Raw genomic sequence first — 113,513 nt, forward strand, 5'->3', positions numbered from 1 at the left:
GCTGCTACGCATGGCTTCCAATCGTTGGGGAAACCGGTAACTCACGCCGTCAACACGGTATCGGCTCCACGCTTACACTTCCTCACTTTCCTGAATGATTGTTCTAATCAGACTGTCCGGCAGACCGGTGAACATCTCGCGGGCGGCGGTGGTGAGTTCAATCTGGTCCGGCACATGGGCGAAGGTGGCTTTCAATTCGAGATCGCCGTCCGCCGACGTGGCATTGTCGGGAACGGTAGGGTTGAAGTTCTCGTTGTCTTCGGGTTTCTTCGACGGCTTTTTGGACAAAGCGCTCTCCAGTAGAGGATGGGCCTTCCCTGGCACGGGTTCGGCGGATTGCCGGATCGGGTGACGCCCGTCCGACGAAAATGAGACCTGGCGGCCTGCACCAGCTTACGCGGCGCTTTTCGGCGCCAAGGGGCGAAAGCTGCACGAAACAATGTGTCTTTCGCCAAATCGCGCACGCCGACAAAATGAAACGGATTGTTTCAGTTTGTTAGAAAATGTAAGGGTGTGGTCAGTTGTTTACGGATGAATCTCCGGCAACTTTATGGCGGTGAGCCGATAGCGCCGATCCGGTCGGGTCGTCCACGCTCAGGCGGCGCACGACGCCCCACGCAGCCTGCACGTTGATGTTCGGATTTCCCGACTTCGCGTGTCGATCCCGTTGGGTACGCAACCAGTAGCCCAGATCGCGCAGGGTGAGGAGGGCAAGCGGGAGGTCGGGGGAGAGCGAGCAGTTGTCGTTCGCGAAGACGCCGAGGCCCTGGACGTTCCAGACGGAAGGCAACGTGCCGCGGAGGAAGGCAACCTTCGCCCGGTTTTGGCTGATCGGCGAGCGACGCTCCTCGAGCTTGCCGCTCGGCAGGTGGCACACGACCGTATCGGCGCTGCTGCCAGGCGCGATGGCGCCGGCCCAGTTCTTGGTCTCGATCACGAAGATGCCAAACGGCGTGACGACGAGATGGTCGACTTCGGCGGTCGGGAACTCGGTGCCAGGCGCGTGTAGCAACAACAGCGCCGTGGGGTGGACGTAGAAGTCATTGCCGCAGAGTTGTGACAGGATGCGGCGCAACTCGCCGAGCACGCGCGCCTCGCCAGCATCGCCCGATGCCTGGCTGCGGGTAACCGGAGGAGTCGATTGGCGACGGGGACGGGCCTTCGCGTAGTGCTTGGCCAGTGCCCAGACACCAGCTACAAGGATGAGAATCCAGAACATTGGGATGCGCCTCGGTTGATGAAGTGACGCGTCCAGTTTGTCTCGGATTTTTCGAAGTCAAGTTCCGGAGAAAGCTATACGATTTTCTGGAGCATTCTCGGTTTTGCCCCACAACTGGTTGCGTTCGGACAATGCAGCCAAAGCTGTACGCGATTGCCGAGCATTCCGCGTGCGCCGCGCATTGGTGCGGCTTACCCTACCTCTATCACGCGTTTCCGACGCATCGACCTACCTGAGCCAACCGGCTCTGCCGTTTCGCGGCTTGCCCGCGCCTTCCCTGCAATCGGCCCTGAGTGATTTCGTGCGCTGACCAACGAGGTCGCGGACGAAAGCGCTTCGCGCCGATTTCCTTGCTCGTTTCGAGCATCGAAACCACCGGGCGTTGTCCGGACATCCCCTTGTTCGATTTTCTCTGGAGAGAAACATGTTGAAGTCCCTGTTCAGCGGTGCGTTCAAATCGCCTGTCAAGCTCCTCGCTCTGTGCTTGGCGGCCTATATCGCCGCGCACTCGATCATCGTTTTCGTTTTTATGGCTATTGCTGCAGTTCACCACTTCAAGAGCAGTGCGAAGGGTGCCCCGCGTCAGTCGGATCGTGACACCGCGGATCGCCACGATGTTGACGAAAGTCCGCGGCACGCGAAGAGCGGCCCTGTCACGACGGCGAAAGCCGAAGCTCAGGCACCGGCAGTCTCGCAACGTCAGTATGCGAAATCCGCTGTTGTCATCCCCATCAAGGCTTCGTCGAACCGGACGAATGCCCAACACCTGAAAACGGGCACGAAGTAAGTCGCCCCTGTCCGCCCGCGCGAAGCAATTCGCGCAGGCGCCCCCATCTCCCACCGGGAACCACGTTCCCGGTAAGGGGAATGAGGTGCCCGGTTGATATCCGGAGCACGCTCATGAAACCGCAAGTAGCTGGATGGCAGCTCGACATGTTCGGCGGTGATTCGCCGATTCTCATCACTCGACCCAAACCCGATCCTTTGCCGGATCCCGATCGCTGGGAGCCGCACGTGCGGGAAAAGCTCGCCGAGGCCGTGGTTTTCTTCGCCCTCGACAGCCGGCATAGCGACAACGTCCCCGAGGCGTTGATCGACTGCGCCGAAATGCTCCATCAACGGCTGTGCAACCGACCGGTGGACAAGGTCGATTACTACGCGACGCTCGGCTGGATCATGGAGCTTTGGACGGGGGCGATTCCGTACTCGGTCGTCTGCGCACTCGGGCGTGTCCGACCGCGCGCGATGCAGGACGCGATCCGCGACGTTCCGTTGCTCAACTATGACTTCAACCGACTCAACCGCTGGTGTAGCGGTCAACTGTCGCTGGAGGCGCAATGGGCGGCGTAGCCATGTTCTTCACGCGCGTGCTCGCTCAGGCCTTCCCCGGCAGTCCGCGGGCATCGGCGTCGACGGTCGAGCAGCCTTCGTCAGCGTGCGGCAGCGCGAAGCCTGTTGGCACTGGCGCCGAAAATGAGACGCTCGTGACAATCGCGGGAATCGTCCATCTGTTCGTCGACGAGGGCGACTGTGTCGTCGAGTTCGTACCGGCATTCGATGACGCACCTGGCGACACGATGTTCGGCACGAAGATCCTTCCGGCGCTCGCGCCGCACTGGGCGATGTTGCAGCAGCACCCGGCCCCGCTGAAGGACGCGATCGCGACAGCGATCCGCCGCACAAGCGTACCGGCCACTGGCGCTATGGGTATCGCATCACCAACCGCAGATTCGGAAGCTCGATCGGCACGCTCGTCGGAGGGTGCGGAAACGCCAGCCGACGTTGAGCGCGAAGTTGGTCGCCAGACGTCTGTGGGTGAATCGAGTGGGTTCCGTTCTTCACGTCGAGGTAGCGATGCCGAAACGGGCCGTTCCGCTCCGGTCGAAGGCCGGATTAACGGCTGGGGCGAAGAAACCTTCCCCGACCGTCGACCAGGCAAATCTCGGAGCTATCGGTCGTTTGCCCTTCGCCTCGAGACGAGAGGGGGCGAACAGGTATTGCAGGGCGAGGGCCTGAAGGAAGCGATCAGCGAGTGTGGTTGCCGCGTTGGCGACCGCGTATCTGTCAAGCGCCTGCGCAAGATCAAGGTGCCGGCGTTCCGCAAGGAAGACGGTTCACCTATTTACAAAGATGGCCAGCAAGTCATGTGGGACAAGTGGCTGTGGTCAATTACCAAGTGAAGGAGTTCTAGATGGCATCTGTTAACAAAGTGATCATCGTCGGCAACCTTGGCGCCGATCCGGAAGTGCGATACCTGCCCAGTGGCGACGCGGTCGCGAACGCTCGAGTGGCGACAACCGATCGCTATAAGGACAAGGCGAGCGGCGACTACAAAGAAATGACCGAGTGGCATCGCATCTCGTTCTTCGGCCGATTGGCCGAGATCGTGAGCGAGTACCTGAAGAAGGGTAGCTCGATCTACGTCGAAGGCCGCATCCGCACCCGCAAATGGCAAGGCCAGGACGGGCAGGATCGTTACTCGACCGAGATCGTCGCGGACCAGATGCAGATGCTCGGCGGTCGTAATGGTGGCGGTCGCAGTGACGGCGGCGGCAATGGTGGCGATAACGAATTCGAGCAGGGTACGCGTCGTCATGCGAGCGCCCCGGCCTCGCGACAGCCGTCCGGTCAACCGCCGGCAAGCACTGCGGCGCGTCCGCAACGCTCGGCGCCCCCGCCGGCCGAGACGCAGTCGTATGGCGGTGGTGGCGGTTTCGACGAGATGGATGACGATATCCCGTTCTAGGATCAGACCCTATTTAATTCGGTCCGATTCAAACGCGATCCCGAAAGGGCTCACCATCCCGATTCTCGCTCCCGTTTTCTCTCACCTATAGCGTGCGACGTGCCTTCGGGCACGTCACACGCCGTCTTCCTTCCCACCCGCAATTCCCTGTTCCGCTGACGTTGCTGAACCAAGCCGACGCGCCCGCGCGCGGCTTCGTTGAGCAAGCGTTTCCGCGCCTGTCTCAGGCATCGAAAAACCCGCAGTCCAACTGGAGAGATCCGTGAACGTGAAGTGTTTCTGCCTTTCGTCCCGCTCTGGGCTCTCCATGACGCGTCGATTCGACGTGCCGTTGGAGTCCGCGGCGGTAGGAAGGTTTGTTGATCCATCTGTGCTGGCTATCCGACCGGTGGCGAATGCACGCGTTTTCGCCGTTGTGCGAACGGAGGACGAATCATGGGAGAGCTGAAGAAGCTGAATCTCGCGGCCATCGACTGGCCCAATGTTTTTCCGCACTACATCGACAGTCGATTTTTGAACGGAAAAGGGCGCTGGTGGACGTGCCCGCTTTGCGATGGGGAAGAGACCTTCCGGCTCTATCCCGCCGAGAAAGACCCCCGCGGTGGTTGGCATTGTGCGCGCTGCTTGAAGGGCGGTACCGGCGTACAGCTGATTCACGAGGTGACCGGTAAACCGTATCGCGAGATCTACTACGAGCTCGGAACCGGCAACTACAACGGTGGTATTCCGGTCGCGGTGGTCCGCAAGGCAAAGCCGGTCCCGGTCCGGCCTGAAAAAAGCGACGAGCAGAAGTGTCGTGAAATGCAGGCCGCTTGGGACGGCGCCGCTCCGGTGACGGTTGATTCGTTTGTCTGGACATACCTATCGACGCGGATTCCCGGGCTACGGCTCGAGTGGATCGGGCGCGACGTGCGCTGTCACCCAGGCTTGGAGTACGTCGACGCCTTCGGCAAGAAGCAGGGGAAGTTTCCCGTGATGCTTCAGCGCGCGCGATCGCAAGCCGGGAAGCCGCGGCGTGTCCATCGCACCTACCTCACGGCTGACGGCGAGAAGGTTCCGTTTCTCACGAAGAACGGGAAGCCGCGAGCGAAGCTGGAGATGAGCGCGCCGGCCGGTAGTTTCGGTTCGTCGGTGCGGCTCAACACGACGCGCTCTCGCACGCTAGCGCTGGTGGAGGGCGCCGAGACTGGCTTTGCGGTCGTCGCACGGTACGAGAATCGCATCGAGGTCCGCTGCCTGTTGAATTGCGGTGGCCTGGAGCATGCCGATATCAACTGGAACGACTACGACTACGTGATCATCTACGCCGATCGAGACAAGGTGGATCACCGGCGCGGATTCAGGCCGGGTGAACACCATGCGCAGCTTCTTGCTGATCGCATTCGTGCGCACGGCAAGCGCGTTTCGATCGTGAAGTCGGTGGTTGAGGGCGTGGATTTTTGTGACGTGTGGAAGTTGCAGTACCAACGGCGGGCGCAACAGCGTGACCATGTGCGCGCTAGGCAACTGGCGCGTGAGGAAACGCGGAAAAGGAACCTGACGCGGATCCGTACCAGTGGGATGTGCGCAGCAATGTGACTTTGGCGCCGGCAGTAGCCGGCATTCTTTTTTACTTACCCGGTGGGGATACGTCCCCTCCGGGCCGTATTGCGCCGGGCCACATCACGAGGTGAATGATGGGCTCGTTTCGACTGGTGCTGGATGAGTTTGAAGTGATCGAGGTGCCGCCCAAGGTGGCCTCAGAGGGGGCAGCAGACCTTTCCGAAGGTCCGCGCTTCGACGTGATCGACCGGCTGCTCGAAGGCGACGATCGCTACATCCTCCGGGATGAAGCGTTCCAGCCGGCGGTCGATTTTTGCATGGCGTGGCTCGAAGAAAAAGAGAAGAGCCGAGCGCACTAAACTTGAAGACAAGCGACTCCCCTCGGGAAGTCGCTTTTTTTTGCTTAGTCACCCACGATAACCAGGACGAGAAGGAGGATGAGCCTGAATACTCGCCACGCCCCGGCGGCCCAAAACGTGCCGATCGCGCCAACAAGAAGAAACAGACTGGCGATGTCGCCCGCGCCGTGGTTGTGCATGAAAGCGCCGGCCATGAAGATCAGCGAGTACACCAAGACCAGAATGAAGCGGCGCAGGACAAACGGGAGGGCTCGGAATCCACGGATGATAGTGGATGCGGTGCCGGCGACGGCGTTCATTGCTCGTCCTTGGCATTGGCCATATGGGCGTGCCATGCCTCGACGCAGTATTCGGCAGCAATCGCGGCGGCCGCCACAGCCAGCCAAAAGTAGGGGGATGCGAGCTTGTGAATCAGTTCGCCGTTGCGAATCCACTCGATCAGTTCCAGCATCTTCTTCTCCTTATCTATCGGTGCAAGACGTGGCACACGTTTTGAACACCTACCTCGTACAGCAATTCTCTCAGGTCTGTACAAAAAGCAAGCTGCGAAAAAAACGAACCGACGGACTGTCACGCCCATGCCCCGAGCTGATCGTGAAGCGAGTCGTCAAAGTCCACGCCGTCAAGGCTCCCATCGCCAACGCTGAGTACCTGAAACGAGTCGCTGTCATGTGCGCTGGTCGCGCGCGCTGGCGTAGCCTGCGGTGACGCGGGCGTGACGAGCGGCGCGGCCACTGCAGGGGTTACGACGCGCACCTGCCCGGTCAATTCCTGACGAATCGCTGATTCGGCCAACGCTTTGAGGACGGCGGCCCGGCGACGGGCCGACGGACATGCGCTCAACCGCTCGAACAGCAGCGGCGACACGAGCTCGTTGATCGTGATGGTCATCTCGATCTTGTCGCTCATGCCCCCTCCTTACCGGCGTTCGCGAGCGACGCTCGATTCCCCGACCAGCAGGAACCCGCGAACGTTCGCGAGGCACGGCGCGTCGATCACCTCGATGACGACCCGCGGGAACGCTTGTCGGATGACGGACGCGTAGAGTGCCGCGCCTCCGCCGGACAGGATGATCGATCGAACGTTCGCCAGACGGCCGACGTTGTTTTGCATTTCCTTGACGACGCCCGAAATCAACGGCTGCGCTTTCTCGAGATAGGGCGCGAGGTCGATGTCGTTTCCATAGAAGAAGAATGGCGTTTGCTCGCGCAGCGCTTTGTCGATTCGCTCGATGTCCTCGACCGCGTCGCCTTGGTCGCGCGCGATCAGTTGGGCGATGCGCTGATAGATCTGCGATGCGCCGCCCGGCATGCCGCCGCTGCGCTTGTCGTCCATCGCGAAGCCGCTCGCGTACACCCAGTCGGTCGTGAAGTAGCCGACGTCGACGACGAGATGTTCAACGTCGCGGCCAAACTCGCCTTTCCGGTTGCTGGAGGCAAGGACGAGCGAGCCGAGCGGCTGTGGGATCACCATCACCTTGTCGATCTTTACGCGGCCCGCGCCGAAATCCAGCGTGCCAGTGAATCGCTCCATCAACGCGCCCGCGTACTTCTTCAGGTTGTGAACCGGCAGGCCAAGCACCAGGCGTTCGACATGGGTCACGCCGGAAAAATGGATAGCGCCGAGGAGCAGCGCGGCGTAGTTGTTCGTGAGAATGTAGTCGTCCGCCAGCGCGCGACCCGTGTTGCCGTATGCGGCAGTCAGGGAAACGTCCGGGCCGACCTCGTACTCAACCTGGTCGATCACGATGGTGGCCACCTTACGGGTGGTCAGCACGCTGTCGCCGTAGCCGGCGATCGAACGACTCGCCGCAAGCGGCGACAGCGACGGAAACATTCCGGAGGCAACGGCGTTGTTCGCGGCACGGTGTGCGTATTTCGTATTGCCGTAGCCGACGTCGATAGCAAAGACTGCAGTTTTCAAAGGCGACTCCTTTGGTCACTGGTTCATGGAAGGCGAGCGCAACGTCGAACCCGGAGTCGAACTTCGGCACAGCCACTGCACCAAAGTCCTAGATAAAGTCGGACATTGAAAACGGGCCGTTACCGAAGTCGGACATATAGTGGGAGATTGCAATGGCGAGCCCTTGAATCTCCCGGATAAAGTCCGAGATTGCGTGATCCAGTCTATCGAGCGGTACGCATAGTCAAGTTTTGGAAAGCGGCGCACTTCCCGCCAGCTTTCGCGCGGCCGAGCGTGACAAAACCGCCTATTCTGGGCATCACCTACCGCGTCATCGACGCATCGAACCCGAGCGCCAGGCGCTCACACTCCCCCTTCCGGCCCGTCTTGGGCCTCCAACGCAGTGAAGTGTCCGGGCCGCACATTGACGCGGCCTTTTTCTGAAGTAAATCAAGTACACAGTGGTCCACCTTGAGGACCCCTGGACAGTGCGATATCCATACGATCGGCGGCGGTTTGCCGCAATGGGACGCAATGAGGACATGTGGACACCGGACAGCGGACAGTCCACGCGGCCTCGATTGCGTCTGCTCACGCCCTTTCAGCGAACGAGCTGGGTGCGTTCAGGAAGCCCGATACACCGCGGCGGACATGAACGTGCTTGGGGGCGGGGGAAGTCTTGCGAACCGGAGAGACCGGCGTCGCGATTCCCTGATTGGAAGAACGAACGGTAGGCGCAGCCGTAACCCAAATGCGCAACAGGAATTGCCCGGCACGTAGCCCGGCGCCGGCGACCGCGAGGTTCGTCGACGCCGAGACGCGCAAGCGTCAGGCTGGCAGGGTAGCCACGAAGCTGGACTGGGCGGTTCGAATCCGCGCAGCGCGTCCGACAAGCGGGCGCGACATGAACGGCGACGGTTTTGCGCGAAGCGCGGACTGCGTCGGTCATGCCAGCGGGATGGACAGTCGGATTGCATGCTCTTCCCATGCAGCGGGCTGATCGGATGGAATCGCTAAAGGACAGGAAGCAGCAAGACCGCGCCGGCGGATACCGGCGCAGCCACTCGCGCGAGCGAGGGCGAGAGAAGTGGCCGTTGTTGCGCCAGGTAGGGGCGGGCAACGGACGGCAAAGGTGAACGTCTATGGGTTCGCCGCGAGCAATCCAGATCGACCCGCGCCGACTGACGTGGGGAGCGATTGCGCGTAGCGGACACCGTTGGCTGACCGAAGATTTGCCGCGTCAGTGGAATCGGCGGGACATGGGCAAATCAGCGCCGATCGGTTCTTGACCGCGAAGGCGCGCATCGTAGGATGGGCTCGCGAATGGGAATCGGCGTTGGCCCCGTAGATCGAGGCCGACGGTCTCGCGGAGCGCGATCGGTGGGCGGTCATTGCGGAGGAATGCGTTGGCCGCGCACGATCGATAGGTTAAAAGAAGTGGCGGGAGTGTTCCGCCAGATGTGAGCGGCGCCGGCCGCAAGGAGTAAGTGTATGGCTGCGATCCTCAACGTTCGGGCTGTTGTGGGCCGCTATCGACTGTCGCCGGAATTTCGCGATGCGCTGCTGGTGCTCTTCGATCAGCACGTCGCAGAGATCCACAGCACGACGCGGATCAGCAAGCGTGCGTTATCGATCAAGACGCAGGAATATCGCGCGACGGCGATCTGCAAGGCATTCGTCGAACTGCGCGAGGGTGGCTTCGCCCTTCAGACGCCGTGGTCCTTGAAGACCAAGCACATCGAGTACCTGGTCGACCAATGGGTCAAGGCTGAACAGTCCGGCGGCACGATCGAGAACAAGCTCACCTACTTGCGAGCGCTTGCGCAGTGGCTGGGAAAGGCGAACCTCGTCGGCACGCTCGGCGATTATGTCGATCGCCGTGAGGCGGGCCTCGAGCGCAGCTATGTGGCGACCGAGGATAAGTCGTGGGTGGCGAACGGGGTGGACGCGGTCGCGAAGATCGCAGAGATCGCGCAGACGTGTCCGTACACCGCCGTGCAACTCAAACTGCAGGCAGCGTTCGGGCTGCGTGTCGAGGAGAGCTTCATGCTGCGCCCGGTAGAAGCGGTTCGCGATCCGCATATGCTTGCGGTGACTCGCGGAACCAAGGGTGGGCGGCCGCGGGAGGTGCCGATTGAGCGGAAGATCGCGACCCTAGAAGAAGCGGCCCGCCTGAGCAACGGTGTCACCGGGTCCACAATTCCCGTCGGCCGGACATTGAAGCAGTGGCGCGACTGGTACTACTACGTGCTCGGCAAGCATGGCGTGACGAAAAGCGGCATCGGCGTGACGAGTCACGGACTGCGTCACGAGTATCTGCAGACGCTCTATGAGCAGGTGGCCGAGGTGCCGGCGCCGATCAAGGGTTCGTCGTCGCGGCCCGATCCTGCCGCGCATGACGAGGCAAAGCGGCGGGTGGTCGAGGCTGCCGGGCATAGCCGGGTGTCGAAGGCGAATGCCTACTTGTCGACCTTCACCCGGCAGGCCGAGCTGAAGAATGCGTTGCCGACCGTCGATGAGGCGAAGGCTGCGCTCGAGGCGGCCTGTGGGAACAAGACACATGCTGCTGGTGCGTTGGGCATTTCGCGCCAAGCGTTGTATAGGATTCTTGGGGCGCGATAGGGAAGCGCGGATAGAGCGACTGCGTCGGCGATACGCGCGAATCCCAGCGCAATGATCGGTTTGCCAGAATGCACCTGAAAATCGGAGGTGATACGGGGATCGCGTCGAGCCACGACTCGATAGACTGAGTGTGTCTCTCAGGTTCTGGCACAGGCCCTCGGAAATCGCTAGAACCCTCGTTAAGCCGGCGCAAGCCGGCTTTTTTTTTCTTCAATGCGAGCGCCGTCGAACACTGCGAACGACTGCGTCGAGTATTGGCTTGATGTGCTGCGCGAGCTTCGGGTGCACATGGAGGAATCGTGCGAGCGGAGGCGATACCTGGTAGTACGTTCGGATCGCCCATCGGCCCGGCTTCGTGGTCCGGAGGACACTGTCTCGGAATCCACGGAGAGCAAGGACCTCCGGTGCGTCGTAGTCGCCATAGACCGCGGACGCAATGAAGCACATGCCGAACCGTTTGAACGTGGCTGCGCAATACGGGCAAACCGAGCGCTCCGGCCGTCCCCGGTGCGTGATGATCCGCGGGACCATCTTCTTCTTGCATGCAATGCATTCGACGCGATCATCGCGATGTTGCGAGGCGGGCGCTCGCGATTGTCTTTCGACGATCCGCACTTTGGCCGCGCGCGTACCTCGATTGTTTGAAGTCGCGTCGAACTCGACTATGTCACCGTCGCGTGGCGCCTCGGCCCCGATGACGTCGCTGACGTGAAAGAAATAGTCGGTGGCTGCTTCCCCGTGGATAAAGCCGTGGCCCTTATCCTTCGAGAACCACTTTATGGTTCCTCGCGTGGTTCTGGTTTTGTAGTTGGTTGGTCGAGTTCGTAATGATATCCGTCCGGCGCCTGGTCGCCCGACGTGTTGTGGCGTTCACCAGCTACCACCGATCTCGGTCGGGCATCGCGTCCACCGCGATCGCGATCCGATCTTCGAAAAGGAAATCTCGATGCTCGTTCGGCGAGTGGATTTTCGGGAACTGGACATAGTCCTGTCCGTCGACCTCGATCCACTTCGCCAACTGGACGAGTTTTCGATATCGTGCTGCGTCTTCGAGTACCGGTGCGATCGGCCACGTATCGAAGGTGACGACGGTCGCGTCGATAATGCGCTGCGCCAACATCTTGAAGATCGGACCAATCTCGTTCCAGTCTCCTTCTACGCGGGACAGCATGTCGAGAACCAGCTGCGTATCGCAGGCGCCGAGCTCTCTCTCGATCAGCCTTCGCAGGTCCTCATCCGTTGCCTTCGGTCGATTCAAGCGCCGGTTCCATGTTTCGGCGCAGCGGTCTTTCGCGGCCGCTTCGTCGTCGCCGACCGTTTCCCACTGCGTCGACATGCCGCAACCCGTGCAATAGATGCAGACCAATGGTTCGGTCAGCGGAGCCTCGGGCGGGCGGGGAAGTACGTCACCGATGTTCGGGGGGCCGCCGAAACGGCCGAACTGGCTGAAATCGAATCGGCGATTCTCGTCGCACTCGACGAGTCGTTGCGATCGGCCGACGGTCGGCCGGCCGCCACAGTGCTCACATGGATAGAGCTGTTCGATCATTTGTCGGAAGGTTGTAAGTTTCTCGTCGCCGGCATTATTGCTGTTTTTGCATGCCGGCAAAACCGAGAAAAGCGCGAATATTCCTTCCGGTAATTCCTTACTCGTCTGAATTAATCGCGTGAAGCCCGTAGTTCCGCAACGCGAATAAGGGACAGGAGCGAGTCGGTGGACGTGTTGGATGTGTCGCTTGATTCGGAGGATGCGACGACGATCTGGCCGGAATCGGTAGGAAATACTCGTCGCGCGGAGTGAAGATCGTCGACGAACCAGAAATGCCATGCCCGCGCGTAATGCCACCAGGTGCCGGCGCGTTCCAGTTCGTCCCATGACGCGCGGAACTCGAGGATGGCGCCGAAGCTCGTGAAGACTGCACACCGCAGTCCGCGAGCGTCGGTCACCGCGACGGCGAGCTGCCGGCCGCCGGAGAAAGAGTCGGGGTGGCGGCATGCCATGGAGAGGGCGGGAAACTGAGGACCCCACTGATCGGTGCGGGAGACCGCGCGATGGAGGAAAAGCGACTTGCCGTGCATAGGCGGCGTCCAGGTTGAGAAGATGCCTTCATCTTGCCGGCGTCGTTGCAATGTCAAGGTCTGGCGCTTCGTCGCGCAATAGGAGGGAAATGGACATCGACCAGCTGACACCTGTCGATATCCCACTCCACGGCCTGGATTCCGCGCGCCATGCGGAGACGTTGCTTTTCCCGCTTGCGATCCTCGTACTCGGCAACGCCATTCATGCCATAGACCTCGATGTGGGTTGGTTCCGCGGTGTCTGTTAGGACGAAGTCCGGCAGCATGTCGGTGCCTTCATTTAGCCGGATCGGCTTGTCGAAGGCGCGGCCTTCGGCAACGAGCCGATTTGCCATAGCGACTTCGTGGATGGAATCGCATGTGATGTACGTGGACGAGCAAAGCATTGCTGCGAGATCGACTACAACGTGATGGCCCTTCGGTGTGCGCTCGATCACGAGAATCGCGACAACCCGGGCATTGCGGTCACCGAACGCGCGCGTCGCGTGGCTGTATCGCTTCTCGGCGAGCGCGATCAACTCGCTATTGCAGTAGTACCGTTTTGCGCTCTGTCGCAATGTGATCGAGCGGCCGTAAGGGGTCACGCCAATTTCCGCGATCTCGCCGACGACCAGACCACGATGGTTCGTGCCGTCGCGCTGTCCAACGAGTGTGAGGAACGCGTCGAATTCGGCGTTGATCGCGGCGCGGTCCGCTTCCTGGAACCTGCGCATGACGTGCAGGACCTTCTCGGCGGGTTCGCCGTTGATCACGGCGTCGCTGACCTCGGCGAGGACACGCGCATTGCAGACGCCCCAGTTCCGCGCCCGATCTACGCCAGACCAGCGATTGAGCCCGGCGACTTGCCAGAGTGCCTGCAGGAAGCCGAGGAGTGGCGCCGAGCGGCGCGACGTAGTGGGCGCGCAGGCTTGCCGTGGGCCCTTTGATACTGCACCGACAGTGCGCTGCGTGAGGGCGATGTCGAGCTTCGCTCGCAACCCCGCTGCGGTGGCCACGATGCCCGGCAGCGCCTTTCCGGATTCGCTGGTCCCGTCACTCGGATCCTTGTGGAACGAACAGGACTGGCGGTCGTGCATCGGGCCTTCTTCGGGCCAGCCGGCGAGGTGTAGCAGGCTGCCGTATCGACGAATCTGGAGGCGCAGTGGCGCTGCGGCGCCGCGGCATAAGCACTGCGCGTAGCCCGGGTTGATCTTCGCGCGCTCGAGCTGACGGAAGAAGGCGGCGGGGTTTTCCTGGACGTCGTCGAGCGCGATGGCGATTCCCGAGAACGAGACCTTGGCCGGTGATTTGTCAGTCGTCATGGGGCACTCCGTTCAGATGATCCGGTGCTGTCGATGGCTTTGCCGTACCGTGCCACCAGTCGATCCGCTCCCGGTGTCGAATTCACCACGGGTCGTTCGGCGCGTCGCTGCTCGACGATGCGCAGATCGATCTTGGTCAGGGTCTCGATGGATACGGAACCTCGGACGAGATACTCGACCGCGACTTCTTCCTTGGCCCACTCTGGAATTAGATCGCTATCAGCAATCGCGCCGAGCATTCGATCGGTGAGGGTGTCGCGGTAGATTGCTATCCGGGATGCGGCACGGGACGCAATGGAAAACGTGACGATCCCGGTCGGAATGAGTGCAGCCGCAATTGTGGTATTCCGACCAAGCCCGGAAAGCGTGATCAGCGACAGGACGCCGAAGCCAGTGATGATCATGCCGGCGATCCGAACTGCATATGCCGATGAGTCTCGTTCGAGTTGCATTGCGAGGCGGCCGAGTGTAATGCCACCCGTTGACGGAATGCTGTTCATGGTTGTCGTGCGTGGTCTATATCCATTCGTTGATGGGGGGATGCGAAAGCCGCGGCGGGATGTACACCGTTCCGGTGTCCTTGTCGATCAGCAGCCACTGCCCGTTGGTGAGCCGTTTCACGTGGCAGTGCGGGTGACGCATCTGCATGATTCGCGCGGCGCGGCCGCGCTCGTAGCGCCGAACGGTTGCCATGACGAGTCGGACGGTACTCGCGGCCGCTATAAGCAGCCCGGCTATTGCCAGGATCGCGAGGCATGACCAGGCCCTGCTGCCGCCGAGCTGGGTGACCAGTCCGGTGGCGATTGCGGCCAGCGCCGCTAAGGTCGAAGAGAACACGATCGAAAGCTGAAGCGTCCGGTTTCAGCTAGCGAGTCGCCGGCGAAGCGCGGCGCGATCGCGGCCGAAGAGCCCGAGCCCTATCGCGAGTGCTGCCGGAACACTCACGACGATCGCATAGGCCCACCAGAGGCGTTCGCCAAGATCCCGAGCCAGTGCCGCGATCGGCCGCTGCTCGAACCCTTTCGACTGGCAGATCGGAGACGCCGGAAGCGCATGGTCGGGAATTTTGTCCTTGCATACTTGGATCGAAAGCGAACCGGGCTGCGCGGGCGGGTTGTTCGCTGTTTGCGCCGCGAACTCCAAGATTTCTCGTGGAATCGTCTGAAACGAGAAGTTGCTGTACAGCGCGAGAGCGCCGCAAAGAATCACGCTCGGAAACACGAAAAAAATGTAGAAGGCCCATTTCCCCACGAACAGGGTGTGGCTGGCGAGATGGCGGGCGCGGTCCAGAGGAGCGCGCATGGATTGGCTGGTCATTGTGCGGGTGCCCGGTTGGTTTGACGGGGGCGGCGGATGCGCCCACCACAACCATGCAGCCGGTGGGGACTGGAGATGGCTGAGAAAGCGCACTATTTTTCTGGAGCTTTCTTCCAAAGCCCCCTCAACCGGTTGCGTCCACCCCCCCCTGTTGCCTAGAAATTGAGCATCTGGCTGACGGCCCCGGCTCTACAGGGTCTGCGGCGGTTCTCCACAAGGTTGTCCAACGTTTTTGGGGAAAACTCGCTCGCGTCGACAGAGATGAAAGCAGTACGCAAACAGTTGTCATTTCCACCTTGTGGCCCGAAATGATGCAGCTACGATCATCGGGCACTCCGCGTCTTCGACGCATCGACAACCAGTCACCTCGCGTGGCACCAAATCTTCCTACACAACCCGATCGGGGCATCCCCGGTCTGGGCGGTGCTCCGTCTTCTACTGGTGGAGCACATCATGTACAACGCTTTGATCGAGCAGTTCAAGTTGGCACAGGCGACTGCGGCCGATGCCTATCGCGCAGTTGCGGGGGCAGAAATCTCCCTGTTTCCTGGCTTCGAAGATTACGAGCGTGCCACACGCTCGCGACACGAATACAAGGTCGAGCGAGAGTTGACGAAGTTCTGTGTCGACCTCTCCGAAGTGGTCGTGAGAGTCGCGCGGCGTGAAGTGGCGCCCGCCGGCACGCGGATCGAGATCGACCGGCCCGCCGAGTTGGAAGCGGCAGGTATCGATATCGGCGACGCCATTCGATCGGGCACAACGCCGGATCTGGACGCATTCTGGTTGCATCTCAAGCAGAAGTTCGCAGGAGATGCCGGCGCATCGATCGCCTACCAGCAGGCAGCGAAGGCAATCATCGACGGGCTTTGGCTGAAGCCGACAACAGAGATGAAGCGCACGAACAGCGGCATCGTGATCGAGGCGTCGGTCGGAAGCGAAGCCTCTTTCAGCAGCAGCGGTTGGCGTCGCGTTAGCTGCTACTCGCAAAGCCGCGTTGCAGCACTGGTGACAGGTCTCACGACGTTTGCCGTGAAGTCTGGGTGTGCGGCACTTGCAGGCGAGCTAAGGCATTGTCGCCTCGTGAGTGACGAGTATCGCTCGCGAGACAAGGAGAGCTTCACCGGTCTGGAAATCGTGCGCTACAACGACAAGTGGCAATTCAAGTTCGCGCACGCCGTCGGCGACGCACTGTCGATCTTCATCAGTGAGTTTGGGGCCGAGCATCTCGCATCGCGCGGATAGTACGGCACCTCCTACCTTCTTTCTTCGGCCCGCCTTGGCGGGCCGTTTCTATTTCTATCGAGAGATTTTCATGCAAATCGCGTTTGATTTCGAAGTAAGCGACTGGTACGCTCCGTTGCGAGCAATGCGAAGCCTCGGTTCGCTAGATGCTGGCGTGGCTCACCACGGGGAGTTGGCCGCGGCACGACGGCGTCACCTCGGGCAGTTTTTCACGCCGGACGCAGTTGCCAAGTACATGTGGGGATTCGTCGAGCGCTTCAATCCGAAGCGCAAGGTACACGTTCTCGACAACTCAATCGGTTCCGGCCGGTTGCTTCAGTTCTGCGATCCCGAGCGGCATTCGATCTACGGTGTCGACGTGCACGATCCTGCGGTGGCGGCATGTCAGTCGGCATTCGAGGAGGCGGGCTTCAAGGTGTCGATTCGTCGAGCCGGGATGGAAGAAATTCGACCATCCGGATTTGACGTTGCGATGATCAATCCGCCGTTCTCTCTGCACCTCGAGTCGCCGCACCTGTATCCGTTCGAGTGTACGACGATCGGACGATATGGCCCGAACACCAGTGCGTCGTCCCATGACTATGCCCTGGCCCAGGCGCTAAATGCCGCCAATGTGGTTGTTGCCTTGTTACCGGCGACGATGGCCGAGGCAATCGCGGGCGCGACCCTCGGTAAGCCGCACCACTATTACGGTGCGGCGAAAAGATTGGCCGGCTACTTCGAGCTACCGGACGACGCTTTCCAGTTGGAAGGAGCAAACGTTCGCACCGCGGTCCTTGTGTTCGATCGATACCGAACGCGTCCGGGTGACTTCGTTCGCACGGCCGCGGACCTCGGCCGTCCCGCGCCGATCCTGAGCCTACATTGGGAGGAGCGGTCGTTCGACCGGCCACGCCTGCAGCTGCAGACCCTCGATGATTCAACGCCAGCAGTTACACGGTCAGTAACTGGAGACACCCGGGTTGCCGTCGCGCATGACGGTCGTTGGATCCGACTGGGCTTCAAGTGCGGATTCATCGAGGCGATGGTGCTGAATGCCATCTACGAGCATCGCATTTTCTCGACGGATGGGCATCGGTTGCCACGTGGGTTCCGATATGCGGGGCAGGGGCTGCTCGACCTGGAGGTGTATCTGGTGCAGGACGATCCGCAAGCCGCCTTCGAGAGGCTGCTCGAACGTATCCGAGGCGCAGGCGGGGACCCCAGCGTCGCGCCCGGCCTGCGAGAGCACCTGGCCGTGCGGTCCCGGCGATCACTGCGTCAGCAGACGCCGTTGCGGCACGTCGTGTATACGGCGGGAGCTGGATCGGCGACGTCGGTGGTTGGCAGGGCGCGTGCGACGCATAAAGTCGATGACCGGATGTGGGCGAGTCCGCTCATCAAGGCCGGAGACGAAGTGGCGTTCGAGCGGGAAGACGACGGCGCGTACGGGTACGTATTGAAGGGCACCAAGTACCGCCTCGCGCTCGACGAGCTGAACGCACGATTTGTGGTTGAAAACGTCGCTCAGGGGTGGGAGGTCGTCCACGAAGGGTTGGCGGCGCGCTTTCCTGATCACGCCGCGGCGCTTCGCACTCGCGTCAGTGCACTCGGGATTCCCACGTGGTTGGACTGGGAATTCCAGGTCGACGATTTGATCGAGACGCTGATGAAGCCGTCTGGATGTGTGATCGCTTGGGAGCAGGGCTGCGGCAAGTCGCGACTCGCGCTAGCGCTTATTCTGGCGGCGGGTGTCAAGCATGGGCTGATTGTTGTAGAAGCACGCCTGGTTTCGGAGCTGTTGGCCGAAGCTGCACTGACGCCGATCGGTACGGAAGAAATCAAGGTTATCGAGTCGCCCGCCGATCTGGACGATCTGCGCCGCTTCAACCTGATCTCGTACGAGCGCTTGCGCATGGTGGTCGATCCGTCGCAGTCGAGACGGGCGACGTATGCGCACCGCCTGCGGCGTCGAATTGGCCTGCTGGTCGCCGACGAAGGGGAGCGTCTTGCGAACCCGACAAGCGACCAAAGCCGGGCGCTGTGGCGATTGTCGGCACGCCGGAGGTACGTGCTGACGGGAAGCCCAATTCCGAATTACCCGCGAGACGCGTTCGGCCTGATCGCATTTGCAGGTGGTGATGGGACCGCTGCTCAACCATACGGGTATCGTCGCGGCTATCTCGAACAGAACTGGCTCAAGTCGGTCGAGTACGCCGATCGTGGCATAGATCGATTCCGAGACGACTTCGTCGTAACGGAGTGGGTCACGTGGCAATTCGCGGAGAACCTGCAGGATGGGGCGAAGCGCGAAGTTCCGAAAATCGGAAATTTGTCGCTCTACCGCGCGATGCTCGCGCCACACCTCAAGCGTCGCTTGGTGTGCGAGCCGGACGTCGCGAAATACATCCAGATCGAGGTGCCCGAAGTTCACGTTCACACCGTGGACTGGGAGCCGGACCATCTCGCGATGTACCTGCGCGCGGCCGACGACTTCGCATCTTGGTACCGAGATCGCCAGAAGGACGGCGTGTCGTGCAATCTGGTGACGATCCTCGCGAGAATGCGGGCGGTGCACTTCGCCGCAAACTATCCGCAGTACGGGATGGAGGGTATAGAGCGCCGAAGTGGGCTGACCAGCAAACAGCGCGCCGTGATCGACCGGATGCGGGAGATTGCGGCCGAGGGCAAGCAGGCGATCGTTTTTGCCGAGAACCCCGGCGTGCTGAATTTGATTGCACGTGAGCTCGACGCGAGCAAGATCGACACGGTGCTGTTCCATGGCGGCATCTCGATCGCCAAGCGAGTGAAAGCAAAGGACCAACGGTTCCTCACCGGACTCGCGACGGGGCTGCTCTCGACCAAGGAGTCGGGTCGGGCAGGCTACAACCTTCCGAACGCGGACTATGTCTTGTTCTACGACCGGTCATGGACCTGGCGTGCGGAGTACCAGGCGATGCGGCGGGCCTTGCGATGGAATCGCAAGGGACGGTTGCGGGTCGAGTACTTCCACTTGCCCGGAAGCATTGACGTCTATCAGGACCAGATGGTCGCGCACAAGCGTGACGCGATGCAGGCGAGTCTGGACTGGGCAACACCCGAGCTCGAAGACGAGGCGTTCCTGCACATGGACACCTTGTTGGACGCGTTCGTCGAAGACGTTGCACGGCTTCACGGCGAGAAGACGTACGACATGCGTAAATTGTTGAAGGAGGCAGCATGATGAAAGCAGAACGAAGCGTGTCTGTTTCGATTGGTGACGGGGTGGTGACGATCAAGCGGGATGGGTCGAGCACTGCAACCGTTGCGGGTGTTCTCGGAAAGGTGACGAAGGGCGACGCGGAAGTGATATGCCTCGACCGCCTGGTTCACCAACCGTACGAGACCGAGTTTGTTGGATGGAAGGTCAGCGGCGCTGTCACGACGTTGCTCAGTCGCTCCTTCACTGGAGAAGGTGCAGCATAGCGTTCAGAGGAATCCCCCTCGTTCTTTTACTCAGGCCCGATCGTTTGATCGGGCCTTTTTTTTCGATCACCGCGGGTATCGCGCTGCGCAACCGGTGAAAGCTGGCTCGTTCTTTCGGGCTTTCCGCTGAGCTCCCGAAAATACAAGCGGTATCTTTTCCTCATCTACCGCGTCTCTGACGCATCGACTCAGCTGGCGCCGCCGGCATTCCTTTCCAACCCCATCGGGAACCACTCCCGATCGGGGGCAGGTTCCCTCTTCGGAGAACCTGACATGCAACAAACCCCTCTGCAGCAACCTACTATCAAGCTCGGACGCATCAAGCTGGGCCGGAACCCTCGCACGTACTTCGATGACGCCAAGATGGCCGAAATGAAGGCGTCGATCTCGGCGCGCGGTGTTGATACGCCGGTTATCGTCCGTCCCCTCGACGACGGATTCTTCGAACTCATCGCCGGCGGCCGTCGGTACAAAGCCGCGCTCGAGACGCGCGGCGATGACTACGACATGCCGGTGAACGTCAAAGACGTGGATCCGGTTGAGGCGGAAGAAATCGCCTTCACCGAAAACATCCAGCGTGACGACATGTCTCCCGGTGACGAGGCAGTCGAGGCGGCGCGCCTTCTCGGCCGCTGTCAAGGGGATCGCGAAGAGGCTGCCAGGCGGATCGGCTGGAGCCTTCCCACGCTCAACAGCCGTCTCGCGCTGCTGAACTGCAGTAACGAAGTCCTCATCGCCCTGAACACGCGCCAGATCCTTCTGGGTCACGCGGAGCTGCTTGCCGCGCTGTCCAAAGAAAATCAGGATCGCGTGCTTCCGGTGATCATCTCCGAGAAGAAGTCCGTGACCGACGTCCGAAAGCTCGTCGAGAGCGCGGCATGCTCTCTGGCCGCCGCGATCTTCGACAAGACCGATTGCGCGGCGTGCCCGCACAACTCGGCGATGCAATCCGAGATGTTCGGCGAGTCGATCGCGACCGGTAACTGCACGAATCGCCAGTGCTACAACGGGAAGACGGACACGCAGCTCGAGGTCACGGCCGCGGGTTTGCGCGACGAGTTCCCGACCGTGCGCATCGTGCGTGCTGGCGACAATCACACACGGGTTCAACTCGCAGTCGACGGGGTGAACGGCGTTGGCGCCGAGCAGGCGAAGGCGTGCCACGGCTGCCAGAACTACGGCGTCGCGGTCAGCGGGCTGCCGGATTCTCTCGGCAAGACGTTCCGCGGCCAGTGCTTCGACACTGTGTGCAATATGCGCAAGGTTGCGGACCGGATCACGGCTGAGAAAGCGGCGGCGAAAGCTGCGACCTCTGACGCCAAGGGTTCGTCCGTTCCGACTAAAGCAGCGGGCAAGAGTGCATCGAGCTCCGATGCCTCCGCGCCGGCAGCGGTAACCGTGGTCGCCGAATCCGACCGGGTGAAGCAATACCGTGAGGCGCTGTGGCGGAAGGCACTGCGGCGCGACGTCGGCAAAAATGCGGCGCTCGCTCGACAGTACCTGATCGCAATCGTCCTCGCGGGCTATGCGCGTCAGATCAAGGACGAAGTTTTCCGATCCGTCTCCGAAAAGGTGACGGACGAAAAGGCTCCTGCGGCCGATCTCCCGAAGGCTCTTCTTCTCGCTTGTACCACGTCGAATGAGCAGGCAGCGATGCTGGTCACCGGCATGTTTGTCGCAGCGATCGAAGGTCTCGACGTCACGTATCTCAAGCAACTCTGCAAGCACCACAACCTCGACCTGACGCAATACTGGAAGCTCGACAAAGAGTTTCTGGAACTTGTCACCAAGGCCGAGATGATGGTGATCGCGGATGAGCTCGGGCTGCGCACGGCGATGGGCGACAACTTCAAGAAAGTCTTCTCGAAGTCGAAGGCTGATGTCATCACGGCGTTGCTCGCCGTTGAGGGTTTCACCTATGAGGGCAAGCTTCTGAAGGTCCTCAAGTTCTAAGTAGCGGGCGGCTCATGATCGAGCCGCATCAACATTCTGCGCCGCCTCGTGCGGCGCATATTTTTTCTGGAGATTTAAATGTTTCAAGCACTCGAACCGCTGCTTCGTTCTGCGGAAAAGCTCGTCTTGTCGCTGACGATGGATGGCGAAAACATCGTCGTGTTTTTGACGCCGGCAGGTGGCAAGGACGCGATGCTGCGGCAGCCGTTGATCCTGAAAGCGACGGCCGCAGAGCTCGATGAGGGCTTCGCGGCGGCGATCAGCAGCTTTACCGCTGCGCATCAGTCACTCGGCGATCAGGTGGCGGCGACCAATGCGATCCTCGAGGCCCAGCAGCAGTCGCAGGCGACGAAGGCGCAGAAGGCATTGTCGAAAGCGTCGAAGCCTGCGGCCACGAATGCGGCCGTGGACGAAGACGCTGACGCGGATGAGGAAGCGGCCGGACTGGCCGCCGCCGCGCCCAGGGTGACGCCCCCGGCCGACGAGAAGCCGGCCGGCACGGATCTGTCGTCGTTGCTCCTGTGAGGTGAACCATGGCGATCAGCATTGCTGCACTGGTACGCGAGTTCACCTACAACGGTATGGCTCTCATGGACCCCGGACCGGCTTTCTCGGCGGACCAGGTGCGTGATCTGTACACCGCCCAGTATCCGGAGCTGACGACCGCCGCGGTCGACGGCCCCGAAATCAAGGGCGAGGTGGCGCACTACAAATTCGTTCGCGCAGCCGGTGCCAAGGGCGCCCATGCGTAAGGACGATCTGCTCAAAGCCTTGTCCGATCCGGACAACGGCTTCAACCAACAAGAACCGCCCGGATGGGCGGTTTTTTTTCACGACGACGAGGTTTCCAAATGCTGTTCGGTCCTCCGGGACTTGATTCACGTCTCGTTGACGTCGACGGCCCGCAGTGGGAATCGACGCGCGGTTCAATTGCCCGACGTGGATCTGCCCATGATTTTCTGACCCTGCCGACGCTTTCGGATCGCGTCCCCGTCGCTGGGATGTACCGGTGGCGCACCGAGATGGATCTAGCAGAAATGGTGAAAACGCACTTCGTCGACGGCCCGCTTCGCGCGGCCGACGTCGAAAGTCCTTCCGGCGCGTTGGATGCTTTCAAGCAAGCCTTCATGGCGTGGTTGGGACGTATCGGGATGGAGACGCGGAACATTTCCTACACGCCAGTGCTCCTGGATCGAGCGACGGTAGTGGAGATGGTCGAGTGCCGCTGCAATGGGGACGAGTCGAACCTGGAGTCCCCGCTGTATCTCGCGTTGGAAATGGTGGACGAGGAGGTGTATTCGCTCGAGAAGTTCGCTCCGGCGGCCGAGCGGGTTCACCCCTTGTTGCTCCCCTCGGCGCTATCGGTTCTCGATCGCGTCTCGTACCGTACGGGGCTTATCCGGACGCCCGGATGGTTCCTGTGCCAGTTTGCTCGCTTTCACTGGGAGTACGAGGAATCAGCAACTGACGAGGAGGCGATCGAGTGGCTCCGAGAAATGTACGAGGACGACGAAGAGTCGATCGCTCGGCGTCTTCCCAGTGTCGTGCGTCCGCAGATCTATCCCGACTCCGTCCGGAAACCGGCGAAGGTGACTGGTCGGCGCTCGAAATCGAGTTATTTGTTTGAGCGCGAGTTGTTAGCGTTGCGTACATCGACTGACGGCGAAATGGCGAACGTCTGTACTGAGCTCGCCACATTGTCACGTCTTCTGCGCACCGCCGGCAAACGACATCTTCTCGGAGAGGGTGTCGATGGGCAGCCGATCTATGCGTTGGCCGCGGTCGTCATCGACGAGAACGCTCTCATCGGTGAGCTTCTCGACGATCACTACAACTACGCCCACCAGGGTAGCGAAGAAACCTACTACAGCACCTTCATCCCTTTTTCCACGCGCAGCGACGCCATCGCGGAGCAGTACCGCGATCTTGCACTCGGTTTCCGAATGCTGAAGCACGTCGATCGCCTTTTGCAGGCGTTGCGCTCTATCTGAATGAGTCAAGGAATCCATATGTCTGAACTTGCTGCAGCAGAGGTAAAGCGAGCCGTTAAGCTCGCTTCCGCCATCCTTTTTTACGCGGGTCAATCGGGCAATCAGTTCGCCACCGTCCATGAAATCACTCACGATCGCGGCGGTCGGCCGCTGATTGGCGCAGGTCGACCAGTGAATCACAACGCGTTGCTCAATGCGCTGTTCCAGCTCGACCTGAACGCCGCCCCGAGGTCGGAGTTTCTGCCGTCGAACGTTCTCGGCACGTCCAGCACGGGTGTTACGTGGTGGAGTCCGCCGGCGATGCGCCGAGTGTTCTTCGACTGCAGTGAGTTGGGTGTTCGCTCGGCGGTTGTTCCGCATCCGGGGCTGGTGTTTCAAGCATCGGTTACGGGCTTTCGTGTGTTCTCCGTGAAGACTGCCGATCGGCCATCGGCCGACACGCCGCTGTTCGAGCCACCGTACTTCAACACGTGGGACGGCGGCGAGATCTGCATCGGCACTGCCAAGGTACCCACCCGCGTCGAGGTGAAGGCGATTGGCGGGTGGGAATCGGCCTTTTTTGAGTCGGCCTTCACCCATCCAAACCAAGGCTCCGCGCGGGTGAAATATAAGCGCGGCGTGTTCGCATTCTGGCGCGACATGCTGGATGGCAAGTTCGGCGAGGCGTTTCCGCTGAAGGTTCTGGTGCCGACGTCGCGTACGGCTGGGACGCTTGTGCGTGGTGGAAACGGAGGTGGTGTATGAATCCGATCGATACTGTGTTGCACCAGTCGTTCCCGGCCGTCATGGTGCCGTCGCGCGAAGTGGTCGAGCCGATGGCGCGGTTGGGAGAGCGTTTGCTGATCGGTGGGAACGGGGTGTTCCTTGAGGTCGTCCGGCCTTGGATTCGAACGGTGCGGCGCATCGCGATGTACCACGAGTTCACCCCGGTTCCATATGGGGAAGTCTCGGAGGTGACGGAGCTGCGCTGCGGGCCCGTGCCACCGGCGCTAATCGCTGAATTTCATGCGATGACGCGGGTGGCGTTTCCGAACGAGATCGGCGCCTGGATCGTCTGGAACCAGAAATCGTGCGGGTTCCGATTGATTCCGTTGCGTCCGTTGTCTCACGGGCCGTCACACCTCGAGTATGAGCGGCCGAGTCTCGCCGATGGGGAATCGCTGGTCGTCGACTGTCATTCGCATGGACAGTGGCCGGCTTACTTTTCGATCACCGACAACGACGACGACCGTTACGACGTGAAGTTTGCGTTTGTGCTGGGCAACTGCGATCGGCAACCATCGCGCGTGCTTCGGCTCTGCGTGAAAGGGATCTTCGAGAACTTGCCGGACGTACCGGAACCTTGGGCGGCAGCAATGGCCCGGGAGGTTGCGTGATGAGTCAGCCCATTCAGCATCGCATTCCCGTGGACATGGTGCGGGCGCCGTGGAAAGTAGTGGCTGTAGGCGCCGGCGGAACGGGAAGCGCCTTTCTTCCGAGCCTCGCGCGGCTACATCACGCGATGATCGAACTGGGCCATCCGGGCGGGATCGAATGCACAGTGTTCGACGACGATACGGTAAGCGAGACGAACGTCGGTCGGCAGGGGTTCTATCCGAACGACGTCGGCCAGCACAAAGCGCTTCTCATGGTGAATCGGCTCAACAACCTGATGGGCACGCGGTGGAAGGCGGAGCCGCGACGGGTTGATTCGCGGGTGCGGCTCGACGCTGACCTCGTGGTGGGTTGCGTGGATACGCGCCGGGCGCGTCATGCGATCGTCCAAGCGGCGAAGCGGGGTAAGGTGAGGTATTACCTCGACTGCGGCAATGAGACGGATCGCGGCCAGGTCATTCTTGGCGAGTTCGGCCGGGCCCGGCACGACAGATTGCCTCACGTGGGTGATCTGTTTCCGGACCTGCTGAACGCGCGAAACGACAAGGACGACGACACGCCTTCATGCTCGATGGCCGACGCTCTGCGCAAGCAGTCGCTGGTCATCAACCAGGCGATTTCGGTCCAGGCATTCAATCTGCTGTGGACGCTCTATCGGACGGGATCGCTGTCGTACTCTGCAGTGTTCGTGAACCTGGCAACAGGAAGAACGAACCCGGTGCCCATCGATCCGATGGCTTGGGCGCGCTTCGGGTATGACCCGCCAAAGCCGAAGAAGTCGCGGCCTAGCAAGGGCGTGGACCCGATGGACCCGCATATCCCGTGGTAGATTGCCAACACAACTTCAACCAGCGCCTCCCGAGTCATCGGGCGGGCGCTTTTTTTTCGTCCAGAAGAAAGCGTGGTGGTTTTCTCGACGATTCCGGCGGTTGATGGTGGCGCGCCGGCCTACACTGAACCTGTTTCTCGCGCGTCTGCGCATCGACCCCTTCGCATCGGCTCTGTCCGTGCGTATTTCTCTCACCGACCATGCGTCGGCTCCCCTGTCAGGGCAATTTCCCTGACGGGCGATTGCCCTCTTTTTTTGAGGCAATCGCCATGTTCAAGCTTCTCATCTCTGTTCTGCTCCTCGCTTCGTTGACCGCGTGCGCTTCGTACGACTTCGGTTCCCCCGACGTCTACCAGCGCTACGACGTTCAGCGCACGGGAGAAATCGAGGCGGCCACGGTCGTCAGTGTGCGCGGCGTCACGATCAGCAACGAGTCGGACCGTTCCGGTCTGGCATCGCTGTTGAGCGCGGGTGTCAGCGCATTTCTCGGTTCGCGCACGATCGGCGGCGGCAACGGCCGATACATCGCCGGCGCGCTCGCTGGCGCCGGTGCGGCCTACGTGTCGCAGCGCCTGTCGGAATCGCTCGCGCGTCACGCCGGCCTTGAGGTCGTCGTGCGCACGGTGTCCGGCCGCACGTTGGTGGTCGTTCAGTCCGACGAGCAGCGCTTCGCCCCTGGCGATCGCGTGATGCTCGTCAGCAGTTCTTCCGGTATGCGCATCACGCGCTGAGCCGTTCATTCGCCGGCAGCCGCCGGCTTCTTCCTGCATAGCGAGGTTCCCGTTTGGGGCCTCGCTTTTTTCATTTCGAGGGCAAGATGTTCAAGGTACCGAAAGTTCTGTACGCGGACCGTCGCGCGGGTGGCGTTGCGTCCGACGCTGCGCTGACCCACCATGCGACGCGGATGCTGCATCGTGTTGCGCGCGATCTGCGGTTGCGAGCAGGTGAGCACGAGGTGGTAGCCGAGCCGGCGAAGGCCGGCCGCGGCTGCCGCGTCACCCTGCGCACCAGTCGGATGATGCTCGAGGTTGCGGATTCGACATCGCGCCAGCATGTCGCGGTGTCGTTTCGCACCCGGCGCGGTCACCGCGACCTGTCGGGCGGCGGTGACAACGTCGTGCCGCTCGCGCAGCTCGACACGGACGAGGGCTATCAGGCGTTGCTTGGTGGCCTGCAGCTCGTGGATGGTCTCGATGGCGACCGGCGATAGGGGGCGTGATGCAATTCGTCGACGTCTGCATCGAGTAACTCTCCGGGATCTCGATCATCGATCGCGGGTCCTACGACGCGGAACTCGGCATGGTCTATGTCTCGGCCCGTGTCCGTGCTTTCCTGGCGGTCGTGCATGAGAGTGAGTCGCCGCCGGTGATCACCGCTACCTGGGATGGGAATGAGGCAAAGCTCATTCAATCGACGGTCGACAGCTTTGCTGTCGTCTCGGTAGAGCCGCCGGCCGCCACGCCGCGGTCCCGGCTGGGGGCGCGACTTGTTCGAGCGTCCTGGTCCAAGGACCAGCGGCAGCAGTTCGGACGGTTCTGCCATACGCTGACGGTCTCGTCGATCGTCGGTGTGGTCGGCTACGTGCACGCCATCTCGGAGTTCTCGATCTGGGCGGCGATGAACGTTGCAGCACTGGTCGTAATCGGTGTGGTAACTTATGTCGTAGGCATGGATTCCATGAACGGAGAATGAATATGTACTTCGGTCCTGTTGCACTGCTTCTGACGCTGGTGTTCTGCGGCTACGGCATCGTCGCATGCGAACGCGGTCGTAAGGCGGAGCGCGACCAACGTCGTTCTCTGCGGCACCACACGCATTAAATCGAACTGACGGTCGCCCATCTGGGCGGCCGCCTGCCAATCAAGGGCTGCACCTTTCGGTGCGGCCCTTTTTATTTTCAGGGTTTCCATGTCTGAAGTACTGGAGCGGCCGGTATCGCGGTCGCAGGACGCGTTTGAACTCGAAGGTAAGACGGTCGAGGAGGTTGCTCGATACATCGAGGACTCACTTCGTGCTACGGAGCTCGAGCCGGAATGGGTGTTCGTTGCCAATCGGTCTATGTATGCAAACGAGGCCGTGTTTGGTCGAAAGCCATGGTCCAAATGGCCGGCCGCTGGCGAGAATAAGCGGCGTTGCTGCGTGTCGATCGAGCGGGGTCAGTCGGAAGGGTGGATCGTCCGTCTCGACACAGTTTGGCTCGGTGCAGCGTTGGGCGTCGGCCACTGGCGAACTCAACCGCTCATTCGCATCAAGACGCTGACGCGTTCCCATGGCTGGGCCGTTGCCGCGGTGGTATCGAACCTGCTCAACATCGACTGACGAGTCACCTTCAATTTTTCCCAATCCGGGGCAACTGCCCGGATGGGGTGGTTGCCCCTTTTCGCAAGGACAACCACTGATGTACACGATCAAAACTCCTGACGCCTCGATCCACGTCGACACCCTCGCACACGTATTCCACGTGTTTTTTCACGACGCAACGTTATCCGCCTACGAAACGACCGAGATTTCGCTCACGCGCGGTGGCGTCGAAATGCCGATCCTCCGCTACAACGGAATCTTGACCGTACGACAGCCTGGCACGGCCGAAGCGATCTTCACCTCGCTTTTCGAAGAAATCCGCAACCGCTGGTTTAGCCGGGACGGGCGGCAACTGCAACCTTGGCAAGTCACGCGCAAGCGCTGGGAGGTCTTCCAGTTCGTGTTCGAGCTGGCGACGAAGCCGGCATGGATGCTGTCCGGCGAGCAGATCGAGGCTGAAGTCGAGGCCGCGCGCGGCGCCGGTCGGCGCTTCCACCTGCCGGATGTCTGTGACCACGTTGCAAACGCGCTGTTCGGCTTCACGTCGCAAGGGCCGCGTCTCTCGCTCTCAGGCGGGGTAAACGGCCGGCACGAGGTTCATGTCGCCTATGCGCTGTTTCTGGATCACCCGATTCCTGATTCGGTGCTGGCGGACTATCGTGGCGACGCTAAGCGCTTCCAGTACGACCTGCGGTGGTTCCCCGTTCTCCTGGACGTGCCAGTTCTGCGCAACACGCTCCCGTACGACGTCATGCAGTCCGCGGTGGCGATCTACCGTCACGAGAAAAGGCAGATCGACGCCGAGCTCGGTGCCGGTATCGTCGCCGCGCTGCAGTCCGCGCCGGCCGGTATCTCCTACGTGGAGGTTGACGACCGGCTGTTCGCCGCAGGCCTCGTCGAAAAACCGGATCTTCCCGAACAGTACCAGCGTCCGGTGGACGTCGGCTTCGCGATGTCGCCCGTAGCCGAGCGCCTGCGTGATCTGATCGGGGACGCCGTCCTGAAAAAGTCGCTGGACAGGCTCGGAGCCGACCGGCAGAAGGGGCGGATCTCGCTGCGGCAGTACAAACTGCAGGTCGAGATGGCGAAGCTGGAGCGAGGCCGCATGACGTTCGAAGGGGCCAACCGGTTTGCCGCCGATGTTGAGGCGCGTAACGTTGGCGCTTTGCTGTCAGTCCTGGACCACGCGGCCGGCTGGAACGACCAGAGCAAGCGTGTATTGCGCGAGCAATTCGGTGTTTCATTGCGCGGCCTGAACTCGACGCGCCGGCGGCGTGCGATCTTCGCGTTCTGCGGCTATGACGAGGCGGCACAAGCCGAGTGGGAGGCAAAGCAGGACGCCGCCCGCGCGCACCGTCGCGCCGAAGAGACCGCCAATGACGCGAAGGAACAGGCAGGCCTCGCCCGGTACCGCACGCACGACAACGTGCTGATCACGGGCGTCGAGCACGTTGACCAGGCGATCGCCGACGGCTACTCGGAGATCCGTAGCTTTCGCCATGGTGCGGCGACGCGATACGCGTTGGCGAAGCCGGGTTCGACTGAAGGGCGGACACTCCACGCGAAGAACGGCACGCTGGACTATGCGCGGTCGCGGCTCACTCAGCTGGCAGCTTGATCGAGGGGGGATTATGCGTTTCGATCGAACTATCCGTTACGAGGACTACATCTGGACGCGTCGCAAGGAACTGGCCTTCTTGAATCGGCACAAGCGCATTGCGAAGAAGCTCGAGCGTGACTGTCCCTTGTTCGCGGACCAGCTCGCGCCGGCACCTGAAACGGACGTCGATGCAGAGAAGGCGTTGCGCATAGAACGGGCCCGGAAGAGCGAGCAGCGGATGCGCGACCACGACGCGCGTGTCTGGCGCTCGGGGCGTGCCTCATATTTCGCGTGTTCCCCGGAGATGCGCGCCCGCATCATGGCCGAATGGCGAGTATGGCCGGGGCCGGCGAAACCGCAGTACTTCGTCTACGTGGTTGAGAAGCACAACGGTGTCGGCGAGGAGCGAACGCGACGGATGCGTGAGCGGGACGCCGAGGGCCTTGCGAAAGTACTTCCGATGTTGAGCGTCCAGGGCGAACTGCTTGGGACGTGAGGGGTGCTACACCATTCGTTATCGAACAACCGGCGCCACGTGCGCCGGTTTTTTTTCGTCGTCGCGTTCCAGGCTAAACACGGGTGGGACTGCCAGCGTACGGCCACTTTCGGATATTCACTGGCGCTGATAGGCGGGCATTTGAACCCATTGAGCGTCCGGATGGTTGATTACGGTTCTGAAAGAATTTCCGACTATTATCCATACGCGGTATATATGCCGCTGCCGGGGCAGAGGCCAAGAGCAGCAAACATCGCTGTTACATCCAACATTCAAGACGGGGACCCAATCATGCCTACGCCAGTAGAGGAACAAATCCGCGCGCAAATTGACCTGCTGTTGCAATTGAAGCTGGATGGCATGGATCCTGTCGACCGGGTAAATTTGGAAAACGATATACAACAGATCGAAGCGCAATATGCACTGGCGGTGGAAAAGGGGAAAAAGTCCGCCGGCTACAAGGACATCAGCGATTCCATCGCGAAGAATCTTCCGGCTCTTGTGAATGGCATTTACGCAGCCGACAAGGCGTTCAAAAAGGGTGACTATGTCTCGGGCTCCGCGGCGCTGATGAGCATCTGCGCGAGCGTCCTCCCGATATTGACTGCCGCGACAGCAACCAGTGGGCCTGTAGGCGTATTTATCGGTGCACTGCTCTCGGTTGTGGCACAGATTCTCAGTTTCTTCGCGCCGCAACAACCCTCGCTCGAAAGCAAGATTCAGAAAATGCTGGATCAGCTCAAGACCGACGAGGAGATCGAGTCCATCAAGGGGTTCGGCCATGGCGTTAGCAGCTACGCATCGTCGTTGAGTTCGAAATGCAATGGCGAGCATAAGTGGGAGGCGGCTGTCGCGCTCCCCGGTAAAGTGTCCCTGACGCGAAATTCAAAGGATGTCGTTGGCACCGATACGAACTTCCGCACGACCACCGAGATCGGCCAGTGGCTCACGTTCGATTGCGATACGCCGCCCAGACCCTACAAGATCGAGAAAATTGACAGCGATACGAGTTTGACCCTGGCAATGGAATACACGGAGACATCGCGGTCGGGTAGCACGTGCAAGTACCATCTCCGGAAGACAGTAAAAAAAAGCATCAATGAAATTCTCGACATGCCCCTCACGAACGAAGACGAAGCGGACGCATTCTTGATGGCGTTGAAGGGGCTCGGTTGGGGGCTTGGGAGGGATCAGGAGAAGCTCGACACTCCGATTTTCTCGAACTGGAAAGTGGCGGGATATCTTGAGAAGGAGTCGAACCAGAGCAAGGATGGATGGCCCGAAGTGCTCGGCCTCTGGTGCCAGACCTATATCCAGTTGCTGACGGCAAATACAATGCTCTTTTGCGTGCCCAGCCGAAGAAAACTGGAAGCGGTGTTGGCGGCAACCAAGGAGTCGAACAAGACAAGTCCCCTTTCCGATCGCGTCAGAGCCCGGTGCCATGACGCTGTGCTCGATCTTGGGGCGATAGTGAACGCATTTCCCGAGTCGTGGGATGCGGATAGAAAGGAAATGCTTAGGATTGTGACGGCCGTACGGCCTGTTGCGCGTGAGCGTGGACTCTATGTGCACGTTGGACATTGGATGGAAGATCTCGTGCTGTACGTCGCCCGGGGCAACGGCAAAGCCGCCCCCCTCGCGTGGGACTATAAAAGAAACACAGGTTGGCTTGTTAGCCTCTCCATCCATACCCCCAAGACCCAAGTTGACTCGTTCACTCCCAAATATGAACTTCTGGCGGTCGAGAAATATCCGTCCCGCGTTTCGCACTTTCTTCTCGATTCTGTTAGTGGCAACCTGTCCGACACCGGCCCCGTGATCGGCGACGATCTCCGGGATGGGAGGAACCCGGAGACGTACCTCGACGTCAGCGGACTTGCGTTCAACGATGGCGCATTCGGTGTTGAAGGCAGCACGCACCCCAAGACGCTCGTTTCGCTTGCGATCGAGAACAGGGAGATGAACGATGCTCGCTATGTGAATTACTACCCGATCGGGAAAGACGGGAAGAGCACCCGGCTGAACATCCAGCTTAATCGGGCCGACCTGGCGGAAATTCGCTCCGTGTATGTTCCTGCGAGTGCTCTATCGGATGACCCGGACGGCGACGCCCTGACCGGTCACAGCCAGCGCAAACAGAACTCGGTGCTCACATATGGCGGGGTCCGCAACAGCAATCGGTTGTATGTGGCGGAACAGGCTGAGCCGTTCACCGTGGAAGGCCCAGAAGGCTGGAAGAGCTACAACGGAATCGACGTCGATGCACACTATGTCTGGCTGTTCGGAAAGAGCGGTATTGCGTGCGCAACGCACGCCTCGATGCTCAAATGCAGGAGAGGCAAGATTGCGCATCCTTCATGGATCTATCTCGATTTCGACAAGCAGTTCAAGCGGCCCGAGGTCGCCAACTTATGCCCGTGTGTGGACGGGACGCTGATTGTGAGCATGCTGAGCGATATCTACACGGCCGACTACACGATCGATCGCAAGGCGTCGCGGGTTGTCACTAGTTCGTGGGTGAAACGAGGCGGCAAAGCAACCCAGGTCGTGAAGATGCCGATTCCTTGCTGGTCGATACTTGAGAGTTTGCATGCACGCTTGCTCGACAAGTAGCTGTCGCGGAATCCAGGGCTCATTGTCATGCGATGACGAGCCAAACTAAGGCTGCGAATTGAAACGCACACGGTCCTGCGTGACCGTGTGCACGTTTTGAGGCAACCATCAGGTGAACCAAAACCGGGAATGCTTCCATTGGTTCCGACTCGCCCCTCGGGCGTATAGGTGTTTCACTAATCCTCGCATGCAATCAAGAGAGGGCACCGGCGGATGGCGCCGCTCGGGCGACCGCTCAACCGACCCTCGAGACGGCGGCCGGTTCGAATATCGGGAGGACCGCTGTACCGCTCAACGCGGTCACATGCATATCGCCGAGTCCTACGTGTGATGAGGGTGATCGGGCGCGTGCCGAAATCCAAGAAGGCCCCTCTCGTCATTCGGGACGTGATCGTTTGAAAGCCGCGCGAATTTCTCGATCTTTCCGGTCGGCCCGCATGACGGCGGCTCCTACACTGGCTTTACTCACCGCGTCACCGACGCATCGAATCCGCCACAATGCGGCCATTTCCAGCCCCAGGGAATCTCGTCCTGCCGGGCGTCATTCACGGGGCGACACTTCCGAGGTCACCCGTGAACCAATCTGGAACTTCCAATCCATTGCCACCTGATGCCGTGTCGATCGTCGAGATCGAGGTGGCAATCAACGTGTGGCGCAACCGCTCGCCGGCGCCGACCGGGCTCGACGAGCTGATCGTTCTCTGTGCCAAGGCCCGGGTTCTCGCCGACGTCTACGGCGTCATGATCGTGACCCGCGCCACGAGCGTTCCGCGATCATCGCTGACGGCGAAGCAGGCCGCAGCGCTCATCGGCGCTCGTTCGTAGGCATCAACTCGCGTCTCAGGACGCGTCGAATCGCCGCATCGCGGCATCTTCAATCGCCCCGCAGGGTCACGTCCCTGCCGGGCGCGATTCCCGTGGGGCTCTTTCATTCAAGGCCCCCATGAAACTCTCTCCCGCACGCCTCACCCAGCTGCTCGCCACCTACATCCCGAAGCGCCTTCCGGTGCTGATTACCGGCCGGCCTGGTATTGGCAAATCCGACATCGTCGAAGCTGCCACCGAGGAGGCGGAGCACGACCTGCTCATCAGTCACCCGGTTGTCGAAGATCCGACCGACTCGAAGGGTTTGCCGTTTCCGTCGGCCGACGGCACGCATGCCCGATTCTTGCCGTTTGGCGACCTCGAGCGGGCGCTGTCGGCGGCGCGTCCACTGGTCTGGTTCTTCGACGATCTCGGGCAGGCTTCGCCGGCGGTGCAGGCGGCCAAGATGCAGCTGCTGCTCGCGCGGCGCATCGGTGAGCACCAGTTACCCGACTGCGTCACGTTCGTCGCGGCAACGAATCGCCGCAGCGACAACGCGGGCGTCACCGGGATCCTCGATCCGCTGATCTCGCGTTTTGCAGCGGTCGTCGAACTCGAAGCCACGGTCGACGACTGGACGGCTTGGGCGGTTCGGGAGAACGTTCCGCCGGAGCTGATCGCGTTCCTTCGCTTCCGACCGGACCTGCTATGGGAGGCGCGCAGTGGCCGCGACATCGTTGCGTCGGCAAGTCCCCGGAAGTGGGGATTTCTCGCGAAAACGATGCCGGCTGTCTCGGCTGATTTGCTGCCTGACGCAATTTGCGCGACGGTCGGCGAAGGTGCCGGTGCCGAGCTGATCAGCTTTCTTTCGATCTACCGCGCTCTGCCGTCGGTCGACGCGATCCTGTTGGACCCGAGTCGGGGCGTCATCCCGGACGAGCCGAGCATCCTGTACGCCCTCACTGCTGCGCTTTCGCACAAAGCGAGCGATGGCAACTTCGAGCGAGTTCTGCAGTATGCAGACCGGCTCGCCGATACGGGGAAACGCGAGTTCACGGCGGTGCTGGTCCGTGACTCGATCGCGCGCACGCCCGATCTGCAGAACCATCATGCGTTCATCCGTGCGCAGGGCGGTGAGATCGGCAAGATCATCCGCGGCGAATAGCCGCCTTCAAACCCTGTAGTGCCTTTCCCTGTTGCCACGGCCGATTCCGGTCCGTGGCTTTTTTTTCGTCTCGCCATTTTCTGTTTATCTGGAGCTATTCATGAACATTACCGATCTGCAATCCAAGGTCATGCTGTCGTCCGTCACGATTTCCACGTGGGTTGCCCGTCGCTATGACGGGAAGGTCACCGAAGAGGTCGAGAAAAGCCATCACGCGCGCGGCATCGGGCGCTTCAACAAGCGCCTGCTGCCGGAGTACGCGCCGAGCTACGCCGAAGTGGTGTCGATCGGCAATCGGATCCGCTCGCACTACTACAGCCGGACGCTGAAGTACGACCAGCTAGGCGTGCGGCTGCTGCCGACCATGGTCTATATGGAGCTGGCCGAGCGGTTGCGCGCGATGAAAGACGAGTTCGATCTCGCCGTGTCGATCTTCCTGACGAACTACCTCGACCTGAAGGAGCAGGCTAGGGCGGAGATGAACACCCTGTACAACGAGGCGGACTACCCGAGTTTGGCCGAGCTGAAGGGCAAGTTCGGCGTCAAGCTGTCCGTGCTGCCATTCCCGGACGCCAGCCAGTTCGGCGTTGACTTGCCGAGCGATGTCCTGACGACGTTGCGCACGGAGATCGACGAGCACGCGATGGCATCGATCCAGACCGCGAATAACGACTTGGTCGGGCGGTTGTACGAGGCCGTTTCGACGATGGCGTCTCGCCTGTACGCGACCGGCAACGTCCGTCTCGACGTCGCGAACCATGTGCGCGAGTTGTGCGACTTGCTGCCGAAGCTGAACTTCAGCGACGACCCGAAGCTCGCGCGCATACTCACGGAGGCGAAGCAGCATCTCGCAGCGCACAACGGAGCGGATCTCAAGGAGTCGCGAGTGCTCCGGTCGCAGGTTGCCAGCAAGGCGACCGAGATCGAAGGCTTGATGGCTGCCTTCATGGGCGGCGCGCCGGCGGCGCCGCTGACTGACCAGATCCCGGTTCAGTCGGCGACGGGCCTGTCGTTCCTCGCCGCTGCATGAGGTCGTCATGGACTCACGCATCGCGAAGCAGCGCACGGCGCTGGTGCTCGACCATCCGTTCATCGGCGCCTTGGCGCTACGGCTCAAAGTCCGCGAGGACCTGAGCTGCAAGACGTTCTGGACGGACGGAGAGACGCTGGGCTACAACCCGACCTATGCCGAGCGCCTGAACGACCTGGAGGTCCGTGGCGTGCTCGCCCATGAGGTATGGCACGTCGCCGGCGGGCACTGTTGGCGACAAGGTGATCGCGACCCCGACGGCTGGAACGAGGCGTGCGATTACGTCGTCAATCTGATGGTGGAGGCTGCTGGGATGCAGCTTCCGTCGGGCGCGCTCGTTGATCACCGCTTCAAGGGGATGTCGGCCGAAGAGGTGTACGGTGTCCTCTCGCATGAGAAACGCCAAGTGGCGAAGCAGCCTGGTGGCAAGCAGGCAAGCGATCCGCCGTCGGGAGGTAAGGCGGGCACGCCGACAGGTTCGCCCGGCTCGCAGCCGCCGGGACCCTCCGACGACAAGGCGGGTGGCCCGGCAGCGTCGTGCGGTGAAGTCCGGCAGTATGCCGGGCCTGACAAGGCGGCGAAAGCGGCGGAGTGGAAGGTGGCCGTGCTGCAGGCGGCCAAGGCTGCGCAGGCCTGCGGCAAGCTCGGCGGCGGATTACAGGCCGCTGTCGAGCAATCCGTCGCCGCGGTCGTCGACTGGCGTTCGCTTCTGCATCGCTTTGCGCAGGACGCTGCGCCGACCGACTATACGTGGGCGCAGCCGAATCGTCGCTACGTGCACCTCGGGATGTATCTGCCGTCACTGAACGAGCCGGCGGTGGGCGACGCGGTGTTTGTGCGCGACGCCAGCGGCTCGGTCTGGGATGAAACGCAGGCGCAGTTCGCGGCCGAGATCCTGGCCGTTGCCGATGCGGTTCGCCCGCGTCGCTTGATCGTGATGGATTGCGACGAGCGCGTAACGCAGGTTCAGGTGTTCGAGCGGGGCGACCCGGTCGAGCTGGCGCCGCTGAAAGGTGGTGGCGGTACCTCGTTCATCGATCCGTTTCGACGGATCAAGAGCGAGGGTATGGACCCCGCGTTTCTCGTGTACTTGACTGATATGGTCGGTACGTTTCCGTCCGAAGAGCCGGCTTACCCAGTGCTTTGGGCGTCGACGACACCGCTCAAGCGCGCTCGGCGCGCCCCGTTCGGCGAGACAATCGAAGTTGTGTGCTGAGCGACTGCAATGGCTCGCTATTTCCTGAAACACGCCCGGTCCTTGTGACCGGGTTTTTTTTCGTCGGTTGCAAACGCATGCCACGAGTCGACAGGTCCGAGACGGGAGAAAGCTATACGTTTTTCTGGAGCATTTCGAGTTTGCCCACACAACCAGTTGCGTGGAAGTCGGCGCGCCGACGGCGTGGCCATGCGCTTCGTCGAGGCCGTGAAAGCTGTTCAAATTAGCCATTCTTTCGCGTGATCGGCGGATGTGCCAGCCTCAACAATAGCTGCATGTCTGAAATTGCCGAAAATCCCTTTCTGAAGGTCGCGCGACTCGAAGAGAACGCTGTGCAGCTGTTCTTCGAATCGCTGAAGCTCATCAAACCGTACCTCGATCACCAGAACGTCGCCGAAGTGATGATCAATTCGGCGAACAACATCTGGGTTGAGGAGCGGGGGGTGATGCGTCGCCTCGACGTCGAGTTCAATCCAGCGACGCTGATGGGTGCGATCCATTCGCTCGCAGCCTCGGTTGAGAAGTCGGCGCAAGCCGGCACGGCCCAGGGGATTATCAACGGCGGCCACAAGAACCTCCGGATCGCGACGGTGATGAAGCCGACGGCGATCGACGGAGACGCACTCGCGATTCGCCGGCACCGCGAGACCAATCTGTCGATCAAGGACTATGCGCGGATGGGCGCGTTCTCGCGGGTTCACGCGAAGCGAGATACCGACCGACCGATATTCCCACCGGACGTCGCTGACGAAGCGCTCGCCGAGGCATTCACCGCGATGGTCCAACAGCGCGCCAATGTTCTCGTCGCCGGCGGTACGTCGACCGGGAAGACAACGTTCCTGAATGCGTTGAACGCGCTGATTCCCCGGGAGGAGCGTGTCATCACGATCGAGGACACGATGGAATTGAAGGTCGACCTTCCGAACCGGGTTCGCCTGCTGTCGAACCCCGACAAGGGCGTCACGACCCAAGTTCTGGTGGCGCTCTGCCTGCGCTTTCGTCCCGATCGGATCATCGTCGGCGAAGTGCGCGGCGGGGAAGCGTACGACTTCATCCAGGCACTCAGCACCGGTCACGACGGCGGAATGGGTTCGATTCACTCGAACGATGCGCGCGGCGGCCTGAGCCGCCTCGAGAGTCTCGCGATGTTGGGCATCCCGCCCGGCAGCCGCTGGGAGCTCACCGACATGCGCAAGGCAATCGCCGACTGCTTCCATTACGTCGTCCACCTGCGCCGCTCTGGCGAGCTGCGCCATGTGTCGGAAGTGCTGGCGATCAAAGGGTTCAAAGACGGGGACTACGTCCTCGAACGCGTTTTTTAACCACACGGGGTTTGCCGATGAAGAAGCACATTCAAACGTTGTATTCGCTGGGCTCGAAAAAGGTGCTGGATACCAGCCAATACTTGTTCGGACGTGGCAACCGCCTCTCGACTCTGATCGCACTACTCCTGACGTTGGCCGCGCCGGCCGCGAAGGCGGTCGATCTCGGGGACCTTGGCAACGCGGCCAACTTCATCTGCCTGATCCAGGCCTACGTCAGTGGCCCGGTCCTGTTCGGCCTTGGCATCGTGCTGATCATCGTCGGTGCAGTGGCCATTGCGAACTCGGAAAGCAATATCGGGAAGATGATTTCGTCCGTGATCGTCGGCCTCGGTATCGCTTCCTGCGCGCTTCCGCTCGTGAAGAACCAGCTGAAGATCAACTACACCTGTGCGTGAACCGAAGAAAGTTAGCCGGTCGCTTTCGCTGCCGCGCCAAATGGGCGGCGCCGATCGCGGCCTCGCGATCGCGAACGGGACGCTAACGGCACTACTTTGCTACAGCAGCATGACGCCGATCTATCTAGTCGTCGGCATCGTGGTGCATTGGGTGCTTCGTTGGTTGTCATCGAACGATCCGTGGTGGAAAGACGTGCTGGTCGTCTACAACCGGTATCCCGATGTGCACGAGCCGCTGCCTACGGCACGGGTCGCGGTGCGATTCAAACGGCCATACGGCTTTGATCAGGAGCTCCCGCTGTGAGCGCGAACCCGAAGCGTCGGGCGATTCAGGAGATCGCCCCGTGGGCGACGATGGTGACCCCCGAAGTCATTCTCGACAAGGACGGGTCACTGTTGACGCTGTACACGTTCGAAGGAGTAGATGCGGATAGTCCGAACGCCGATGAAATCTCGGCGGCCCGCGACAACCTCGACCACGCGTGCAAGAACTTCGATCACCGGATCACCGCATGGTGGCGCATGTCGCATCGCCGTGTTCGGGGCGAGATCGGCGGACGCTTCGCGTCGGAGATGGATCAGCGCGTTGACGAGATCAACCAGAAGAGTGTGGGCAGCGGGAAGTACTTCCGCAACACCCACTCGCTCGCGCTTGCGTATACGCCCGAGACGGGGATCAACAAGCTCTTCGAGAAGATCGCGTATCACATCACGGTCGGTGGCAAGTCGGTTCCGATTGCATTGCTCGAGACCGTCAAGGATATGGTGTTCGCGCGAAGTGCATTCGTGTTCGACATGGAGCGCATTGCGTCGGACATCAAGCGCTTCGAAGGCATCCTGGACGCGTTCAAGGGTGGCGTCGCGCGCCTCAAGATGACGCGGCTCCAGCTGCAAAACGCGCTGGCATTCCTCCACCAGACCGCCAATCCGTCGGTTCCACCGCGGCGCGTACGCTACCCCGTGACGATGCTGGACACGCATCTGACGGAAAGCTTCGTGACATACGGTGCAGAACACATCATGTTCGAGTCCGCCTATGGGACACGGTACGCGAAGATCATCGCGGTGAAAGAGTGGATGGGCTTCCAGGAGGCCGCGCTCGACGTGCTCGCCGACGTCGACGCCGAGTTCGACGTGTGCGTCATGTTTCGATTCCTGTCGACCAGCAAGGCACAGGCGTACATCGAGAAAATGCGCGCGTTCTACAAGGTCGCAGCGTTTAGCCCGATGAAGATCTTGAAGAGCTTTTTCTCGAAGGACGAGAAGAAGGAGAACATGGAAAACGAGAAAGGGCGCGAGATCCTGGCCGAAGAGGCAGAAAACGCGCTCGCTCGCCTGATCGCGGACGGTCAGCAATACGGATTCGCGAACATCTCGGTAGTCGTTTACGGGGACACGATCGAAGAGTGCGACGACAACGCGCGCGAGATCGTCGGCCGAATCGGCAACGCTGGCTTCGGCGTGCTGGTCGAGAAGCGAAATCTCGCCGCAGCCTGGGCCTCGACGTTGCCCGGCCGGTGGGATCAGCAGAAGCGGTTGCAATTCGTCGAGACACCCGTGGTCTCGGACATTGCGCCGGTGCGTGGTGTCGCGGAAGGCAGTGACGTCAACCAATGGCTTACACAGCAGCTCGGACAGAAGGTCGGCCCGCTCACGCTGCTCCCGACTCGCCACCGGACGTTGCAGCGTATCACCTTGCACGATCCGAGCGGGAAGTCTCACACGCTGATCGTGGGCCCGATCGGCGCGGGCAAAACGATCTTTCTCAACTTTCTCGTTTCGCAAACCGGACGCTTCGCTCCGCGGCGCATCAAGTTCGACAAGAATCGCTCGACACGCATCCCTACCGTGTTCGCAGACGGCAAGTTCGTCGATGCAACCGGCAAGTTCGCGGCGGCGACGCAGGTCAATCCGCTTTCGCTGTTGGTTGACCCACGGCACTACACCTATGTGTCGGACTGGGTCCAGATGGCAATCGAGGGCGATGGCGAGGATTTCCGTTGCACCCCGCAGCAGCAGCGGACGATCTACGAACGCGTCGTCACGCTCGCGCAGGGCTATGGCCCGGAGTACTGGACGCTGTCGTTCCTGACCACGCTGTTGCCACTTGAGCTGCGCGAGCGCCTTCAGATCTGGACGAAAGGCGAGAAGAACGGTCGGTTCTTCGATCACGTCGGAGATGCGTTCTCGCTCTCTGACGACTTGGCGATCGAGATGGGCGAACTGTTCGAGAGCTATCCGGTCGCCGCCGCGCTGTTCATGGATTACGCCTTCTATCGCATCTCGCAATGGCTGGATGGCAAGCGCGTCACGATCATCGAGGTCGAGGAATGTGGTTTCTTCTTCCGGTACCCGCGCTTCTATGCGCGGCTGGAAATGTGGGCCGTCACGATTCGCGGGCTGAACGGCACGCTCGTCATGGCGACTCAGTCGCTGAGCCAACTCGAGCGAGTCCCGAACTTCGAGATCTTGAAGGAAAACATCCAGAACTTCTTCTTTCTGCCAAACCGCGATGCGCGCAACAACAAGCGTCTCTATCGCGACGTGTTCGGGCTGACCGATGACCAGATCGACATGATCAGCGAAGGTGTTCCCAACCGTGACTACCTATGGGTGACGCCGGATCACTCGCGCATGCTTCAGGCGAAGTTCCCGAAAGAAGCACTCGCGATCTTGCGCGCGGATGGCGCGGCTCAGCGCACGCTCGACAAGCATCTTGCGACCGGCTCGCCGACCTGGCGTGAAGACTATCTGCAGGAAATGGCCACCGTCGACTGACAGGAACCCGATGAAGCTCACCTCGACCTCTACCCAGCAGGCGCTGTACCGCGACATCTTCGACGTCACCGCGAACGAAATCGACAGGATCGCCATTGGGGCACCTGTACGCGTCCGTTTGCAGGCGAATCCGAGCGGTTCGGACGGCTCGTTATCGGAGCCGCGACAGGACGCATCCACGACGCCGTGCGCTGCTCGTACGGCAGTTCGAATCCTCGACTGAAGGGCCCCACGATGAAACTCATGCCGACTCTTCGCGCCGCAGCCTTTGCGGTTTCCATGTTCGTCGCCCAGCACGCGGCCGCGCAGCTGACTGTGTTCGACCCGGCGAACTTTGCGCAGAACGTTATCACTGCGGCTAAGGCCGTCAGGGGCGAGATCTACCAGAACACCAACATCCTCTACCAGTACCAGATGATGGTGAACGATCTAATGCAGGCGAAAAACCTGAATCCGGCTGCGTGGAAAACTGCGTATGACCAGATCACGGGCGATATCAACAAGGTGAAGGGGCTGGTGGGCACGCTTCAAGGGCTCTACGGCGACCTCAAGAAGGGTGGCGAATGGGTCACCCAGGTTCAGGGGTTGGTCACTCGTTCTGGCAAGTCGAACGCGCAGTGGTTCGCGGACATAAACACGTTGGTCCAACAGAACGACAAGGTCGCGCGGAACCTGTTCCAGATGGGCTCGAACATCATGCAGCACACGAATGAGATGGCGCAGCGTCGGCAGGAACTGCAATCCGAGCTGTCGATGTCGCCAACTCAACAGGCAACGGCCGAGATCACGACGCACTACCTCGATATCGTGACGAGCCAGAATGCGGACATCCTTCAGTTGAACGCAGCCAAGGCACAGAAGGACGCTCAGAAGGACGCGCAACAGGCGGAAGACGACAAGGAAAAGGCCGCCGACGCTGAGAAGTTCATCTCCAAGCAACAGGCCGAGCGGGCCTCCTATGGGATCACGACGCAATGAAGCCCAGCATGATGCATCGGTGGCTAATGGGTGGTCTGCTGTTTGCCGCGCTCGTGCTGCCGACGGTAGCGCGTGCCGCGCTGCAGGATAGCCTTACCCAACTGGGGACGACCGGCTGGAGCTCGAGCTACGTGGTTGGCGAGGTGGCAAAGGGTGCGATGGCGGCGATCGAAGAGATCACGAAGCTGATGAAGGATCTGATCGATCTCGCAGTGACGCTCAGCAAGTCGCTCGACAAAGATTCGGACAAGATGGCGGGAGGCCTTGCAGTCATCACCATTGTCGTTGCGTTTCTCCGATTCGCGGCAACGAAGGACCCCGTCGCGGCCTGGCAGAGCGTGTTTGAAGACCTTGCCATCCTAGGGATCTTCGCGTCCGTCTATCTTGCCTACGGTACGTGGGCACCCGGCTTCTACAAGTGGTTCAACGACATGGCGGTTGCGGTGTCAGGGACCGACGCACAATCTCTGCCGATGGCGATGGTGAAGTCGGCGGGGGCGATATTCGATGCGATCAACGAAGCGCTGAAGGCCGAGCATTGGTGGAACTACGTCGCCTTGGTGATCAATCTCATTCCGCTACTGGCAGCGTGGTTCATTCTGATGGTCGCGTCGCTGGTGTTTCTGTTCTACATCTCGCTTGGCACGATCCAGATGGCTGTCGCGATCGTGATGGGGAAAATCGCATTCGCGCTCGGCATGTCGGAGTTTACGCGGGGATGGTTCAAGAGCTGGCTCGATTTCACGATCGGCGCGGGCATGTATATGGTTGTTGCCGCGATTCTCCAGCGGCTGATGACCACCACGCTTGCGACTACGTTCGGGAACACGATTTCGAAGGGGTTGACGACACCGTATTCCGGCTCGCTGACGCTTGACCTTTCGATCTTCGTGCTGATCCTCGCCTTCGAAATTCCGAAGTTCGCGTCGATGTTCGGTGGCGGCGCCAACGCAAGCGGTGCGGCGTTCAAGAGCCTGACTAAGCTTGCAACGAAGGGTATGGTTTGATGATCGACGCCCGACTTTTTGCGCCGGTCGACGCTGGCGAGCTGGTGACCCGCAACGAACGCCGTATCGAGCTGATCGCACAATGCGCGAACGAGTCGTCGCGCACGGAGTTCGATCGGAAGTGGATGGTGCTGATCCGGCGCTGTGCGGAGTGGTTCTCTTCCGTTCCGTTCAGCCCGGAGCTGTACCGAGAGCCCGCCGGTGCGTTTCGATGGACGGTCGAAACGGCCTTCTATGCGATGCGGCTCTCGGGTGGACTGAAGTTCGGCACGAACCTTCCATCGGAGCGGCGCCGCCGCATCGAGCCCCAGTACAGCTATGGTGTTTTCCTCGCGGCAATCTGTTCCGGACTGGACGAGCCGTACCGTCATTTCGACGTGGAGCGGGCGTCGGACCGCCAGGTCTGGAACCCTTCCGTCCACGGCGCGGTCGGGCCGTGGCTCGCCGACGCGAGCTACCGCGTGGCGCGGCGGGCAACTCCGCTACCGGTGGAACGTATGCGTACGGGCATGTTGGCGCTTGCGCTCGTCGGCACGGAATTGCTGTCCGGGCTCGACGCTGAGGTGCAGGCCGAGATCTTCGGCGCGATCAATCCCACACAGAGCCCAATGGGCGTGGAAAGCTTGACCCACAAGGTCGTACGCCAGGCCATCGCGACGGCCGCCGATTTCGACAGGAAGGCGCAACGGGCGGTTTTCGAGCCCGTGACGTTTGCGGTGCCGTCGGCGATCCATGTGGCCGCTGAACTGGAGCCGAAGGTCGAGGCGGCGCCGTCGGTGGCCACGCCTGCGCCGGCACCGGCACCGGTGCAACCGGTGACTGTCGATTCGTCGCCGGCGACCGCAGCTGCCGAAGGTAGTGCACCGACCGGCCCGGCGTTGCCACCGGCGGCTGACTCGGACGGCCCGACTTCCCGTGCGGTGCCGGCGCCGGCAGTTCAGGTGGCACCGAAGGGACTGGATGAACGGCAGATGGCGCTCGAGCTTCCGCCGCCAGCAGCGGCAGTAAATCCCGCCGAGATTCGACGAGAACCGGTCGCGGCCGCGGCCACGTTGGAGGAGGACCGCTTTGACGAAATCCTGAGGGGCGCTCCGCGGATGATCTCGGACTTCTTCGCAGCCCTGCAGCAGGACGTCGCCGGCGGAAAGGCCAAGGTGCGGTGGGCCGAAAAGGGTCTGGTGGTGTCGAAGCGCACGATTGGCGGTTATGGCGTCGCGAGCGACACTCTGATCGAACATATGCGCCGACGCAACCTGCTTCTCGCCAACGATCCTGCGGAGGTCACGCTGGCGCCGCGTATCGGCGAACTGATCCAGGAGCGCGGTGCATGAGGGGCTACAGCAACCACTTTCGGCCGATCTACGAAGTTCGCGCGGCATTCGGTTGGCTGATTGCGCTCCTAGCCTTGCCGCTTTCGGGCATGCCGTACGGCTGGGCCTTCGCCCTGTTCGCGCTCGCGTTGTTCGCTTTCCGCTCGGGGCAGATGTGGCGCGCGCTCAGGTTCCGGATGGGGCTGTCGACGAAATGGCTGACGACGCTTGCAGTGCCCGCGTTGCTCGCGATTCAGGCGCGCATGCGGGCCGAAGTAAATGCAATGTATCTCGGCACGGGGTTCGAATGGACGCAAAAGCACTGCCAGATGGCCCACGACATTCTGCGGATGCCGACCACGGAGATTCCGGGGCTGCCCAAGTGGTTGCCTAAGACGAAGCCCGGGCGCGCGTTCGAGGAAATGATCGAGAAGCTCTTTGCGCCGAAGGACAGTATCCGCGACCGGACGCCGCAGGGCGCCTCGTGGATCCACGGTCTTGAGCCGGCGAAAGGCTACGTGCCGTTCCACTACAAGGCGATGGGCGGCCATACGGCGGTGGGCGGGACGACGGGCTCCGGCAAGACGCGGACGTATGAAGTCATCTCGACGCAGGTCATCCACTGCGGCGACGTGCTGATCGACATCGATCCCAAGAACGACAAGGAATGGAAGGCGCGCGCCGAGCGCGAAGCGAAGCGGACCGGCCGGAAGTTCCTCTATTTCAATCAGGCCAAGCCATCCGAGTCGATTCGTCTCGAACCGCTCGATAGCTGGTCGCAGCCGTCGGAAATTCCGAGCCGCATCGCGCAGCTGATGGAGGAGGGGCCGTTCCGGGACTTCGCGTACCTGTTCATCAGCCGATCGGTGAACGGCGAACTGTACATCGGCGACAAGCCGAACCTGCGCTCGATCCTGAAGTACGCGCAGCTCGGCATTGACCCGCTTCTGGAGAAGGCGCTCAAGCGCTTCTTCATCGAAAGCGGACTGACCGACTGGGAGGAGCTGGTCACGGCCGATACGGTCAAGATTGCGAACAAGCCGGGTTCCACGCGCGTCGACGCGATGATCTCGCTCTACCAGGCCCGATTCGGTGCGAACGACCGCGGACACGAAGCGATCGATGGTTTGATCGCGACGCACGTGCACGATCGCGAGCATTACATGCGGATCATCGCGTCGGCACTGCCGCTGCTGCAGATGCTCGCGACCGGGGAAACCGGCCTGATGCTCGCTCCGAAGGTCGACGACTTCGAGGACGAACGCGAGATCTGGACGATCGAGAAGGTCATTCGCCAGAAGGCGGTGCTCCACATCGGCCTCGACTCGCTGTCCAACAGCATCGTCGCGAAGGCAATCGCGTCGATGATCCTGGCCGACGTGTCAGCCGTGTGCGGCTCGATCTACAACTTCTACGACAAGCCGCCCGAGGTGGTGCTGATCATCGACGAGATCGCCGAGGCGATCAACGAACAGGTGATCCAGATCCTGAACAAAGGTCGTGGCGCTGGGTTCAAGGCGTTCGTGGCGTTCCAGACGCGCGCCGACCTCGAGGCGAAGTTGGGGAATGCCGCAAAAATGCTGCAGGTTTTGGGGAACCTGAACAACCAGATCATTTTACGCTTGGAAGATACCGACACGGCTGAGTGGTTCTCGAAAAAGGTGGGGGATACCGCGATCCGCAACCTGATCGTATCCAGCAGCACGAGCAAGGCGAGCGAGGGCCATGTCGGTGAGTTCACCGGCTCGGTGACGCGGTCGCAACAACTGGAGGCAGTGCCGTTGATCCCGACTCGCCTGATCCAGAGCCTGCCGAACTTGCAGTACTTCATGCGGATTTCTGGCGGCGCGGTGTACCAGGGACGTATTCCAATTCTTACAGGCTAAACAACCGAGCATGTCTGCCGTATTCAAAAAAATCATTCGCGAGCACAAACTTTCCGCCCACCTGACCCCGGTGTTCACCCTTGCGCCTGAGCTGGAGCTTGTGTGCACGCGTGTCGCGGAGTTCGTCGGTGAGCACTTCATCGGGAAGGCAGAGCCGCTCGTCAAGGAGATGTTCGTGGACGGCCTTGCTGCGTTCAAGCGCGTGCGCAAGACCGGCGATCCGCATGTCGCGTTCATGCAAGGCCTGTTCGGGTCTGCACACATGCTGTATGCGCGGCGCTTTGTTGTGCGCGATGGCGAGCGCTGCCATGTCTGGTCGCCGATGTTCGAGCCGGTAACGGCGTTCGAATCCCGGTTCAAGCTGGCACCGGAGATGGTGGACGAGCGGTGTCCGGAGAACATCAGCCAGAAGTCGGCTGCATTCCAGCTGGCCGCTCGCGCGCTGACCGGTGAGACCTTCAGACTGTACTTCGAGGAATACGATGTCGCTCACACATTTTCTGATTCGGACGCTAACGCGGCTTGACGACCATACCGTGAGCCGAGTGATCTCCACCGCGGCCGCGCAGGATGAGCCGGCTGCACCGCCTCCGGCGGAATTTCGGCAGGGCAGGAATGCGATGGCATACGCGCTCGCGACGTTTATTGGTCGAAGGCCTGTCCACTTTTACGTAGGACTGTCCGGCCTGGTCGTCCTGCCGATCTATCTGCTCAGCGGGGTCGTGGGAGAGCTGTATGGCCGGTAGCAGCTTTGTCGGGCACATCAAGATGTGGTTCTTCTTTGTGCCGCTGCTCTCGGTTGCGCTCATGCCGGCGCTGCCCGATCCGTCGCTGTTCGCGATCCCGGATGCCGAAGCCGAATCGGTTGTGGCGAGCCTCGGAGAAGAGCGAACAGCGGATGCGATCGACGCGACGAATCGTGCGTTCAAGCGCTACTTCGTCGAGACAGGTCTGGTACAGGACTCCATGGAGGCCACGAACGATTCGCAGATCGAGGACGGCGGGGTGGCGAACTTCGCCAGTCGGTGGGTCCACAATTTCTGGCGTCTGGTGTACCGGGTGGTCTATCGGCTCACCGTGATGAAGTACTGGCTGCTCGGCGCGCTCGTGTTCGGCATCGCGATGTTCATCGACGGGACGGTGCGGCGCAAGGTGAGGGCGGCGGCGGCCGGCTACGTCAGTCCTCTGTCATTCCATCTCGCCGGGCACGGGATCTTGCTCGTATTCGGCGTGACGTTCACGGTGCTGATCGCGCCGGTGCCGCTTCTTGCACCGTACTGGCTGGAGATCGCCGGATGTCTCGGCGCGCTGCTCTGGAAAGCGGCGTCTTCATACCAGTAGGTCCGGAAAGCTCCAGGTTTCCGTATAGCTTTTTGCCGAATGGGCCACAACCGGTTGCGTGCGGCGCGCTCGTCGTTACCTGAAAAAGCTTGTCGAAATCGTCGACGTTTCGACCCGATCAGGCGCACCAGGCGGGTCACAATGACTCATGGTCTACGGTCCTCAGAAAGCTCGACTCCCCGTAGAGCTATGAACTCTCTCACCGCTAAGCGTCTTGCGACGCGGTAGCGGGGGCGCGGGTCACGGACTTTGACTTGGCGCGTTGCCGCGCCAGCGGTTTCGGTCTCGCCGCCACGCCCGTTCCGGGCGTGTGCGCGTCGATCAGGGCGACCGACGCTGCGTTCTGGCCGTGCTGCGCCGTATGTCCGCAGTGCGGGCATACATGCACACGTTGTGCCAGCGTCTTGGGCACGATCTCCCAGCACGTGGCGCAGCGTTGCGACGGCTTTAACTGGCGCGTGTTCGAAACGTGCAGCCGCGTACCAGCCTCTACCGCTTTGTACGCAAGCATGTTGTGCGCCATGCCCAAGCCGGCCGACAGAATCTCGCGATTCAGCCCCGCCTTTTGCTTGACCGTCCGGCCCGGCTTGTCCCGCGTGCCCTTGGCCGAACGACTCATGTTCTGGGTGCGCAGTTCTTCCGTGGCGATGACGGCGCAGGACGCGACCAGACGCGACGTCGTCTTGTGCAGGAACTCGCGGCGAAGATTACCGATGCGCTCATGCACCTTCGCAACCTGCTTTCCCAGCTGCTTATACCGGATCGATCCGCGCTTCTTGCGCGCCTGCTGCCGCTGCAGGTCCGCCATGCGTGGCATCTCATTTCGCACGAATCGCGGATTAGCGATCGTTTCACCGTCGTCGAACGTCGCCCAGTCGTTGAGGCCGAAGTCGACGCCTCGATGAGCGTCGCCGGTACGTGCGCGGGCGCATGTGTGTGCCGATACGCGCAGCGTGACCGACGCGAACCACTCGCCGTTCTTGCGCGTGATCGTCAGATCGTTGGGCTTCGCGCCGTCGCCGAAACGATGCCGGCCTCGAGCACTAGACATATCGGTTCTGATTAACAACCTGAAGACCGCGAGCGCTAGGCGCACCCGCAACCAGTTTGCCGATCACTTGGCGCCGTTCTACCGAAGGCCCTTGTTTTGGAACCGCGCATACTTTGTCGGGAGTGTCGGCGGTGCGACGTTGGAGACGGTACGAGCCTACGTCGATGCCCAAGGCACTGAGGAGCACGCCCGGCAGTCGGCCGCCAAGAAGACAAAAGCCAAACCGCTCGCTTGACCCCCTCCTGATCCGGTCGGCTTCGGATAGACGTTCGCAAGCGAACCGGCCGGACCAAGAAGGGGAATGCGCTCACGAATGTTCAACCTTACCCCCTCTCCCACGGAGGGTTTTTTTCGTCCGGCGCGGCCCGACCGCTGCGAAAGCCGCGCGAAATCGTTCACGTTTTGGAAGTCTGCCGCAGCATAGGACCGCAAGAATAGACGCAAGCCGCACGTGCGGTCAGTCAACCAGATAGGATCCACATGAGCACGATCAACGAAGAAGCGCACGTCGGCACCGATACCGCGGACGTGGCACCTGACCAAGTAGCCGTACTCCCGCCGGCGGGCGACGATGCACCCGCAGTCAAGGGTAGCCTGGTTGTGGGCGACACCCGGCAGACGACTGACGGCGCGGACGATGGTGAAGTCGAGCGTGAACTCGACGAGATGGAGAATTCGGCCAACGTGTTGCAGCGTGAAGGGCTGATCAGCAGCGATGAAGCGAAGCTCAAGCTCGAGGAGGTGGCGCGCACCCGCACGCTGTTCCGCGACCTGTCGCCCGCAGAGCGCGCGCGAATCATCCAGCGCCGGCGCGAGATCGGCCGTGAACTGATGAACAAGCAACTGTCGGGCGCCGCGGTCGTGACCGCGCGGGTCACGATGAAACACACGCGCCTTCGGCCGCTGTTCGAGCAGTGGTGGCCGTACCTGAATCGGATGACGATCAACATGCAGCGCTTCGGTCGCGCGACGTACGGCGCGAACGAGCAGGGAATCGTCAGCACGTGGTTTGAGAAGCAGCTCGATCAGCTCGAAGCCTACGTGAACGAACAGCTCGACGTAGCGCAGGGTTTCCGCGAGAAGACGGAAACGGACATGCGCGATCGCGGCGAGACGGTATTCGCGCCGACCGTGACGAAGCCGTCGCTCGATATTGAAGTCGAGGCGTACTCGCGGTTCTCGATGCGCCTGCTCTCCGTGATCCTGAAGTTCGACCAGGTGATGGATCACTTCGACTTCCTCGTCTGGAACGGGATTCGTGACCAGTCCGACGTCGACGACGAGACCGCGCGCTTCCTGCGCAAGTTCCACCCGGTCGGCCTGCGCGGCTACACGACCCACCTGAAGCTGATGAACACCGTTCGCGGTAACTGATCGGGAAGACCGGTGCCATGCTCGACGAGTTGAATCCCCAACAGCGCGAGGTGGCACTTCTGCGCCGCCACTGCCTCGCGATCGCGTGCCCGGGCGCGGGCAAGACCAAGATGAGCGCGACGAAGGCCGCGTTCTTGCTGCAGGATCCGACGGCGGTAGTGGGCGCCGTCACTTTCAGCAAGGATGCGGCCGTCGAGCTTCGCGAGCGCATTCTCGCGCTGGCGCCGCCTGATGCCAAGCGCCGGCTGATCGCCGGCACCTTCCACTCGCTCGCATACAAGCAGCTTCAACGGCCCGGTCGCGGCCGGCCGGATATTGCATCGGAAGGCGATCGCCTCGGGATGCTTGGGCGCGTGCTTGCCGAGCTCGGGTACGACTGGAAGGTTGAAGAGGCGGTACCGATCGTCGAGCGGATCAAGACGAACTTCGGCCGAGCCGATGATGGTTCGGCCGAGGCCACGCTCTACACTGCTTACCAAGACGCGCTCGAACGCAGCGGCAAGATCGACTTCCAGGATATGTTGCGCCTTGCGGTGGAGCGGATGCAGAGCGGGGACATCAAGCCCTATCGGTTCACTGACCTGCTCGTCGACGAGTTCCAGGACACCGATCCACTGCAGTTCCGGTGGGTCGAGCTGCACGCTCGCGCGGGCACGCAAGTCACGGTCGTGGGTGACGATGACCAGAGCATCTACGGGTTCCGGGCCGCACTCGGCTTTCGTGGCATGGAGAGCTTCGCGAGCACGTTCGAGGCCCAACGCGTGGTGCTCGGCAGCAACTATCGCTGTCGCGCGGAGATCCTGGCGGCTGCCGACCGGGTGATCCAGAACAACATCGATCGGATGCCGAAGGTCCTCCATGCGGCGCGTGGCGCCGGCGGCGCGGTCGTGGCGCGTCGATTCGACGACGAGTATGGCGACGCGATTGCCGCTGTTGAAGGGCTTCAACCGAAACTGGCTGCCGGCGCGACATGCGCGATCCTCGCGCGTACGAACCGAATTCTCGATCCGATCGAGTCAGTGTGCCGATCACACGGCGTGCCGTACTGCCGGGCGTCGGGCGGATCGGTGCTCAACAAACCGCAGGCCGCGCTGATGTGCAACCTGCTGCAGGTGGTCGAAGGCCATAAGCAGAATGGCATCGACGCTGTCTTGGGCTACATGGGCATGAGTTCCTATGACCTCGGCGCGTTGCACAAGCGCATGGGCGCAGCCTTCGTCCAGATGCAGAAGCAGGAACTGGTCGGCCTCGGGCTGCGCGAGGAGACAGCGACGGCGTACCGGGCCTTCATGAAGCGGCTGGGTGAGTGGCAGGCGCTTTGCCAGCGATCGTTCCATTCGCTCGCGCTAGAAGGCGTCTACGAGTGGATGATGACGTATGCCAAGGGCGACGTTGCGATCCGGGCGATTCAGAGCATATACGACGTGGTGAGTCGCCTGAACGGTTCGTTTACCGAGCGCATCGAGTTCTTGAAGCGGGACAACAACAAGCCGGGTGACGGCGTCCTGATGCTCACGACGATGCACAGCTCGAAGGGGCTGGAGTACGACCACGTCTGGATTAGCCGATCGGAGGAGGGCGTGGTGCCGGACGACAAGAGCCCAGAGTCGGAGGAGCGGCGTCTTTTCTATGTCGCCATGACGCGAGCTCGCGACAGCCTCACCATCTCGTCGATCAAGAAGAATCCGGTGTCGCGATTTGTGATCGAATCAGGGATTGAATAGACAAATGGCCGCGTGACGGCCGATTGCGTCTTGGAGCCTGGCGTCCGTCCGGAGACGAAGCTGCCAAGTCATGTTACCCAAGCGCGTACGGGCGAGGTCCATCGCATCGTCGGCCCACATGTATCCGTCCTTAATGTCTGCGTTATTTAGTCGCAAATAATAAAATGTATGATAGGGTTCCTGCGGGAAAACAACGCTCGCTCAGCAAAGTCATTGACAAGGCAGCGATTTGGTATCGCGTTAATAAATTGCAGATAATAAAACATTCTCGGTATATACTGCACCCAGACAATGCAAACGCCCTCTACCAGATGAGCAACAAGACGGTCCAGCGGCTCCTGCAAGAAAGCCGGCGCGGCCACCCAATCGATTCCAGCATGCTCAGGGACATGGGGGTGAGTGCCGCGCTCGCGGCGCACATGGTCAAGTCCGGCTGGCTGCAGCGTCTCTCACAGGGGGTCTACCTTTTGACCGGCGACACGCCATCGAGAGACGGCTCGATCACCTATCTGGGCCGATGCATACCCGGTCTTCACGTCGGCGGCAAAACGGCCCTTTCCTGGCAGGGCGTACGTCACAACATCGCCTTCCGGGAAAAAATCGTCTTATGGGGACAGAAGTCGTACCGCATTCCTCCGTGGGTGGCGGAACACCTGAGCTACTCGTACCAGACTACCACCCTCTTTGAAGACGATTTTCCCTACGAGAAGGGCCTGAAGCCGCTTCCGGCCGGCGCCCCTGAGGTACTGGTCTCCGTGCCCGAGCGAGCTATTCTGGAGCTCGCCAGCGACATCGGGAAGGGCCAATCGATGGAGGAAGCGAGCAACCTGATGGTCGGCTTGCGCAATTTGCGCCCCGACGTGCTGGACGAGTTTTTGAGCCACTGCAAACGGGTGAAGGTCGTACGGCTCGTACGCGACCTCGGACTGGAGGCCGATTTTTCATGGGCAAGAGACCTTCAGAAGCATGTTGACCGTCTTGGTGCCGGGAAAAGATGGTCGAACAAAACGAAGAACGGCCGGCTGACACTCAAACCACGATGAACGAGATCTATGTAGACACCGTCCGACTGATGCTCGGCATCGCACCGATCGTCTTCGATACTCCCCTCTTCGCCATGAAAGGTGGGACCGCACTGAATCTGTTCTTGCAGAATATGCCGCGCCTATCGGTCGATATCGATGTCGTGCTCACAGACAGAAAGCTGTCCCGCGATGAAGCAATCGCCGTTATCAGCGCAGAACTGGAGCGCGCGAGAGAACAAATCGAGGCTGAAGGGCATGCGACGAAGTTCTCGAAAGCCACCTCATCCGGGAGAGCCAAGGGCGATGAAGTGAAACTCACCGTGATCTCGGGCGAAACCTCGGTCAAGGTGGAAGTCAACTACGTGTTCAGGGGCACCTTGCTCGAACCGGTCCAGCGCCCACTCGTCGGTGCGGCAGAAGAAATGTTCAGCACTCGCATCGTCGTGCCCACGCTTCATGAATCGGAGCTGTATGGAAGCAAGCTCGTAGCGGCCCTGGACCGGCAGCATCCTCGCGACCTGTTCGATGTGAAGCACATGTACGATGTTTTCGGCTTGCGCGAAGATATCGTGGACGCGTTCGTCGGCTACCTCTCCGGTCACAACAGGCCCATCCACGAAGTGCTCTTTGGCCCGAAACATTCAATGGTCGAAGTCTATGAGACCGACTTCGTTGGGATGACTCTTGAGAGAGTCGACCTTGAAGAACTCGAGGCAACGCAAGACCGTCTGCACCGGGAACTGCCTGCTGCTCTCACCGAGAACCACCGCCAGTTTTTGCTATCGTTGGTCCGCGCCGACCCCGACTGGTCCCTGATGACCTATGAACATCTGCGCGAATTGCCCGCCATTCGGTGGAAGCTGCAGAATCTCGAGGTGCTTAAAAAGAAGAATTCAGCGCTATTCGAGCAACAGGAATCCTTGCTGCGCGAGCACTTCGCCAAGCTGGACATTGGGACAGCGCAGACCTGACCGAGATTTTTTAGGGTGTGGGAGCACACCCGATCAAAAAGTGGGTGGGGAATGCAGCGAACGCCGCGGCAATTGCGCCCGCGCGCCTGTAGCACGGACACACCCAACATGGGAGGTCAGGGATGACGGTCCGCGGTGCTCGTAGCCGGCAGACGCATACAAAGCTAGCGCACCATGTTGGTACGGTCCGGTTTCGAGCTTGAGCAACTTACAAACCAAACCTGTGGCCTTCGACTCGAGAAGAGCCAAGAGTATCTTGGCGATGCCTTGCCGTCGACCGCCCGACGATTCGAGAGCCCACATCGTCTTGGACGAATGGCACCAGACATCCACAGGATGCAGCCGGCGAATACGAGCACCGGAATCGTCCAGCAACATGCAACCGCGAATGAGGTGACGCGGTGAAGTTGACGCGCGTTTTTCATTGCGCCACCGCACTCGCTTCGAGGCACTCGGGCGCCGCTTCGCGTGGGGTTGGAGCGGCCTCGATCACCAATTCGCGTGGCACGCGCTTGAGCTGACCGTTGAGCGCGGCGTGCTGGCCGAGGCGAATCGTGCCGCAATAGAACACGTTCCCGAGCACACGGCCGTTGATTTCGAGCGTGTCGCGCGCGTGGACGTCGCCTTCCACGAGGCCATCGATCCGGACGATTTCGCCCTGGACCTTGCCCTTGACGATGCCGCCGGCCCCGATGTGCAGCAGGCCCTCGGTGGAAATGATGTCCCCGTTCGCGAGGGCGAATACACTCAGGCCGTGGTCGAGGATCATGTTGCCTTCGACGACCAGGCCGGGCATGAGGACCGTCACGTTGTTCGGCTTCGCTTTCATGGTGTGCCTCCCTTAGAACAGTGGAACGTCGCCGGTCTTGGCGGCCGTCGAGGGTTTCGAGGTGTGTTCGGTCTTCGTAGTTTCGTTATGCGGTGCAGAAGCAGTCGCCTCGGTGGTGGCTGGCTCCTGACGCTGCCGAGCGGGTGTGCGGTGGACCCGGTGCGGTGCGGGTTTCGGCTGATCAGTCGGCTGCACGGTGGGCTGTGCTGCGACGGGCGCTGCGGTCGTTGCGGGCGGCGGTGGGGGCACCTTTTGGGCGGCTGCGACCTGTTGCTGGCCAGCGGCTGGGTTCGAAGCCGCGCGCGCGGCTCGGATCGGTGACGTGGCAGCCTTTTCCGGATCGGTCACGGACGCAGTGGCACTTGCCTGCGCCGCTGATCCACCAGCCTCCCCGGTCCACAGTGCTTGCGCGTCGACTCGGGACAAGCCCGCCGGTGTGCGTTCGGTTGGCTCGGTAAAGGCCGCACTGGTGAGCTGCCGTTGGGACCCGGGTGGCGTGGAGGCCGCGGCGGCCGTCGGCGCAGCGATCGGGGTTTGTGCGGTCGACCGCTCAACGTGTGCAACGGCATGCGGCGTATGGAGCACGTGCCAGAGCTTCGCTGCGCAGACGCCTGTGAGTCCGGCCCCCGATACCACGGCAAGGACGATGGTGGCCGGCCGGCAGAGTTTTCGACCGGCAGAAGACAGTCGAGCGGTGACGCGCTCGCGCGCCGATTCCTGCCGGTCAGGAGCAGGGAGTGCCCGCACGTGGCTCTTGATGTCGATGACGACGGGTTGCGACGAGTATTGGGCGTGTAGCGCCTGGATCTCTCGAATGTTCAAGATTTCCTCCGTGGATGATCGGCATACCGCGCGACAGCGTTTGAAGGCGCGGCAGGCTCAAGACGAGCTTATTCACCGGATTCCAATGTCAAGCCGATGGGGGCGTGCTGTGGGTGCTGTCGCGTCAGTCGCGCGCGGTGCCGTCGGCGTCGTATCGGTCGTTGTCCGGGATGCACACGGTTCTCACGTGCAGGATCCGGCCTTCGGCGTTCTTGAGGATGTTGGCTCGGTCCTGCGGCGTGATCTTCTCCGCGAGTTGGGCTTCCATCGACGCGACGAACAGGCGGTCGTACTGGGTCAGGCACCTGACCAGCAAGCCTGCGAGCGGCCGCGTCACCTTCAATTCGATCTGCTCGTACGGAAACGTCAGCGAGCGCGCGTTGTGCCGCTCGACCCATGTGGTGGCCTTGCGCATCCAGTCGGCGGTATCGCGCAGGGCAGTCTCGACCGCCCGAACCTTGCCGCCACGGGCGACGGCGATCTTGGCGGCGCAGAAGTTGTAGTCACTTCGGATAAACGTGCGAGCGAAGACAGAGCTGTAGTGCAGGATCGTGACGGCGTCGGAGTCCGGCACGATCTTGTCGATACGGCGGTCGCTCGTCAGTCGTTGGATTGGCTTCAATCCAGTCGACGTGGCGAGGCGCACTGGCGGCTCGTCGGCGGGTGGGGTGCTTTGCGTGGGCGTGTCGAGTTGCCCGCGCCCTTCGTGCGATGGTTCGAGAACGGCAGACATGATTTTTTTCGGGTGGTCTCTCTCATCGATGATTCTGAGCGAGGTACCCGATGCGTGTACCGGCAAAAGCGTGGCTGTTTTCGTGAGCTTTTCGGGGAACGCGCGCGCAAATACTCGCGATACTGACTCTACTTCTCGCGTCCCTGACGCATCGACCTTGACTTCGCTGGCCGAAGTCCATCTTTTGTACAAGCCGTGCCAATGGGCATGCTCCGACTGGTTGGCAACCAGTGTGGAATTCCTTTCTGATGAGCGCCTCGCCCGCGCTCCCCATTTCAGTCATGAAACTCGTTGCTGGCCGCATTCATTTGCGCCGCGACGTCTTTCGAACCCGGACATCGGGTGTCTCTCTCCATGCCTCTGTCTGGGTAGAACGACTGTAGTCGACTGAGCCGTGAACCTGCGTCGGAATGGCACTTCCGAAAATGGGCTGTAGCACAGCGTGACCATGCTGTGCGAGGACGACCTAACGTTCTCTCTATGAGCCGACCGGCTCCCTGAGCACCACGTCCCCGGAAGGGACGTGGTGCTTGGGTCATTTCACCGAATCCACGAAGCGCGTTCCTCTGCCGAGGAACGCGCTTTTTTTCGTCCTTTTTTCTGTTCTGGAGGTACGTGTGCTTCCCAATCGTCTCGATTCCCGGATTGCCGACGTGATCAGTCAAACGATCGCCGAGAAGAGGTCCGCCACCGACACGACGTCACCCGCCTGGTGGGAACGTTGCGAAGTGGCGCAAGTCGGCATGTTCACCGACTCCGACCGCCGGATTTTTCTGTCCAGTGTCGCCCACCGCCGCGGAGAGGCGGCCGCCAACGCGCTCGAGCAATCGGCAGACGCGTTGCGCACCCAGGCGATCTCCAAAATTGCGAGGAAACTTTCATGAATGCAGTTGTCAGTTTGGTCGGCGGCCCCGTACGGAGCGTCGTCGAAGAGCGGGCCATGCGTCCGCCGGTGATAGGGAAGATCCGGCCCGGCATCAAGGTCCTGACGTCGGCCGCCCGGGGCAATCCTGATGCAGTTGCTCTATACGACGCGATGGTGGCTGCCGGCGACTCCTTCGAGACGATCGGCAAGGCGATCGAGTCCCGTTACCGGCTCAGGAATACGCTGGCACCGCGCAATACCGATTACTTTACCTGCCGCCGGTCGGATTTCAACAACCCTGACGTCGCTGACGAAATCCTTCGACTCTACGGCGAGGATCGCGGGCAGGGTGTCAGGCTCTACCGCTTTCCGGTGTTGTTCGCCTTCAACGACTGGATGCAGAACATCCCCAACGAGATGGCGGCATGGGGCACCAGCGGTCGCAAGTACTTCTCGGAGTACGGGCACGATGGGCTCCGATACTGCAAGACGTACGCAAAGGTCGAGCGCGACCCGCGCGCGCAACGAGCATTTCGACACTTCGGCGGTCGAGACGTGATCTTCCGTCAGGACGACGCGATTCCCGACGGAATCTGCAACCCGGAGCAATGCCCGCAATACCAGAGCCGGCAGTGCAATCTGGGCGCGCACTTCATCTTCGCGATTCCCGACATCAAGGGTCTGGGCTTGATCGAGCTCCCTACCAACTCGATTTACGTGCTGCAGAAAGCGTATGCGGCGATGAAGACGGTCCAGCTGGCCCGCGGCAAGCTGACTGGAACCCGGTTTTGGATCTCGAAGCGCGAATTCGATATCACACGGATCAACGATCAGGGCGAATCGGTCCGGCAACCGCAGATGCTCACCGTGCTCGATGCCGATATCGATATCGGTGCACTGCTCGACGGCGCTGAGGACACGCGGTTGGCTATCGAAGAATCGGAAACGGCCACGCAGAGCGATCCCGGCGGTACCGTGATTCAGCTTCACCCCGCGGACGGCGAAAGCACTGCCGGCCGCACTGATCAGGTCGAAGCCGGTGACGGCCCGCCCGAGGCGATGGAGGAGAAGCGCCACCGCATGCAGGACCTGCTGCAACGTCTTCGCTTCGTTGAAGAAGAGCAACGCAAGTCGTTTCGCATCTACGGCCACTTCCGATTCGGACGCGGCTGGACGGAGCGGCCCGCTGACGTCGACAAGATGCTCGCGCGGCTGACGACGGCGCTCGAGGATCGGGACTCACTGCATCGCGAAATCGATGAGGCGGTCGAATTGTTCCGCAACGCGTAACTGACACCCCTTTCGCCGGCCCTCCGGGGCCGGTGTTCTTTTCTCAATGGCGCGTATCGGAGAGTCCTTCAGCAAAGCGATTTGCTCAAGTGCTTTCGACCGCGTGGCTCACGCATCGAAATCGTCCGCGCAAGCGGCCATCTCTTGACTCATCTCTCTGGAGGATCTCATGCGCCGGATCGGCAATATCACGGCGTTTTTCGGCGCCGTCGACGTGTTCAGCAATTGGCACCCGTGCCGCTTTACGTATCACGAGGTGACGTTCAACTGCGGCGAGCAGTTCATTATGTACGCGAAGGCGTTGCTGTTTGACGATCACGCAACTGCCGCAGCGATTCTCGCATCGACGTCACCGCGCGAGCAGAAGCGCCTCGGTCGTTTCGTGAACGGCTTCGACGATGCACGTTGGGTGCAGATTCGCGAGTCCATCATGTTTGTCGGCTGTCGCGAGAAGTTTCGACAGAACGAGGCTTTTGCGGCTGCGCTGCGCGCAACGGGAACGTCAGTCCTGGTCGAGGCGAGCGCGTATGACCGGATCTGGGGCGTGGGGCTCTGCGAACACGATCCGCGCATCGCCGATCCGTCTGCCTGGCTGGGACTGAACCTGCTTGGCAACACGCTCATGCGTGTGCGCGATGTGCTTTCTCGATCGTGACTTCCCTTCTTGCGCTGCGTGCTGGCGCGAACCTATATCTGGCTGCCCCCGGGTAGTCATTTCTTTTTCTGGAGGCGTTGATGAAGATCGCGCATTTTTCTGACCTGCATTACGCACCTGAAAACCTCGACGAGGCGGACCGGTGCTTCTCGCATGCGGTGGGTGACGCTATTGCGAGCGAGGCCGTTGTGGCGGTGATCAGCGGTGACTCAACAGACCATCGCCTCGACGCCCACGCGCCGGCACTGAACGCACTCGCCACGCAGGTACACCGACTCGTACAAGCGATGCCGGTGTTGATGCTGCAGGGCACGTTCTCGCACGAGCCGCCGGGGACGCTGGACAACTTCGCGCTGATGGGCGCGCGGTATCCGGTGGCCATTGCGGACCGCGTCTGTCAGGTGGCGCTTTACGACGGAAACTTCTGGTTCTCGCGTGGTCCGGTTTTCGACGAAGACGAGGTGCAACACCATCTGTACAGCGAGCCCGAAGCGATCTTTACCTGTCTTCCGACGATGAACAAAGCAGAGCTGGCGCTGCGCGTCGGGTCGCTGGCGGCATCGACTGATCTCGCGGACACCCTCGCGGGGTTCCTCGCCGCTGCTGGCCGGATCAATGCAATGTTCCGAGCGGCGGGCGTCCCGACGATCGGAGTGTCGCATGGCACGGTGAACGGTTGTCAGACGGAACACGGCGTCACGATGGCAGGATTCGATCACGAGTTCAGCCTCGGTGCGCTGTTTGGTGCGGAGTGCTCGGCGTTCATGCTCGGTCACATCCACAAGGTGCGACGTGAGGTTGCATAAGTAATTGTTCTGCACGGCAGTCCTGCGTGACAGAACCAGCTGTTCCTCCAGCTGTAGCCTACAGATGCATGCGTGGACGGTAACGGCCGCGTGTGAAGCCATCTGGACAACGTAGCCCATTCCGGTTGGATGAAGCGAACCTCGCGAGAGGGATGCGGAACTGCGAGCATCACGCGGTGGGGCGCTAGGCTTGGGAGTATGGTGAACGTAAGTGAATCGGTGATAAATCTCGTCATGTGTGAAGGAGCCAAAGATGCTGGGCTTCAACCAAAACGGTGTGTAGATGGTTCTGGTCTTCTTGTGTGACCAGACGAGGACGTGAATCTACCGGGAAAAGGCCGACGCCTAACCTTCCAGTGTTACTTATGTGAAACACGGTAAGCCCGTAGCTCTGCCTGAGAGGGCAGGCGAACCGTAAGGAACGCTGTCGGAGTTGCGGGTATGGGATGCCGGAGAAAGCGAAAGTCGGACTGTAATGGTACGAATAGGGATTGAGAGGCAACTCGACATCATCCTGCCCGAAAGGGAGCAGACTTCCGGCTGGTCTCTCTTTGCAAGAGAGTTTGACGAACCTTCTTAACGGAGGAAAAGCAGATGACGACCATGAAAATGGTTGGTGCAGCCTCCGACTGCGAGGTTGCGTGGCACGCTATAAAGTGGAGCGACGCGCATCAAACAGTAAGACGGCTGCAAATGCGTATTGCGAAGGCAGTTAAAGAAGGGCGCTGGGGTAAGGTGCAAGCCTTGCAACGGCTCCTGACTCACTCGTTTTATGGCAGGGCAGTAGCTGTGAAGCGAGTGGCCGAGAATGGAAAACGTACTTCAGGTGTAGACGGCGCGGTATGGGATACGCCTGAAGCGAAAGTCAGAGCTGTGTTGTCTCTGAAGCAGAGGGGTTACAAGCCTCAACCCTTGAGACGGGTATTTATCCCGAAAGCAAATGGCAAGTTGCGCCCGTTGGGTATTCCGACGATGGCCGACAGAGCGATGCAAGCGTTGCATTCGCTTGCTCTTGAACCTATCGCGGAAACCACTGCGGATCCTAACTCGTACGGCTTCCGACGGGGGCGGGCGAGTCGAGACGCTGCTGAGCAATGTTTTATTTCGCTCGGCAAACGCGTTTCACCTCAGTGGGTCTTGGATGCAGACATTGCTGGATGCTTTGACAATATCGACCACGACTGGTTACTGGCCAATGTCCCCATGGACAAAGGCATTCTCAGAAAGTGGTTGAAATCCGGCGTTGTATGGCAGGGTCAGAAATTTTCGACGGTAGCGGGGACTCCGCAAGGAGGCATCATCTCTCCGCTATTGGCGAATCTCACTTTGGACGGGATGCAGCGAGCTCTCGCGGCACACTTTGGTATCAAGCAGTACAAAGGTGTCAACGGGGAACACAATCCCAAAAAGGTGAATCTGATACGGTATGCAGACGACTTTGTGATCACGGGCGCGTCGAAAGAGGTGCTCGAAGAAGCAAAAATCTCAATCGAAGGGTTCTTGACGGAGAGAGGGTTAACGCTGTCCGACGAGAAGACGAAGATTGTGCATATCGAAGAGGGTTTTGACTTCCTTGGTTGGAACTTTCGTAAGTACGGAACGAAGTTGCTGATTAAACCAGCGACCAAGAACGTGCAGGCTTTTCTGCGAAAGGCGCGAGGAATCATCAAATCAAGCCGCCCTGCAACGCAGATGGAGGTGATCAACCGGCTGAATCCAGTAGTTCGGGGATGGGCCAACTATCATCGTCATCAAGTGTCGAAGGACACCTTTAACAAGGTGGACCACGTCATTTGGAAACAGCTTTGGCAGTGGGCTTGCCGCAGGCACCCCAACAAATCTCTCGGCTGGGTGAAAGGTCGTTACTTTCATCGTGTCAAGGGACGAGACTGGGTGTTTGGCACATCGGTGACTGATGACCGTGGCGTGGACCGGTTCGTTTCATTGGTGAAAGCCAGTGATACGCCCATTCGACGGCATGTGAAGATCAGGGCAGAAGCGAATCCATACGATCCTGGCGGGGAACAGTACATCGAAGACAGACTCGGTCTGTCAACGAAGGAAAGTCTTCAGGGACGGCATCGTCTGCGGATGCTCTGGTATGCGCAGGATGGTAGGTGTTCCAACTGCAATGAGCGAATTACGAAGGACAGTGGCTGGCATGTTCACCATATCCTTCCGAAAGCTCATGGCGGAAACGACGCTTTCTCTAATCTTGCGCTTCTCCACCCGAATTGCCACAGGCAAATCCACAGCCAAAATTCTCGGGAAGCTGCCGGCTCTGGTCAAACAGGGCTTTGATGAGGCTTGAGCCGTATGCGGGGAAACTCGCACGTACGGTTCTTAGGGGGGGATGAGGCCGAGAGGTCTTGTCTCTACCCGACTATCAGACGTGGGAGCGCGAGGGACGCGTCGTCGGCTATCCCGGATCGGTCGGGCGGTTCCACTACGGCGAGCTCGGCGACAAGGGCTATCTGGCGTGGGACGTGTCGGCTTCCAAAGCAAGTGCCACGTTGATCCCGACGCCTTCCCGCGAAATGGTCTCCGTTGCTTTTGACGGGCCGCCTGACACGAACGAGCTGGAAGCACTCGCAGCCGCATCTGCCGGGAAATTCGTGCGTATTCGCTGGCAGATCGATGAAGAGCATAAGCAGCTGGTCGACCGCAAGGCGATCGAAGCGATGTTCTCGACGGCCGCCGGCGTAAAGCTTGAGCCTCGCGTATTGCCTGTCATGCGCAGCCGGGCAGAAGGGATCAGCACGGCGCCGACGGTCGACGCGAAGTTGACCCGTTGGTGTGAGCTGGCCGACGTCGATGCGGTCTCGCTGGTTGATCGGCTGCAGTTGCTCGAGACTGGCGAACCGGACGCGATCGCGCAAGCGATCCTGGCGCGTTTAGCCGACACCGCTGAGTCCACCGGTGATCAGTTCAGCGCGCCAAGCGTCGCGTCGGATCTGTCGCTGGCCACCACGGTGGCGCACGGGGTGGATGCTGCGACGGGCGCCGGTGAGCCGGCCTGGCTCAACGACGATCTGTTCGCGGCGTAATGCCGCTCAACGACGGAGCGTCTTCCGTCCATTCGAACACAGCCGTGTTCCGATAGCCCGTGTGGCTATCGAAACAAGGTTCACCGCGCGTCCGTTGGCGCATCGAACGCAGCAGCTGCATCCATTTTCTTTCTACCCGGACGGGACGTGTTCCCCGTCAGGGGCGCACACCGTCTCAATTCTGGAGTGTGCTCATGTTTGGTCTCTATCCTGCTGGCGTCCGTTGGGCGCAATCCTATACTGCGTCCAACGACGCCAAGTCGTTGCAGAAGCGCCTTGTCGACCACGGCGGGTGCACTGCAGCCCTCTTTCATCAACCGTTCGGTGTTCAGCGCGGCGCCGTCATCGCGCAACGCGATGGCCTGTTCGTCCTGACCCATGTGATCGAAGCCGACCAGGCCGAAATCGTGGTCACGCCGGGCGTCGAGCTGCAGAACCTGCTCTGGTCGTTCGACTCGGGGTACTCGAGTCAATGGTCAGGTCGCGAGCTGCAGATCCTCACGGGTTGTCCCGATTGGGACTCGGTGCTCAAGCAGACGTCGGACGCGTTCCGTCGCCTCTGTGGGACAGTGCGGGCCGCCGTCGATGGCACGTTGGGCAAGCCCGCTTCCCGGCCCGAGCCGACGCTGACGATCGACGACGATGATGTGCCATTCCTGCCTGACGACTATCTGCAGCCCATCACGCTCGCGGAGATCCAGTCATGCGACCACTGAAACTGTTGCTCGAAGGGTTCCATGGCGTGCGGGACGGGATGAAACGCGACAGCGTTGAACTCGACCTGGCGTCACTGCCCAACGGATTGATCGCGTTGACGGGGCCGAACGGCGCCGGCAAGACGACGATTATGGACAACATCCATCCGTACCGGATCATGCCGTCGCGCGTGTCGAAGCTCTCGGTCGATGCGTTCTCGTACTGGGATCACATCTGCGGGGTGCAGGCGCGCAAGGAGTTCGAATGGGAGCACGATGGCTTGCGCTATCGATCAACCTTCGCATTCCGCAAGCCTGGCAAGACCGGCAAGGCGGACTACTTCCTGTTCTATCACTCGACCGATGGTGAGTGGCGGCCGGTATCGCTGCCGGACGGAACCGTGTCGGACGGCAAAGGTGAAACCTACGATCGATGTGTCGATGCGATCTGCGGTTCGCTCGAATCGTTCTTCACGAGCGTGTTTTCGGCGCAGAACCGCCGACCGCTGGCGTCGTACGCTGCGAGCGAGATCAAGGCGTTGCTCGCTCAACTGCTGAAAATCGATCACCTCCGCGCTTTGTCGACGAAGGCGGCAGATGTCGCAAAGGTGCTGGCCCGGCAACTCGGTGTGGTGCAGCAGGATCTCGCGGCGTTTTCTGGAAAGCGTGAGCGGGTCGATCAAACGCGCAAGGCGATCGCGAAGGACGTTTCGGAGATCGCAGCCGCGCGCGAGAAGCGCACGACAGCCCAGGCAGAGATCGTAACGCTGATGCAACAGCACGCCGTGCTGGTTGCCAAGCAAGGCGAGAACGCAGGTGCGGCGGCGCGGCTCGGAGAACTGGGTGCGCGTCGGACCGAGCTGCAGACCTCGCTTCGTGTATTGGAGCGTGACGGACAAGCGGAGCAGCAACGGCTCTTGCAGCGTGCGACGACGATTCGTAACACGATCGCCGGCCACGTAGCGGTTGTTCGGCAGCGTGAGCCCATTCTTAGCGCCGCAGTAGATCGTGACGAGGTGCAGCTTCGTCTTGGAAAGGCCGAGGCTCTGATCGAACCCCTGCAGCGCGCGATCGACGAGCTCGACGCGAAGCGACTGCGGGCAGTAACCGTCGGGTCGACGCTCTCCAGCCTGCAATCGGAGGGCACGACCAAAGCCGATCTGATCAAGACCCTGACCGAGCAATCGGCAGTCATCGGATCGGTGCCGTGTGCGGGGATGGATATTCACGTGACGTGCCCGTTGCTCGCGCAAGCGAGGAGCGCGGCACAGCAGGTGGACGTCCAGACCATCTCGTTGAATGACCTTCGGGGCCGCTACCGCGGCCACAAGGCGGAACTGGATCAACTGGCACCTGCTGTCGCGGCGTTGTCTGCAAAGCGCGCGGAACTGCAGCGCGTCAATGCGGAAATCACGGCTGCCCGGCAGGCGCTTCAACGCGCGACCGAACTTGCTGCCCGAAAGCCGCTGCTCGACGCAGCTGAAAACGGGATGCGACAGGGCCACGCGGAACTCGAATCGCTCGATGTTGAGCGAGGCGAGGCGTCGAAACGTCGGGAGACCGAGACGGTGCGGCTCAACGGCTTGTTGCGGGAGGTCGAGGCCGAGGTGTCGCGCCTGGCTTCGGTCGATGTTGCGCAAGCGATTGCGGATGTCGATCGCCAGTTGGCCGCTCGACGCGAGACCTGTACGGGGCTGGACGCCAGGATCGAAGCATTGATCCGGAGTCAGGCTACGGGAGAAGCGACGCTGGTGACGCTCGAGCGCGAGCTTGAGGGTTTTTCGGCGACGCAGGCACTCGCAGAGCGCATCTCGGACGAGATCGCGAAGTGGAACCTGTTGGCGAAAGGGCTGGGCAATGACGGCGTGATCGCGCTGACGATCGACGACGCTGGCCCGGCACTGACGCAGACGGTGAACGACCTGCTGCTCGCGTGCTACGGCACGCGATTCACGGTCGAGATCCAGACGCAGCGCACGTTGGCCAACGGTGAAACGCGCGAGGGATTTGAAATCCTCGTGCACGACGCCGAAAGCGACAGCAGCAAAGCGGTCGGCGTGATGTCCGGTGGTCAGAAGGTGTGGATCAACGAATGCCTGACACGCGGCGTCGCCCTTTATATCGCGGGTAACGCGGGACAACCGTACGAGACGCTGTTCAGCGACGAGTCGGATGGACCGCTTGATCCCGATCGCAAGGTGCAGTTCATACGTATGAAGCGCGAGGTGCTGCGTCGGGGCGGGTATGCGCGGGAGTTTTTCATCTCGCAAACGCCCGACCTGATTGCAGAGGCCGATGCGGTCATCGACGTGGCCGCACTCGCGAGGTAGTGCAGCACACATTTTTAACCCTGGTGGGGAACGTTCCCCACAGGGGCGTTCCTCGCCTTTTTTCTTTTCGAGGAACGCAATGAAACTGAAGTCCAATCCGGCTGCTCTGATTCGAAGCCTCGCGGTTTCGATCCGCCCGAAGCCCATTCGCATGGGTACGGAACACGTCTACGAGCTGAACGGCTCGCGGCTGTGCGACGTGCTGATCAACGGGCGCTGGGTGACGGTGGCGGCTACGGCTGTCGTGGCATTCTGAATCGTCGACGAGGATCGGTCGATGAACGGGATGACGAACATGGTGATGCTGTTGATTGCAATGCACGGCGGTTCGGAGCCGTCGGTGCCTGCCCTGCGCTACGCGGTGGCTTCGCAGGCCGCCGTGAATGAGCGGCCACCCATGAGAATGGACGCGGTCATCTGCAAGGATGGCCAAGTCCACACCTTTCCGGCCGGGCACCCCAAGCCCTGCATCTAAACCCCTGACCAACGGCTCCGCTCTCGTAAGAGAGTGGGGCCATTTTTTATTTTCGACAACCTTTCTGCTTCCCCTGCACCTAAGGTGCGATCTGGCATGATCGGAGTCGAAGTAATCACGCGGACGAAAGGCAGGGGGAATAAAGACTGTCGAAAGATTACTACTAGGAATTCTTAAACGCTTCAAGACGTTGGGGATTGGTAAGCGGCTCGGCGCGACCAGTTCCATATTCGCGCGCGCGCGGGGCATGATGTGAGAGCTTGGGGAGTTTCCGTGAGGATCACGTGAGATCGTGCCCATGATCCACGATCGTGGGCACGATCCATCTGGATCCATGAAGCAGTCAGGCAGTGCCATGCGAGCTGATCAACGTCAGTCTGTCGACCACATTCCAAGGCAGCAGTTCGTCGACACGGGTGAGATCGGACGGAATTAATGGAGGCCAACGGGTTAAGCAGCGACCTGATTCAGATAGAAGCGCTGTGTGAATGCGACCGGTGACTGGTAATCTGAGGCTCGCCTGCGAACGTTGCCGGTTGTGGAAGATCTCTGTGTATTCGCTAATCGAGTGCCGCGCCTGCTCGCGCGTGGCGAAGCGTGGATCGTACAGATGGGGATGGGGCTACCGATGAATTCCACGACTCTTCCTTGGGGCCTGGGCCACGAGTCAGGCATAATTTCTCAGTTGACAATCAAATCGGTTCCGCATCGGCCGAAGATGCCACCAGATCCTCCAATCTGACTGGACCGGATATGCACGTTTCTTTCATCCTATTTGTCTATACCTAACGCGTGAACGCCCCAGACTCCACGCCGTCATCGCGCGCCGACCTCGTCTATGTCAGCGTCCGCGAGGACATTTTCGACATGCATCTACTGCCCGGTGATCGCGTCACGGAAGCCAGCATCGCAGAACGGTTCAGCGTGTCGCGCACACCCGCGCGCGAAGCGTTGCTTCGCCTGCAGAGCGACGGGCTCATGCGCGGTTACGTCAGGGGCGGATGGGAAGTCGTGCCGATCGATTTCAAGCGCTTCGACGATCTGTACGAAATGCGTCAGCTGATCGAGACGTTTGCCGTGTCGAAGCTGTTTGACCAAGACGGCGCCGTACAACCTGACGTCTTGCCCTTGCTGGAGCGGCTTGAGCATGTCTGGACGGTGCCGCCCGCTCAGCGGCTTCGTAACGGACGAGAAATGGTGGCGCTCGACGAAGCCTTTCACCAGGCGCTCGTCTGGGCTGCCGACAATGCGGAACTCACCAGCGTGATGCAGCGTGTGACTGACCGCATTCGCGTCGTGCGGCGCCTCGACCTCGTACGCGGCGACTGCATCGACGAAACCTACGACGAACACATCGCCATCCTCGACGCGATCCGCGCTGGTGACAAGGACCGCGCCATTGCCCTGATCGCGCGACACATTGAAGGCAGTCGTGTTGCCGTTCGAACGATGACGGCCGAACGCCTGAAACATGCACGCACCGCGAAAAGGCCGGATAGCGTGCCGTATGCACCACCGAGGGTAAGAGGACCGGCGTAACCGCCCCGCCTCCGGGCATCGACGCCCGAATGTTCAAGCGCGCGCCAGGCGCAGCAAGGGTTTGTCGCATCGCGGCATGCTGGCACATGGTTTGCTTGATATTCTTGTATACAAGCAAATCGAGCCCAACATGTATTCCGCTTATCTGAACCCGACGCGCGGCACGCGCGGTATGGCCGTCGCCCCGCACGCACTCGCCTCGCAAAGCGCATTGGCGATTCTTCGTGAGGGCGGCAATGCCGTCGAAGCCATGATTGCCGCCGCGGCAACGATCGCGGTGGTCTACCCGCATATGAACAGCATCGGAGGCGATGGCTTCTGGCTGATTTCCCGACCCGGGGCCGAGCCAATCGGCATCGAGGCGTGCGGCGCGGCCGCGCTGGCCGCGCACATCGATGCATACCGCTCGCGCGGTCTTGCCGCCATTCCCGCTCGCGGCCCGCTCGCAGCCAACACGGTTGCCGGCACCGTGTCGGGCTGGGATCAGGCGCACCGATTGTCCCGAGACGTACTCGGCGGCAAGCTGCCCGTCAAACGCCTGCTCGAAGACGCGATTCATTATGCGAAAGCCGGGATGCCCGTGACCCTGAGCCACGCACGCTGCATCGAAAGCCGGCTCGCTGAACTCACACCGATCCCGGGCTTCGCCGGCACCTTCCTGCGCGACGGACGGGGTCCCGCCACGGGCGACCAGATTACCGCACCGCGACTCGCCGCGACGCTCGAGCAGCTAGCTAACGCGGGTCTTGATGACTTCTACCGTGGCGACGTCGCACGCAGCATCGCAACCGACCTGCAGACACTCGGCTCGCCAGTCGCGCTGTCCGATCTCGAGCGGCACGAGGCACGGCTGCGCGTTCCGCTCGCACTCCAGCACTCGCTCGGCACGCTCTACAACATGCCGCCGCCCACGCAAGGGCTCGTGTCGCTGCTCATCCTCGGCATCCTCGACCGCCTGTCGCCAGCGAAGATGGATCCGCTCGGCCCCGAGTTCGTGCACGCGTGCGTCGAGGCCACCAAGCTGGCATTCGGCGTACGCGACGCCCATCTCACCGATCCCGATTACATGTGCATCGACCCGTCGACGCTGCTCGAACCGGCAGCCCTCGACGAGATGGCCCGGCAGGTGTCCCCGACCCATGCAGCGCCATGGGGCGCAGGTCGCGGCCCAGGCGACACGGTATGGCTCGGTGTGATTGACGACAACGGCGTCGCGGTCAGCTTCATCCAGAGCATCTATCACGAATTCGGCAGCGGCGTGGTCTTGCCCGGCACGGGCATCAACTGGCAGAACCGCGGATGCAGTTTCTCACTCGACCCGACCGCACTCAATTCGCTCGCACCCGCGCGCCGGCCGTTCCATACGCTCAATCCTGCCCTCGCGCGGCTAAGCGACGGTCGCACCATGGTGTACGGGAACATGGGCGGCGACGGGCAACCGCAGTCGCAAAGTGCGGTGTTCTCGCGCATCGCGCATTTCGGCTGGAACCCACAGGCCGCGATCGATGCGCCTCGCTGGCTGTTGGGCCGCACGTGGGGGCAGTCGACCGACACGCTCAAACTCGAAGCGCGTTTCCCGCCCTGGACGATCGCGGCACTCGAGGCGTTCGGCCATGCGGTTGAAGTGCTGCAGCCGTACGACGAGGCGATGGGGCACGCCGGCGCAATCGTCAGGTATGCGAACGGACTGATCGAAGCCGGCTACGACCCCCGCAGCGACGGAGCCGCCGCGGGCTGGTAGGCGCCAGCACGCCCTTTTTCAATCGACGTTGTTGCGTATCCGGCCTGCCGGCCCGGAGGACGCCGTACGTCCGCGCCTGCCCGATTGCAGGCATCCACCAAACGGAGAGCAACATGACTTCCCCTTTGCCAACTACGACGGCTGCCCGCGTTGCGAACGCGTCGTCGTCCACGACACGCGGCCGCTGGCTTCAACTCACCCTCGGCATCGTCTGCATGATGACCATCTCGAGCCCCCAGTACGTCTGGACGCTGATGGCCAAGCCGCTGGCCGCCAAGCTCGGCGTTGCGTTGCCGGAACTGCAGGTGACGTTCTCGCTGCTGATCGTGCTGCAGACGTTCTTTTCGCCATTCCAGGGCAAACTCATCGACCGCTTCGGGCCGCGGACGCTGATTTCGATCGGCACGGCCCTGTCCGGTCTCAGCTGGTTGTTCGCATCTCACGCGAGCAGCCTGTCGACGCTGTATCTCACCTATGGCATCGTGGGCGGCCTCGGCACAGGAATCGTCTATATCGGTGTCGTCGGCCTGATGGTCCGCTGGTTCCCGGAACGTCGCGGCTTTGCCGCCGGCGCGGTGGCCGCGGGCTACGGGATGGGGGCGATCGTCACCACGTTCCCGATTTCCGCGTCGCTGCAGGCACATGGCGTCGACACGACCTTGTGGATGTTCGGCATCGGGTTCGCCGTCGTCGGCTTCCTCGCGGCGCAAGGGCTGCGCGTGGCACCGTCCGCGGACGGCGTGGCCGGACTGACGGCCCAATCGTCGACAAGAAATCTGAGCCCATCGCAAATGTTCAAGACGCCCGTCTTCTGGCTGATGTTCGCGATGATGACGATGATGTCGACATCCGGCTTGATGGTGACGTCGCAAATGGCTTTCTTCGCCAGCGACTTCGGCATGACGACTGCCGTCGTATTCGGCATGGCCGCGCTGCCGCTCGCGCTGACGATCGACCGCTTGACGAACGGCCTGACCCGGCCGCTCTTCGGCTGGATTTCTGACCGCTACGGACGGGAAAACACGATGTTCGTCGCGTTCGGCCTCGAGGGCATCGCGATGACCCTGTGGCTGCTCACGCGCGACAACGCGGTGCTGTTCGTGCTGTTCTCCGGCTTGGTGTTCTTTGGCTGGGGGGAGATCTTTTCACTGTTCCCGTCGACGCTGACGGATACCTTCGGCACGCGTCACGCGACAGAAAACTACGGCTGGCTCTACATTTCGCAGGGCATCGGCTCGATCTTCGGCGGTCCGCTTGCCGCCCTCATGCACCAGCACGCGGGCAGTTGGGTACCGGTATTCGCGTCGGCCATCGCGCTCGACATCGCCACGGCGCTGCTTGCGATCGCGGTTCTCAAGCCGATGCGCGCACGCTTTCTGACTCCCTGAAATCGGTGCGTCTAGCGCCCAAACGCATCGGACTTCGCCCGAGTGAAAGCTTCGGCTGCCGGGCGTTCGGGGAGGGGCACGCCGCGAGATGCTCGAATGCTGAGCTCTCAGCACCACTGAGTCCCTTCCCGAGCCTGTGAACAATCGATGACCCGCTCCAAATTTCTTCCCGACAACTTCACCCTGGCGCTCATCGGAACGGTGGTCATCGCCAGTCTGCTGCTATGCCGCGGCATAGTCGCGATTGGTTTCAATGGCTTGACGACCTTCGCGATCGGGCTGCTGTTCTTCCTGTATGGCGCCAAGCTCTCGCGCGAAGCAATCGTAGCCGGCATCACGCATTGGCGTCTTCACGCCGTGGTCCTGCTCAGTACGTTCGCGCTGTTTCCGTTGTTGGGCCTGGCGCTGAAACCCATCGTCGCACCGTTCGTCACGCCCTCGCTCTATACAGGCATACGGTTCCTCTGCATGCTGTCGTCCACGGTGGAGTCGTCCATTGCATTCACTTCAATGGCCAAAGGCAATGTACCGGCGGCCGTGTGTGCGGCTTTGGTATCGAGCCTGCTCGGCATCTTCATCACGCTCGCGCTCGTCGGCATACTGGTGGCGGATGGCGGTGGCCACGCTGGCTCTGCATGGGATACGGTCGGCAAGATTGTGCTGCAACTGCTCGTGCCGTTTGTCGCCGGACAGATGTCGAGACCCCTCGTAGGCCGACTGATCGACACGCACCGCGAGATGCTGAAGTTTGTCGATCAAGGCTCGATCCTGATGGTTGTTTGTGTCGCTTTCAGTGAAGCTGTAAACGAAGGCATCTGGCACACCGTTTCCGGGCAGCGCTTTGTGGACTGATCGTCGCCAATGCCGCGCTGCTCGCTCTCGCATTCCTTGCCACGGCGTGTGCCGGCAAATGGTTGGGATTCACCCGCGCGGACCGGCTCAACCTTACGCCGGTCGAACTCGACCGACATCTGGTCCACCATGCGATCTCGAATACGAAGCACCTCACGATGCTGAACCTGGCGCCCGTTGACCTGTTTCGCAAGCGGCGTGAAGCCCAGACCCTCTGGAACCAAACCCGGTGCGTATTGCGCCGGGTTTTTTCTGCCTGCTGCCTCCTTTGCTATTGCCTATCGGACTGGGTACGTCATGGCGGGACCAACGCGAGCGCGATGTTCTCAACGATTCAACCCATCGTCATGGTCTTACCGAGCTGTCCGTCCGCGTATTTGGAGCTTACGCGGTCGGTGGCCGGTCGAGGATGGCCGCGAGACGGTCTGCTGCGGGCGTTGGGGTTGCACGCGCGGTTTGCAGGCGGGCCCGCCCGACCACCAGGTCACGCGAATTGATCGAGATGCGGTCAATATGTCGGCCACGTGCGGCGGGCTGAGCCGATCGCTCATACGGATAACCGCGATGAATGTAGTCCTCGAGATCGGCTTCGACGAAGGCGATGTGATGTTGGCCTGCCTCGGTCAACGCGACGCAAAGCATGTCGCACGGGATGCCCGTCAGGTCGCGATCGGCGATCCGGTTGAGGATTCCGTCGCGGACGATGTGATCGGTGATCAGGACGTCCTTTGGGGCGCCGCAATTGTCGATCTGAATGATGACCTGCGTCGGATCCGATGAGAGTGTAAACAGTCGGTAGCAGCAGACGGCGATGCTACCGCTCGCGAAGTAGGCGAGGTCAGTGTAGTGCGTTACGTGGTCCATAGTGAATGCTCCAATAGCGAAAAAGCCAGCGAATGTGCTGGCTTTTTCAGGCTATCGAGGCGGAGAGGAAGTCAAGTCTGGGGTGCAGCTTGAGGCCCGCACGGGATCGTCGCCCGAATGCGGATCACGGTCCGCTGGCTCGTGAGGCCCAACAGATGCATGACGTCGTTGTTGCTTCTGCCGGCGAGCAGCAGGCGCCTGGCGAACGTGTTCCGCAGGGTGCGCGGGCTCATATCGGGGAGCCGAACGTTGATCGTGAGGAGCTCGTCTCGAACGATGCGGCCGAGCAACTCGTCGGTCATTGGCCCGCCTGCACGGGGTGACGGGAACAGTAGTGGGCTGTCGGCGGCGGCGGACAGGTTCTGCCATCGCGCGAGCGCGGGTTCCGCGAATTCGTCAACGTTGACCCGGCGTGCTTCGCGCGGGCCGCGCTTCGGTATACGGAGGTGTGGCCGCGCCGGCGACAGGTCGAGGTCGACGGCGGCCGCCTGCCGGATTTCCTGCGCGGTTATGCCGGTTGAGAGCAATAGACCAACGATGGCGCGATTACGCAACGCGCGATCGTCGAGCCCGTCGACGGCTCGGACCGACGCCTGCAGTCGATGGTCATCGGCCTCGAGAAGGTACACCGGGACGGGTTCATCCTCTGGCCAGGCCTGCGTCAGCGTATAGGCGGCCGCTGGATTGGTCTCGCGCACGCCGACGTCGACAAGATGTCGGCCGAGCCTGTCGAGGAGCTTCTGGTACCGCAGACGTGTCGTGGTGCCTGGCTTGCACCGACGATCGAGGTCAGCAAAGAACGATTCAAGGTGGTCCGGACCGAAGGTGGTCAGCGACCGCTGCGCGGCGGCGAGGTGGCGCATGAAGCGTTCGAACATGGCTTCGTGCTGGACGATCGACCGCGGCGAGAACGCGCGGCGATTGGCGCCGGCGGCTTCCGTGCGTTGCCATTGCCGATAGGCCTCGGTTGGTCCCGATAGCCAGAGAGTCGGTTCGTCCATGCGATCTTATATACTGAATATTGCCTGCCTCAAGCATAACGCGAATCTACGATTCGCGTCACCTGTCTGCAAAAAGGAGGGGCAACCGTCCACCCGCGCTTGCACATGGACGCTGGTACGCACCCTGTTGAGCGCACAGAACGCGTCGTTCACGCCGCGTCCTTCCCGTTCCCGGATGTGGGCGTACCCACCAGAAGCTCTCGGACGCACCGATAGACAATCGGCAGCGACGGATCCGACTTACTCCAGTCGATGAGGCCATTGAAATCAACGCCCGGCATCGTAGCCGGTCCGATGCGCGGTAGAGCATCGACGACCACTGAGTCATTGCGGCTCAGAAAGGCCAAATCGGAAAACGCTTGCTCTTCGAGCTCAAGCAATAGTGTCCAGCTCAAGGCATGTGCGAGGCCGGCGTTGATGTAGTGTTCCGCGAGCAAGGTCGCGATGCGTCGCAGATCGTCCGAGGCAAGTTCGAGCGCGTGCTCGTACCAGACTGGGTCGAATTCCGAACCGGGGCGACCATCGGTTGGGGCAAGATTCATAGCGGTCGACGATGAGAGGGTGCAGCGGCCTGCCACGCGAAAGCCTGGCGCCGCAGGCGGCCGGAATGCACTGTGAATGTAACCAGCGTTCCGTAGAAGTTCAAGACCGGGCGCCGCGCTGATCAATTTTGAAGAGCACGCGGTCTTTGCCATCGATCCACGCTGGCGGGCGGCCTCGGCTATTCCATGTTGCGCCGGTTTCGGGATCGCGGTACTTGGCATCGGGACGGCGACGCGGGTGCTTCCGATGTGTACCGTAGATCTCGCGCGAACTGATTCCGAATTCACTAACGAGTTGGCGTACGTCGGACAGGGGTGTTGTCCGTGCCGCGTCTTTGGCAGCGTCGATTTCTGCTTCGAGCGCGGCCCGTTTCGCGAGAAGTTCCTGGTAGGTCGACATAATCTCTCCGATCGTGGTTGGTGAATCAATATCGACCAGCATAGCGAGGGAGTCAGGAAGTCAAGTTCCGGTCTCGATGTACGTTGAACCTTCCACGCGAGCGCGTCGGCCGGTACCCGAATCATTCAGCAGAACTCTCTCACGGTCGTCAGCAGCGCCCCGCGTAGCTCGGTCCGGTCGACGAGCTTGCGGGCGATCAGATGCCGCACCTTGCCGTCCGTCTGCCAAACGCCGTAGACGGCGAGTACTATGGCGCCGAGTGCTTCCCTTCGATACGTCTCTAGCAGCGTAGGTCGGAGGATTACGTTCACCTGACCCGTCTCATCCTCACGCGTCATGAATCGGACACCGTTGGCGGTACCCGGCCGCTGTCGAACCGTGACCAGGCCGCACGCGCGCGCAACCTATCCGCTGCGCAGCGTTGCCAGTTGGTTTGGCCGGCTTCAGGCGATCGTGCAGCCGCGCCAGCGGATGCCGGCCAAGAGTGAAGCCCATCGGTCGAAAGTCCGTCACGATTCCCGCACCCTCGGTCGTTTGAGGCACCGCCGGCACTACGTCGTCACGTTCGGTGCCGTGCAGCAGACCCCGCCCGGGCACGCTGGCGGCGGCCAGCTATAGCGCCGCGCGTCGATTGCTGTTGGTGAGCGAACGAAGGCCATTCGCGCGAGCTCGACGCGAATGGCCGTGTCTTCGCCCATGCTGTTTAGGCGTGAGAAGCCCAGGTGCGCCGGCGCCGACGTCGCCCCCCCTTCGATAGCGCAATCCCATGTGCTCACGTTGACGTCGACAGGCAGTATCTGGGCGCCGCGACGTTTCGCGTCCCCGTCAGGTTACTCGCCCGGCCACCATGTCTTCCCCGTTCGGTTGACTAGGTAGTCGTCGAGGTTCTTGCCCTCCAGCCATTTCGGACGGGGCCCGAACCCCGACCATTCCTTACCCGAGGATGGGTCGTAGTATTTCGCAGCAGCACGGCGTTTGCGTGGCTTGCGGAATCCCGTGGCCGACAAAAGCTCCTCCTCCGTGATGCCGTACAGTGCAACCTGGTCGCGAATTGCGTCCAATGCGGCACGCTTCTCCTCACGCTTCGCATCGACGAGGCGGTTGTTCAATTCACGCAACTGAGCCTGAAGGGCCTCGATATCAGTCAACATATTCGTTCTGGAGTTTGTTGGAAATCCGCAGGATGGTAGCCGAGAAAGCTACATCACTGAAACGCTGGCTAGACAGGAGGACAGCACTTTGCGGATTTGGCGTTCAGTCGAAAAGGTTGGCGAGGGGTTCTGCCGGCTTTTTCCGAGGACGCGAGGTACGGCGCGGGTTACACTGAAAAGGAGCGCCACACCGTCTCTCTCGTAACAGGCTCGAAACCGAGCATATTCCGAGATGGAGAAACGATGGAACCGAAGCGTCCAAAGACCCTCCCCCTCACAGATCCGGCACCTGCTGCGCGTCACTGACGCGACGAGCCGGCATTCTGAGCGCGACACGCTCGTGCTGTTGCTCGGATTCACATGCGGCATGCGTGTGTCCGAGATCGCCCAACTCGAGGTGGCCGACGTGCTGTTGCCGTCCGGCCGTCTCTGCGAGGAAGTGAGCCTTCGAGGCGCGATTACCAAAGGCTCGAAGGCCCGTTGCGTCTATCTGAGTCATCCCAAAACCGTCGCTGCCCTGGGGCGTTACATCGAATGGCGCTGGAAGCGCGGTACGGTGACGGCGCTCGACCGGAGCAAGTGGCAGGGACTTATGCCTAATGTGCTGCTCATCTTGACGCACAAGGGCACACGCTACGAACTGAGCGTGAAGCGTCGCGTCAACTACGACGGCGAAACGGTCGAATATCTCGCGGCAAACAGCCTTCAGAACTATGTGACCGGGTTGTACCGCGCCGCTGGTTTCGGTCGGGGTTTTCAAGCCTCTCAGGTCGCCGGACTTTCGCGAGTCGGCGTGTTGTACAGGGCCACTCGATTGAAACGGTGCAGTTACTGCTCGGCCATGTCCACCTCGATCACGTCGCGCCCTATCTTGAGGTTTCCAGATTGGCGCGTCGCGAAGCAATGGCGGAACTTGGCGGGCCGTTTTCGGACTGACGAGGAACTTCGCAGTACTGGCTCATGTACCGACGGCGAATACTGGAAACACAGGACGTGTGCCGGACCGGAAATCCAATGATATATTGGTGTACATGAACACGTTATCGTTACCACTAACGATGGGCAACCGTGCCCGCATGCGCGAACTGTGCACGCTCGCTGGATCGCAGGGCGAAGCTGCCAGGCTCATTGCGAAGCAAACCAGCCGCCCGTGCAGCGTGAATGCCGTGAAGTCGTGGACTTGCGATCCGGATACGTCGCGCGCACGGACCTGTCACGACTGGGCTGTTGAAGCGCTCGAGAAGGCATTGAAGAAACTGAATAATGCGAGTCGAAATGGTGTACATAAACACCCAACATGAGAGGCATGACCCCGGAGATTTCCCTGATGAATTCGTCTGTTGACCCGTTAACAGACCGCGCGGCAGATGTTTTTCTGAAGCGCATCGCGGTCCGTTATTCGGTAAGCCGAACCATTCTTTTTGGCAGTCATGCTCGACACGACGACACCGACGAGAGCGATGCAGACATTGCCGTCATTCTTCGTGGCGAGCATGGGGAGCGCACCGATATTGCACTCGATATGGCGGGCACGTCCTTCGACGTGCTGCTCGAAACCGGTGTTCTAGTCGGAGCATTGCCGCTTTGGGAGGATGAGATGGAGCATCCTGATTTGTTCAGCAATCCGGTACTGATTGAGAACATTCGTCGTGAGGATATTCCGCTGTGAGCAAGACGCACAAGGACTACATGGCGAAGGCGGGCCGCGTACTCGAAGAGGCGCGTGTGCTACTCAAAGCCGGAGGCTACGAGGGCGCGTGTAATCGTGCGTACTACGCGATGTTTGATGCCGCACGCGGCGTTGTTGGGTAGTGGCGTGGAGAAGTCGCCAGAGACCCATAGCGGGCTAATCGCCGCGTTCGGCTTGAAGTTGGTGAGGAGCGGGCTTATTCAACCGGAGTTTGGTAGGGCTCTGAGCGAGGTTGAGAGCTTGCGCGGAATCGCAGACTATGCCGTCGAATCGATCGTGGTTGACAAGGCCCTCTGGGCGGTTGGGCAGGCAGAGGACTTCATCGGCATGGTGCGCCAGCTGCTCGCTCGCGATCTGACCCAGAAGTTGGAAGATCCGGAACCGCCATCGACGCCCGGCACCGATATTTGAACGGGAGCGGTTTCATGAGCATCGAGTTAGTGCACCGTGCCACTTGTCGAACGCGCAGGTCGGGCATTCGCCGTACGCTTGAGCGATATTCCGCAGCCGTGGCTAGACCGTTTTCTCATTGCATTGCGCGGCTCCGCCTGCCCGGCGCTCGACGGCGAAGGTGAATGTGCGTATGCATGGGACTGGCAGGACTGGCTGCAAGGGACTTTCCGCGGGGCCGCGCTGTAGAAATGTTCGATAGCCCCAATGGGCGCGGGCGCTAAACCCAAGGAAAACGTTGACGAAGTTGCGTCTGGAGGCTGCCATGAAGCGAGTGAAGCGGTTTTCGGAGTACGGGGGCTGGAAGATCGAGGCATCACCGACCATTCTTGCGAATCAGCGGCTCTTCGTTTCAGGCGTCATCGTTTCACGAGGCGACGAGCGCTTCATTTTCACTGACCTCGGCAACCGCGTGTATCGAGCGCAAGCCTACGAACGCGGTATCGAGTGGGCCAAGCGATGGATCGACAATAACTTCGTGTATGGCGCGCCAAGCCGACGCGGTTAGGAAAACTATGGACAACACCATTGAGATTGCGAGCAATGCCCGGTCGGCTGTATCGGCCTTAATCCGAAGATTGCTCGTTGCATACCGTGTGGCTGAGACGCCGCAATCTCAGAGGGACTTCCTGCTGCAACTGAGGGCGGTTAATGAAACGGTAGCTTTGATCGAGCCATTAACTCGCTTTAACCGTTTCACGGAATTGGAAGAGCTCGATGTGTCCGCAGCCGAAATGGCGGAACTGCTCTCGGGGTATCGAACCAACCCGACCCGAAGAAAAGATCTATTTTGCGCGAGTCCAGAACTGCGTATTGCGCGGGCAGGTGATCGACCGTCAGGCCGGGGGCGAACGAGTCCTTCGAATGATTCGCGATCTTCAGCGAGATAGCGACCACAAGCTTGTCTTGATGTAGGAAAGCGAGCCTATGGGATACGACGTTCACATCACGCGCAAAACGAATTGGTTAGACGACGAACCGCAGATCGACATTTACGAGTGGCGATCTCTTATAGCGTCGGACGAAGAAATGCGCCTCGACGGATACGCCGAAGCCAAGGTTGGCAGCGGAGCAGTCCTTCGCATGGAAAGCGAAGGGCTGGCTGTATGGGTAGCGTATTCGGGCCATGCAGCCAATGGGAACATGGCGTGGTTTGACTTCGGCAGAGGTGACGTTGTCGTCAAGAATCCGGATGCTGAGATACTCGTCAAAATGTGGGCGATAGCCCAGAAGCTCGGGGCTCGGGTGCAGGGCGATGACTGCGAGTTGTACGGTGCTGATGGAACGTCGTTACGTAACGATACAGCGATGTCGAACCAATGATCGCTCCGCTCTGGTGAACGTTCGCCAACTATAGGAAGGAAAAGCCATGACGCTCCCGTCCGGCAGCTACCTTTGCTGGGATCGAGTGGCCTGCAAGGAATGCGCGGCAGTCGATCGTCCAATGGGCTACAACGACAAGCTGTCCGGCGACTTCTATCATGTCGACCGTACTTGCGGTTACCAGTGGGTCGCGATAACCGCCGAGGAGGAGGAACTCGCGGCCGAGGAGCGCATGAAGGACGCGCTCGGGACTGCGGGCTCCATGCTCGGTAACAGCAACCAGGAAAACGCCGGCCATGCCGGCGCAAGGAAAAGAGAGAACATGAACTCGAAACCGACGGGCTACCTAGCTCTAATTGCGCAACGAGAGGCACTGGATGCGCAAATCAACGCCGCTCGCGAAGCCGAACGTGAAGCGGCGATCGGACAGATCAAGGCCCTGATGAAGGAGTTCGATCTCAGCATTCTGGATCTGCAAGAGAAAGGGCATAAGCGCAACTCGAGGCGCATGTCGACCGTTCCGAAGTACCGCGACCCTGCTACAGGTAAAACCTGGTCTGGCAGGGGCCGACAGCCAGCATGGCTCGGTAACGATCCTGCAGCGTTCCTAATTCAGCCCGACCTGCTCGCCATCTGAGTAGGGTAGCCGCTCTTCGACCATTGATAGGAAAGGAACTGTACAAAGATCTCATGAAACGCGGGAAACCAAAACTTACCCGTCAGGACGCGGAGCGTCTCTTTACGGGATTACCAAGCGGGAACACGAGCATGTCGGGCCGGCCGGTGAATCCATTCGAAGCCAGCGCGTTCGATACGGCCCAGCGCGCCGATGACGAACCCCGGCTCTGGAAAGACAATCTGATCACGCTACCGAGCGCGATCGCTTTGCCTGCCGGCTACGCGTCGCTGTCCCACTTGTGCGACGCGATAGCGCGCATTTTACGGGTGAGATGGGTGAGGGAAGCTGGCCACGAGGTTGTTGCCGAGTTTCCTGAAGGATGGAAAGCCGTTCGTCCGGCCACTGGCCCCATTGAACTGCGAGATCCGTCGAACGTGGTGCGAGCAGTGTATGGCTGGGCGGAGGATGCCGAACTGCGGCTGTTGCCACGCTATCTGGTCGAGACACAGTCGAACAGTTCGAGCGGGATGGGCAGCTTGCTGGTACGCGATCGCGCCACTGGGCGGATTCTCGAACGTTCCTCGATCTGGTCGTCACTGACAGGCAGTAACCACCCGGATTGGGCTCGACTTTCAGGGTGGCTCAGCTTACGCTATCCGCAACATCTGGATCCGTTACGGTACTGGGACGATTGTGAGGCTAATGCCGACCTGGTCGGCACCTAGGAAACCAGGCAAATGAACATAGACCAAATCGAAGCCGAAGCGAGCGAATATCTAGCGCACACACTCGGTAAGTTCACATTCACGGACCTGACTGACGAAGAGCGTCACGCAGCGTTCATGCTTGCTTGTACGTTACCGGATCGGGCCGTTATCAAAGACTTCATCGTTGCTGCAAGCGAAGCGGAAGTAGTTCGCGCTGGCTGGCCAGCAAATGTTGCGCAGACACTCGCGCCTTTGGTCATGAGACTGGATAGCGTTTCGTATGCAGCGCGGTCTGCTTCGCTGTTCGAAACGCGTAATTGAAAGGCCGGAAAACAGCCCCGTTGCGGAGTGAAGGAATTTTTTGACCGAGTACAAACGCACCTTTCGCAACACAGAAAGTCTCGCCGAAGAAGCGGTGACGCGATGCCATTGGGCCGTTTCTAACGGCGCGCGGCTACTCGGTTCTGCGCGACAGCCGTACGCAGACCGGTACCGCAATCGAGCAGTTTTTGCGTGTACAGGCACCCGATGGTCAGACACTGCAGATGCGAGTTCGATTGTGCTGGCGCCGCACCTACGAACGTGCGAACCAGGGAAAAATCGCAGCGGTGCAACTGCGCGCTCGATTGATCAATGATAGCTGGGATGACACGCTCGCTTTCGTAGTCGGGCGTGACCGGGCTGAGGGAAATACACATCATCTCTTTGTTCAGCGCGACGGCATGGACATCGCTTACGCCACGCTAATTCCCCGGGAGGAACTTGCGCCGATTGGCCAGCGCGATGTAAGTGCCGGCTTGATCGCCAAGGGCCTGCTCGGGAGGATGTCGAAGAACCACGCCATGAACGGCACTAGCCCTACAATCTGGCTTCAGGACGATCGTAAGGCGCATGGTCATGAGGTCGCGGACGTACTGTGGAGCTGGCCCGGTGTTATTGATTTGGCCAAGCTCGCGGTTGCGCCTGCAAAGAGTGACGAGCCTGTTGACGACACTTACGATGACTGTCCGGTTGGTGACACGTGGCTCATCGGCAGCGACGGCGCTGAGCGTCGTCCCGTGGTGCGCTCTGAGGTCAAACGCGATCCGCAGGTTAGCCGCGCGGTGACACAGCTCTGCCCAGAGGGAGTCGTTATAGTGCCGGGCCGATATCCCGGATAGGGTGGTCCGCGAACCATCCCGACAGAGTCGCCATCGCGCCGGGCTCAAGCAGATGCGTGAAGAGCAGTGCCAAGCGCCTCTTCGGCCGCGAGACCGCGACATAGAACAGGTTGCGGTAACGCTCGTAGTCCGCCGTTCGAGTACCGATCAGGCCAGGGTTCCCGGCCATCTTAAGATAGAGGTTGAAGTCGTAATCGTTCCAGCCGCGCCCGAACACGACGAGGACATTTTCGAACTGATCGCCCTTCACCCCATGCTTGGTTTCAAAAGGCGAGTGACCGTCGAGATATTTGCAGAGCGCGATGATCTCTTGGTAGGACACTGCGTGAAGCGCATGGAGCTCTTTGATGCGTCCCGTCAGCGGTTCGCCGCCCGCAAGCGCGTCCGCAAGCGCCTTCTCCTGGCGCACGACCGAGTCTGAGAGGATCGGCAGTCCGGTGGAGGACAGATATGCGAGCACGTCGCCGACCGTGCCCGTGTTGCGAAGTTCGCAGAGCCGCCTCATGGTGTCCGTCCACCTAGCCTTGTCGGCCGGCCCGTTCATCACCGGACGCTCAGCGTCAATCGCTTCGAACATCTTGCCGAACCGCTTGGTGCGGTAGGCCCGCGCCGCCGGTTCAAGATGTTCGTGGAAGTATGCGATGACCTCGTTGGCCTTACGCGTAAAGGAATCGTTGAACGCGAAGACGGCCCGCATCGAGCTGTAGCCCATCTCTGTCGCGAGCGCCCGGTGGGTTAGCATAAGGACCTTCGTGTCGCCGGCAAAATCCCAGCCAACGCTCTCCAGCTCGGAGCGGACATTGCTAAGCGCTCGCGTGGCTTCGGCAGCGGGGAGGCTGCCCTGCCAGTGGTTCGCCGTGAGCCGTCGCCCGCCCCATCCGTTGGTGTGGTAAACGTGAACTTCGCCCGGCGCAGCCGGGTCTTTCACCGCCTGGGCGAGCTCCGGGCGGATCAAGTTCAAGCTGTCGACGATTGGCTTCGCGCTGCGGAAGTTCGCCTTCTTGTCGATGCGCTTCAGCGCGTTGTGTGCGATCGAACCGCAGCCATCGCCATAAATCTTCTGCCAATGGTCACCGAAGAAGCCGAATTGCGGCGCGTGCGGCTTGCCGATGAAATGGTCCTTGATGCATTCAACGAGTTCGACGTTCGTGTCCTGGTACTCGTCCACGAGGATGAGCGGGAAGCGCGACGCCATCGCGTTGCGGAACTTCGCGAACTGCATGAGCTTGATAAACACCGGAAAGATGTCATCGTGGTGCAAGTTCGCCGTGCCATCTTCGATGGAGCGCCGACCGAGCGCGTACCCAACTGCCGTGATGTTCGCGGCGTCGAGTTCTTCGACGCGATCCACCCAGCCCGGCAGCGTGCGGACAAGCTCGCGAAACCGTTTCTGAAACGGGCTGACAAGCATCCACGCAAATGCGTGGGTCGTGTCACAGTAGATCGCCGGATCGCCATCAGTCTGCGCGATGATCGTATCCCGCGCGACATTGGTGTAGGTGACGCACGCGACTTGCCGGTGCGTGCGTTGAAGCTCCCGCGATTGGTCCTTCAGGATGTAGCGAAGCGCAGCGATCAGCGAGTAGGTCTTACCGGCGCCAGCGCCCGCCTCGAACACGAAGCTCGACCCGTCGTTGAGGCAGTCTTTCAGCGCTTCCCAAGCGGCGGCGGCAGCGGCTTCAGCTGGATTGGGGTGAGTGGCCCCGCTCATATGGCTTCACCTGAAAGTGGCGTGTCGGTGAGTACATTGATCGCATCGATGGCCTGTGCCTCGGCGGCGAGTGCCACGCTAGGATTGGCGACGGCAACATTACTCGCGGCGAGCCAGCGCATGCCCTCTTCAATATATCGCGGCGTGACCCAGTCGGTTCTCTCAATCGCGTAGGTCAGTGCGAACTTTGACTTCTTCTGCTTCGCGGCCTTGTCCTGGGCAGCTTTCGCGAGTGCGTCATTCGTCGCGCCAGTAATGCCGAAAAAGGTCTGGTTCGCAAGAATGAACGCGTCTTCGAACGTCCGACCACACGGCCCGTTTGACGCTTCCGGCACCTGATATGCGAGGCGCAGACTGCCGCGAGTCTTGGCAGCGTTGTCTGCCGCCAATGCCGTTGACAGAGGGAACAATGTCGCCCCATCCGCTACTTCTTCCTCGTCGTCGTCAGCAGTCTCGGCGACGGCTACCTCCGCCGTCGCCGAAGCTGCGGCCATCGAAGCCGCTTGCGGCATGGGATCACGTGTTGTCGTCTGTTTATCAGCAGGCGTTTCGGGCACCGGGGCCGGAGCTTCGACCGTGTTGAACCAGTGTTTGATGCAGGAATTGCTCGTGGTCTCCCCCTCGTGGACGAGACAAGCTTCGAGCTTCTTCTTCGAGTTACGTTTGACGGCGTCGAGATCAGTAATGATCAGACTGCGCAGGCCCAGGAATTTGAGAAGCGGAATGAAGAGTTGCGCATAGGCCCCGCCGACCTCCATGATCGTAATGTATTGGCTGCCAAGCTTCAGGGAGGGATCGACAGAATCGAGGGCGCGCATTACTTGCGGCAACATTAGCCGCTCCGTCGTTCCTTCAATCAGCACTGCCTTATCCGCGAAGAAGAGATCGCAGCGCGTCAGCGTGAGGTACTGATGCAGGAAGTCAGACGCAGGGCCTTTCAATCCGGCGAGGTCGCTGCTGAGGTCCTTGACCTGAGTACAGCGAACACCAACCGGCAGATCCGTCGACGTCACGGCGAAATAGCGGATCGTGTCGAAGCGGGCTTCATTCGCGACGTGCGGGGAGTGCGTCGAGACGATGAATTGCACCGGCCATGAGACGTTCTCGCCCTCCAAGGCGCAGAGCTTTTTAACGATCTCCGGCAACTGCCGAATGAAGACCTCCTGCATCTGTGGATGTAGATGGGCTTCGGGTTCTTCGATCACGATGAGCTGCACGCCAGGCGCGTTCGCATGCGCCCGGTACTCGCGGAAGAAGCCGACGATCTTGAGCAGGATATAGAGGAGGTTGCGATACCCGAGCCCGTTGTAGGACTCTGGTAGCTGCACGCCGCTGTAGCTGGCGTACTGAATTTTTGTGAAGTCGGACAGAAGCTTGCCGACCTCGAGCTTCGTCTCCGGCTGCAGTGGCACGTTGTCCAAGCCCGGATACCCGAAATACTCAATCGCAGGCATGAGTTTCGCGAGCTCTTTCTTGAAATCCGTGTCCATCCCCGACTGGATTTCCTCAACGGCCTTCTTGAGCCCGTCCGCGATATTCTTTTGGGAGCCGTCCGCCGTCGAGACGGAGGCGCTTTGGAACAGGCTCTCCAGCACCTTTGCCAGCACGTCAGTGCTACGGGCACCCGTGCCGTCGAGTGCACGCTGGGCGTTCACAAAGCCGAGCGACAGCAGGTTTGTGACAGCCTTGGGCGTCACGTCACGCGTATTCGTCGGGTCCCGGGTCCTCGGCCCACATCCGCGTCGTGAAGAGCGTCGGCATGCGGTCGGTTAAGCTGCGGAAGAGCGCCAGGCGATCCCCATCAGAGTGCGATTCGTCGGGCCCGTGTAGGATGGTTTCCTCGTGTCCCTCGAATAGGTCTGCAATCCGGCCATCGGCGAGGCTCCGCGAGCACACGATGACGGCCTCGGTGCAACTGTCGTCGGTATCTATAACGAACTCGCGAAGCGGGCCGAACTCAGGAACAGTCGGGTCAAAGCCCACATGAAGCCGCAAATCGATTGACGGCACGAGCGCCCGAACCTCTTCGACGCCAGCACCTTTTAGGTATGCTCGGTGCGCCGCGCAGAATTTGTCGTAGCAGGCGCTCGAGAAGTCCTCGATCTCGAACGTGCTCCGTTCAGACAGGAATTTGCGGATGATGTCTGAGAGCGAGGTCTTCCCGCAGTTGTTGCGTCCAACCACGACTGTGGTCTCGTCTTCGAGCTGCAGAGAAATATCATGCAGCAAGCGGAAGTTCTTTATTTTTATTGTCTTTATCTTCACGTAGTCGTCCCACCTGAAAGATTCAGTGTGACTAATTTACACTCAGGATGCGGCTAGCGGTAGTACGGACTGGAAGAGGCCGGAGCAGCCCTCTCGCTCAATGGATTCAACAATCCTTAGCGCGATGCTGTTTCCAATATTGCCGGGGCAACTCCAAGAACAAATCGCTGCGTCGGTTTGCTAGGTGAGCATTGCTTTGTTCCATTTGGGTATACCTGTGGCGAACGGGTAATTCCGCAGAATTTCCGTTCCGATAGAGTTGACAGAATTCCGGAACAATTTATAATTCGGAACGATATATCAACGGAACAACGTGAACTCCGAATGCGACGAATCTATTACGGGCGGGTATCAACCCTTGATGGGCAGACAGCCGCGAGCCAATACGCCGACGCCGCCGAGCAAGGCATTGATCCCGACGATGTGTTCATTGATGAGGGCGTGAGCGGGTATCACGTGCCTCCGTCCGAGAGGCAACAGTGGCAACACGTAGAGCGCGACCTACGTAAGGGCGGCGTCCTAGTGGTTCGCTGGTTTGATCGTATCTCTCGCCGCTATGACGAACTCCACGCGACGATGCAGCGCTTGATAACGAAGGGCGTCCGCGTGGAATGCACGCTCAACGGCATGGTGTTCGACGGGCAAGAGACTGACCCAACCCGCAAGGCCGTCCGGGACGGAATTCTGGCATTCATGGCCACTCAGGGTGAAGCCGATTACCGGAACCGTCGCGAAATGCAGGCCAGAGGAATCGCCGTCGCCAAGGAGGCTGGGAAGTACAGGGGCCGTAAGCACGCCGTCGATTACGCGGAAGTTCGTGCATATCACGCAGAACACGGGGGTTCCGTGCGAGCCCTGGCCGAGCACTTTGGTGTGGGGGTCGCCACCGTCTCCCGCGCACTGAACTCGGTAAACCCAACCGACGAGTAATCTAGAAGAGAACCACATGAACGCAGCGCAAGCTGCTGCCACCGCACTGCCGCTGCCGACGTTATTAAAGCGGCCGGCCGAGCAACCGCCGATACGTTCAGCCACTTTGGAATGACCACGGGCTCCGCGTTAGCAAGGCCCGTCTGTCGGCCCATTGACTGAACCTTGCGGCATCGAGATTACCCTTGGCCAGATAATGCAAAGCCGCCCGAAGGCGGCGGCGCGGCGCTATGGTGCTTGCCAGCACGACTAGTTCTTCTCGCCTGCCCGCGCCTACAAACCTGCGTCGCGCAGTAGCTCAGAGGGAAGGACTTGTATCGCTCGCGCAATACGAACGATGTTCATGAGGGTGACGTTTCGCTCCCCGCGCTCGATCTTGCCCATGTGCGACCGGTCGATTTCTGCAAAATCGGCCAGTGCCTCTTGTGACATCTCCAGTTCCTTGCGGCGAGCGCGAATTGCCGCGCCGAGCGACACAAGGTTTCCGTCCTTATCAAGTTTTCCCGAGACTCTTGCCATGGCTTGAATCGTCGCGCTATGATGCATTCAAGGACACGGTATTTACGACCCATTTTCAGTTTGTCATGCCGCTTGGCTGCCATGTTGAGCTAAAGGTTGCTCTGATTTCCGACTGCCATTGGCCATTCGTTTCTAGTTCTGTTCGGTGTTCGCGATGACGCAGGAGCCGGTTCGGCAGTCCTAGACGAGAATGGTCACGTCGGTTTGCGGCGTAGCCGTGCCTCTCTCAATCGAGGTATCTATTGTCGAGGACCAACAGTGACGACTTTGCAAGAGCTACAAAACCAGATCCGGCAATTGCAGCAGCAGGCGGAGGCGATGCGGAGGGAAGAAGCAAGCGTGGTCATTACCAAGCTACGCGCCGCTGTTCTTGAATTCGGCATTACGCCCGACGATATATTCGGCGCACGCGCCAAGCAAGTCCGGCGCTTGCCAAGAAGTCCCGCTACCCAGAAATACCGCGATCCGTTATCGGGGGCGACATGGAGCGGGCGGGGGAGAGCGCCGCGATGGATCGCGGGCCGCAACCGCGACGACTTCCTCATCACTGGTGCTCAATAGTCTTTTTGGCCACCATCGCGACGTATCGCCGCGCTGACCGTAGGTGCAGCAACCCATGATCCAACTCTTGGTTTGTTCGGGGGATGCTGCATCAGCGACATCCTCGGGCAATCACGGGCAGCCTACTGGTCCTGATCCCGGCGCTCTTGGACCGTTCAGCACAAAGCCAACAAAAAAATTTGCCGTACCTGAAACGGGGTGCATGACACCGCTCAAAGACGAGGTCCGGGTCGTTGACCCGCCCGCCACCGGCCTTATTGCTCCGAAAGACAAGCGGTCCGCTGCGTCGCGCATTTCGCGCTCAGATGGCTCCGTCGGGAGTGGCCGATCGCCCTCGGGAGTTGCAACGTCTAGTCAAAGGAGTTGACCGTTCCGGAGCGAACTATCGGCCACTGGCTTCCTCTGCTGAGATTCGGGCGTCTGACCGGCAAGGGAATCGACGGTCGTTGGCGAGCTCGTTGCGTTCTGCAATTGACGTGGCAGTTATAGGGCTCGATCGACTCTCCCCCTAGTCAGGCAAGGCATTGCCTCATACCGGGTGCAGCAGGATAATGTCCAAACTCTTTTTTCTGACGCATTGCAAGCAAAAGGCTGGATGACAAATTCCCTTGCCCTGCAGGGTGACGAAGACTATCGCCGCTGGCTCACGGAGCTCAAGCAGTGGGTCGAGCTTGCCCGTGCACGCGCCGCCGCAAGCGTGAATCGCTAGCTGGTGACACTGTACTGGCAGATCGGTAGCGACATTCTCGAACGTCAGGAATGACAAGGGTGGGTGCGAAAGTCATCGATCGGCTAGCGCAGGACTTGAAGGCTGCATTCTCCGACATGTGGGGATTCTCTCCGCGTAACCTGAAACACATGCGTGCCCTGGCACAAGCATGGCCATCGTCGGAATATGCGCAGCAACCTGCTGCACAATTGCCGTGGTTTCATCTATGCACCTTGCTCGACAGAGCAAAGGATCCGGCGGTCCGCGATTTGTACGCGAGCAAGGCGCCTGAGCACGGTTGGCCCCGCAACGTTCTCGCGATGCAAATTGACACGCAAGCACATGCGTGGGCGGGCGCGGCCGTAACCAATTTTGATGCACGATTGCCGCCGCATCAATCTGATCTGGCGCGCGAAGTGCTAAAAGATCCGTACATTTTCGACTCCCTAGGCTTGACCGAAGATGCTCAGGAGCGCGACATCGAGCAGGGGCTTGAAAACACAGAGCTTTCGACGGAATCGAAGATGCAGACACTATCAACTTTTGTGCGAGCGGAGGAGTTTGGCCAACCGGACCTGCTTCATACGTACATCGGGCATCTCGTCAGCCTGGGCTTGGTTTCATATACGAATGAGCATCAATGGGTGCGGTCCCCGGGGATGGTTAAGTGCGGCATTCCCAACTGCCAACTCCTGTTTATTCGGCTCAATGGGTTCGGGAAGTTGTTTCATCGTGGATGTTTGTCGGGTGGAATTGCGGACCAGCAATAAGAAAACGCTGGCCCGGCCGGTGCCAAGGAAAACATAAGGGGGAAAGGCCGATGACAACGATCAGCGAAGCGGAATGGCAGGCGAGGTTGAAGCAAGCCGAGGGCTTTGCAGGAGCCGACACCGAATGCTCGTTGTGTGGCGGAGCTGGAGGATGGCCCGAACTTGCCGGCTTCGTCGCGTGTAAGCCGTGCCATGGGACCGGATCGACCGCTCCATCCCGCACGAGCGGGGACTAGGAAAACCCATTGATTCTGTACACCTCAATAGATGGCATAATTCGGCGTACCGCACTTCGCGGTCAACGAGTAAGGGAGATCCATCTATGGCAACGAAAAACTACAAGGACCTGAAGGACCAGCTTGCGAAGCTGCAAGAGGAAACCGAGGCGGCACGTATCGCTGAATTGGATGCGGTGGTTGCTGACATTCGTGTAAAAGTGGCTGAGTATGGCATCACGGTTGAGCAAATCTTTGGTCGTCAACGCTCAAGCAAGGGCAAGGTGGTTTCTGCACCGGTTGCTGCTAAGTATCAGAACCCCAAGACTGGCGAGACGTGGAGCGGGCGCGGTCGTGCCCCTGCATGGATCAAGGACGCGAAGAATCGCGATCGCTTCCTGATCGCATGAATAAAGGGAGCTGCGGCTCCCTTTTTCTTGGGGTGTGTTACCAGCAATCCTACTGTCCGCGTAGAGGAAAACGGGAATCGAAGAGACATGGCACGCCACGCACACTGTAGTGGTCAAGCTCGAGGTTTAGCTTGAGCGGAAATGTGCTGCGGGCGTCCTTATCGAGCACCCCAGTAGAGACGATTCATCGTCCAGGTGTTTGGACGGCGCATTAGCGGGTGAGGGCGAGGCATGAGCTTGTCGGGTGGTGTCAGAATTTCCGTGTTCAAGGCGGGTTGAGATTCACACGGATGGTCGAACGAATCGATCCTCGTAGAGGATAGCGAACTGGTTCATCGCCGTCTTCCAATCATGAGCTGCGCGCCCCCAATCGGCAGTGATGTTGCGCAGTGCCAGCCAGATGAGCTTGGTGGCAGCCTCGTCGGTCGGGAAGTGTCCTCGGGTCTTGATGATCTTGCGCAGCTGCGAGTTGATGTTCTCGATGGCGTTCGTAACCGGCATGATATAGCCGGTGCCTCGCGTTTCCGCGCCGAGTGGTTTGAGCGTATGGTGTGACCATCCGGGACAGGGGCACTGGGGAGCACTTCGGGTGGGCAGGCCGTTGTTACACGATGAGCCGCGAGCTCGTGTTAGTAGTTGGCCGCCCCTGCGACCCGCCCGGTTGCGCTGTGAGCGCGAATCCGTAGTTGTCGTGCTGTCCCACCGGCTCCCAACAGTGATCTGATACGGGAGACGGTTATGCGAATCGTGGGGTTTGACGTCTCGCGCTCAGTGGCCGAGATCGCGTACCTGGAGGATGGCACGCTGCATGCAGGCGGCCGCACCGGGTTGCGACGCGACGAACTGGAGCGTTTTGCCGAGAAGCTGCGCGCCACCGATCATGTGGTGCTCGAAGCAACCGGCAACACTGCCGCCATCGTCAACGTGCTTCGTCGGCACGTCGCGCGCGTGGCGATTGCCAATCCGCTGCAAGTTCGGCTGATCGCGGAGGCTCGCGTCAAGACGGACAAGATCGATGCAGCCGTACTGGCACAGCTGTATGCAAGCGGCTTTCTGCCGGAAGTATGGATGCCGGACGAGCACACGCTGGCGTTGCGCCGACAGATATCGCGTCGTTCACAGCTGGTGCGGCAGCGCACGCGGCTGAAGAACGAGATTCATGCGGTTCTGGCCGCGCATCTGATCGAGCGATGCCCCGCCACCGATCTGTTTGGCAAGAAGGGGCGTGCCTGGCTCGGCGTTCAACCGCTTCCGTTGGACGAGCGACTCGGTGTTGAGCAGCGGCTGCGCGAACTGGACCGCCTCGGTGAGGATCTGCGCGAGGTGGAGCAAGCACTCGCGCAAGCGACCATCGACGACGCGCGATTGCGCGTGATGCTGACGATCACCGGCGTCAACACCACGGTGGCGATCGGGCTGCTATCTGCCATTGGCAACATCGAGCGGTTTCCGAATCCGGAGAAGCTGGTGAGCTACTTCGGGCTCAATCCGTCGGTCTATCAGTCCGGCCCGACACCGGCCAGGCACGGCCACATCACCAAGCGCGGGCGCTCTTACGCACGGGCGATGCTGGTCGAGGCTGCCTGGGGCGCCACGCAGGCGCCTGGGCCGCTGCGCGCCTTCTTCCTACGCGTGCGCGATCGCCGCGGCCAGCAAATTGCTGTCGTCGCGACCGCTCGCAAACTCGCAGTGATCGTATGGTATGTGCTGACACGCGACGAGCCGTTCGCGTGGGACCGTCCCGCGTTGACCGCACACAAGTTACGTGCGCTGGAACTGCAGGCTGGAATGCCGGCGCAGCATGGCTCGCGCAAAGGTCCGGCTGCCGCCTACAGTCTGAAGAGTGTCCGTCAGCAGGAACGAGCCGTGGCTGAGCAGTCTGAGCGAACCTATCAAAGACTGTTTAACCGGTGGAAGCAGTCGCGCCCCAAATCAGACAGCGCGCCGATACGGTGGCCGGAAGCGCGGACATAGCGAACGAGCGAAGTACGGCGTGGGGGCTTGTGTATTTCATCCGTAGTGTAGATAACCTTGCGAACCGCCGGCGGAAACGCGAAGAATGGAATCACACGATCCCAGGCGTTGCGCCACGCCGCGCTGACCGTCGGGAATCTCTGGCCCCATGGCCCGTCGGCAAAGGCATCGAGTTCTGCCCGAGCCGCTTCGGCGCTCGGCGCGGTGTAGATCGGGCGAATCACGGCGGCTAATCCTCGACGGTCTTTCCAACTGGCGTAATCGAGACTGTTGCGGATCAGATGAACGATGCAGGTTTGCAGCGTGGTCGCCGGAAACACGGCGGCCAGCGCCTCGGGCATGCCTTTGAGGCCATCGGTCACGGCGATCAGGATGTCGTGGACGCCACGCGTTTTGAGGTCGTTGAACACCTTCATCCAGAACTTGGCGCCTTCGGTGCCTTCGATCCACAAACCTAGAATATCGCGCGTGCCGTCGGGCAGAATGCCCAGTGCAAGGTAGATCGCCTTGTTGCGGACCACGGCGTCTTCGCGAATCTTGACCCGCAGCGCATCAAAGAACACCACCGGATACATCGGTTCGAGCGGCCGTGCTTGCCAGGCGGTCACTTCGGCCATGACCTCGTCGGTGACCGAGCTGATGAAATCGGGCGAAACCTCGGTGCCGTATTGCTCCTGCAAAAATCCCTGAATCTCGCGCACGGTCATGCCCCGGGCGTACATGGCGACGATCTTGTCGTCGAAGCCCGTGAAGCGTCTATCGTGTTTGGGAATCAGCAGCGGTTCAAAGCTGCCGTCGCGGTCGCGAGGCACCTCGATACGGATCGGGCCGTCCTCGGTCAGGACTGTCTTGGCGCCCGTGCCATTGCGCTGGTTGGTCACGGCGCTCGGCTTGGCAGCGCCTGGCGGGTAGCCGAGATGGTGACTCATCTCGCCGCCCAGCGCCCGCTCGATCAGCGCCTTCTTGAGGGCCAGCGTCGCGGCATTGATCGCGTCTGCGGTCATCGGGCCGTTGCCGAATTGCTCAAGCAACTCGGCGGGAATGGCCGGCAGGTCTACCGGCTTGGCTTTCGGTTTGCGAGGCATACATCCTCCTTCGGAGCATCATATGCCTTGAACACGAAATTACTGACAGGCCCGCTTGTCGCTCGAGGGACACGAGTTTGAGTAACAACAGTATGTCTTGACTTTTCACCGGTCGCCCATGATTTCCGTTCACGGTCCACGGACGGACATCTTCCGCCCCTTACTAGGTCTGTCAACACATTTGAAGAAGCAAACTGCTCCCCGAGCATCTGCCAAGCGAGATCCTGACGTACTGGCCGGAATCGGGTGAAACCTGCGCGGCGTGCGGCGGCCCCGTGAAGCAACTCGGCGAGGACATCTCCGAGCAGCTGGAATATGTACCGGCCAGCTTCCGCGTGATCCGCCATCTGCGCCCGAAACTGACATGCACGTGCTGCGACCACATTACACAAGTTGCTGCGCCGAGCCGCCCCATCGAGCGCGGCCTGGCCGGTCCGGGCTTGCTGGCTCATGTGCTGGTCTCGAAGTTCGCGGAGAGAGGCGTCATTGATGGACCGCATACGATTCGACTTGCCCGACAAACTGCCGCGCCACCAAGTCGTGCGCTTTGCCGCGACGCTTCGATCAAAGGTGGAGGTGGGCCCTCCGAGGGAGTTACCCTCGTACCGCTCCCGGAACGCCAATTCTAGAGGAGGTTGAGGACCCGTGATGAACAAGACGCCACCACGAGAGACCTCGTGGGGGGGGAGTGTGAACAGGAAAACCAAACTACCGACCAATCATGGCAAACAGCTCGTGCCGGTGGAATCGGAATTGGCTGATTTTAAATCGGACTGTTCGGTATTCGACAGGGTCCTCGATGTACATGGAAAGCCGGCTGTCATCTGCGATGAGCGCGTCGCGCCACGCGTACACGCCGGTCGTGACCCTGCCGACCGAGTAGTAGCTCGAGGGGGCAATCATGGCAAACGGGCGGAGCCCACGTGATACGGCCGCAGGTATGCAGTCCCAATACCGACGCCCTTATCTAGGAATCGCTGCATTTGGCTGTTCCAGCGTCTCGCACTGACGAAGACCGTGGACGATTACGACACGCTGTCGCCATGGAAGACGCCCGTCAACTAACGAGAGTCGTTTAGTACTTCGTTGATGACAGTCCAAGACCTTTCCGTCTCGCGTTGATTGCCATCGTGCTGTGCCGCGACAATACACGCTTTCCATAAAGCCCAACCACGTGCACGATTCCACGTGTCTTCGTCAAAAGATAGCTTGTTCTGGAACACTGCACGGCTTGTTCCGGAAAATTGAGTCCAGGCGATTACAAGGTCGCACGCGGGGTCGCCCACTGCCGAGCTACCAAAGTCAATGACTGCACTCAGCCGCCCATCGGTGACAAGCAGATTGCTGAACGCGACGTCTCCGTGAACCCATGCCGGAGTGGCTCGCCACTCAGACTGCAAGGCAACGTTCCACAATTGCTCGACTGCTCTTGTGTCGATATTGCCCTCAAGTTCAGTAAGGGCTGCTCGAATTTCCTGATCGTAAACTGCTAACCGTCCGCCTCGATGAAAATTGTGCGGCCCGGCCAGCGGCCCGCCCTCAACATCGATTTGGTGCAGTGCGTGGAGAAACTCTGCAAGGGAGCTGGCGAATTGATTCATGTCTTCGATCAATTCTGCCTTGGCCGGCACACCCTCGATCCATTTATAAACAGACCATGGCCATGGATAGGTACTGCCGGGCATTCCCTTAACTAGGGGTGTTGGAATCTGGAGAGGCAAATGTGGCGCCAACTTAGGAAGCCACCAATGTTCCTTCTCGACTTGTGCAACGTATGCAGGGCCACTCGGCATCCTGACCACCATATCATTGCCCAAACGGAAGGTCCGATTGTCCCAGCCTCCAGGCTCGATCATTTCTACCGGCAGGCCCTCCCATTCGGGAAACTGCTCCTGGATCAATCGATGAACCAGCTGGTTGTCGATTTGTACGCGATTTGTATTCTGCATCCTGCCTCGGAGTCGTGGTAACAGCAAGCGCTGAAGGTTACCACTCATCCTAACCAATACTCTGAAGGACGTCGTTCGCGGACCGCTTACGTTCAAACCTGAAGTGCGTTTCAGCGTAAGAGGCGTTGCAGCGCCAGACTTCCTTCCCATCCCGATCGAAGATCGCAAGCCCCTTTGTTATCGTGCACCGCACCTGTGGAAACACGGCACTGTGTCCATTCATTGCGGCAGATAGAGCGTTCCGCTCCTTACAGCTTGCCAAGCATTTGCCGTCGCGCAGAGCCATCACCGCTACCAAATCTCTCGAAAATAGCCTTATCTTACCCTGTCAACACGTCAGTCAAGCAGCGCTTACGTAAGGCCACGAGAGCATTGGACTACAGCGTGGCCAAGAGTCGCTCGGCAGTCGCCTTGAACACTGCGAACGCGTCTTTAAAGACAGGGCGATCGGCCCCATAAATCAGTGGGATGAGCTTGTTGGCATACTCGCTCTGAGTTTGCCTATCGTGCTCGATTTCAGCGAGCGCGTCCTTCATGCACTTTGCCGGATCTGCTTCGAACGCCGCATGTTTTGCAAATTCGGCACGGTCAAACTCGACCAAATCTGCGAAATGCGTTGTAGCGCGCTCAACAGCATCTTTGTCGACGGACACGATACGCCAAGTATCGTAGATGTGTCGAACGAGTGCCTCATCCCAATCGTCGCGAACCCTCGCTCGATGCTCTGCGAACCGCCTCATGAACGAAATGACTTTCTCGGCAAGTGTTTCCTCTACTGAGACACAGCACATTGTGAACGGCGCGTTGTCCTGGCCCACCAATCGATAGACCAGATAGTCGAGCGGCTCATCCGAGATGTCAAAGTAGGGTGTGCGCACCGTGAACTCCACGCTCAGATGAGTGCGGAGACTATGGTGCGTCGGATAGACCGATGCGTATCGCCAACTGCTCCCAAAATAGCGGTTTGAATTCCTTGCGATCGCCATATCTTTGATCTCTTCGAATCCTAACCCCTCTAAGACCGTCGCCACCTTACCCTTGAGCGAGGAAAAATGATTCTTCAACTGGTTTTGACTGAGACCGTGCTCAGGTGCAAGGATGATCTTGAGATCGATGTCCTCCGACATTCGTTCGATGAGGTCATGCGCCTTTGAGAGACTCGTACCACCACAGAACACGAGCCGCACGTGCTCGTGTTCGATGGTGGTCAGAGAACGCAAAGCGTCTGTTACATGGATGTCTTTTTCGAGGATTGCGGCTGAAATGTCGCCAAGCGTTTGCTCAGCGAGTAGCTCGTCGATCAAGTCCCGTTGATTGTCTGTAATTGTTTTCATATTTGACGGTTCTGCTACCAAAACCAAGCTTCCGCGAAATGCGCCGGTTACCCGTATTGATCACTACGCCAGCGGGGATCTGTGTCGTCCTCCCAGTGTTGTATTCTGCCGTCAATCGACTCGGGTAAATCTTCACGCCCAGTTTTTCGAGAGCTTGCGAGGCCAGGAACTCGACTGGCATAACCGGAATAGGTTTGCCGCTCAGCTTGCTGCGTTTGGCTTTTGCATATACTCCGACCCCAATTTTTACGACCGTTCCCTCGTCGATCAACTTCCGCAATGCTCTGCTAAGTTGAGCATCACTCCCCATTTTTGCGAAGTCAGCCCGCAGAAAGACATCGGCCTTTCGCCGGCTGACCACATTCCTGAGTTTATCTTCCAGGATCATGACAATCTCCCGCGCACAATAAACTGTAAGGCATTGATTTAAATGCATAAAATACGTCAAACAACACTCATTGAGTATATCACGGCGAGCTTCAGCCGCCACGACGATCCGGGATTTAACAACGGGTCGGTGACGCTCGTGCAGGCGTGGCGAACGCGGTCGGCACGTTGCGGACTCATTTCGGTGCAGCACACGGTTCATCGTGTGGCGCTTGCCAGTGCGATCTCGCGCGAATTCGTCGACGTAGTTCCCATAGAAGGGTATGCAGATAGCCTGCCGGGCTCGTCGCCGCGTCGGAATCGCTGCAACGATCAGGTCATGCTGTGGTTACTGTTGCATCCCGCCGATGAACCTGTGCGCGGCTGGATATCCGAATCATCTTCTGGACGTCGGTGATGTCGGGAACGTGCTGCAACAGCACCGGTTGCTCGGTCAGGAGAGTTGCGCAAAGAATCGGGAGCACCGCGTTCTTGTTTGCCGAGGGTTGTACAACCCCGCGAAGCGGCACCCCACCGTGAATCAACAGATCCGCCATGACAACACCTTTCCATTCGATAATCTCGTTCAGGCGGGTAAGCCTGACTGGATTGCCACCGTCAGAGACAAAGCACATGCAACGAGGCCGCGTCGTCACGTGGTTTCATGCCGTCCGGTGTATGTTGCCGTTCATATCCTCTTAATCGAGCGAACAGCGTTCCCAGTCCCTCGGTGGCGACAAAATCGATCACATCACCGTGGCTCATCAGCCCGTAATGCTCCCACGCACGCGATAAGCCATCGGTGCCAATCAGCATGTGGCACGGTGTGACGACGGTATGGCGCCGGTGAGTGGCGTCGGCCGCGCTGCAAGGATTGAGCGTCAGCGCCGTCGTGCCCTGATTGTGCTGCTGCTCGATTCGCCTCTGGCGCAACGCCTGCAACTTCTCGCCAGAAAATCCCGAACACGGTTGCCACATGGCCTGCGGCTCGAGTGACGACCATGAGCGATCACCGGAAATCGCTCCTCTTCGCTCATGCGGTGCCAATATCGCGAAACAATCCGCGTACTGGTAGACGTCCACCACAATGTGATCCCGCATGTGATGCACATCGGCAATCGTGCAGGCCGCGACGGGATAGGCCCAAAGCGGCGTATTCGGCGCGAGCGACATATATTGGCGCCGGAGCTCCGCGAGCGCCAGCCGCAGCAGGCCAGTATCAAAGCCACCTTGACGCAAGTCGTTCGCCAGAAAGTCGGAAAGTGCAACCGCAAACCAATGCGCATCGGAGCATTGATCGAACGTCGTGAACGGACGTTGCGTCAGATGGGAGCCCCATCGATCACCCATGCCTTGAAGCGCGATTCGGACAGTACATAGCCGACAACATCTTCTGACGGTGTGCATGACGCCGAATCCGATTGCATGGAAAGAATCTGAAACATGTCGTGCAAGATGTGCCTCCGATTGTCATCAAGACAGTTCGTTCCAGCAAAGCTTCCAGTAAAACAATGGGAGATTCATCGGACGGGGTTTCTCGAAGTCGATCCAGGCGGAGTCATCATGCTCGTCGCTGAGCGAAACGTCGCAATCAGCGAATTCGCATTCAAAACATGCAACCAGAACGAATTTTCCGGGAATCACTTCGAACGAGCCGCTACCGACGTAATGCGCGCGCGATACGGTGAGCATGCACTCCTCCTGAACTTCACGCGTCAGCGCCTGTTCAAGCGACTCGCCCATTTCCGGCCGCCCCCCGGGAAGCTCCCACTCTCCGCGTGGGTTTCGTAAAAACAGGACCGACTGCTTCCTGCGGATGATCGCCTTGACGCTGACCGGAACCATATATGAGTCAACCCTGTTCAAAAAATTCGTAGAATCCTGTTCATACACCATCACAAAGGCGATTTTCCTCGCGCATATGCTGGCTCCATTACCAAGCGCCTTTGCCGCTTGGTCAATTTATCTCGATCGATACGTTGCACCAGCGACCTCGAGTGATTTGGTGTCGGTAGCAGCAACGATAGATCGGCATGTTCGGCAGGTCTTCGATAATAGGAATATGAGTTAGTGTAGCGCACGAATATCGCCCGGCGCGGCTCGCTGCTTTCGACATGGTAGGTACCATGTACCAGCGCCTCGAAAAAATTAGCGCATCGCCCGTGGTCAGGAATATATGCTTGATCAGCGGATTGGAATTAGGATTTCGATATTCATCGGGAACTGAAAAATTCGCTCGATGCGATGCGGGAATGCAGCAGAGATGGCTGGCGCCGGAGTTCATGTCGGAGAGTGCGTACAGGACGCCCGTCAAACCGTTAAATATCTTGCCACTCTTCACAAAATAAAACACCCCATCTTCAAACATGTCCGCTTGGTGATGCATCTTCCCGCCAGCGCTAATGAAATTTTCGTCGGCACAGAAGATATGATCCAATCGGAGCCTCGAGGAAAACAAGCGAGCGAGTATTGTGTAAACTGACTCAATATCTATCAGCGATCGCCAATTTTTCGACCAATTTAAATTTACATCATGCAAATAGTGACCAAGGAGATTTTTTCGCCAGAAATCATTGATTTCATCGGTTGGCATTTAATTTGGCGCATTTTTTACAACAATACAGTCATTGACATCGAGCTCGTATGTAAGTCTTTTAATATATTTCATTGTGCCCCTCATTTGAATGATTTCCATGCTTCAAGGAAATTACCCTGACTTTGTGTTTCGGTACCGCCCCAGATGTCATTTCATTTGCTTGGCATTAGGTAAGTATGCTAAATAATGCGTTTTGCACTGCGTTGGCGTCATGCCGCGCTGGTGAAGCATCTCCACGATTGAGCAGGACGGCGAGAATCCAGGCATAAAGAAGCCGCAGCTTCGTGAGGATCATCCGCAGGTTGTGGCCGGCGCCGTATAACGCCGCATGAATTGCATTGCCCAGCGCGCCCTGGAGCCAGTTGCTACCCAGCTTGCCGTCGGCCTTCATGTCTCTGACGGCTGGCTCATTCGCGCTGCGTCGCCGAATCATCGCGCGTGGACCGCAGGTGATGCCGCGTCGCAATCCTGGGTGATAGATCGTCACTCCGTCGATGGCGACGCCTTTGTAACCACGATCGATGTTGGCTATTTCCGGTTGTATATCGCTCAGGATTGCCGCCTGTTCCAGTGCTTCGGCCAGCATATGTCTGTCGTAGGGATTACCCGGCATCGAGCGAGCCCCCACCACCAAGTCTTCCTCGTGCGTCGTTGTGATCGTCTCCTTCACGCCGAACTTGTAAGGCTTGCGTGCCTTGCCCTCCGCCGGGTACTCGACTTGGGGCGCATGCAGCGCGTAAAGCTTGTTTTTGTCCTTCTGCTTTTGCGTCAGAATCCGTTTCGTGCGGTCAATCAGGTTTTCCAACGCCGTGCGGCTTTGCTCAGCGACGGAATCGAGTTGCCATTTGACGTCGCGCATCGCGTGCCCCACCCGCGAACGCAAGGTCTGCAGCGACTTTTTCATGAACTCGTATTGCTTTGCATGTGCGTAGCGGCAGATCTGACTCGCCACGCGGGGTGCCCCGCGGTTGTAGTTCTGCCACAACTCCAGGCCGCGCCGGGCTGCAGCCTTCGCCAGATGCGTGCGACACTGCTCAAGCAACCGCGAATCGGTCGGATGCGCGATCTCCTTCTCGACCCATTGCCAGACGACCTCTTCATTGGACAGGTCGAATCCGTGCTGCAAATAGAGCAAGCCAGCAATCAGGCGCGGCGAACTCGCCGACCACCCACGGCGCGACACGAAGCTTTCGCTCATCGACACGCTTAACCGATTCCAGTCGATTAACTCGACCAAGCGCACCAACGGGTGCGTCAAGTTGATCTGTTCGCGTAGCGGATGCCGGAACAAATTTCCTTCCGGTACGGGCGTCTTGGGACCCATCCACACCCCATCGAAATTAGCGGGATTCGCGCGCCCATATGCCGGCTTCCTGCAATTCTCACAGTCATATATCGAGCTCAACGCCGCGCCGAGCAAGGCTTGCCGGATTATTCAGGGGCGACTATTGAGTTGAGCTGCCGCATTTCGTCGATCTTCGATCCGCATCGGCGTTGAGCTCTGTTGGCCGGAGACTTCAAGGATCTGTCGTCGAATCGATAAAATATCGTCAAGCGCAGTGCCACCTCGAATTGTCGCGGCAGCACTCACTGGCGCAGCCTGCGCAATAGGGCCCATACCTGCCTCCCGCGAAAATTTAACTTTCTCGAAATTCATGAAGCATTGCTGGTCAAATTCGATCATGGCCAGCAGATAAAGCAGTCCACATTCGTCGGGATAACATAGCCTGTTACAGGCCCAACCAGGACAATCAGCACATCGATCTGCGTTTCGAGGCGGCCTACATCCAGGCTGCCGCGAACGTCACAGGCGGGGAGGCGAATGCGCAGGCGACCATCACGATGTCATGCGAGTAGGACGGCGTGCAGTCCTGCCACGCGTGGATGACACGGAGGATTGCGTGCGTCCATGCGTTGGCGGTAGTTCTGACCCTGCCTCGTTTTCACGTTCAGAATTGAAATGAACGCGTCTGTGCGCCGGTCAAAACCGGCAAGGTGTTGCGTAAATGAAAGTGGAGTTTCCAATCGCCACCATGATGCGATTGTTGCCCACACCCGTGACATGAATGCCGATCAGGCCACAGCTCTCGACTGGTCAGTCAGTTGGTATGGCTCTTCACATACACGCGCGCAAGAACACGAGCCCTGCATGTCCGCCGTGGGTCCGAGCGGCTTGCAGAAACAGAATTACGAAGTGGCGATAAGTTTATTGGCTACGTGGCGATGTCGAAGCGGCTGACTGGGTGACGCAGTGGTTCGGAACGCCTTGGCTCAAAGATGCCCCGGTTCATCCGCTGCAACATGCTTTGAAGAACCTGGGGCGGGCATACAGGAATTTCTTTGCAAAGCGTGCAGCGTTCCCGAAGCTTGCCAAGCGCGGCCAGCGCGACAGCTTTCGTTATCCAGATCCGAAGCAATTCAAGCTCGATCTGGCCAATGGTCGGATTTTTCTGCCCAAGCTGGGCTGGATGCGGTTGTCGCGCCAAGTGCCGGGCGTGCTGCGCGATGGCACGGTAAGCCTGTCGGGCGGCAAGTGGTTCGTCAGCATCCAGACCGAGCGAGAGGTTGAGCAGCCGATGCCGCATGCCGAGATACGCCAGTCGTCCATCGATTGCAGTCTCGCGCGAAATACGGACTGTGCAGCGTAGCGAGAAATTGATGAGCGGGCGATTGCGATCCGAACATCTCGCTCACCCGAATGGGACAAAAAGAGGCGACACCTCTGCTGGACGTAGAGGGCGTCTATGGCGAGCGTCTTGCCGCTTTCGGACCAGTTTGAGGGGGCAACGTGCTGATTCGCTATGAGAGGGTGTGCTCTCCGTGGACGCGCTCCACTGGCTTCCCTGTCTGGCATCTTGGAGGTGCACGAGCGAGGGCCCGCAGTTGGTGGGACGGTAGTGCCGCCCGATGTTCCGGGCGGCAGGTTCCAAGCCCCATGAGTTGTAGACAGACAAGCAACTGCCTACAGCGCAATATTGCCCGGCGACGGGAGTGTCGGCTATCGGACGGGGCCGCAATCGGAGTCGGAATGGGCTGATTCAGCGGGCAGTAGCAGTTTAGGATGAGATATCCGCCCGGTACGGGGAGCATGGTGTACCAATTTTGCTGGTCTGTTTGCCGGGGCGCGTGGCCGACCATGACCGTGGCTGCGCTTTGGGAGATGCAGTTCGGCCGATATGGCCACGGCTCCTGCAGTGAAGCGGCCGAGTCGCGAAGGCGCGGGCCGCAAGCTGTTGCCGGATCACCTTGAGCGTGAAGAGCGCATCCATCTGCCGGCCGACGAAGACTGCCCTGATTGCGGCGGGCAACTCAAGCCGCTAGGCGAAGACGTCGCGGAACAGCTCGAACACGTGAGGGCGCACTTCCGCGTGATTCGTCACAGCCGTCCGACGCTGGCCTGCGCGTGCCGCGATCGCATCGTGCCGACTGCGGCACCGGGTCGGCCGATTGATCGTCGCAGCCCGGGTCCGGCACTGCTCGCACACATCGCCGTGTCGAAGTTCGCGTACCACATTCCGCTGTACCGCCAGGCAGCTATGTACTCGCGTGAGGGCGTCGAGATCGATCCGGGCGCAATGGGGGTATTGGACGGACAGCATCACGATGCTGTTCGCACCGCAGGTCGACGCCGTGCGCCGCTACGCGCTGGCTGGCGGGAAGGTTCATGCGGACGACACGCCGCTGCCAGTGCTGGCGCTTGGCAATGGCCGCACGAAGACAGGACGTCTGTGGGTCTATGTGAGTGATGATCGGCGAGTGCCTCCGAAGATCCGGCGGCGGTCTGGTTCGCCTGCACGCCCGATCGACGGGGCGAGCATCCATAGCGCGGAATCTTGCAGACTTCGCCGGCGTGCTGCAAGCCGACGCGTTTGCGGGCTACGCCGCGCTGTATCGCGGCGGCACCATTCAGGAAGCATGCCTGCATGGCCCACGCTCGCCGAGAGATCCATGATCTACATGCCGTCCGTCCCAATGCGGTAACGGAGGAAGCTCTGCGGGGTGTGGGGCACTGCAACTTGGCGGCTGCGCGCATCGCTTTACCGCAAACAGCTTCCGAACGCTTTGCGATCTGGCGAAAATTCACCAGTGACTCCCAGAATCCGTCTGCAGTACGAGAGAATCATTTACGTTCCCACCGAGCGCTCCTTGCAGCCGCCAAGTTGACAGTCCCAGTGGGACTGGTACCGTTCCGGCTCGCGCGTTTCGTGCCGCTGGTGTCAACGGCCGGGCCATCGCGCTGGTGGCTTTGAAGCGCACGCGCGCCGTGCTTCGCGACTACCGCGTCGGCACGCGATCGATTTGAGCTTCGGCGGGTCGATCCGGCTCTACTGTGCGAACTTTTGGCTAATGGTGCGCCCCCACGGGCGATGCGATTCTAGCGTCCTGTGACGAAATCGATTTCGGGGCTGTTGGTACGGGTGAGGCAGCATAGAAATTGCGATGTCAACGCCCCCGACCCGGTGCACATTGAGGGTTGATGCATGTCAAGAAGCTCAGGCACATTCGACTTAACCTCCATACCAGCGAGGTGTTCGACACTTCATAGGAATTCGTCCAGTTGAGGACGAAGACCCTGTCCGGCTGATAGCCGGAGCGGGCCGCCACCATCAGCCATTCAGCCTCCTCGGCGTCATTCTCGGCGTGTCATGATGAAAGCGCATTCGTCTACGCAAGTGCACCCGGTGGCGGTCGATCGGGCAGGGATTCAGACGCTGATCGACGTGCTCGCCGGAATCGGCTACCGGGTAATCGGGCCGACTGTTCGGGATGGGGCGATCATCTATGACGACGTGGCTTCCGTCGGCGATCTTCCCGTTGGCTGGACCGACCGACAGGATGCAGGACACTATCGCATCGAGCGGCGCGATGACGAAGCACTGTTCGGATTTGCGGTCGGGCCGCATTCGTGGAAGCGCTTTCTTCATCCGCCGATCGAGCGTCTGTTTGCGGCCGTCGATACCGATATCGGCGTCGCCATCGTGCCCGGCGCACACGAATCGCGCAAGCTCGCGCTCATCGGCGTAAGAGCGTGCGAGTTGCACGCCATCGCCATTCAGGATCGCGTTTTTTGTGAAGGCCGCTACATCGATCGGCGCTACGCACAGCGACGGCGCGATGTGTTCATCGTCGCGGTCAACTGCGGCCAAGCGGGCGGGACGTGCTTTTGCACGTCTATGCAAACCGGACCGGCGGTCAATTCGGGTTTCGACCTGGCACTGACGGAACTGCCGCCCGGCGAGGGTGGGGCCATTGTCGTCGAAGTCGGCAGCGATGCCGGAGCGGCGCTCGTCGAGCGCATCCCGCATCGCCCGGCAACCGACGCAGAGTGCGACGCGGCGAGGGCAGTGGTCGAGCACACGTCCGGCCAGATGGGACGTACGATGCAAACCGACGGGATCCGGTCGCTTCTCCAGAACAACCCGAATCATCCGCGCTGGACTGACGTCGCAGGGCGATGCCTGAGCTGCGGCAATTGCACGATGGTCTGCCCGACCTGCTTCTGCACGACCGTGGAGGATCATGGCGACCTCGCGGGGTCGAAGGCCGAGCGCGTGCGCAAATGGGACTCGTGTTTCACGCTGGATTTCTCCCATCTGCATGGGGGCAGTGTGCGCAACACAGCGGCCGCCCGGTACCGTCAATGGCTGACGCACAAGCTTGCGAGCTGGATCGACCAGTTCGGCACATCGGGTTGTGTCGGTTGCGGACGTTGCATCACCTGGTGTCCGGTCGGTATCGACATCACGGAAGAGGTTGCGGCAATCCGGGGCACATCTGGAAACGCGCAGGAGCAAACGGATGGAAGGGCTTGAGCACATTCTTGCAGAGCATCCGTTCTTTGCCGGATTCGACGCGCGGCATCTTGAAATCGTTCAAGGCTGCGTGTCCAACCGCCGATGCGAGGTGGACCAATATGTCTTGCGCGAGGGTGAGCCTGCGGACGAATTCTACCTAATTCGCCACGGTCGCATTGCGCTGGAGATTTCCTCTCCCGGACGAAAGCCCGTCGTGGTCGAAACCATCGGCGCAGGCGAGATCGTCGGGGCCTCATGGCTCATTTCTCCCTATCGGTGGATGTTCGATGCGCGGGCATTGGAGTTGACCCGGTTGATCGGCATCGACGCCGCATGCTTGCGCGAAAAGTGCAAGCGCGACCACGATTTCGGCTATCAGATGATGAAGCGCTTCTTGCCGATCCTCGCGAAGCGCTTACATGCCACCCGGATGCAGATTCTCGATGTCTATGGAAAGCACTGATACGGCCGGCGCGCCGTCCTACGATCCGCTCGTGCCACGTATTTGCCGTGTCGCGCGCCGGCATCGGGAGCTTCGGGACACCGCCACGCTCGAGATCGTGCCGTTGTCGGGCGCGCGAGCGCTGATCGGCTCCGGCCAGTTCAACATGCTGTACGTGTTTGGTGTAGGCGAAGTTCCGATCAGCACGAGTGGCGATCCGGCCGACGATGCGGCGTTCGTGCATACGATCCGAGAGGTCGGCGCGGTCAGCCGGGCGCTCGCGCGGCTCTCGCCGGGCGCGACGCTCGGCGTGCGCGGCCCGTTCGGCGTCGGCTGGCCGATTGCCGCTGCCGCCGGCACGGACGTCGTGATCGTTGCGGGCGGACTCGGACTCGCTCCGCTGCGGCCGGCGATTTACGAAATCATAGCCCGCCGCAGCCGGTTTGGCCGGGTCGCGATTCTGTTCGGCTGCCGCCATCCTGACGAAATCCTCTATCGTCGCGAGCTCGAACGATGGGGCCGGTATCTGGACATCGACGTCGACGTGACCGTGGACCATGCGGATGCCGACTGGCACGGCAACGTCGGCGTCGTGCCTGCGTTGATTGCCCGCACGGCGTTCGATCCGCGCGAGGCAACGGCCTTGGTCTGCGGACCGGAGGTGATGATGCGCTTTGCAGTCGCCGCGCTGAAGGAAAGAGGCGTGCCCGACGATCGCATTTACCTGTCGATGGAGCGCAACATGAAGTGCGCGGTCGGCCACTGCGGTCACTGCCAGTTCGGCTCGACGTTCGTTTGCAAGGATGGGCCCGTCATGCGATACGACGCGATTGCCCGCATCTTCGCGGTTCGGGAGATCTGACATGCATGAACGACATCATCCGAGGCTTGCCGTCTGGAAATTCGCGTCATGCGACGGTTGTCAGCTGTCGCTGCTCGACTGCGAAGACGAGCTGCTGGGCCTGGCGGATACCGTCGACATCGCAAGTTTCCCCGAGGCCTCGAGCGCCGTTGCCCGCGGCCCCTACGATCTTTCGCTCGTCGAAGGTTCGATCACGACCGCGCACGACGCGCAACGCATTCGGCAGGTGCGGCGGCAATCGAGGTATCTCGTCACGATCGGCGCGTGCGCCACGGCGGGCGGGATTCAGGCCCTGCGCAATTTCGCCGACGTGAATGCGTTCGTTTCCATGGTCTATGCGTCGCCGCAGTACATCGAGACGCTGGCGACATCCACGCCGATTTCCGAACACGTTCCGGTCGATTACGAACTGCAAGGCTGCCCGATCGACAAGGGACAGCTTCTCGACGTGATTGCCGCGTTCATCGCTGGCCGCAAGCCCGCGATTCCCACCCACAGCGTCTGCATCGAATGCAAGGCGCACGGCGCCGTCTGCGTTCTGGTGCAGGGCACCCCTTGCCTCGGCCCCGTCACGCACGCCGGCTGCGGCGCGCTTTGTCCGTCGTTCCGGCGGGGCTGCTATGGCTGCTACGGTCCGATGGAGACACCCAACACGACGGCGCTGGCGAACGAATGGCAGGCGCGCGGCGCCGCGCCGCGCGACATCCGCCGGGCGTTTCGGACATTCTATGCAGCAGTGGAGCCCTTCACGAGCGAGAGCGAGCGCCATGCCGAATAAGACGCGGACGATTCACGTCGATTATCTCGCGCGCGTTGAAGGGGAAGGTGCGCTCGACCTGCGCATTCGCGGCGATCGTGTCACGTCGGCTCGGTTACGCATCTTCGAGCCGCCCCGTCTGTTCGAGGCGCTACTCAGAGGGCGCGGCTACGCCGAAGTGCCCGATATCGTCACGCGAATTTGCGGAATCTGCCCGATTGCGTACCAGATGAGCGCGGTTCACGCGATCGAGCGCGCGTTCGGCGTCGAGGTCGGCGGGCAATTGCGCGCGCTGCGACGGCTGATCTATTGCGGCGAGTGGATCGAGAGCCACGCATTGCACGTCGTCATGCTGCACGCGCCGGACTTTCTCGGGTTCCCGGACGCGATCGCGATGGCCCGCGTGCACGGCGACGCGGTCCGGCGCGGCCTCGCGTTGAAAAAGGCCGGCAATGCGATGCTGCGCGTGCTGGGCGGCCGCGAGATTCATCCCGTCAACGTCAGGGTTGGCGGTTTTCATCGTGCGCCCGGGCGTTCCGACCTCGCGCCGCTTGCGGCGATCCTCGAGGAGGCGCGCGAAACGGCCGTCGACCTCGTTCGGTGGGTCGCGGCGTTCCCGTTCCCCGATTTTGAGCGCGACTACGAGTTTGTCGCGATGCGCCATCCCGACGAATACCCGCTCAATGAAGGCCGTCTGATGTCGAGTCGCGATATCGACATCGACGCCAGCGCGTTCGAAACCGAATTCGAGGAACGGCATGTTGCCCATTCGACGGCACTGCACGCGCATGTCAAGCGACGCGGTGCGTATCTGGTTGGGCCGCTCGCGCGCTATGCGCTGAACTTCGACCGTCTGCCCGTTTCAGTGCGCGAGTTCGCGCGCGACGCCGGGCTCGGCCCGATGTGCCGGAATCCATTCCGGAGCATCGTCGTGCGGGCACTCGAAATCGTTTATGCGTGCGAGGAGGCACTCAGGCTGATCGCGGCATACGATCCGCCCGAGCCAGCCGCGCTGCCTGTCGAGCCGGTCGCAGGAGTCGGTTTCGGGTGCACTGAGGCGCCACGCGGCATCTGCTGGCACCGGTACGCGTTCGACGCTGAAGGGACGATTCGCGAAGCGCGCATCGTCCCACCGACGTCGCAAAACCAGCCGAGCATCGAAGCGGATCTCGCCGCGCTTGCGGCGCCGCTCGTCGATGCGACCGACGACGTCATCCGCGAGCATTGCGAGCGCGGGATCCGGAATCACGATCCGTGCATCTCGTGTTCCGCGCATTTCCTCAACTTGAATGTGAGACGAACATGACAGGCACGACCGAACGGCAGGTTCGGCGACCTGCAATCCGCAGCGTGCGCGTTATCGGGGTAGGCAATCCGGACCGCGGCGACGATGGCGTCGGTTGTCTCGTCGCGAAGCGGCTCGCCGGCCGCTTGCCGGCCGACGTCTCGCTGCTGGCGCGAGGCGGCGACGTGATGGATATCGGTGAGGACATGACCGATATCGACGCATTGGTCTGCATCGACGCTGCCGCTCCAACGGGTTCGCCCGGCCGGGTCAGCCGGATCGATCTGACAAAGCAGACGATCGAGCAGGGCGCGTCGTTCGCGTCCAGTCACGGGCTTGGCCTCGCGGAGGCGATCGCGCTTGCTGAAGCGCTTGGTACCGCGTCGCGGGACATCGTGATCTATGCGATCGAGGGTGTGTCGTTCGACCCCGGCGCGGCGATGACGCCTGAAGTGGCCGCCGCTGTGGGCGAGGTCGCGGATCGGGTCGTCACGGAGGTGGGCAGGCTCAGGCGGCGCGTGAAGGAGGGTTCAGACGATGCATGAAACAGGACTGGTTCGCGAACTCGTGCGCAGAATCGCCCATGCGGTCCACGAGGCAGGCGCCAACGGAGTGAGCGACGTTCACGTCTGGATGGGTGCGCTGGTGCCATTTTCCCTGGAGCATTTTCGCGAGCATTTCGAAGAGGAAGTGCGCGGAACGCCCGTTGAGGGTGCGGCGCTCCATATCGAATCGTCCGACGATATCGACGACACGAACGCGCAGCACGTGATTCTGAAGCGAATTAGTCTGCGCGTACCACCTGACGAGCAGGACGGGCCATGATGAAGGGCATCTTGCGCTCGGCCAGCGAGGGCGGTGCTCTCCAGCGGTTGCGCGTCACGGTGACCGGTGAGGTGCAGGGCGTCGGATTCCGGCCGTTCGTGTATCGGCTTGCGGCAAGCGAAGGGCTCGCGGGCTTTGTGCGCAATACCGGCGATGGCGTGCTGCTCGAGGTCGAAGGCTCGCGTGTCGCGCTCGCGCGCTTTGTCGAGCGCCTCGATACGGAGGCTGCTGGGCCCATGCACATCCGCGAGCGGCAGATCTGCGAGATTGCATTGCAAGGTGGAAACGTCTTCCAGATCGCACCCAGCACGCGTGAGGCCGGACACTTGCCGGTGATACTGCCCGACCTTGCCGTCTGCGCGGATTGCCTTGCTGAGATGGCCGATCCGGACAACCGGCGTTATCGCTACCCGTTCACGACCTGCATGCATTGCGGCCCGCGCTTTTCCATCATTGAAGGGGTTCCGTACGATCGGGCGCGCACTACGATGCGGCAATTCGCGATGTGCGCCGCGTGCCGCGCCGAGTACGACGACTCTGGCTCGCGGCGCTTTCATGCTGAGACCAATGCCTGCCCGCGCTGCGGGCCGGGGCTGATGCTGTGGGATGCCGACGGACGGGGGAGGGCGACCGGGCAACAGGCGCTGCGCGAAGCGGCAAATGCGCTGCGCAGAGGTGAAATCGTCGCGATGAAGGGCCTGGGGGGCTTCCAGTTGCTCGTCGATGCGCGCGACGAACCGGCGGTGCGCCGTCTGCGCATGCGAAAGAACCGACCGACGAAGCCGTTAGCGATCATGGCACCGTCGGGCGTGGCAGTCATGGCACTCGCCGACACAGACGCCGTGGAGCAACGGTTACTGTCTTGCGCTGCTGCTCCGATCGTGCTGCTGCGCTCGCATGCGCACGCCGGGCTGGTCGCGCCAAACGTTGCACCCGGCAACGCGTGGCTCGGTGTCATGCTGCCTTACACGCCTTTGCATCATCTTTTGATGGGCGAACTGGGCTTTCCGATCGTTGCGACGAGCGGTAATCGCGGCCGCGAACCGATCGTCGCCAGCGAGCACGAAGCTCTCGAGCGCCTTGGCGGCCTGGCGGACTGCTTTCTCGTGCATGACCGGCCGATCGCGCACCCGATTGATGATTCGGTCGTCCGGGTAATCGCAGGCGAGTCGGTCGTGTTGCGGCATGCACGGGGCTATGCGCCGCTTGACCTTGCACTGAGCGATCCGGAAGGGAGCGATGCGGCCGGTTGCATCGCGCTTGGCGGACACGGAAAGAGTGCCGTCGCTGTCTCGTCGGCGGGCCGGGTCGTGCTCGGCCCTTATATCGGCGACCTCGATGCAAGCGCCGTGCGCGAGGCCTTCGCGCGATCGGTCGACGCCATGACGGCGCTGTACGGCGTCGCGCCGGGGACCGCGGCTTGCGACATGCATCCCGACTACCACAGCACGCGGTTCGCCGAGCGTGATCCGACTCGGGTACTGCACGTTCCCCATCACGTGGCGCACGTGCTCGCCGGAATGGTCGATAACGGTCTTGACGAGCCGGTGCTCGGCGTAGCGTGGGACGGCAGCGGCGTTGACGGCGACGGGACGGTCTGGGGCGGCGAATTTCTTGCGATCGACCACCGGCGCTACCGGCGCGTCGCACACTTGCAACCGTTCCGATTGCTCGGCGGTGACGCCGCTGCACGAGAGCCGAACCGTTCTGCACTTGGCGCGTTGCATGCAATATATGGCGGCGCGGCGTTGTCGATGACAAGTCTGCGCCCGGTTGCGGCTTTTGCGGCCCGCGAGCGTCAGTTGTTCGCGGCTATGCTCGGACAAGGCGTCCATTCGCCCTGGACGTCGAGCGCCGGGCGATTGTTTGATGCCGCCGCAGCCATCGTGGGGTTATGCGCGCAATCGAGCTTTGAAGGAGAGGCCGCCATCGCCCTGGAAGGGGCAGCGATGCGCGCAGCGCGTGCGCACCCGCTCGACGCGCCTGTGCTGCGCGAGGAGGGGGGGGCATGGATTGCAGACTGGCGTCCGATGTTTGCGTCGCTCACGGAGGCCACCGGCGAATGTGTTCCCGCGGAGGCGCTCGCGCGCGCATTCCACGATGCCTTCGCATGCCTTGTCGTCGCTGTCGCGCGCCGGATCGGTATTCGTTGCGTGTTGCTGACCGGCGGATGCTTTCAGAATGCAGTGCTCGCGGGCACTACCCTTTCGCAGCTTCGGGCCGAAGGATTCGACGCAAGGTGTCATTGCCGCGTGCCGCCTAATGACGGCGGGTTGGCCGTCGGACAGGCGGCATTCGCCGCGCGGCGCCTGATCGAGGAGAAATGCTGATGTGTCTTGCTGTTCCAGGAGAACTTCTCGGTATCGACGATGACGACGCGCTGACGCGTCACGGACGTGTTGCGTTCGGCGGCATCGTCAAGCAGGTGAACCTTGCCTACGTTCCGGACGCTCGCCCCAGAGACTATGTGCTGGTTCACGCAGGTTTCGCGATCGCCGTGATCGATGAAATCGAGGCATCGAGGATGCTTGACGCGCTCGGCGCTCTCGATCCCGAGGAGCCATGCCCGTGAAGCACATCGACGAATGGCGCAGCCCCCCCGCGGCACACTGCTGGGCGGAGGCCATCGCGCGAATGACCACACGTCCATGGACCATCATGGAGATCTGTGGCGGCCAGACACACTCGATCATACGCTACGGAATCGACCGCATGCTTCCCGATGGCATATCGCTGCTGCATGGACCGGGATGCCCCGTCTGCGTAACGCCGTCAGGTGTCATCGATGCCGCCATCGCCATCGCGAGCCGGCCCGGCGTCACATTGTGCTCGTTCGGCGACATGGTGCGCGTGCCGGGCGGGCGTGGCAGCCTGCAGAGTTCCCGTGCGCTCGGCGCGGACGTCAGGATCGTCTATTCGCCACTGGATGCCCTGACCGTCGCGCGAAAGGAGCCTGATCGCGACGTCGTGTTCTTCGCGATCGGATTCGAAACTACTGCGCCTGCTACCGCGATGGCTGTCCTGCAAGCCGAGCGTGAAGACATCGGGAATTTTTTCCTGCTGGCGTCGCACGTGCTTGTGCCGCCGGCGATCGAAGCGATACTCGGCGACTCGACGAGCGGCGTGCAGGGATTTCTCGCGGCCGGACACGTTTGTACTGTCATGGGATATACGGAATACGAGTCCATTGCCCGACGTCATCACGTTCCTATCGTCGTGACCGGCTTCGAGCCCGTCGATCTGCTACAGGGTCTTTACCTGTGCATTCGCCAGCTGGAGGCCGGCAGAACTGAGGTCGAGAATCAGTACAGCCGCGCGGTGCGGCGCGACGGCAATCGCGTCGCCCGCGACGCCATCTCGACGGTGTTTGTACCACAGTCGCAATACTGGCGCGGCATGAGCAGCATCCCCGAGAGCGGACTTGGACTTGCGCCTGCGTATCGTCGCTACGACGCACTCGATCGATTTGGCGACGGCGTGTCACAGCCCGAGCACGACGGGGAATGCATGTCGGCCGAGCTCCTGCGCGGCCGCAAGAAGCCGGGAGAGTGTCCCGCGTTCGGCACGCGTTGTACGCCGGAACATCCGCTTGGCGCAACCATGGTGTCGTCGGAAGGGGTTTGTGCCGCCTATTATCGCTACCGGCGCGCAGAGCCGACGCCCTCCGCAGGCACGATCGGAGATATGCATCGCGACGTGAGGAAATCGACATGAACGAGCCCCCCGGTTTCACCCCAGCCTGCCCGGCACCCGTCGGTGCCCGTGACATCGTCGAGATCGGACATGGTGGCGGCGGGCGGCTCATGCATCGCCTCATCGACGACGTGTTTCGCCCGGCGTTCGCATCGGATCCGCTTGATCTCACGCAC

General features: G+C 60.6%; 117 protein-coding genes and 9 pseudogenes (1 of these 126 running past the window's edge). 87 read left to right on the forward strand and 39 right to left on the reverse strand.

All coding sequences use genetic code 11. The features are described from left to right. Positions 1-72: 72 nt before the first annotated feature. Both WS46_RS01760 and WS46_RS01765 read right to left on the reverse strand, forming a co-directional pair. Positions 73-288 (reverse strand): hypothetical protein, encoded by a 216-nt coding sequence (locus WS46_RS01760; RefSeq protein ID WP_059689141.1) that lies wholly within the window; start codon positions 286-288, stop codon positions 73-75. Positions 289-517: 229 nt separating this feature from the next. After that, positions 518-1,219, reverse strand: a complete 702-nt coding sequence (locus tag WS46_RS01765) for a nuclease-related domain-containing protein (RefSeq protein ID WP_059534553.1) — start codon at positions 1,217-1,219, stop codon at positions 518-520. Positions 1,220-1,643: 424 nt separating this feature from the next. On the opposite strand from WS46_RS01765, the gene WS46_RS01770 reads away from it, so the two are divergent. The 6 genes from WS46_RS01770 (at position 1,644) to WS46_RS01795 (ending at position 5,866) form a co-directional block, all read left to right on the forward strand. After that, positions 1,644-2,006 (forward strand): hypothetical protein, encoded by a 363-nt coding sequence (locus WS46_RS01770; RefSeq protein WP_059534555.1) that lies wholly within the window; start codon positions 1,644-1,646, stop codon positions 2,004-2,006. A 113-nt stretch (positions 2,007-2,119) separates the two neighbouring features. Next, a complete protein-coding gene (locus WS46_RS01775; protein WP_059689159.1) occupies positions 2,120-2,569 on the forward strand; it encodes a hypothetical protein in 450 nt (149 codons plus the stop codon). Further along, positions 2,557-3,399, forward strand: a complete 843-nt coding sequence (locus tag WS46_RS01780) for a hypothetical protein (protein WP_059689142.1) — start codon at positions 2,557-2,559, stop codon at positions 3,397-3,399. The genes WS46_RS01775 and WS46_RS01780 overlap by 13 nt, the downstream gene beginning before the upstream one ends. An 11-nt stretch (positions 3,400-3,410) precedes the next feature. Next, positions 3,411-3,965: a single-stranded DNA-binding protein gene (locus WS46_RS01785; RefSeq protein WP_059689143.1), complete on the forward strand. Its 555-nt coding sequence runs from the start codon at positions 3,411-3,413 to the stop codon at positions 3,963-3,965. A 435-nt stretch (positions 3,966-4,400) separates the two neighbouring features. Further along, positions 4,401-5,543, forward strand: coding sequence for a toprim domain-containing protein (locus WS46_RS01790; protein ID WP_059534563.1), 1,143 nt, complete (start codon positions 4,401-4,403; stop codon positions 5,541-5,543). Positions 5,544-5,638: 95 nt separating this feature from the next. Further along, the gene (locus WS46_RS01795) at positions 5,639-5,866 is read left to right on the forward strand and encodes a hypothetical protein (protein WP_244139199.1); all 228 of its coding nucleotides are present in this window, start codon (positions 5,639-5,641) and stop codon (positions 5,864-5,866) included. Positions 5,867-5,910: 44 nt separating this feature from the next. Here WS46_RS01795 and WS46_RS01800 read toward each other — a convergent pair whose 3' ends face one another. The 4 genes from WS46_RS01800 to WS46_RS01815 all read right to left on the reverse strand — a co-directional run bounded on the left by WS46_RS01800 (position 5,911) and on the right by WS46_RS01815 (position 7,789). Then, complete coding sequence (locus WS46_RS01800) at positions 5,911-6,165, reverse strand: hypothetical protein (RefSeq protein ID WP_059534565.1); 255 nt, start codon at positions 6,163-6,165, stop codon at positions 5,911-5,913. Continuing rightward, entirely contained in the window at positions 6,162-6,317 is a 156-nt protein-coding gene (locus WS46_RS35900; RefSeq protein WP_168799608.1) for a hypothetical protein, read from the reverse strand. The genes WS46_RS01800 and WS46_RS35900 overlap by 4 nt, the downstream gene beginning before the upstream one ends. 119 nt (positions 6,318-6,436) lie before the next feature. Then, positions 6,437-6,775 carry a hypothetical protein gene (locus WS46_RS01810; protein WP_059534569.1) on the reverse strand — a complete coding sequence of 113 codons (339 nt, stop codon included), beginning with the start codon at positions 6,773-6,775 and terminating at the stop codon, positions 6,437-6,439. Positions 6,776-6,784: 9 nt separating this feature from the next. After that, a complete protein-coding gene (locus tag WS46_RS01815; protein WP_059534571.1) occupies positions 6,785-7,789 on the reverse strand; it encodes a PRTRC system protein D in 1,005 nt (334 codons plus the stop codon). A gap of 1,470 nt (positions 7,790-9,259) precedes the next feature. Here WS46_RS01815 and WS46_RS01820 point away from each other — a divergent pair. Continuing rightward, the gene (locus WS46_RS01820) at positions 9,260-10,390 is read left to right on the forward strand and encodes an integrase domain-containing protein (protein ID WP_059534573.1); all 1,131 of its coding nucleotides are present in this window, start codon (positions 9,260-9,262) and stop codon (positions 10,388-10,390) included. A gap of 210 nt (positions 10,391-10,600) precedes the next feature. On the opposite strand, the gene WS46_RS33165 is transcribed toward WS46_RS01820, so the two are convergent. From WS46_RS33165 to WS46_RS01850, 7 genes are all read right to left on the reverse strand, one after another. Continuing rightward, positions 10,601-11,224, reverse strand: coding sequence for a cold shock domain-containing protein (locus tag WS46_RS33165; RefSeq protein WP_082725238.1), 624 nt, complete (start codon positions 11,222-11,224; stop codon positions 10,601-10,603). A 43-nt stretch (positions 11,225-11,267) separates the two neighbouring features. Further along, positions 11,268-11,939 carry a Lar family restriction alleviation protein gene (locus WS46_RS01825; RefSeq protein ID WP_059534575.1) on the reverse strand — a complete coding sequence of 224 codons (672 nt, stop codon included), beginning with the start codon at positions 11,937-11,939 and terminating at the stop codon, positions 11,268-11,270. A 110-nt stretch (positions 11,940-12,049) separates the two neighbouring features. Next, positions 12,050-12,469: a hypothetical protein gene (locus WS46_RS01830; protein ID WP_059534576.1), complete on the reverse strand. Its 420-nt coding sequence runs from the start codon at positions 12,467-12,469 to the stop codon at positions 12,050-12,052. A 53-nt stretch (positions 12,470-12,522) separates the two neighbouring features. Then, positions 12,523-13,770, reverse strand: coding sequence for a DUF1173 family protein (locus WS46_RS01835; protein WP_059534577.1), 1,248 nt, complete (start codon positions 13,768-13,770; stop codon positions 12,523-12,525). Next, a complete protein-coding gene (locus WS46_RS01840) occupies positions 13,767-14,270 on the reverse strand; it encodes a hypothetical protein (protein ID WP_059534579.1) in 504 nt (167 codons plus the stop codon). Before WS46_RS01840 ends, WS46_RS01835 begins: the two co-directional genes overlap by 4 nt. Positions 14,271-14,286: 16 nt before the next feature. Continuing rightward, positions 14,287-14,607 (reverse strand): hypothetical protein, encoded by a 321-nt coding sequence (locus WS46_RS01845; RefSeq protein ID WP_059534581.1) that lies wholly within the window; start codon positions 14,605-14,607, stop codon positions 14,287-14,289. A gap of 24 nt (positions 14,608-14,631) precedes the next feature. After that, positions 14,632-15,072 carry a hypothetical protein gene (locus WS46_RS01850; RefSeq protein ID WP_257129902.1) on the reverse strand — a complete coding sequence of 147 codons (441 nt, stop codon included), beginning with the start codon at positions 15,070-15,072 and terminating at the stop codon, positions 14,632-14,634. Positions 15,073-15,540: 468 nt separating this feature from the next. Between WS46_RS01850 and WS46_RS01855 the strand changes: the two genes are divergently transcribed. From WS46_RS01855 to WS46_RS02020, 32 genes are all read left to right on the forward strand, one after another. Continuing rightward, positions 15,541-16,329 (forward strand): hypothetical protein, encoded by a 789-nt coding sequence (locus WS46_RS01855; protein ID WP_059534769.1) that lies wholly within the window; start codon positions 15,541-15,543, stop codon positions 16,327-16,329. 70 nt (positions 16,330-16,399) lie between these two features. Continuing rightward, positions 16,400-19,531 (forward strand): SNF2-related protein, encoded by a 3,132-nt coding sequence (locus WS46_RS01860; protein ID WP_257127704.1) that lies wholly within the window; start codon positions 16,400-16,402, stop codon positions 19,529-19,531. Further along, positions 19,528-19,773 carry a hypothetical protein gene (locus tag WS46_RS01865; protein WP_306453735.1) on the forward strand — a complete coding sequence of 82 codons (246 nt, stop codon included), beginning with the start codon at positions 19,528-19,530 and terminating at the stop codon, positions 19,771-19,773. Before WS46_RS01860 ends, WS46_RS01865 begins: the two co-directional genes overlap by 4 nt. Before the next feature lie 273 nt (positions 19,774-20,046). Then, positions 20,047-21,726 (forward strand): PRTRC system ParB family protein, encoded by a 1,680-nt coding sequence (locus WS46_RS01870; protein ID WP_082725239.1) that lies wholly within the window; start codon positions 20,047-20,049, stop codon positions 21,724-21,726. A 78-nt stretch (positions 21,727-21,804) separates the two neighbouring features. Beyond that, a complete protein-coding gene (locus WS46_RS01875) occupies positions 21,805-22,251 on the forward strand; it encodes a PRTRC system protein E (RefSeq protein ID WP_059534586.1) in 447 nt (148 codons plus the stop codon). Between the two features lie 8 nt (positions 22,252-22,259). After that, positions 22,260-22,478 (forward strand): PRTRC system protein C, encoded by a 219-nt coding sequence (locus tag WS46_RS01880; RefSeq protein WP_059534588.1) that lies wholly within the window; start codon positions 22,260-22,262, stop codon positions 22,476-22,478. 99 nt (positions 22,479-22,577) lie between these two features. Next, positions 22,578-23,717 (forward strand): PRTRC system protein F, encoded by a 1,140-nt coding sequence (locus WS46_RS01890; RefSeq protein WP_082725240.1) that lies wholly within the window; start codon positions 22,578-22,580, stop codon positions 23,715-23,717. Between the two features lie 18 nt (positions 23,718-23,735). Then, positions 23,736-24,461: a PRTRC system protein B gene (locus tag WS46_RS01895; protein ID WP_059534777.1), complete on the forward strand. Its 726-nt coding sequence runs from the start codon at positions 23,736-23,738 to the stop codon at positions 24,459-24,461. Continuing rightward, complete coding sequence (locus tag WS46_RS01900; RefSeq protein WP_059534593.1) at positions 24,458-25,093, forward strand: PRTRC system protein A; 636 nt, start codon at positions 24,458-24,460, stop codon at positions 25,091-25,093. Before WS46_RS01895 ends, WS46_RS01900 begins: the two co-directional genes overlap by 4 nt. After that, positions 25,093-25,920, forward strand: coding sequence for a PRTRC system ThiF family protein (locus tag WS46_RS01905; RefSeq protein ID WP_059689144.1), 828 nt, complete (start codon positions 25,093-25,095; stop codon positions 25,918-25,920). Before WS46_RS01900 ends, WS46_RS01905 begins: the two co-directional genes overlap by 1 nt. 269 nt (positions 25,921-26,189) lie before the next feature. Continuing rightward, positions 26,190-26,651, forward strand: coding sequence for a hypothetical protein (locus WS46_RS01910; protein WP_059534597.1), 462 nt, complete (start codon positions 26,190-26,192; stop codon positions 26,649-26,651). Between the two features lie 86 nt (positions 26,652-26,737). Continuing rightward, positions 26,738-27,130, forward strand: coding sequence for a hypothetical protein (locus tag WS46_RS01915; RefSeq protein ID WP_059534599.1), 393 nt, complete (start codon positions 26,738-26,740; stop codon positions 27,128-27,130). An 89-nt stretch (positions 27,131-27,219) separates the two neighbouring features. Further along, complete coding sequence (locus WS46_RS01920) at positions 27,220-27,612, forward strand: hypothetical protein (protein WP_244139211.1); 393 nt, start codon at positions 27,220-27,222, stop codon at positions 27,610-27,612. A gap of 216 nt (positions 27,613-27,828) precedes the next feature. Continuing rightward, entirely contained in the window at positions 27,829-28,239 is a 411-nt protein-coding gene (locus WS46_RS01925) for a hypothetical protein (RefSeq protein ID WP_059534601.1), read from the forward strand. Between the two features lie 79 nt (positions 28,240-28,318). Further along, positions 28,319-29,839 (forward strand): hypothetical protein, encoded by a 1,521-nt coding sequence (locus WS46_RS01930; RefSeq protein WP_059534603.1) that lies wholly within the window; start codon positions 28,319-28,321, stop codon positions 29,837-29,839. A 13-nt stretch (positions 29,840-29,852) separates the two neighbouring features. Then, complete coding sequence (locus WS46_RS01935; protein ID WP_059689145.1) at positions 29,853-30,317, forward strand: hypothetical protein; 465 nt, start codon at positions 29,853-29,855, stop codon at positions 30,315-30,317. A 291-nt stretch (positions 30,318-30,608) separates the two neighbouring features. After that, positions 30,609-32,930, forward strand: a complete 2,322-nt coding sequence (locus WS46_RS01940; RefSeq protein ID WP_059534607.1) for a hypothetical protein — start codon at positions 30,609-30,611, stop codon at positions 32,928-32,930. A gap of 573 nt (positions 32,931-33,503) precedes the next feature. Then, complete coding sequence (locus WS46_RS01945; RefSeq protein ID WP_059534609.1) at positions 33,504-33,755, forward strand: DUF3717 domain-containing protein; 252 nt, start codon at positions 33,504-33,506, stop codon at positions 33,753-33,755. Positions 33,756-33,873: 118 nt separating this feature from the next. After that, positions 33,874-34,899 (forward strand): ATP-binding protein, encoded by a 1,026-nt coding sequence (locus WS46_RS01950; protein ID WP_059534611.1) that lies wholly within the window; start codon positions 33,874-33,876, stop codon positions 34,897-34,899. 100 nt (positions 34,900-34,999) lie between these two features. Next, positions 35,000-35,929: a hypothetical protein gene (locus WS46_RS01955; protein ID WP_059689146.1), complete on the forward strand. Its 930-nt coding sequence runs from the start codon at positions 35,000-35,002 to the stop codon at positions 35,927-35,929. A gap of 7 nt (positions 35,930-35,936) precedes the next feature. Further along, positions 35,937-37,145, forward strand: a complete 1,209-nt coding sequence (locus WS46_RS01960; protein ID WP_059534615.1) for a VWA-like domain-containing protein — start codon at positions 35,937-35,939, stop codon at positions 37,143-37,145. A 275-nt stretch (positions 37,146-37,420) separates the two neighbouring features. Next, a complete protein-coding gene (locus WS46_RS01965) occupies positions 37,421-38,467 on the forward strand; it encodes a CpaF family protein (protein WP_059534617.1) in 1,047 nt (348 codons plus the stop codon). Positions 38,468-38,484: 17 nt separating this feature from the next. Continuing rightward, positions 38,485-38,865, forward strand: a complete 381-nt coding sequence (locus WS46_RS01970; protein ID WP_059534619.1) for a TrbC/VirB2 family protein — start codon at positions 38,485-38,487, stop codon at positions 38,863-38,865. Further along, a complete protein-coding gene (locus WS46_RS01975; RefSeq protein WP_082725241.1) occupies positions 38,858-39,169 on the forward strand; it encodes a VirB3 family type IV secretion system protein in 312 nt (103 codons plus the stop codon). The genes WS46_RS01970 and WS46_RS01975 overlap by 8 nt, the downstream gene beginning before the upstream one ends. Next, a complete protein-coding gene (locus WS46_RS01980) occupies positions 39,166-41,643 on the forward strand; it encodes a VirB4 family type IV secretion system protein (RefSeq protein WP_059534623.1) in 2,478 nt (825 codons plus the stop codon). Before WS46_RS01975 ends, WS46_RS01980 begins: the two co-directional genes overlap by 4 nt. 10 nt (positions 41,644-41,653) lie before the next feature. After that, a complete protein-coding gene (locus WS46_RS01985) occupies positions 41,654-41,866 on the forward strand; it encodes a hypothetical protein (protein WP_059534625.1) in 213 nt (70 codons plus the stop codon). 11 nt (positions 41,867-41,877) lie between these two features. Beyond that, complete coding sequence (locus WS46_RS01990) at positions 41,878-42,621, forward strand: type VI secretion protein (RefSeq protein WP_059534627.1); 744 nt, start codon at positions 41,878-41,880, stop codon at positions 42,619-42,621. Next, on the forward strand, positions 42,618-43,628 hold the full coding sequence (locus WS46_RS01995; protein ID WP_059534629.1) for a type IV secretion system protein: 1,011 nt from the start codon (positions 42,618-42,620) through the stop codon (positions 43,626-43,628). The genes WS46_RS01990 and WS46_RS01995 overlap by 4 nt, the downstream gene beginning before the upstream one ends. After that, entirely contained in the window at positions 43,628-44,959 is a 1,332-nt protein-coding gene (locus WS46_RS02000) for a TraI domain-containing protein (protein WP_059534779.1), read from the forward strand. Before WS46_RS01995 ends, WS46_RS02000 begins: the two co-directional genes overlap by 1 nt. Then, the gene (gene traD / locus WS46_RS02005) at positions 44,956-46,824 is read left to right on the forward strand and encodes a conjugative transfer system coupling protein TraD (RefSeq protein ID WP_059534631.1); all 1,869 of its coding nucleotides are present in this window, start codon (positions 44,956-44,958) and stop codon (positions 46,822-46,824) included. Before WS46_RS02000 ends, traD begins: the two co-directional genes overlap by 4 nt. A 10-nt stretch (positions 46,825-46,834) precedes the next feature. Further along, positions 46,835-47,350: a hypothetical protein gene (locus tag WS46_RS02010; RefSeq protein ID WP_059534634.1), complete on the forward strand. Its 516-nt coding sequence runs from the start codon at positions 46,835-46,837 to the stop codon at positions 47,348-47,350. Positions 47,351-47,559: 209 nt separating this feature from the next. Continuing rightward, on the forward strand, positions 47,560-48,165 hold the full coding sequence (locus tag WS46_RS02020) for a DUF4400 domain-containing protein (protein WP_059534637.1): 606 nt from the start codon (positions 47,560-47,562) through the stop codon (positions 48,163-48,165). Between the two features lie 205 nt (positions 48,166-48,370). On the opposite strand, the gene WS46_RS02025 is transcribed toward WS46_RS02020, so the two are convergent. Then, positions 48,371-49,216, reverse strand: coding sequence for a transposase (locus WS46_RS02025; RefSeq protein WP_244139212.1), 846 nt, complete (start codon positions 49,214-49,216; stop codon positions 48,371-48,373). Here WS46_RS02025 and WS46_RS36820 point away from each other — a divergent pair. From WS46_RS36820 to WS46_RS02045, 5 genes are all read left to right on the forward strand, one after another. Next, the gene (locus tag WS46_RS36820) at positions 49,152-49,451 is read left to right on the forward strand and encodes a transposase (RefSeq protein ID WP_373557204.1); all 300 of its coding nucleotides are present in this window, start codon (positions 49,152-49,154) and stop codon (positions 49,449-49,451) included. The two genes, WS46_RS02025 and WS46_RS36820, sit on opposite strands and share 65 nt — an antisense overlap. Before the next feature lie 245 nt (positions 49,452-49,696). Next, complete coding sequence (locus WS46_RS02030; protein WP_059534639.1) at positions 49,697-50,590, forward strand: hypothetical protein; 894 nt, start codon at positions 49,697-49,699, stop codon at positions 50,588-50,590. Between the two features lie 17 nt (positions 50,591-50,607). Continuing rightward, positions 50,608-52,314: an ATP-dependent helicase gene (locus WS46_RS02035; protein ID WP_059534641.1), complete on the forward strand. Its 1,707-nt coding sequence runs from the start codon at positions 50,608-50,610 to the stop codon at positions 52,312-52,314. Positions 52,315-52,625: 311 nt separating this feature from the next. Continuing rightward, positions 52,626-53,357, forward strand: coding sequence for a type IV toxin-antitoxin system AbiEi family antitoxin domain-containing protein (locus WS46_RS02040; protein ID WP_059534643.1), 732 nt, complete (start codon positions 52,626-52,628; stop codon positions 53,355-53,357). Beyond that, positions 53,354-54,310, forward strand: coding sequence for a nucleotidyl transferase AbiEii/AbiGii toxin family protein (locus WS46_RS02045; RefSeq protein ID WP_059534645.1), 957 nt, complete (start codon positions 53,354-53,356; stop codon positions 54,308-54,310). Before WS46_RS02040 ends, WS46_RS02045 begins: the two co-directional genes overlap by 4 nt. Before the next feature lie 33 nt (positions 54,311-54,343). On the opposite strand, the gene WS46_RS36825 is transcribed toward WS46_RS02045, so the two are convergent. The 3 genes from WS46_RS36825 to WS46_RS02055 form a co-directional block, all read right to left on the reverse strand. Further along, positions 54,344-54,688, reverse strand: coding sequence for a GNAT family N-acetyltransferase (locus tag WS46_RS36825; RefSeq protein WP_347880051.1), 345 nt, complete (start codon positions 54,686-54,688; stop codon positions 54,344-54,346). Between the two features lie 43 nt (positions 54,689-54,731). Continuing rightward, entirely contained in the window at positions 54,732-55,139 is a 408-nt protein-coding gene (locus WS46_RS02050) for a polymer-forming cytoskeletal protein (RefSeq protein WP_059534647.1), read from the reverse strand. A 946-nt stretch (positions 55,140-56,085) separates the two neighbouring features. Next, entirely contained in the window at positions 56,086-56,694 is a 609-nt protein-coding gene (locus WS46_RS02055) for an AcaB family transcriptional regulator (protein ID WP_059534649.1), read from the reverse strand. Positions 56,695-57,224: 530 nt separating this feature from the next. On the opposite strand from WS46_RS02055, the gene WS46_RS02060 reads away from it, so the two are divergent. The 10 genes and pseudogenes from WS46_RS02060 to WS46_RS02095 all read left to right on the forward strand — a co-directional run bounded on the left by WS46_RS02060 (position 57,225) and on the right by WS46_RS02095 (position 66,857). Beyond that, positions 57,225-57,578: a hypothetical protein gene (locus WS46_RS02060; protein WP_244139213.1), complete on the forward strand. Its 354-nt coding sequence runs from the start codon at positions 57,225-57,227 to the stop codon at positions 57,576-57,578. Beyond that, a complete protein-coding gene (locus tag WS46_RS02065) occupies positions 57,575-58,849 on the forward strand; it encodes a hypothetical protein (protein ID WP_059534653.1) in 1,275 nt (424 codons plus the stop codon). The genes WS46_RS02060 and WS46_RS02065 overlap by 4 nt, the downstream gene beginning before the upstream one ends. A 169-nt stretch (positions 58,850-59,018) precedes the next feature. Continuing rightward, entirely contained in the window at positions 59,019-59,504 is a 486-nt protein-coding gene (locus tag WS46_RS02070) for an NADAR family protein (RefSeq protein WP_059534655.1), read from the forward strand. An 80-nt stretch (positions 59,505-59,584) separates the two neighbouring features. Beyond that, positions 59,585-60,289 (forward strand): annotated as a pseudogene (locus WS46_RS02075) (exonuclease SbcCD subunit D); the annotation flags it as partial. 615 nt (positions 60,290-60,904) lie between these two features. Beyond that, positions 60,905-62,611 carry a group II intron reverse transcriptase/maturase gene (gene ltrA / locus WS46_RS33185; protein ID WP_082725242.1) on the forward strand — a complete coding sequence of 569 codons (1,707 nt, stop codon included), beginning with the start codon at positions 60,905-60,907 and terminating at the stop codon, positions 62,609-62,611. 68 nt (positions 62,612-62,679) lie between these two features. Next, positions 62,680-63,357 carry a hypothetical protein gene (locus WS46_RS02080; protein ID WP_244139214.1) on the forward strand — a complete coding sequence of 226 codons (678 nt, stop codon included), beginning with the start codon at positions 62,680-62,682 and terminating at the stop codon, positions 63,355-63,357. Between the two features lie 194 nt (positions 63,358-63,551). After that, positions 63,552-64,073: a hypothetical protein gene (locus tag WS46_RS02085; RefSeq protein WP_059534657.1), complete on the forward strand. Its 522-nt coding sequence runs from the start codon at positions 63,552-63,554 to the stop codon at positions 64,071-64,073. After that, entirely contained in the window at positions 64,061-66,382 is a 2,322-nt protein-coding gene (locus WS46_RS02090; protein WP_059534659.1) for a nuclease SbcCD subunit C, read from the forward strand. The genes WS46_RS02085 and WS46_RS02090 overlap by 13 nt, the downstream gene beginning before the upstream one ends. A 79-nt stretch (positions 66,383-66,461) precedes the next feature. Beyond that, positions 66,462-66,638, forward strand: coding sequence for a hypothetical protein (locus tag WS46_RS35905; RefSeq protein ID WP_175981574.1), 177 nt, complete (start codon positions 66,462-66,464; stop codon positions 66,636-66,638). A 21-nt stretch (positions 66,639-66,659) separates the two neighbouring features. Continuing rightward, complete coding sequence (locus WS46_RS02095) at positions 66,660-66,857, forward strand: hypothetical protein (protein WP_059534661.1); 198 nt, start codon at positions 66,660-66,662, stop codon at positions 66,855-66,857. Between the two features lie 450 nt (positions 66,858-67,307). On the opposite strand, the pseudogene WS46_RS34975 reads toward WS46_RS02095, so the two are convergent. Next, a pseudogene (locus tag WS46_RS34975) lies at positions 67,308-67,467 on the reverse strand (IS3 family transposase); the annotation flags it as partial. Between the two features lie 182 nt (positions 67,468-67,649). On the opposite strand from WS46_RS34975, the gene WS46_RS02100 reads away from it, so the two are divergent. The 4 genes and pseudogenes from WS46_RS02100 to WS46_RS36285 all read left to right on the forward strand — a co-directional run. Beyond that, complete coding sequence (locus WS46_RS02100; RefSeq protein ID WP_059534663.1) at positions 67,650-68,396, forward strand: GntR family transcriptional regulator; 747 nt, start codon at positions 67,650-67,652, stop codon at positions 68,394-68,396. A gap of 130 nt (positions 68,397-68,526) precedes the next feature. Further along, positions 68,527-70,137, forward strand: a complete 1,611-nt coding sequence (locus WS46_RS02105) for a gamma-glutamyltransferase family protein (RefSeq protein ID WP_059689147.1) — start codon at positions 68,527-68,529, stop codon at positions 70,135-70,137. Between the two features lie 113 nt (positions 70,138-70,250). Next, positions 70,251-71,525, forward strand: a complete 1,275-nt coding sequence (oxlT, locus tag WS46_RS02110) for an oxalate/formate MFS antiporter (protein WP_059689148.1) — start codon at positions 70,251-70,253, stop codon at positions 71,523-71,525. A gap of 147 nt (positions 71,526-71,672) precedes the next feature. Further along, a pseudogene (locus WS46_RS36285) lies at positions 71,673-72,472 on the forward strand (bile acid:sodium symporter family protein); the annotation flags it as partial. A gap of 289 nt (positions 72,473-72,761) precedes the next feature. Here WS46_RS36285 and WS46_RS02120 read toward each other — a convergent pair. The 6 genes and pseudogenes from WS46_RS02120 to WS46_RS02140 all read right to left on the reverse strand — a co-directional run bounded on the left by WS46_RS02120 (position 72,762) and on the right by WS46_RS02140 (position 76,335). Continuing rightward, complete coding sequence (locus WS46_RS02120; RefSeq protein ID WP_059689149.1) at positions 72,762-73,241, reverse strand: hypothetical protein; 480 nt, start codon at positions 73,239-73,241, stop codon at positions 72,762-72,764. 71 nt (positions 73,242-73,312) lie between these two features. After that, positions 73,313-74,242: a tyrosine-type recombinase/integrase gene (locus WS46_RS02125; protein WP_059689150.1), complete on the reverse strand. Its 930-nt coding sequence runs from the start codon at positions 74,240-74,242 to the stop codon at positions 73,313-73,315. Between the two features lie 149 nt (positions 74,243-74,391). After that, complete coding sequence (locus WS46_RS02130; RefSeq protein WP_059534672.1) at positions 74,392-74,784, reverse strand: DUF2471 family protein; 393 nt, start codon at positions 74,782-74,784, stop codon at positions 74,392-74,394. Between the two features lie 100 nt (positions 74,785-74,884). Then, complete coding sequence (locus tag WS46_RS33190; RefSeq protein ID WP_082722081.1) at positions 74,885-75,184, reverse strand: H-NS histone family protein; 300 nt, start codon at positions 75,182-75,184, stop codon at positions 74,885-74,887. Between the two features lie 125 nt (positions 75,185-75,309). Further along, positions 75,310-76,005 (reverse strand): annotated as a pseudogene (locus WS46_RS36700) (error-prone DNA polymerase); the annotation flags it as partial. Positions 76,006-76,014: 9 nt separating this feature from the next. After that, positions 76,015-76,335, reverse strand: a complete 321-nt coding sequence (locus WS46_RS02140; RefSeq protein WP_059534675.1) for an H-NS family nucleoid-associated regulatory protein — start codon at positions 76,333-76,335, stop codon at positions 76,015-76,017. Positions 76,336-76,567: 232 nt separating this feature from the next. Here WS46_RS02140 and WS46_RS02145 point away from each other — a divergent pair, with 232 nt between their 5' ends. The 10 genes from WS46_RS02145 to WS46_RS02175 all read left to right on the forward strand — a co-directional run bounded on the left by WS46_RS02145 (position 76,568) and on the right by WS46_RS02175 (position 82,284). After that, the gene (locus WS46_RS02145) at positions 76,568-77,353 is read left to right on the forward strand and encodes a site-specific integrase (RefSeq protein WP_257129904.1); all 786 of its coding nucleotides are present in this window, start codon (positions 76,568-76,570) and stop codon (positions 77,351-77,353) included. A 288-nt stretch (positions 77,354-77,641) separates the two neighbouring features. After that, the gene (locus tag WS46_RS02150) at positions 77,642-78,004 is read left to right on the forward strand and encodes a nucleotidyltransferase family protein (protein ID WP_257129905.1); all 363 of its coding nucleotides are present in this window, start codon (positions 77,642-77,644) and stop codon (positions 78,002-78,004) included. A 20-nt stretch (positions 78,005-78,024) separates the two neighbouring features. Then, positions 78,025-78,147, forward strand: a complete 123-nt coding sequence (locus WS46_RS36295; RefSeq protein ID WP_257129907.1) for a HEPN domain-containing protein — start codon at positions 78,025-78,027, stop codon at positions 78,145-78,147. Then, positions 78,122-78,436, forward strand: coding sequence for a hypothetical protein (locus WS46_RS02155; RefSeq protein WP_257129906.1), 315 nt, complete (start codon positions 78,122-78,124; stop codon positions 78,434-78,436). Before WS46_RS36295 ends, WS46_RS02155 begins: the two co-directional genes overlap by 26 nt. Positions 78,437-78,740: 304 nt before the next feature. After that, on the forward strand, positions 78,741-78,983 hold the full coding sequence (locus tag WS46_RS02160; RefSeq protein WP_059689152.1) for a hypothetical protein: 243 nt from the start codon (positions 78,741-78,743) through the stop codon (positions 78,981-78,983). A 419-nt stretch (positions 78,984-79,402) separates the two neighbouring features. Continuing rightward, positions 79,403-79,798: a hypothetical protein gene (locus WS46_RS02165; RefSeq protein WP_059689153.1), complete on the forward strand. Its 396-nt coding sequence runs from the start codon at positions 79,403-79,405 to the stop codon at positions 79,796-79,798. A 46-nt stretch (positions 79,799-79,844) separates the two neighbouring features. Beyond that, a complete protein-coding gene (locus WS46_RS36705; RefSeq protein ID WP_306453736.1) occupies positions 79,845-80,435 on the forward strand; it encodes an H-NS histone family protein in 591 nt (196 codons plus the stop codon). Between the two features lie 53 nt (positions 80,436-80,488). Further along, entirely contained in the window at positions 80,489-81,142 is a 654-nt protein-coding gene (locus WS46_RS33205; RefSeq protein ID WP_082722073.1) for a hypothetical protein, read from the forward strand. 12 nt (positions 81,143-81,154) lie between these two features. Beyond that, positions 81,155-81,445 (forward strand): hypothetical protein, encoded by a 291-nt coding sequence (locus WS46_RS34980; protein ID WP_156437340.1) that lies wholly within the window; start codon positions 81,155-81,157, stop codon positions 81,443-81,445. A gap of 224 nt (positions 81,446-81,669) precedes the next feature. Further along, positions 81,670-82,284 (forward strand): hypothetical protein, encoded by a 615-nt coding sequence (locus WS46_RS02175; RefSeq protein WP_156437339.1) that lies wholly within the window; start codon positions 81,670-81,672, stop codon positions 82,282-82,284. Here WS46_RS02175 and WS46_RS02180 read toward each other — a convergent pair. From WS46_RS02180 to WS46_RS33030, 3 genes are read right to left on the reverse strand one after another with little or no spacing between them, the layout of a single operon-like run. After that, positions 82,256-83,995, reverse strand: a complete 1,740-nt coding sequence (locus WS46_RS02180; RefSeq protein ID WP_059689155.1) for a UvrD-helicase domain-containing protein — start codon at positions 83,993-83,995, stop codon at positions 82,256-82,258. The two genes, WS46_RS02175 and WS46_RS02180, sit on opposite strands and share 29 nt — an antisense overlap. Continuing rightward, on the reverse strand, positions 83,992-85,692 hold the full coding sequence (locus WS46_RS02185) for an ATP-dependent endonuclease (protein ID WP_063892193.1): 1,701 nt from the start codon (positions 85,690-85,692) through the stop codon (positions 83,992-83,994). Before WS46_RS02185 ends, WS46_RS02180 begins: the two co-directional genes overlap by 4 nt. Position 85,693: 1 nt before the next feature. Continuing rightward, positions 85,694-86,260 (reverse strand): AAA family ATPase, encoded by a 567-nt coding sequence (locus WS46_RS33030; RefSeq protein WP_063892194.1) that lies wholly within the window; start codon positions 86,258-86,260, stop codon positions 85,694-85,696. A 324-nt stretch (positions 86,261-86,584) separates the two neighbouring features. Here WS46_RS33030 and WS46_RS02190 point away from each other — a divergent pair, with 324 nt between their 5' ends. Further along, entirely contained in the window at positions 86,585-87,190 is a 606-nt protein-coding gene (locus WS46_RS02190) for a recombinase family protein (protein ID WP_059689156.1), read from the forward strand. A 273-nt stretch (positions 87,191-87,463) separates the two neighbouring features. Here WS46_RS02190 and WS46_RS02195 read toward each other — a convergent pair whose 3' ends face one another. Continuing rightward, positions 87,464-87,709, reverse strand: coding sequence for a helix-turn-helix domain-containing protein (locus tag WS46_RS02195; protein ID WP_059689157.1), 246 nt, complete (start codon positions 87,707-87,709; stop codon positions 87,464-87,466). 318 nt (positions 87,710-88,027) lie between these two features. On the opposite strand from WS46_RS02195, the gene WS46_RS02200 reads away from it, so the two are divergent. The 3 genes from WS46_RS02200 to WS46_RS02210 all read left to right on the forward strand — a co-directional run bounded on the left by WS46_RS02200 (position 88,028) and on the right by WS46_RS02210 (position 90,374). Continuing rightward, entirely contained in the window at positions 88,028-88,270 is a 243-nt protein-coding gene (locus WS46_RS02200; RefSeq protein ID WP_059534785.1) for an H-NS family nucleoid-associated regulatory protein, read from the forward strand. A 768-nt stretch (positions 88,271-89,038) separates the two neighbouring features. Beyond that, the gene (locus WS46_RS36830; protein ID WP_373557205.1) at positions 89,039-89,749 is read left to right on the forward strand and encodes a DUF1016 N-terminal domain-containing protein; all 711 of its coding nucleotides are present in this window, start codon (positions 89,039-89,041) and stop codon (positions 89,747-89,749) included. 322 nt (positions 89,750-90,071) lie between these two features. After that, positions 90,072-90,374 (forward strand): H-NS family nucleoid-associated regulatory protein, encoded by a 303-nt coding sequence (locus WS46_RS02210; protein ID WP_059534690.1) that lies wholly within the window; start codon positions 90,072-90,074, stop codon positions 90,372-90,374. A 282-nt stretch (positions 90,375-90,656) separates the two neighbouring features. Here the strand turns inward: WS46_RS02210 and WS46_RS02215 are convergent. Further along, positions 90,657-90,878 (reverse strand): annotated as a pseudogene (locus WS46_RS02215) (transposase); the annotation flags it as partial. 234 nt (positions 90,879-91,112) lie between these two features. On the opposite strand from WS46_RS02215, the gene WS46_RS02220 reads away from it, so the two are divergent. Then, entirely contained in the window at positions 91,113-92,348 is a 1,236-nt protein-coding gene (locus tag WS46_RS02220; protein WP_059689158.1) for an IS110 family transposase, read from the forward strand. On the opposite strand, the pseudogene WS46_RS02225 reads toward WS46_RS02220, so the two are convergent. Further along, a pseudogene (locus WS46_RS02225) lies at positions 92,327-93,433 on the reverse strand (IS256 family transposase); the annotation flags it as partial. The gene WS46_RS02220 and the pseudogene WS46_RS02225 overlap by 22 nt on opposite strands. A gap of 191 nt (positions 93,434-93,624) precedes the next feature. On the opposite strand from WS46_RS02225, the pseudogene WS46_RS33215 reads away from it, so the two are divergent. Further along, positions 93,625-93,906 (forward strand): annotated as a pseudogene (locus WS46_RS33215) (IS66 family transposase zinc-finger binding domain-containing protein); the annotation flags it as partial. Positions 93,907-94,494: 588 nt separating this feature from the next. Here WS46_RS33215 and WS46_RS33220 read toward each other — a convergent pair. The 9 genes and pseudogenes from WS46_RS33220 to WS46_RS34990 form a co-directional block, all read right to left on the reverse strand. Beyond that, positions 94,495-95,382 (reverse strand): aminoglycoside phosphotransferase family protein, encoded by an 888-nt coding sequence (locus WS46_RS33220; protein WP_082721806.1) that lies wholly within the window; start codon positions 95,380-95,382, stop codon positions 94,495-94,497. Between the two features lie 377 nt (positions 95,383-95,759). Then, a complete protein-coding gene (locus WS46_RS02240; RefSeq protein WP_059534700.1) occupies positions 95,760-96,716 on the reverse strand; it encodes a nucleotidyl transferase AbiEii/AbiGii toxin family protein in 957 nt (318 codons plus the stop codon). Then, positions 96,664-97,104 (reverse strand): DUF6088 family protein, encoded by a 441-nt coding sequence (locus tag WS46_RS33230; RefSeq protein WP_082721808.1) that lies wholly within the window; start codon positions 97,102-97,104, stop codon positions 96,664-96,666. Before WS46_RS33230 ends, WS46_RS02240 begins: the two co-directional genes overlap by 53 nt. Before the next feature lie 367 nt (positions 97,105-97,471). Then, positions 97,472-97,639, reverse strand: a pseudogene (locus WS46_RS02245) (UDP-N-acetylglucosamine 1-carboxyvinyltransferase); the annotation flags it as partial. Between the two features lie 61 nt (positions 97,640-97,700). After that, on the reverse strand, positions 97,701-98,432 hold the full coding sequence (locus WS46_RS02250; protein ID WP_257127706.1) for a hypothetical protein: 732 nt from the start codon (positions 98,430-98,432) through the stop codon (positions 97,701-97,703). A gap of 123 nt (positions 98,433-98,555) precedes the next feature. Next, the gene (locus tag WS46_RS02255) at positions 98,556-98,978 is read right to left on the reverse strand and encodes an NUDIX domain-containing protein (RefSeq protein WP_244139241.1); all 423 of its coding nucleotides are present in this window, start codon (positions 98,976-98,978) and stop codon (positions 98,556-98,558) included. Positions 98,979-99,039: 61 nt separating this feature from the next. Continuing rightward, a complete protein-coding gene (locus tag WS46_RS34985) occupies positions 99,040-99,519 on the reverse strand; it encodes a hypothetical protein (RefSeq protein WP_156436996.1) in 480 nt (159 codons plus the stop codon). A gap of 325 nt (positions 99,520-99,844) precedes the next feature. After that, positions 99,845-101,002 (reverse strand): IS5/IS1182 family transposase, encoded by a 1,158-nt coding sequence (locus WS46_RS02260; RefSeq protein WP_059534704.1) that lies wholly within the window; start codon positions 101,000-101,002, stop codon positions 99,845-99,847. A 111-nt stretch (positions 101,003-101,113) separates the two neighbouring features. Next, on the reverse strand, positions 101,114-101,335 hold the full coding sequence (locus WS46_RS34990) for a hypothetical protein (protein ID WP_156436997.1): 222 nt from the start codon (positions 101,333-101,335) through the stop codon (positions 101,114-101,116). Between the two features lie 586 nt (positions 101,336-101,921). Here WS46_RS34990 and WS46_RS02265 point away from each other — a divergent pair. The 13 genes and pseudogenes from WS46_RS02265 to hypE form a co-directional block, all read left to right on the forward strand. After that, positions 101,922-102,326 carry a hypothetical protein gene (locus WS46_RS02265; RefSeq protein ID WP_373557206.1) on the forward strand — a complete coding sequence of 135 codons (405 nt, stop codon included), beginning with the start codon at positions 101,922-101,924 and terminating at the stop codon, positions 102,324-102,326. A 537-nt stretch (positions 102,327-102,863) separates the two neighbouring features. Continuing rightward, positions 102,864-103,685, forward strand: a pseudogene (locus WS46_RS33240) (IS66 family transposase); the annotation flags it as partial. A 639-nt stretch (positions 103,686-104,324) separates the two neighbouring features. Beyond that, a complete protein-coding gene (locus tag WS46_RS02270; RefSeq protein WP_156436999.1) occupies positions 104,325-105,491 on the forward strand; it encodes a 4Fe-4S dicluster domain-containing protein in 1,167 nt (388 codons plus the stop codon). Then, a complete protein-coding gene (locus WS46_RS02275) occupies positions 105,478-105,936 on the forward strand; it encodes a cyclic nucleotide-binding domain-containing protein (RefSeq protein WP_059534706.1) in 459 nt (152 codons plus the stop codon). Before WS46_RS02270 ends, WS46_RS02275 begins: the two co-directional genes overlap by 14 nt. Continuing rightward, the gene (locus WS46_RS02280; RefSeq protein ID WP_208456498.1) at positions 105,917-106,777 is read left to right on the forward strand and encodes an FAD/NAD(P)-binding protein; all 861 of its coding nucleotides are present in this window, start codon (positions 105,917-105,919) and stop codon (positions 106,775-106,777) included. Before WS46_RS02275 ends, WS46_RS02280 begins: the two co-directional genes overlap by 20 nt. 1 nt (position 106,778) lies before the next feature. After that, complete coding sequence (locus WS46_RS02285) at positions 106,779-107,555, forward strand: oxidoreductase (RefSeq protein WP_059534710.1); 777 nt, start codon at positions 106,779-106,781, stop codon at positions 107,553-107,555. Continuing rightward, positions 107,545-108,840 (forward strand): Ni/Fe hydrogenase subunit alpha, encoded by a 1,296-nt coding sequence (locus WS46_RS02290; RefSeq protein ID WP_059534712.1) that lies wholly within the window; start codon positions 107,545-107,547, stop codon positions 108,838-108,840. The genes WS46_RS02285 and WS46_RS02290 overlap by 11 nt, the downstream gene beginning before the upstream one ends. Then, positions 108,837-109,364 (forward strand): hydrogenase maturation protease, encoded by a 528-nt coding sequence (locus WS46_RS02295; RefSeq protein ID WP_059534714.1) that lies wholly within the window; start codon positions 108,837-108,839, stop codon positions 109,362-109,364. Before WS46_RS02290 ends, WS46_RS02295 begins: the two co-directional genes overlap by 4 nt. Beyond that, the gene (locus WS46_RS02300; protein WP_059534717.1) at positions 109,357-109,644 is read left to right on the forward strand and encodes a hydrogenase/urease maturation nickel metallochaperone HypA; all 288 of its coding nucleotides are present in this window, start codon (positions 109,357-109,359) and stop codon (positions 109,642-109,644) included. Before WS46_RS02295 ends, WS46_RS02300 begins: the two co-directional genes overlap by 8 nt. Then, a complete protein-coding gene (gene hypF, locus WS46_RS02305) occupies positions 109,641-111,974 on the forward strand; it encodes a carbamoyltransferase HypF (protein ID WP_208456496.1) in 2,334 nt (777 codons plus the stop codon). Before WS46_RS02300 ends, hypF begins: the two co-directional genes overlap by 4 nt. Continuing rightward, positions 111,974-112,216, forward strand: coding sequence for a HypC/HybG/HupF family hydrogenase formation chaperone (locus tag WS46_RS02310; RefSeq protein ID WP_059534793.1), 243 nt, complete (start codon positions 111,974-111,976; stop codon positions 112,214-112,216). Before hypF ends, WS46_RS02310 begins: the two co-directional genes overlap by 1 nt. After that, the gene (gene hypD, locus WS46_RS02315) at positions 112,213-113,358 is read left to right on the forward strand and encodes a hydrogenase formation protein HypD (protein WP_059534795.1); all 1,146 of its coding nucleotides are present in this window, start codon (positions 112,213-112,215) and stop codon (positions 113,356-113,358) included. The genes WS46_RS02310 and hypD overlap by 4 nt, the downstream gene beginning before the upstream one ends. Further along, positions 113,355-113,513, forward strand: the beginning of a protein-coding gene (gene hypE, locus WS46_RS02320; protein WP_059534718.1) for a hydrogenase expression/formation protein HypE. 894 nt of this gene lie beyond the right edge of the window; only the first 159 of its 1,053 coding nucleotides appear in the window; it begins with the start codon at positions 113,355-113,357; the stop codon falls past the right edge of the window. The genes hypD and hypE overlap by 4 nt, the downstream gene beginning before the upstream one ends.

The sequence above is a fragment of the Burkholderia sp. RF4-BP95 genome (assembly GCF_001521985.1).
Classification (GTDB): Bacteria; Pseudomonadota; Gammaproteobacteria; order Burkholderiales; family Burkholderiaceae; genus Burkholderia; species Burkholderia diffusa.

Coding starts and splice junctions, on each gene's coding strand:
- WS46_RS01850 (WP_257129902.1), bottom strand. CDS start 15,072: ATGCGCGCTCCTCTGGACCGCGCCCGCCATCTCGCCAGCCACACCCTG.
- WS46_RS01810 (WP_059534569.1), bottom strand. CDS start 6,775: ATGAGCGACAAGATCGAGATGACCATCACGATCAACGAGCTCGTGTCG.
- WS46_RS36295 (WP_257129907.1), top strand. CDS start 78,025: ATGGCGAAGGCGGGCCGCGTACTCGAAGAGGCGCGTGTGCTACTCAAA.
- WS46_RS35905 (WP_175981574.1), top strand. CDS start 66,462: ATGAAACTGAAGTCCAATCCGGCTGCTCTGATTCGAAGCCTCGCGGTT.
- WS46_RS02010 (WP_059534634.1), top strand. CDS start 46,835: ATGTCTGCCGTATTCAAAAAAATCATTCGCGAGCACAAACTTTCCGCC.
- WS46_RS02150 (WP_257129905.1), top strand. CDS start 77,642: ATGACCCCGGAGATTTCCCTGATGAATTCGTCTGTTGACCCGTTAACA.
- WS46_RS02295 (WP_059534714.1), top strand. CDS start 108,837: ATGACAGGCACGACCGAACGGCAGGTTCGGCGACCTGCAATCCGCAGC.
- WS46_RS01940 (WP_059534607.1), top strand. CDS start 30,609: ATGCCTACGCCAGTAGAGGAACAAATCCGCGCGCAAATTGACCTGCTG.
- hypF (WP_208456496.1), top strand. CDS start 109,641: ATGATGAAGGGCATCTTGCGCTCGGCCAGCGAGGGCGGTGCTCTCCAG.
- WS46_RS01935 (WP_059689145.1), top strand. CDS start 29,853: ATGCGTTTCGATCGAACTATCCGTTACGAGGACTACATCTGGACGCGT.
- WS46_RS02200 (WP_059534785.1), top strand. CDS start 88,028: ATGCGGAGGGAAGAAGCAAGCGTGGTCATTACCAAGCTACGCGCCGCT.
- WS46_RS02030 (WP_059534639.1), top strand. CDS start 49,697: ATGAGCACGATCAACGAAGAAGCGCACGTCGGCACCGATACCGCGGAC.
- WS46_RS01905 (WP_059689144.1), top strand. CDS start 25,093: ATGAGTCAGCCCATTCAGCATCGCATTCCCGTGGACATGGTGCGGGCG.
- WS46_RS01985 (WP_059534625.1), top strand. CDS start 41,654: ATGAAGCTCACCTCGACCTCTACCCAGCAGGCGCTGTACCGCGACATC.
- WS46_RS02105 (WP_059689147.1), top strand. CDS start 68,527: ATGTATTCCGCTTATCTGAACCCGACGCGCGGCACGCGCGGTATGGCC.
- WS46_RS02310 (WP_059534793.1), top strand. CDS start 111,974: ATGTGTCTTGCTGTTCCAGGAGAACTTCTCGGTATCGACGATGACGAC.
- WS46_RS02240 (WP_059534700.1), bottom strand. CDS start 96,716: ATGAAAACAATTACAGACAATCAACGGGACTTGATCGACGAGCTACTC.
- WS46_RS02290 (WP_059534712.1), top strand. CDS start 107,545: ATGCCGAATAAGACGCGGACGATTCACGTCGATTATCTCGCGCGCGTT.
- WS46_RS36705 (WP_306453736.1), top strand. CDS start 79,845: ATGACGCTCCCGTCCGGCAGCTACCTTTGCTGGGATCGAGTGGCCTGC.
- WS46_RS02175 (WP_156437339.1), top strand. CDS start 81,670: ATGCGAGTTCGATTGTGCTGGCGCCGCACCTACGAACGTGCGAACCAG.
- WS46_RS01995 (WP_059534629.1), top strand. CDS start 42,618: ATGAAGCCCAGCATGATGCATCGGTGGCTAATGGGTGGTCTGCTGTTT.
- WS46_RS01840 (WP_059534579.1), bottom strand. CDS start 14,270: ATGAACAGCATTCCGTCAACGGGTGGCATTACACTCGGCCGCCTCGCA.
- WS46_RS01765 (WP_059534553.1), bottom strand. CDS start 1,219: ATGTTCTGGATTCTCATCCTTGTAGCTGGTGTCTGGGCACTGGCCAAG.
- WS46_RS02140 (WP_059534675.1), bottom strand. CDS start 76,335: ATGTTGACTGATATCGAGGCCCTTCAGGCTCAGTTGCGTGAATTGAAC.
- WS46_RS01820 (WP_059534573.1), top strand. CDS start 9,260: ATGGCTGCGATCCTCAACGTTCGGGCTGTTGTGGGCCGCTATCGACTG.
- WS46_RS01860 (WP_257127704.1), top strand. CDS start 16,400: ATGCAAATCGCGTTTGATTTCGAAGTAAGCGACTGGTACGCTCCGTTG.
- WS46_RS02095 (WP_059534661.1), top strand. CDS start 66,660: ATGAACGGGATGACGAACATGGTGATGCTGTTGATTGCAATGCACGGC.
- WS46_RS01970 (WP_059534619.1), top strand. CDS start 38,485: ATGAAGAAGCACATTCAAACGTTGTATTCGCTGGGCTCGAAAAAGGTG.
- WS46_RS34980 (WP_156437340.1), top strand. CDS start 81,155: ATGAACATAGACCAAATCGAAGCCGAAGCGAGCGAATATCTAGCGCAC.
- WS46_RS02145 (WP_257129904.1), top strand. CDS start 76,568: ATGGAGAAACGATGGAACCGAAGCGTCCAAAGACCCTCCCCCTCACAG.
- WS46_RS01870 (WP_082725239.1), top strand. CDS start 20,047: ATGCAACAAACCCCTCTGCAGCAACCTACTATCAAGCTCGGACGCATC.
- WS46_RS01790 (WP_059534563.1), top strand. CDS start 4,401: ATGGGAGAGCTGAAGAAGCTGAATCTCGCGGCCATCGACTGGCCCAAT.
- WS46_RS01960 (WP_059534615.1), top strand. CDS start 35,937: ATGGACTCACGCATCGCGAAGCAGCGCACGGCGCTGGTGCTCGACCAT.
- WS46_RS36825 (WP_347880051.1), bottom strand. CDS start 54,688: ATGTTGCTGGACGATTCCGGTGCTCGTATTCGCCGGCTGCATCCTGTG.
- WS46_RS01890 (WP_082725240.1), top strand. CDS start 22,578: ATGCTGTTCGGTCCTCCGGGACTTGATTCACGTCTCGTTGACGTCGAC.
- WS46_RS35900 (WP_168799608.1), bottom strand. CDS start 6,317: ATGCTGGAACTGATCGAGTGGATTCGCAACGGCGAACTGATTCACAAG.
- WS46_RS02025 (WP_244139212.1), bottom strand. CDS start 49,216: ATGTCTAGTGCTCGAGGCCGGCATCGTTTCGGCGACGGCGCGAAGCCC.
- WS46_RS33205 (WP_082722073.1), top strand. CDS start 80,489: ATGAAACGCGGGAAACCAAAACTTACCCGTCAGGACGCGGAGCGTCTC.
- WS46_RS01950 (WP_059534611.1), top strand. CDS start 33,874: ATGAAACTCTCTCCCGCACGCCTCACCCAGCTGCTCGCCACCTACATC.
- WS46_RS01915 (WP_059534599.1), top strand. CDS start 26,738: ATGTTCAAGGTACCGAAAGTTCTGTACGCGGACCGTCGCGCGGGTGGC.
- WS46_RS01865 (WP_306453735.1), top strand. CDS start 19,528: ATGATGAAAGCAGAACGAAGCGTGTCTGTTTCGATTGGTGACGGGGTG.
- WS46_RS02050 (WP_059534647.1), bottom strand. CDS start 55,139: ATGAAAGCGAAGCCGAACAACGTGACGGTCCTCATGCCCGGCCTGGTC.
- WS46_RS01795 (WP_244139199.1), top strand. CDS start 5,639: ATGATGGGCTCGTTTCGACTGGTGCTGGATGAGTTTGAAGTGATCGAG.
- WS46_RS33190 (WP_082722081.1), bottom strand. CDS start 75,184: ATGTCGACCTACCAGGAACTTCTCGCGAAACGGGCCGCGCTCGAAGCA.
- WS46_RS02300 (WP_059534717.1), top strand. CDS start 109,357: ATGCATGAAACAGGACTGGTTCGCGAACTCGTGCGCAGAATCGCCCAT.
- WS46_RS02045 (WP_059534645.1), top strand. CDS start 53,354: ATGAACGAGATCTATGTAGACACCGTCCGACTGATGCTCGGCATCGCA.
- WS46_RS01930 (WP_059534603.1), top strand. CDS start 28,319: ATGTACACGATCAAAACTCCTGACGCCTCGATCCACGTCGACACCCTC.
- WS46_RS01855 (WP_059534769.1), top strand. CDS start 15,541: ATGTACAACGCTTTGATCGAGCAGTTCAAGTTGGCACAGGCGACTGCG.
- WS46_RS01880 (WP_059534588.1), top strand. CDS start 22,260: ATGGCGATCAGCATTGCTGCACTGGTACGCGAGTTCACCTACAACGGT.
- WS46_RS02195 (WP_059689157.1), bottom strand. CDS start 87,709: ATGGCAAGAGTCTCGGGAAAACTTGATAAGGACGGAAACCTTGTGTCG.
- traD (WP_059534631.1), top strand. CDS start 44,956: ATGAGGGGCTACAGCAACCACTTTCGGCCGATCTACGAAGTTCGCGCG.
- WS46_RS01785 (WP_059689143.1), top strand. CDS start 3,411: ATGGCATCTGTTAACAAAGTGATCATCGTCGGCAACCTTGGCGCCGAT.
- WS46_RS02260 (WP_059534704.1), bottom strand. CDS start 101,002: ATGGGTCCCAAGACGCCCGTACCGGAAGGAAATTTGTTCCGGCATCCG.
- WS46_RS02125 (WP_059689150.1), bottom strand. CDS start 74,242: ATGGACGAACCGACTCTCTGGCTATCGGGACCAACCGAGGCCTATCGG.
- WS46_RS02280 (WP_208456498.1), top strand. CDS start 105,917: ATGTCTATGGAAAGCACTGATACGGCCGGCGCGCCGTCCTACGATCCG.
- WS46_RS33230 (WP_082721808.1), bottom strand. CDS start 97,104: ATGATCCTGGAAGATAAACTCAGGAATGTGGTCAGCCGGCGAAAGGCC.
- WS46_RS02065 (WP_059534653.1), top strand. CDS start 57,575: ATGAATGCAGTTGTCAGTTTGGTCGGCGGCCCCGTACGGAGCGTCGTC.
- WS46_RS02085 (WP_059534657.1), top strand. CDS start 63,552: ATGTTTGGTCTCTATCCTGCTGGCGTCCGTTGGGCGCAATCCTATACT.
- WS46_RS02130 (WP_059534672.1), bottom strand. CDS start 74,784: ATGAATCTTGCCCCAACCGATGGTCGCCCCGGTTCGGAATTCGACCCA.
- WS46_RS34990 (WP_156436997.1), bottom strand. CDS start 101,335: ATGAATTTCGAGAAAGTTAAATTTTCGCGGGAGGCAGGTATGGGCCCT.
- WS46_RS01830 (WP_059534576.1), bottom strand. CDS start 12,469: ATGCACGGCAAGTCGCTTTTCCTCCATCGCGCGGTCTCCCGCACCGAT.
- WS46_RS01910 (WP_059534597.1), top strand. CDS start 26,190: ATGTTCAAGCTTCTCATCTCTGTTCTGCTCCTCGCTTCGTTGACCGCG.
- WS46_RS02220 (WP_059689158.1), top strand. CDS start 91,113: ATGCGAATCGTGGGGTTTGACGTCTCGCGCTCAGTGGCCGAGATCGCG.
- WS46_RS01965 (WP_059534617.1), top strand. CDS start 37,421: ATGTCTGAAATTGCCGAAAATCCCTTTCTGAAGGTCGCGCGACTCGAA.
- WS46_RS01990 (WP_059534627.1), top strand. CDS start 41,878: ATGAAACTCATGCCGACTCTTCGCGCCGCAGCCTTTGCGGTTTCCATG.
- WS46_RS02035 (WP_059534641.1), top strand. CDS start 50,608: ATGCTCGACGAGTTGAATCCCCAACAGCGCGAGGTGGCACTTCTGCGC.
- WS46_RS02250 (WP_257127706.1), bottom strand. CDS start 98,432: ATGGGTGATCGATGGGGCTCCCATCTGACGCAACGTCCGTTCACGACG.
- WS46_RS02165 (WP_059689153.1), top strand. CDS start 79,403: ATGGGATACGACGTTCACATCACGCGCAAAACGAATTGGTTAGACGAC.
- WS46_RS02210 (WP_059534690.1), top strand. CDS start 90,072: ATGGCAACGAAAAACTACAAGGACCTGAAGGACCAGCTTGCGAAGCTG.
- WS46_RS01955 (WP_059689146.1), top strand. CDS start 35,000: ATGAACATTACCGATCTGCAATCCAAGGTCATGCTGTCGTCCGTCACG.
- WS46_RS01875 (WP_059534586.1), top strand. CDS start 21,805: ATGTTTCAAGCACTCGAACCGCTGCTTCGTTCTGCGGAAAAGCTCGTC.
- WS46_RS02020 (WP_059534637.1), top strand. CDS start 47,560: ATGGCCGGTAGCAGCTTTGTCGGGCACATCAAGATGTGGTTCTTCTTT.
- WS46_RS02275 (WP_059534706.1), top strand. CDS start 105,478: ATGGAAGGGCTTGAGCACATTCTTGCAGAGCATCCGTTCTTTGCCGGA.
- WS46_RS02270 (WP_156436999.1), top strand. CDS start 104,325: ATGATGAAAGCGCATTCGTCTACGCAAGTGCACCCGGTGGCGGTCGAT.
- WS46_RS02180 (WP_059689155.1), bottom strand. CDS start 83,995: ATGAGCGGGGCCACTCACCCCAATCCAGCTGAAGCCGCTGCCGCCGCC.
- WS46_RS02255 (WP_244139241.1), bottom strand. CDS start 98,978: ATGGTGTATGAACAGGATTCTACGAATTTTTTGAACAGGGTTGACTCA.
- WS46_RS01895 (WP_059534777.1), top strand. CDS start 23,736: ATGTCTGAACTTGCTGCAGCAGAGGTAAAGCGAGCCGTTAAGCTCGCT.
- WS46_RS02190 (WP_059689156.1), top strand. CDS start 86,585: ATGCGACGAATCTATTACGGGCGGGTATCAACCCTTGATGGGCAGACA.
- WS46_RS01770 (WP_059534555.1), top strand. CDS start 1,644: ATGTTGAAGTCCCTGTTCAGCGGTGCGTTCAAATCGCCTGTCAAGCTC.
- WS46_RS02055 (WP_059534649.1), bottom strand. CDS start 56,694: ATGTCTGCCGTTCTCGAACCATCGCACGAAGGGCGCGGGCAACTCGAC.
- WS46_RS01835 (WP_059534577.1), bottom strand. CDS start 13,770: ATGACGACTGACAAATCACCGGCCAAGGTCTCGTTCTCGGGAATCGCC.
- WS46_RS01780 (WP_059689142.1), top strand. CDS start 2,557: ATGGGCGGCGTAGCCATGTTCTTCACGCGCGTGCTCGCTCAGGCCTTC.
- WS46_RS33220 (WP_082721806.1), bottom strand. CDS start 95,382: ATGCAGAATACAAATCGCGTACAAATCGACAACCAGCTGGTTCATCGA.
- WS46_RS02120 (WP_059689149.1), bottom strand. CDS start 73,241: ATGGACCACGTAACGCACTACACTGACCTCGCCTACTTCGCGAGCGGT.
- WS46_RS01775 (WP_059689159.1), top strand. CDS start 2,120: ATGAAACCGCAAGTAGCTGGATGGCAGCTCGACATGTTCGGCGGTGAT.
- WS46_RS02160 (WP_059689152.1), top strand. CDS start 78,741: ATGAAGCGAGTGAAGCGGTTTTCGGAGTACGGGGGCTGGAAGATCGAG.
- WS46_RS01920 (WP_244139211.1), top strand. CDS start 27,220: ATGGTCTATGTCTCGGCCCGTGTCCGTGCTTTCCTGGCGGTCGTGCAT.
- WS46_RS02000 (WP_059534779.1), top strand. CDS start 43,628: ATGATCGACGCCCGACTTTTTGCGCCGGTCGACGCTGGCGAGCTGGTG.
- WS46_RS02070 (WP_059534655.1), top strand. CDS start 59,019: ATGCGCCGGATCGGCAATATCACGGCGTTTTTCGGCGCCGTCGACGTG.
- oxlT (WP_059689148.1), top strand. CDS start 70,251: ATGACTTCCCCTTTGCCAACTACGACGGCTGCCCGCGTTGCGAACGCG.
- ltrA (WP_082725242.1), top strand. CDS start 60,905: ATGACGACCATGAAAATGGTTGGTGCAGCCTCCGACTGCGAGGTTGCG.
- WS46_RS01825 (WP_059534575.1), bottom strand. CDS start 11,939: ATGATCGAACAGCTCTATCCATGTGAGCACTGTGGCGGCCGGCCGACC.
- WS46_RS02155 (WP_257129906.1), top strand. CDS start 78,122: ATGCCGCACGCGGCGTTGTTGGGTAGTGGCGTGGAGAAGTCGCCAGAG.
- WS46_RS02090 (WP_059534659.1), top strand. CDS start 64,061: ATGCGACCACTGAAACTGTTGCTCGAAGGGTTCCATGGCGTGCGGGAC.
- WS46_RS02040 (WP_059534643.1), top strand. CDS start 52,626: ATGAGCAACAAGACGGTCCAGCGGCTCCTGCAAGAAAGCCGGCGCGGC.
- WS46_RS01900 (WP_059534593.1), top strand. CDS start 24,458: ATGAATCCGATCGATACTGTGTTGCACCAGTCGTTCCCGGCCGTCATG.
- WS46_RS01800 (WP_059534565.1), bottom strand. CDS start 6,165: ATGAACGCCGTCGCCGGCACCGCATCCACTATCATCCGTGGATTCCGA.
- WS46_RS01925 (WP_059534601.1), top strand. CDS start 27,829: ATGTCTGAAGTACTGGAGCGGCCGGTATCGCGGTCGCAGGACGCGTTT.
- WS46_RS02285 (WP_059534710.1), top strand. CDS start 106,779: ATGCATGAACGACATCATCCGAGGCTTGCCGTCTGGAAATTCGCGTCA.